A 115,343-nucleotide genomic window follows, 5' to 3' on the forward strand; every position below is an offset into this window, starting at 1 on the left:
CAATAACGATAAATCGGTTCCTTTGTCCATCCCTTAAATTTAAAGTGCAAAGAAATAAATTATTCACTTCAGACCCAAGTTTTGTTCTTGATCCCTTTGTAAGTCGCTCATACGTTGTCTAGGACCTTGACCCCGGTTCTCGGGATTCAACTTTTTAAAACCGACCTAAGGTATTTATTGTTCAAAACATAACTATCAAACATGTCGGCATTTTCGGGAACGGCACCCTCTATATGTATCCATCCTTCATATTTTATCTCGTCTATCGCTTTTTTGACTTCTGCAAAATCTATTCTGCCCTGTCCCAATAAATAACCGTTCTCTTTGGCATGGAATTCGCAGATGTGCTTTTTGCCCAGCCATCGGATTTCGTCATAAATATTGTACCCCATTTTGTTCGAATTGGCCACATCATAATATACTTGGACATTAGGTGAATTTACCGCGTTGATGATTTCCATATGTTCTTTGGCGCTTAACCAAGATTCTATACCCAAGATAATACCATTGTCTTCTGCTTTTTTGGCTACTTTTTTTAGCCTTCGAATCGTTTCCTGTGTGCCTTTTAAATCATTTTTAAGGTCTCCATTGTGGAAGAAAGCCAATAGCACGACTTTGACATCCATTTTTTTTGCGACATCTATACTGTCCGATACCCAAAGTTCGGCACGTGGATCCGATTTATAGGGGATGTTGTTCATTTCCCCGATGGCTATTCCACCTATGGTCATGCCATATTCAAGGCAAGCATCTTTATATTGTTGTTGTATGTGGGCTTGCCTTAGGTGCATATCATTGGCTAAGCTGCCTAGACTTATCTGAACGCCATCCAAGCCAATTTTTTTGCCCACTTGTATCGCCTTCACTTCTGACATTTTCTGAATTGACCAATCGCAGGCACCAATCTTAAATCGACTTCTTTTTTCCATGGCAAATGCCTCGTAGGCCCCAAGCATACCCAGGCCAAGTATGCCAGCGGAGGATTTTAATACTTCCCTTCTGGTTATTGCAGCACCCATAATGTGGTTATTTTAATATCTGTTCAGACTATAGTGTACTATTCTTTAATGTCAATAAGTAGGCCGATAAATTGGCCAGATCTTGTTCTGTAAGGCCCAGTGCCATTGCACTGGGCATTATGCCCGTCTTCATTTTCTCTTTGCTTTCTATGTCATCGGGGGCAATCACTATCTGTTTGCCAGTCATATCCTTTAGGACAGTTGTTTCTCCTTCTGAAAGCAGAAAACCGTAAAATGCCTGACCGCTTTTTGTTCTTATCATTACGGGCTCATACCCAAAGACAATGGAAGCGTTGGGGTTGATAATGGCATCCAATATTCCTGTTTTGTCAAATTTTTCTCCAATCGAAGATAGATCCGGGCCTATTTCGTTGCCCGTTAGTCCGTTTTTATGACAGCTAGTGCATTGGGTTAGAAATACACTTTCGCCTTTGGCGGTGTCCCCGTTGTGTTTTAGGATGCTGGGAATGGCATAGTGCTTCCCTTTGGATTTTATGAAATATTCACTGGCCAAGGTTCTTATTTCCAATGCCGGGTTGTTAAGTATTTCTTCAGAAATACCACTGATCAGTTCATCGGATAGTTGGGTTTTAGCTGCTAGACTAATTAGCAATCGGCCGCCGATCAAACTTTTAGCCATCTGATTTCCTGCATCGATCCTTTTCTCCTTTGGGGCGTCCTTATTCAAAAGCATTTCATTTAGTAATGCAATTTTCTCCGGAATTTTAAAACTTGCCCCTCCTTCTGCTTCCCAATTCCACAATGCATACCAGTCGTTGCTCTTACGGAAATTTAGCCACCATTTGCTCATTTCCCGTACGGTACTGTCGGAACTTGATTTTTGAATATCGATCATGGCTGCGACTGCCTCCCTGTAATTAATAAAGGCAAGTGCGTCAACCGCTTGGTGTTTGGAATTAATGGATAACCCCTCAGATATCGCCCTATCTTTTAAGGCGGTGATGGCCGATTTTGGATGTATTCGCCAAACAAGCGAGGCAAAGGTTTCAGACCATTTTGAAGGGTCTTTGGGCTGGTCTGAAAGCAGTTCCCTATAGGTCATTTCTTCCTTGCCGTCCATGGCCATACCCAAGGCTTCCAGATACCAGGGGTCATTGTCGTTATATCCCTTAAATAATTCCTTGATAAGGGCACTGCTTTCTTCCCAAGGTGTATCTCGAAGGGAAATGGCCACTTCTCTTCTCACTTGTGGCGAAGGATCATTGGCCGCTGTTGCGGCATATTTTAAAAAGGATTCAGCATCATCTTTCAGGGCCCTAAACGCCACGGTCCTTAATCGGGGGTCCGGTTCGTTTTTTAATACGTTTTTTACAATGGCATTTCCTTGGTTGCCGAGTTTGGACAACAACCAGATGGCTCTTGATTGATGATAGGGATTGTCTGAATCCAATATTTTCTTGACATCTTCTACAACCTGTTCACCTTGCTCCAGTAATTTTTCAAAGCCCTGGCTTCGAACATTTATAGCAGGATTTAGAAGGGCGTCAATTTGGCCTTCAACGGTGCTTAGGTCTATTTTGGGGATCGTTAGATTTTTTCCTTTGGGGCTAATTCTATAGATTCGGCCATAGCCTACGGTGTCCATCATCTGGTGGCCGCCTACTACTGGATCATACCAATCGGCAATGTAGATAGCGCCGTCCGTTCCAACGGCCACGTCACTTGGACGGAACCATTTTTGTTTGTCTTCATCTATATCGTTCCAAACATATCCTTCGGTAGATTCTGGGGTGGAGGTAATCAAATCGCGTCTATTTAGATCAAATCCAGCACCATTTGGTGACGGTTGATAGGCAAATATAACGTTGCGGCCAGCATCGGCACTTAAGAGCATTCCACGATAGTCCTGGCCAAAGGCGTCCCCTTCGTAAACGACCACGCCAGTGGGTGATCCTGCTCCAGTGTTGTCTCCCGCCGGCATAACCCCCGGGTCGTCTTGGTGCCAATGGGCAGTAAAAATATCCTGTCCAGGTTTACGGTCGGCCTGCCATGTACGTTTGCCGTTTGCGTTGAAATATCCTGCGTTGCCACCTTCCATAAGCCAACTTACCCTGCAGGTGACCACTTGATCATCGTTGTCGTTTTGCCACATATTGCCATATGAGTCCAAGGCAACTTCGTAGGAGTTTCGAAAATTGTGGCCTACCACCTCAAGGTCTTTGCCTTTATTGTTCATTCTTAAAGCCAAACCCCCGACCCAAATACGTCCGTCATCACTGACTTGTGCGGGTTCATTTTTATCGTTGTAAGGGGTTCCGCCCGAATAAACGCTACCTGAACGTAGTTGCCAACCGCCTTTGTCCGTCACTCGGTGCGGTCCGGCATTTCCAGTGTTGAAATACCATTTTCCGTCCGGACCTACTACTAGTGAATGTAGGCTATGGTCGTGGTCAAAACCACCAAATCCCGTAAGAAAAGCTTCTTTTTTATCGGGAACGTCATCGCCATTTTCATCGGTGTAAACGAAGAGCGTAGGGGCGCAGGATACAAACACCTTATTTCCGACTACAGCTATTCCCAATGGGGCTACAAGATCTTTGTCTTGGACAAATACTTTGGAGGTATCACTAATTCCATCCCCATCCGTGTCCTCTAGAATCATGACCCGGTCTCCCTTTTCGAAATTTAGGTGATGTTTTGGGTCGTTGTTGAAATCCCTATAATTAACGGCTTCAGTAACCCAAATTCTTCCCTTTTCGTCAACATCCATATTTGTTGGGTTGTACAGGGAGGGGGATTCTGCCCATAGGCTTATCTGCCAACCTTCCGGCACAATAAAGTCATTCTCCACATTGGTCTGATAATTAAGTACGGGGGTTTGGTAGTCCGCCATTCTGTTATCCGCGCAACATGCAAATGAGAATACCATAAGCATGATGATGCCTTTAGTTAATAAACTGCCCCCTATTTTTTTAATAAATCCCATAGAAAATGTATAATTGCTCACAACATGTGCATACAAGTTAAAATTTAATTTTAAATAATAAGATTATTTTTCATATTTTAATATAGCAGTAGTTTCTTTTTACTGAAAAAATCCATGCTTGTGGAAGTGAAGAAGGTAGTACGGGTCTTCTTGCTGTAAAGGGATTACCAATCGGCTGTTTTCTATTTGAAGGACTATAATTCAAAGGGATACATTTATACGTTGTACCTTAATTGATTTTACCATAGATGGTTATTTTATTGTGACAATAGTTTGGTGACCAGGCCATGCTTGCTAAGCTTTTGCGCTAAATTAGATGTTTTAATGTTTTTGCTTATTTTAACTTGTCCATACAATATATCTGATTGTGTTGGAAAAATTCTATTGTATAATAGTATGATAATGGATAAAAGATAATGTAAATTAGTCAGTCATAGCTGAACTTAGAAAGTGAAGAAGATAAAAAAGTACCATCAGATTCAAGAGTACATAAAAAAAAGGATACAGACACAAAAGTATCCTCCAGATAGTTATTTGCCTTCGGAGAATGAATTTTGTGTGCAATTTGGGACCACAAGAACAACGGTAAGAAAGGCATTGGAAGAACTGTTGAAAGAGGGTTTTATAGCCAAGGAACAGGGCAAGGGCAGTAAGGTGCTGGAGAGGGGAAAGTATTTAGGACTCTTGTCCGTCAAGGGTTTTTCGGGCTCAACGGATTATAAGGTAAAGACTAGAGTGACCGTGGAGCCTAAAGTTGTGGAATGGGACCCGATTATTGGTTTCCCGTTATCCGAGGACGAAAAGAGTTCTAAATGCGTCTATTTTCAAAGAGTTCGTTATATAGATGACAAACCTGTAGTTTTGGAGAATAATTGGTATGCCCTGGACGCCTTGGAGCCTATAAGGTCAGAGGAATTTGTGGAGGGATCTTTTTTTAAGACGCTTAGTCAGGAATACTTAATAGAGATTATGGGAGCGGAGCAGGAACTAAGGTCGGTGCCGGCTAGCGGGGATATTGCCAAAAAAATGGGGATTACAGTTGGGGCCCCTATTCTGCATATATCCATTAGGTTTAGAACTAGTAGGCCCAATCTTAATTTATATGGTGATCTGTATTGCAATACTACGGATTATCCTATTAGAAATAGTTATTTTCTGTAGGCTGGCCAAAGTTTAACGGCTTAGGTTTTGGAAAAGGCGTATAGTTTTTTAGGATTGTCAAAAAACAGTTTTTTATGGTGCTCTTCCAAGCCTTTGGATTGTAGAAATTGGGGAATGGTTTCTATAAGGTAATTTAATCCGGGACTGCCTCCATAACTTTTCCAGTAAGCATTTTTTGCCATATCCATTCCCAGTGTAATTTGATCGGGGTATAGGGGGAGTAGATTTTCCAAAAGATTTAGGGTATAATTTGGTTCTGTTTCTTTCCAGCGGAAGGCACTGTCGTACTCTAACCGAACTCCAGTATCAAGCACCGCCTTGTTATAATCTACCTCTTTGGCCCGGTCCACATGGGATAGCACTACATGTTGGAGATTTGCCCCCAATTTTTCGAACAGTTTCGCTTGTTCCAAAGCCTGTTTTCCAAAATTGGTATGTGTTAAAATGGGAGCTCCTGTTTCCAAATGTGCATTTACGACGGCCCTAAAGATTTTTTCCTGATGTTTATCAATAGGGGTATTTCCAGTAGCCAATTTAATTAGGCCTGCCTTATGCCCGGTCCTTTTTACAAATGGTCCTGAATAATCAAATTGATCAATGCCTTTTTCAATATCATCTATAAAAAGCTCTGTCAATTGGTCTTCGGAATAGTGATATCTCCAATGGTTTTCAGGATAATATATTTCCAAATGAATTCCTGTTGGGACAATGATATTTACCCTACTTAGCTGGCTGACTTCCACCAATTTCATAATGTTGCGGCCACTATTGGCTGGCATGGTGTCCACTACGGTTCTGCCTCCAGCTTTATAAAAATTCTCAAGCTCCTCGGAAATTTTAGTTAGGTCGTTGAGCAAAAATTCGGGATGAGCGGCGGTTACATAGCTATCCTCTATAATAATATGTTCATGGGAATAGGTGAGTCCCATTTCCGAAGTTGGCATATCGCCCAAAACTGTTCTAAAAAAATCTTTAGACATAATCGTTAATTGTTTTTCCATCCATGTCTTGAAGTATCCGCAATTTTATCGGGCATTTCCAAAATAGCCCCAATGTGCGTTAATGTGTCCTGTAGTTTATAAATATCGATGTTTTTTGCGTTCTGATCGGTCTTCAAAGAGAGTGTGGCAGCCAAACCCGCTGCCTGCCCCATACTCATTGTCTGTGCCATTGAGCGGCAGGAGGCATGGGCATCATGTGTGGCCGAGAAGCAACGGCCTACGACCCAGGTATTCTGGCTTTCTTTAGGTACAATAGTACCATAAGGCACTCCATATACTGCCCCATTGGGAACATACTGCCAAAAAGTTTCGGTTTCTCCTTCGTCCGATTTTCGATGATCCTCTATTGGGGCTCCGCAAAGAAAAATTTGGTCATCGAAGGTCTTGGCGGTCATACAGTCCTTTTTTGTAAGACGGTATTCCCCATAAACCCTTCGTGTTTCCCGTACCCCAATTTGATGAGAGAGCCCAATGATCTTTGCATTTTGATATCCAGGGATCTCCGCCCTGAAAAAATCTTCAAATATAAAGGCTTGTCGGCGCCCTTCAATTTCCGCTTTTGTAATGCCCTCTACGTCCAAAGGGTCCAGGTCCACTACTTTTACCGCCACAGTGGAAATGCATTTGGGCTGGCACATTTCATGTGCGGATCCCTCTTTACGCGGAAGGGCATAAGTTCCCTTTTCAAAGGCCTCCGCCATCCTTTCTTTCAACATTCTTTTTCCTCCTGCCGACTCATACTCTTGTTGTTCTACATTGGCCATACGAAAGGTGGTGGTCATACTTTGGGCGGACTCATTCTCGCCGGCACGTTCATAGGGAATAGCTGCCCAATGACAGTAATCGGCATCACCAGAAGCGTCTATGACCCGTTTTGCCGTTATGGAAAAAAAACCCATGCCTTTTTGGAAAAATATGCAGGTGGATGTTTCTCCTGTGCTTTCCACACCTACCAAGGTGGAGTGATAAAATAATTGAATACCACTTTTTAGCAAAAGATTGTCCCAAACCTGTTTCAGTTTTTCAGGATTGTAATTCACTCCTGTTCCTGCCCCATAGGTATTGGGGCGCAGAAAAATATCACCCGATTGGTTTAGGGCGTTGACAATTTTATCGGGAATGCCCCCTACGATTTTCCTTGGGGATTCCGATGGAGTGAAAAAGCCGTAAAAAGTGTCCAGCATTTGGGTGGAGGTGCCTCCAGGAAAACCGTAGCGTTCCACAAGGGTTACTTTGTATTTTCCGTTCGATGCGGCTATAGCCGCAGTAGAACCTGCGCTGCCACTCCCAATAATGAGGATGTCTGTGTAAAACGATTTGGAAATTACGGTTGAAAAATTCATGTTTAAGGTCATTTAATTACGAAAAATAGGAATCGCCAGAGAATATTTTGGTAAAGGCTGTTTTGCCATTAATTTTCACCAGTTGTATTTCCCACGTTTTGATATAATTTTGCCATTAAGTGGGCGTGTTCGTCATAGGCGGATTCGAAAAGATCTACTGCCCGTTTTTCGCCTACAATTTTGCCACTGCTCAATACTTTGGGCGATTTTCCATTTTGATGTAATATCTTGGCCACCTCGGCTTTTATACAATTTATGAGGAGTACTCCTCCTAAGGTAGAACCTGGGGCAACCGGGGAATCCAGTCCGTTCAAGTATATCATGGCGTCTCCCAAGGGTGCTCCGGTGTCCAATACCAAATCGGCAAAATCGGTCAATTTTTTACCATCCGACTTTTTGGAGGTACTGCCCTCCAAGTGAAGCTTGCTTACCAAGGCAACCACTTTTATATTTCTTTTTTGAAATTCTTCTGCCATTTCTATGGGTACTACATTACAGCCACTAGAAGAAATTACCAGGGCAGTATCCATTGGATCAGTGTCAAAATTCCGAAGTATCCTTGCCGCCAATCCAGAGACATTTTCAAGAAACATGGCTTGGCGCTGCCCGTTGGCCCCGACCACCAAATTGTGGAAGGATAGTGAAAGTTCCACAATAGGGTTGAACCCAGGGAAGGATCCGTATCTTGGCCACATTTCTTCTACCATCATACGACTATGTCCAGATCCAAAAAGGTGCACCATACGCCCATGTAATATAGATTGGGCAAAAATATTGGCCACTTCTTGAATCTTAGATTCCTGCTTTTCTATTATGGCAATAATGTCTTTTCCTTTTCCTAGATATTCTTTTGTTAAGCTCATTGTTATGTTTTGATTAATTATTGTACTTGGCGAAATAGGCAGCTCCGATGGCGCCTGCATATTCTCCGTGTTTTGCAGTTATAATTTCTACCTTGTGTTCTCCCGGTCGCCATTCATATCGATCCATATAATCCTTTAGAGGCTTCATTAGTGAATCCTTGGCCCCTGCAGTGATACCTCCTCCTAAGACCATGAGTTCTGGAGCAAGTATATTGTTTAGCGAGGCGAGGGCTACAGACAGTTTCTTAACCGATTCCAACCACCAAAATCCCGCATTGTCTTCTCCCGTTTCATAAGCCTGCACTAGTTCCCGAACACTTTTAAACCTACCTTGTGTTCTTTCAAGGACTGAATAATTACCCATGGCATGTTCCAAGCTACCAGGAATTTTGGTCATGGTAGGGGTGCCATTAATGTCAATAGCCATATGGCCAACGTGACCGGCTCTTTGTAGATTCCCCTGATGCAGTTTTTTGTCAATTATGATTCCACCGCCAACCCCGGTACCCAAGGTTAGCATGAGCATGTGACGGATTCCATTGGCTTTGTGAAAACTTTCGTATTCCGCCAAACAAGCCGAATGTCCATCGTTCAATACTTTTATGTCCCTACCTAATTCTGTGGTCCAATCGAAATTTTCTATTCCCTTAAGACGCTCCGGCATATGAAGGATTTTTCGGTTCTTTTTATCCACTAGACCTGGGGCGGAGATCCCACATTGTAGCAATCTATGGAGTCCGTTCCCATATTGTTTGGTTTTAAGGTCGATTTGAGCGGATATTTTTTGTTTCCAGAGTTCATTTTTTCCACTTTCATCTTCGGTCAAAACTTCATTGCGCTCAAGTATTTGGCCTTCTTCGTTTATAATAACGGTTTTTATTTTTGTGCCCCCAATGTCTATCCCTAAATAGTGTTTTGTCATTATCTAAAGCACTTATTGATATTGCCCCTCGCTAATGGTCCATCCCCCGTCAACTGCCAAGACTTGTCCGGTTATGAATTTCGAATCGGGATGCAAGAACATTAACACGGCAGTGTTGATATCTTCCGAAAATCCCGGCCGCCCACCGTCCAGAGGTTGTTTGGTTCTAAGGAATTCCATAATCTGGTCGTCATTTACCGCCCGTTGAGCCATGGGAGTCATAAAAAGACTCGGGGCAATGACGTTAATTCTGATATTGTTCCCGGCATAATAAGCTGCGATAGATTTTGAAAATCCAATTACAGCCGATTTTGCTGCGGCATATGCGTGGGTAGTAAAATATTTTGGGGAAGGGGAGTAGCCCAACACCGATCCCATATTCAAAATGGTTCCTGATTTTTTATGTTCCAGAAAATAATTTATTAGAGCCTGATTGGATAACATTAGGGAAGTAAGGTTCAGTTCCATGGTCTTGTTCCATCCCTCCAAGCTTATTTTATCGAGTGGGCCATCGCCCCATTTTCGACCACTTCCACCGGCAACATGAAATAATCCAGTAATAGATCCAAATGTTTTATGAGCCATTTGAATAGCCGTTTTAATGGTTTCTGGATCGGTGGCATCCCCTTCTAAAGAAATGCTTCCCTGGCCTAGCATTTCCTGCGCTTTTTCGCAATTATCCAAGTTTCTACCTACTACCATTATGTTGGCGCCCTTGGTTTTTAAAGCTATAGAGGCGGCAAGGCCCATTCCAGTGGTACCGCCCATTATTATATAGGTACAATTTTTAAAATCCATTGGGTTATAGGAAATAGCGTTTAATTATTGGCATGGGTTACTTTTTGTGTTACCGTACCAGTTTTTTTGTGTTTTAATATCAACGTAATGTCGCCATTGGGAAGCACCTCTTTTTTTATAAGATAGTGGTCATCATCATAGGAATTCCAACTTTTTTGTTGTTGAAAAGGCTCATCGCCTCGCCAATCTTCCAGAACAACAGGTTCCCACAATTTACTTTCCGCTGATTTATAGGCAGCGTCCAAAATAGCATTTACCACATAACCATCATAAAATGTTTCAAGAGGTGACCTGTTTTCTTCAATGGCCGTAAACATATCTGTAAACATATGGGGGTAACCCAGTTCGTGGGCCTCGTCCCCAACGGGAAATAGCCAACCTGTGTTCGACTCTACCTTTTCGGCCACGTAGCCTTCATCTCCTTTTCCGGTTGTGAACATTTCAAATCCTGTACGCAAAAAGCTGTTTATCCATATAGTTCCCTCGGTACCCATAACCTCATCGCGCAGATCCATTCCTCCGCGGAAGGTCCAGCTAACTTCGAATTGCCCTATGGCCCCATTGGCATATTTTACCAGTCCAATGGCATGATCTTCGGCGTCGATGGGATGTACTTGGGTGTCGGCCCAGCACATGACCTCCAAAGGTTTAATATCTTTACCAATAAAATTTCGACCTATTTCTACGCAGTGGCATCCCAGATCAATGATGGCACCACCTCCAGATTTTTCCTTATCCCAAAACCAATCGCTATGGGGTCCAGGATGCGCCTCCCTCGATTTTGTCCAAAGTACTTTGCCAATTTCTCCGCGCTTAATGCTAGCCATGGATTTTAGAAATTTTGGCGTGTAGCAAAGGTCTTCAAGATATCCTCCAAAAATTCCGGCTTCTTCAACCATATCCAACATGCGCTTGGCTTCCTCGGCAGTACGGCCCAAGGGCTTTGTGCAGATGACATGTTTTTTATACTTGGTACATTCGCGAACGGCAGCCTCGTGCAAATGGTTGGGTAAGGATATAAGTACCACTTCAACCTCAGGGTGTGCTATGGCTTCTTCCATAGAGGTGGAGTAGTGTGGCAAGTTATAATCGTTTGCAAACCGTTTGGCATTTTTTTTATTACGTGAATAGACCATTACCAAATGATCTTTGCGTCTTTGGGAATGCAGTGATTCGGCATAAAACCGGGCGATAAAGCCAGAGCCTAACATGGCTATTTTCATAGTAGTGTTTTTAACTTCAATTTACCTGTTTTAAATCTCCTTAAGAAAACAATAAAAGGTAACTGAAAAAAGTGACTATGTAAATATAAGAATTTTACTTGTACGTACAAGTTTATGGATTAAGATTGATGTCATCCACTGGTTTGAATTTGAGTTTCTGAGAAGAAGTCGCTAAGTGAGAAGATTGGCCAAATTTATCGGCCTTATTTAATTAAGTCGCCTAATGGGGGATAGTGCAACACTTGGAAAATGAACTAAACTTTGAAAAATGTTTACAATTCCTTGTGTACAATATTTGTATTGATAGTCTTGGTCCGTGTGGGAATGCCGGGTAAAAAGGGATCAAGGATGATAGTACATTAGAATTTAATCTACGGCTATTAATTTTTTAGCACTCCATGGTATATATCCGACAGGATAGCATAGTCAGAAAGGGCTAAAAGCTTAAAATTGATTCTTTTGATCTTCGATGACTTTTCTTTTTTCCAAATTGTGAATGGAATCCATATCAAGCGAATGTGTTTTTTTGGAAAAATACATTCCATGAAGGATTAATAAAATGGCGCCTCCTGCAAAGCAAAGATTCAAAACGAGTATTATGCTTATGATCTGTGACATGATAAATGATTTATTGAGTGTTACACAAATGTCGAAAATAGGGGAAGCTAAATGTTATATAATTAGTGTAATAGGTTGTATAATTACACTTGAATTTATATTTCAATTGGAAAGCAGTTCAACTAATCATAGAAATATCTTCTTGGGGAATTGACTGTTGTCGCATTCTAATTTTTAATGAAGATAGGGAGTATCTGCAGTGATCTAAAAAGGAAATGTATAAATGGTAAGATTTTCTGCACGATTGGTTTGAATGAAATTAGTTGCTCCATAATTTTTCTGCATTTTGTAAAGTATTGGCTTATTTATAAACATGAATTATTTTTACTCAATAATCGAGATTAAAACCTGCCAACCCGTTCCGTTCAGGCAGGCGTCGAAATCTAAAATAAGGGTTCTTTCAATACTTCGCGGGCCTGCTTTTGTCGGTAGACAGGCCTGCCCCCGAGGTAGTTTACTTCGAGCTTAGGTTGGAAATAATGCTAATTATTCCTTTAATAAGGGTTGAAGCAAAAAATATTTTGATTGAACAAACAATCAATTTATATTTTTTGTCTTAATATTGCCTATCGTGATTGATTATGGGAAGGAAAAGTCTAAAAAAAATTCGTCAAAAAGAGATTATAGATGCTTTTTATAAAGTAGCTAAAAAAGAAGGTATTCGTAATGCCTCTCTTGCCAAGGTAGCAGCAGAAATGGGAATTAATCCCAGTTTGGTGTCACATTATTTTGGATCAAAGAATGCCCTTATTTTTGGTCTCATCGAATTTATTTTGGAATCCTACAAGAATTTTTACTCTCTAGATTATAGCGAGCCTAAGAATGGATCCCGCTTAAAAAACATTATCAATAATCTCTTTTCCAGGGAATGGCACAATTTGATAGATGATCAGGTGTTTTATGACTGCTTTACTTTGGTATTCCGGAACAAAAGTATCAAGGCTGCATATAAAGAACTCCACGAACATTTGAGGCAATGGCTTACAGAAGCTATTGAGGAAGCCAAGTGCAACGGAGAGATACTGGTAGAAAACACCGAAGGAGCTGCCGATCTTATTTTTATTTTGGTGGAAGGGTCCTATTACTATCTCTCCATGTTTGACAAAGGGAAAGAATATTACGAAAAGCAGAACAGATATAAACAAGGAGCTATGGATATCTTAAAATTTAAAGAATCGGTAAAATCTAATCTTGAATAATAGAAAGTATATAATTCAGCCTAATTGACCATTTCCCTAAATGATGGGGTGTAGGTTAGTTAATGCGAATCGGACAAAATTTAAATCGGGAATTAGGAGTAGAATATAAAGTAATGGCAAATAAAACTTTAGGAAATTGATGATAAAGGAAAATTCATTTTTATACTATGATGGGGCGAGGCACTCGGCTACGTCCGATCATTATTTTGACAATATTGACCCAGCTAAGGGCAAAGTCATTCATACGGTGCAGTCCGCCTCTCTTGATGATGTGGAAGTGGTTGTAAGGTCGGCAGCGGCCGGATTTCAAATCTGGTCAGCAATGTCGCCAACGGAACGGGGCCGTATCTTGCGCAAAGCGGCCGATATATTACGGGCCAGAAACGAAGAAATTGCCCGAATAGAGGTTGAGGATACAGGAAAACCTCTTTCTGAAGCCCTTTCCGTAGACATTCATTCGGGTGCCGATGCTTTGGAATACTATGGGGGAATTGCCGCTTCGCTCCATGGGGAACATTACGATTTGGGTGGAAGCTTTGCCTATACGCGAAGGGAACCTTTGGGTATATGTGTAGGGATTGGAGCATGGAATTATCCCATACAGATCGCCTGTTGGAAATCAGCTCCGGCTCTTGCTTGCGGCAATAGCATGATTTTTAAACCAGCGGAATTAAGTCCCCGCTCAGCCGTATTGCTGGCCGAAATATTTACCGAAGCCGGTTTGCCAAACGGAGTATTTAATGTGGCACAAGGTAAGGCCGATGTTGGCCAGATGCTTACCCGTCATCCCGAAATCCAAAAAATTTCGCTGACTGGTGAGGTGGGAACCGGAAAAAAAGTAATGGCCGATGCCGCCAATACCCTAAAACATGTAACCTTGGAATTGGGCGGCAAGTCTCCTTTGATCATATTTGAGGATGCCGATTTGGATGAAGCCGTAAATGGTGCCATGATTGCCAATTTTTATACTCAGGGAGAAATATGTTCCAACGGGACTCGTGTCTATGTGGCTGAATCAGTAAAAACGGTCTTTTTAGAAAAGTTGATAGCCAAGACCAAGCTTTTAAAACTGGGTGATCCCATGGAAATGAGTACACAGGTTGGTGCCTTGATCAGTGAGGGGCATATGAAAAAAGTCCTCCAATATATTGAACAGGGCAAAAAAGAGGCTAGGCTAATAATAGGAGGGAACCAGCGTACGGATGTTGAGGGATGTTCAAAAGGTTATTTTGTAACTCCCACTATTTTTGAAGCCAAAGTGGATACGGCCAACATTGTTCAGGAGGAGATTTTTGGTCCTGTAATGACCGTCTTGTCTTTTACGGAAGAAAAAGACGTAATAGAGCGAGCTAACAATACCGTTTATGGCTTGGCAGCGGGCGTTTTTACCCGTGACCTTGCTAGGGCTCACCGGGTGGTGAACCAGTTGGAGGCCGGGATGTGCTGGATCAATAATTACAACCTTACCCCTGTAGAAATACCCTTTGGTCCCTATAAACAATCAGGAATGGGAAAGGAGAACGGGTTGGCCACTTTGAATGCCTACAGCCAGCTAAAGACCGTTTATGTGGAAATGGATAAGATTGATAGCCCTTTTTGATATCATTTAATATCCATCATTAATGCTAGCGGTATAACCTTTTTAATAGCCTGGAACCAGCCCATGGAATATAGTAACCCTTAACCATGGCGGTTCAGAACCGAGATTTAAATTTTTTTGCATGAAATATGATTATATAATAATTGGCGGAGGATCGGCGGGATCCGTGCTTGCCAATAGGTTAAGTGAAAACTCAGCCAATCAAGTTTTAGTCCTAGAAGCTGGTCGACCCGATTATCTGTTGGATTTTCGAATCCACATGCCCGCAGCACTGAGTTATTTGTTGACCGGAACCTTCTATAATTGGGGCTATTCATCAGACCCTGAGCCTTATATGAACCAGCGTAGGATCGCTCAGCCAAGAGGTAAGGTTCTGGGTGGGTCGAGCTCCATAAACGGCATGATCTGGATCCGGGGCAACAAGGGCGATTACAATAAATGGGCCAAGGGAAAAGGTTTGGAACATTGGGATTATTCGCATGTGCTTCCTTATTTTAAAAAATTGGAAACTCGTCTTATCGGTCCTGACAAATATCATGGTGATAAGGGTCCCTTAAAGCTAACAACTCCAAAAAATAAAAATCCGTTGTTCTGGGCTTTTTTCGAATCGATCCAAGAAGCCGGATATCCCTTGACTGATGATGTCAACGGGGCACAACAGGAAGGCTTTGGCAAGTTCGACCAAACTATTTATCGAAGTAGGCGCCGCAGTGCAGCGCGCTCCTATCTACATCCCGTTAAAAAAAGGTCGAATCTTACCGTCCACACCAGGGCCATGGTTCACCGGGTACTTTTCGATAGAAAAAAGGCAGTAGGTGTGGAATATAAAAAGGGAGGAAAAATATACAGGGCCGAGGCTCAAAAAGAGGTAATTTTGTGCGGTGGAGCCATAAATTCTCCGCAATTGCTACAACTCTCTGGGATAGGTAATGCGAATCAATTAGCGGAACACGGCATACAGGTTGTCCAAAATTTGCCGGGCGTGGGCGAAAACCTGCAAGATCATTTGGAGGTTTATATGCAATGGGCTTGTAAGGAACCCGTAAGCGAGTATCCCAATCTTAGTCCCTGGCGAGCCCCCAAAATAGGCCTGGATTGGCTTTTTAGACGCAGAGGGCCGGGTGCCACGAATCATTTTGAAGCTGGTGGGTTTATCAAAAGTAGAAAGGATAAACCTTATCCCGACCTACAATACCACTTTTTGCCCTTGGCCATCCGGTACGATGGCTCTGCTCCGGCCGAGGGCCACGGGTTTCAACTCCATGTGGGCCCAATGAATACAGATGTACGTGGCCATGTAAAGATCAAGTCCTCCGACCCCTACGATGCGCCTTCCATTCTATTCAACTACCTATCCACTGAGCAGGAGCGTGAGGATTGGGTCTCGGCCATTAGAAAGACTAGGGAGCTGATAGAAACTTCTGCAATGGAAAAGTATAGGGGAAAGGAATTGTCGCCGGGAAAATCTGTACAAACCGATAAAGAGATACTGGACTGGGTGAAAAGGGAAGGGGAAAGTGCCTATCACCCAAGTTGTACCTGTAAGATGGGCCATGATGAGATGGCAGTGGTCGATGACAAGCTCAGGGTGCACGGGGTAGAAAACCTTAGAGTAGTGGATGCATCCGTTATGCCGTATATTACCAACGGTAATATATATGCCCCTGTAATGATGATAGCAGAAAAAGCGGCCGACCTCATTCTTGGCCATCCCACCTTGCCTCCCGAAGAGGGCGTATGATCAGCTTTAAAAACCATTAAATAACTAAAAGAAACCAATCCCTTATGTTAGACCAAAAAACGATAAAGACGTTACGACCTACACTATACCTCATGCTCGCATTGACATTGGCCGGCGGATATCTTTATCTATTTACGGATTCTCCTGTTTTTTGGCCCGGATTTATAGCCATGATATTTTTTTATGGGTTAATTTTCTATATGGGGACTTATGCGGCCACACAGCGCCATTCTGGTGGTGCGGACGATATATTATTGGCCGGGAGGAAGATTCCCCTGTGGATCGGCGTCTTTACTATGAGTGCCACTTGGGTGGGAGGTGGCTATATCAACGGAGCCGCCGAGTATACTTACGACAGTAATTTTGGTCTTATGTGGGTCCAGGCACCCTGGGGCTATGGACTAAGTCTAATAATTGGTGGTCTGTTCTTTGCGCGTAAAATGCGACGATTTCGTTTTAAGACCATATTAGATCCTCTGTCACAGCGCTATGGTAAGAAAATGACGGTACTTCTATTTTTTCCTGCTCTTTTGGGAGAAATATTTTGGACCGCTGCTATCTTGACCGCTTTAGGGGCAACATTTGCCACTATTCTCGGCCTTGATATACGCACGGCAATAGTCATTTCTTCCCTTATTGCCATCGCTTATACGGCCATAGGGGGAATGTGGGCAGTGGCCTTGACAGATGTTGTGCAACTAGGACTGCTTATTATTGGATTGATAATGGTAATACCCTTTGCACTAGATCAGGTGGGGGGATGGGACATGGTATGGGGTAAGTACCAAATAAATATGGGCGATATGGCCCATTTCCTGCCCACTAAAGAAGCGTTGGGCGACTACTACTACAATTGGTGGGATTTTGCCCTCCTTCTTATTTTTGGAGGTATTCCGTGGCAAGTTTACTTTCAACGGGTCCTATCTTCCAAAAATGAAAAGACCGCTGTACAATTATCCATTATCGCAGGTTTTGTTTGTATACTAGCTGCCATTCCCCCGGTAATGATCGGTGTAATTGGCCAGTCGGTTCAGTCGTGGGAGGCTTTTGGTGCTCTAGGGCCTCCTGAAAATTCAGCATTGATCCTACCTTATGTCGTACGCTATCTTACGCCAGGTGTTGTAGCTACTATTGGCTTGGGGGCCATTGCGGCCGCCGTAATGTCTTCCGTGGATTCCTCCATACTTTCGGCTTCCTCAATGACTAGTTGGAACGTTTATCGGCCTATTTTCCGACCAAAAGTATCGCACCAAGTTTTGGCCAAGGTCATTAAACGGTGTATCTGGATCATCGGAATTGCGGCCACCATATTAGCACTCAACATTACGAGTGTTTACGCACTTTGGTTCCTCTGTAGTGATTTTGTCTATGTATTGCTGTTCCCCCAACTTGTTACCGCTTTATTTTTCAAAAAGGCCAACTTCGCTGGATCCTTGGCCGGATTTATAGTGGCCTTTGTTTTACGCGTTGGTGGAGGGGACGCTACCTTGGGTATTCCCGTACTTTTGGATTATCCCATGACTCATGGGGGGGATGTTCTATTTCCATTTAGAACGCTGGCTATGGTCTCCGGATTAATTACGATAATTGTGGTTTCCTTGGTCACGCAAAAATGGTATCCCTCAACACCATTGGAGAAGGTAACCTAGATATCTTGTTGGGGTGGATTAAACCCAAATATAGGGATCTACCTTATCCTCTCGACCTTATAAAAATACTTTGGAATAACATAATTGTGCTGATTATTGGATCCTACCTAAAATTGGGCCGGGCATGTTGACTATTTTGAGGTCATTTTTATATTGCGGAAATTCCCATGTAATTGGTGAAGCTTTAATTTTCATCTTAATTCTCGTGATGACTATTAAATTTTTATGGAGAACATGTGATCCAATCTGAATTCCCTCGATAATCGAGATTTTAACCTGCCTACCGCAGTTGCTCCGACGCGGGCCTGCCCGTTCCATTCAGACGGGCCTGCCCCGAGGTAGTTTACTGCTTAACCACCCATAACGGCAGTGTCAAATCCTGATTAAAAAGTTCCTCGGTAACACTTCCCACGAGTAAGGAAGAAAAAGTGTTTCTGCCTTTGTCTCCAACAACAATGAGATCGACCATAGAAGCTTCGGCTTTGGTACGTAGTTTTTCGGCAACGCTGCTATCCCTTCCCGGAATAATTTCCGAAATTAAGTCGCCTTTATATCCAATCCTCTTTATAAACTTCTCATATCTTCCCTTTAAATGATTCTCTATCTTCATATCCAGATTTTCCTTTGGAATGTAAGGAGAGAACTGAACTGGAACATTGTATACATGAACGGATTTTACGTTAGCCGCTGTTAGGCTCTGTAAATTTTCAGCCAAATTAAAAACCTTTTTGGAAGCACTTGAAAAATCTGTTCCCACCCAGATATTGGTAATATCTGGCTTCACATTATTTGGAATAGACAGAATATCACATTTAAGCAAACGTAATAATTTTCCACTAACAACTCCGGTACCTTTAGACCTGTTTTTATTTCCGATCAAAGCGAGCTGAATCATATATTTGTTGACAATATAGTTGATCAGCGATTCAGAATAAGGATCTTCCGAAATAAGCACTTCCCATTCTGATGAAGATGTAAATTTATTTTCTACTTTTTCTTTTAGCTCATCGCCAATTATTTCGTCAAGGTTAATGTCCTTTAATTGCTCTTCAAATAATTCCGAGATCTCAAATTTTTTAATATTATGGACAAAATACACTTTATCAACCTTTAAGGTGTCTGCAATAAATGATGCATATTCAATTAAGGTGCTATCAATGTCCGAGAGATCTAAGGCGACCAGGATGTTTTTTATTGGAGTCATTGGAAGGATTGTTTAATATTGTTTTCCTAATTTATATTTCGTTTTTTAACGATGGTAGAGACTATTTCCTCGTAATTTTCAAGTTCTTTCTGGGATTCCCGCTTTTTTAGTTTCCTAAGGTCCTCGTCCAAACCACTAAATAATGCAAAGCACATAATTATTAATATCACGGCGAAGGGCAATCCGGTGACTATAGTAGCTGTTTGAAGTGCCTGTAATCCACCTCCTAATAAGAGAACGGCCGCAACACTGCCTTCGGCAATGGCCCAAAAGATTCTTTGGCCGACCGGCGCATCTATTTTCCCTCCAGAGGTTAAATTATCGACCACCAAAGATCCGGAATCCGAAGAGGTTATAAAGAATCCTGCAATTAAAATTACCGCAATTATGTTAAGAATAAATGCAAAGGGATAATCTTCCAAAAACACGAAAAGGGCTGTGGCAACATTATCATTCACTGCATTTACAATGGCATCATTCCCTAGAATGGCCTGGTGTATAGCTGTACTTCCAAAAGCTGAAATCCAAAAAAAGGTTACAATGGAGGGCACTATCAATACTCCCAAAATAAACTCTCGTACAGTTCGTCCTTTGGAAATACGGGCAATAAACATTCCAACAAATGGTGACCAGGCAATCCACCATCCCCAATAAAATACAGTCCAAGTATTTTGCCAATTGGAACCAGTGAAACTTTCTGTCCAAGTGGCGGCTTCAATAAAATTGGATAAATAGTTACCTGTGTTTTGTACGAAAGATTTAAATATAAAGATTGTTGGTCCCAATAGCACTATTACCAAAAGAAATAATACTGCAGTTCTCATATTCCATTCACTTAGGATTCTCACGCCTTTATCTACGCCCAAAACAACCGAGATGGTAGCGATTAAGGTAATTCCGGCAATTAGAATAATTTGAGTTTTTACCCCGCTACCTATATCGAATAGGTGATTTAATCCTGCGGCAATTTGCTGTACACCCATGCCCAAAGAAGTGGCTAGGCCAAATACAGTGGCGAGTACAGCGAAGATATCTATGGCATCTCCAATTTTTCCGTAAATTTTATCTCCTAAAAAGGGGTAAAAAATAGATCTAATGGTAAGTGGAAGTCCTCTGGAATAAGTAAAATATGCTAGGGACAACCCTACCAATGCATACACTGCCCAGGCGTGAAAACCCCAGTGTAAAAATGTGAATTTCATGGCTTCCTTGGCTGCTTCGGCTGTGCCGCCTTCTGCCATCGGTGGACTCAAAAAATGATAAATGGGTTCTGATATACTCCAAAACAACAATCCAATTCCCATGCCCGCACTAAATAGCATGGCGAACCAGGATATGGTTTTAAATTCGGGTTTAGCGCTTTGTCCTCCAATCCTCAACTGCCCAAATTTACTAAAGGCCAGGTAGATCATGAATATTAGGAAAAGATTTATGCTCAATATAAAAAACCAACCTGCCTGTTTTGCTACAAAATCCTGGGTAGCGGTAAAATATTTTTCTGCCCCATCTTTAAACATCAGGGTGAATACAATGATGATGATGATAGTAATGGCTGAGGTAAAAAAAACGGGGCCATTTACCTGCAATCCAAAGATGGATTTTTTCTCATCACTTCTAATAATCTTCTTGGCCATAAAGCGCTTGTTTTTTTGATGCAATTTAATTTCCGTTAGGATTAGAGCCTTTTGTTAGGTTTAAATCCCAAAATAGTAGTTAAAATTAATGTCAAACCTTGATTTCTATTGGCATTCAAATTTCCCTTAGAGAAATTCGTTGCCAAATTTGCGCCCAAGCAGGAATAGTTTTAGCCCAGATCGCAATTAAAGTACAAAAATGAACATCCGATAGAGATCATACCTCCATTTATATTCACTTTGAACTGGGTAAACCCAATGCCTTTTTGAATAAAAGTCAAACCAATTCACAACTACATATTCGTAACAGGCCTTAAATTTACAGGAACATTTTTAGAGAGGGCCATAGAATGAATAGAAAAACGGGATGGATCGTAATTTCGTCTACGATCTGCAGCCATCAGTACTAGATTTGGACGTTTCACTTTAAAATTCGCTCGATTATATAAAATGAAAATTTGGGAGTAGGGCAAAAGGTATAAAACAAAGTGATTCCATTGAACAGATTGTCCTAAGTCTGGAAAGTGAAATAAATTGAAACAATTGTTTTAATGAAGTCTATTGCCCCTCAACTAAAACATTCCCACAATTAAGGTAGGAGGCCGTGCTATCCTCTAAATTTTGAAGATAATGTCATTGGTAAATTTATATCAATGAGTTTTCAAATTTTCAGCTCGGGACTTTTTATAATTCTCCGTATGTTTGAAATAAATAGATAAGACCATGGATTTTAAAGTCGTTTTTGCGTTAATGATTATCGTTGGGATTAATTTTTCCTCCTGTAAAATGGAAAAGAAACCCACCGCTTTGGTTGGGGCAGAAGTAGAAAAAACAATAGACTTACCAAATATTATATATATCCTTGCCGATGATCTTGGATATGGGGATCTAGGGGTGTACGGGCAAAAGAAAATTAAGACTCCCAATATTGATAAATTGGCAGCCGAAGGCATACTCTTCACCCAACATTACTCCGGAAGTACGGTATGTGCTCCTTCCAGATCGGCACTTATGACGGGTATGCATACGGGACATACTTTGGTTAGGGGGAATTATGGGATTAAGCCAGAAGGTCAATATCCTATTCCCGATAGCACTCTTACCATAGCCGAAGTTTTAAAGAAGGCTGGTTATAGCACGGGTGCTTTTGGAAAATGGGGATTGGGGTTTCCTGGGTCGGCAGGGGATCCCAATAACCAAGGTTTTGATACTTTTTATGGGTATAATTGTCAAACGAGGGGACATAATTATTATCCTTATCATTTGTGGTCCAATCAAGATTCTATAGTGCTGCCAGAGAATTCGGGTAAGAAAAAGGGGGTTTATGCCCCGAATCTTATTCATGATAAGACCTTGCATTTTATTGAAGAGAATAAGGATAGACCTTTCTTTGTGTATGTTCCGTCTATTATTCCCCATGCGGAGTTGGTGGCTCCGGAGGAGGTACACAATAGATTTAGAGGAAAATTTTTGCCGGAAAAGGTATATAACGGAATAGATGATGGGCCAAAGTATAAAATTGGCGGGTATGGCTCCCAACCGGAAAGCCATGCGGCCTTTGCGGCCATGGTGAGTATCCTGGATGAACAGGTGGGTGAAATTGTTAAGAAGGTAAACGATTTGGGAATAGCGGATAATACAATTATAATTTTCACTTCAGACAACGGCCCACATTTGGAGGGAGGGGCAGATCCGGATTTTTTTGACAGCAATGGTATTCTTAAGGGGTATAAAAGGGATTTGTACGAAGGAGGAATTCGTGTTCCTATGTTGGTTAAATGGCCCAAAAATATCAAGCCTGGATCCACCACGGACCATGTTTCCGCATTTTGGGATGTTTTTCCTACTTTGGCAGAAATAGCGGGGATAAAGGAAACTCATGGTTTGGATGGAATTTCTTTGTTGCCCACTTTGCTGGGTAATTCCAATGAACAGAAAGAACATGAGTATCTGTATTGGGAGTTTCATGAAAAAGGGGGTAGACAAGCAGTTAGAATGGGCAACTGGAAGGCGGTAAAGTACAATGTTCTAAAGAACCCGAATGCCCAGTTAGAATTGTATGATTTGTCCAAGGATTATGGCGAGGAGAATAATTTGGCGGCCGATTTTCCAGAGGTGGTCACTGAAATGGAAAACATTTTGCAAAAGGCTAGAACTCCTTCGGAGGTGTTTAGGTTTGGGAAATCGAAATAGGTAGGCAAGAGGGTAATGGATTTCAATCCAGCCTATTAGAGATTGATTTTATTTCTCTAGCTGGTGTAAAGACTTAAATCTGCATAGGATGTACATAGTTTTTATTTTAAAGTTTGAAAAATCGATTTTGAATCCTCAGGAGTCAATTTATTGAAAAAAATTCTCCAAGGTTGTTTTAAACTCTTAAAATTGGTGTAATTTTGGCGGACTATTTTTCTGTTGTTACAGAGAATGGGGTATTAGCTCAGTTGGTTTAGAGCGCTGCCTTGACAGGGCAGAGGTCACTGGTTCGAATCCAGTATGTCCCACAAAGAATACTTTGGTTTTAGGGTTATAACAAATCGAGTATTCTCTCCAAAGCCATGCCCCTGGATCCTTTTATCAAAATGGTGGCGTTTTTCAGAGTATTTTTATTGAGCGTTTCCTTAAGATGTTCAAAGGATTTGAATTTGTTAAAGTTGCCCCTTGTTTTGAAAAAGTTCTCACCGATTAAAAAAATCTGGTCGAAATTCATATTTGTAACTATATTGGAAATTTCCTGATGCTCTTTTTCTGCGGTTTTGCCTAATTCGAACATATCTCCCAAGAATGCAACCTTGTAATCGGCTTTTAATTGCTGAAAGTTTTCCAAGGCGGCCTTCATGCTTGTAGGGTTGGCATTATAGGCATCCAGAATAATGTGGTGGCCATTTCTATCGATTATTTGGGAGCGATTATTTTGGGGAATGTAATTTTCAATTCCTTTTTTTATTTCGTCCAGCTCCACATTAAAGTATTTTCCAATTAATATTGCGGCACAGCAATTGGTGAAATTATAACTGCCTACAAGTTGGGTTGTAATATGGATATCTCCGACTTCTATTTTAACAAATGGGTCGGCGCCTAAAAGTTTTATTTTAAAGAATTCATTATCGTTCTGGCTAAACCCGAATTTTTTGATAACCATAGCCAATTTCTTCTTTTGAATCGGGTCGTCCGCATTGAAGAAAATGGATTTACCATGGCTAGTTAAAAAGTCGTATAATTCACTTTTTCCTATTATGACCCCTTCTTCACTTCCAAAGCCTTCCAGATGCGCCTTTCCAAAGTTGGTAATATATCCGTAATCCGGCATGGCCAACTTACATAAGAACTCAATTTCTTTAAGGTGGTTGGCGCCCATCTCTACAACGGCCATTTCAGTATCAGGAGTTATTGAAAGCAGTGTTAATGGTACTCCTATATGATTGTTTAAATTGCCCTTTGTGGCAATAGTTTTGTATTTTCTTGACAGCACTGCGGTAATTAGTTCCTTGGTGGTGGTTTTGCCGTTGCTTCCCGTAAGGCCAATTACTTTTGCTCTGCAATAATTCCGGTGAAACAGAGCTAACTCTTGGAGTGTTGAAAGTGCATTTTCCACCAGGATGGTCTTATGGCCTGTGGCAAATTCCTTTTCATCAACAATGGCGTATGACGCGCCCTTCTCCAGAGCTTGGTCGGCATAGGAATTACCATTAAAATTATCTCCTTTTAAGGCGAAAAAAATGCAATTTGGGCTTATTTTTCTAGTGTCCGTGCAGACTTGGGGAAACTCTAAAAAGAGTTGGTGCAATTCTTTTATTGTCATAAATCTAAGATATAAAAAAAGCCCTTTTTAAAAAGGGCTTCTTCATATTTTTTTAGTGGTTAAACCTATTCGGCCTACCTGCTTCTAGGGGTTTTGTTTTTCGTTTTGGATTTGGATCCTACTCTAGACATGGCACATCTAAATCCTATATAATCTGTTGCCATATACTGTGGTAGATATCTTCTCTGCGCAGGGTCTAACCAATAGGCCCTATCTCTCCAAGAACCTCCTTTGAAGACCCTTACTTCATCATTGATCAATGAGGTTCTGTTATTGGATTTGTCATAAGCTCTCAGAATATTTCCAGTGGAGTCTACCTGTACCTTGCTCACTGGGGAGTCGTACATTTTCCTTTTATTAATTTCATCTTCGTCCTCATCGCTAAATCTATCGTAAAATCTGGTAGATCCCGGTTCACCATCCCTGTATCCGCGATTGTCACTGGATGAGAAGTTGGTCCTTAAGAAGGTTTCTTCTTCATCTACGGGTACCATTTTTATTTCTCCAGGTAAATTCACCGCTACAACTTTTCCGTTAGGCAAGGTGTCATACACTATGGAATCACGAATTACATTTACTTTTCCGTCTTTTCCAATAGCCGTTTTCATATAAACGTTTCCTCGGAAATAGTTGAAGTCACTTACTTCGTCGTCAACTATTGGTCTGTAGACATCCGCAACCCATTCGGCCACGTTTCCTGCCATATCATATAATCCAAAATCATTGGGTTTGTAGGATTTAACTTCTGCGGTAATATCCGCACCGTCATCAGACCATCCGGCTATTCCGCCGTAATCTCCTTTTCCTTGCTTAAAGTTGGCCAATTGATCACCTCTACCCACTCTTTGACCATTTCTGGTATAGTCTCCTTCCCAAGGATATTTTTTTCTACCCCTGTAGTTGTTGTATTCCCTACTTCCTATCTGTGCCTGGGCTGCGTATTCCCATTCCGTCTCCGTTGGTAGTCTATATTCAGGTAAAATAACTCCGGAACTTCTTTTGGCAAAGGCGGAAACTGAATCTTTTTTCATTTTTCCTTGTAAGGAATCTATCTGGCCGTTGTATACGGATTCCGGTCTATTTAAATAAGCCTCCGTGCTAAAGCCACCTTCTGCCTCACCATTAATTACTTTGTATTTTGCCTCTTCAGAAAGATAGCCTTCCCTTTCCAGCATTACCTCATTTACACGGTCTGTTCTCCATTCTGCAAATTGGGTGGCTTGGATCCAATTGACACCAACTACAGGATATTCCGCATAAGCTGGGTGACGTAGATAGTTATTGGTCATTGTTTCGTTGAATCCCAATCTGTTTCTCCAAACCAATGTATCTGGCAAAGCGCCTGTATAAATATGTACATATTTAGGGTCTTCTGGAGGGTAAACACTCTTCAGATAATCCAAATATTCCAAATACATAACGTTGGTAACCTCGGTCTCATCCATATAGAAAGACTGCACATGCTGTGATGTAGGAGTATTGTTCCATTCGTGCATTACATCATCTTGAACCTGACCTTTTGTAAAGGTTCCGCCCTCTACAAACACTAAACCTGGTGCAGTTTCCTGCTCTTTAAAGTCTGAATTGTACTGAAATCCACCTTCCTTGGCGTTAATATTCCAGCCTGTAGCCCTTGAAACATTTTTAGAGGATGATGAGTTTTTACAGCTTGAAAAACCACCAGCTACAATAGCGCAAGAGAGTACAACTTTGATGAATTGTTTTTTCATAATTAGGACTTGAGTTCAAAAGACAAACTTCTTTTTAAAGGAGTTTGCGATTCATATTTTATTAATATTTTGTGTCGCTTTCGGCATATAAAACGATGATTAAGACATAATATTTTGTTAAATGAAAAAAAATTAATCAATTAATTCATCATGCAAAGAGCATCGCTTAACATGAATAACGACTTAAAATTTAATATAGTATGGCTACCTGATAATTCTTTATAGAATATCAAGTAAAATCAATACTTATAAAACAATTTTTTATACGGAATATTCCTATATATAGTGTGTTATTGTCAAATGAATATAAAGGAGGTTATTTTTTTTGTGGTTTATATAAGATATTCGGAAAAAGGACGTTTGACTATAATGAACCGAGATAACTTTATTTAGGTTCATTTGGATAACTATGGAAACCAAATCTTAATTATAACAAGTAAAAATGAAAAAATTATCAATACTTTTCTTGCTTTTCTTGGTGTGTAAACTTTCTGCGCAGGAGAATAGGGTGATTACTACCGCAGTGCCTTTTTTGACCATTGCCGCAGATGCTAGGGCATCAGGAATGGGGGATATGGGGGTGGCGACTTCTACAGACGCTTTTTCCCAACAATGGAATCCTGCAAAATTTGCCTTCGCCGAAAGAGAAATGGGCATCGGACTTAGTTATACGCCGTATTTGGAAAGTATAATTACCGATATAGCGCTATTGAGTGCCAATTTTCATAAGAAGATCAATGACAGAAGTGCATTCGCCCTTAGTATAAGGTACTTTACCTTGGGGGAAATAGAACTTAGACAATTTGCAGGGGATCAAGCCAGATTGGCCAAGCCTAACGAAGTTGCGTTTGACGGTTCCTATTCCTTAAAGCTAAGTGAAACTTTTTCTATGGCTGTTGCCGGTAGGTATATTAGTTCCAATCTTAAATTACCTGATAATGGTAGCGAAGACTCCAAGGCGGCGAGTTCATTTGCTGTGGATGTTTCCGGGTATTATCGCTCACGGGAAATTGCCTATAATAGTTTTGATGGTAGATGGAGGGCTGGCTTCAATATTTCAAATTTAGGTGGTAAAATAAAGTATGACGATGCCGGTCAAGAGAATTTTCTTCCGACCAATTTGAAAGCAGGTTTAGGTTTTGATCTTATTTTGGATCAGGATAATGTCCTTGGGCTTACCACAGAGTTTAATAAATTGTTGGTGCCCACTCCACAAGATTATAATGATGACGGGGTAATTGATGGGACGGATAACGACGAGTATCAGCAAACTACTTTTTTTGAAGGGGTTTTTAAATCGTTTGGCGATGCACCCGATGGTTTTAGCGAGGAGTTAAAGGAATTTACATGGGCACTTGGTGCGGAATATAGCTACCAAAATGCTTTTATGTTAAGGACAGGGTATTTCAATGAAAGTGATTTAAAGGGGTCAAGAAAATTCTTTACTTTGGGTGCGGGGTTTAGATTTAAATCGGCCCAGGTGGATCTTTCCTATTTGTTCTCTACTTCGCAAGTAAGAAATCCTTTGGAGAATACACTAAGGTTCTCACTGACATTCAATTTGGGAGAAGAATTTTTGAATGATTAATCTGCCAAAACATATATGACTAAGTTACAAAACCTGCTTACAAGCAGGTTTTGTTTATTTTTGCCAAAATAGTATAACGTTAATCGACTATGAGACTACGAAGGGTAGTGTTTGATCTATTGGTTTATGAATCTGTAGATGAGCTGGAACAGGAGGATCACATATTAATGAATGAAGCAGTGAAGGCAAGAAAAAATGCCTATTCCCCTTATTCCAAATTTAATGTTGGAGCGGCCGTATTATTGGATAATGGTGAAATTGTAATTGGCAATAATCAAGAAAACGCCTCCTATCCCTCAGGTTTGTGTGCAGAAAGAGTGGCTATATTTTACGCTTCTGCAAAATTTCCAGGTGTGGGCATCAAGACCATTGCCATTAACGCCACTTCCAAAAATTTCGTAGTGAATAAACCTGCCGCCCCTTGTGGAAATTGTAGGCAGTCCATTTCCGAGTATGAAATAAAGCAACGGAGGCCAATATCTATTATTATGTCTGGGGAAACTGGAGAGGTTCTAAAATGTAACTCTGTGTCCGACATTCTTCCTTTAGCCTTTAATAGTACTTTCCTCGGTTAGGGCGTAAGGGTATTGTATTTTTAGGTTTTATGTATTTCTCAACTATTCTCTATTTTGTTTTATATAATCGCTTTGTGCGAAGCTTTTGATTTAAATTTTTTTCCTATTGATTTATATATGTATTTTTGTTTTCCGTTTATGTCTTAAACTTGTTTTTGATTAAAGCGAAATACTACATAAATTATCAATTAATGGAAAAAATAACCAAAGAGGTCTACCTTAAGTGGTATGAGGACATGTTGTTCTGGAGAAAGTTTGAAGATAAACTTGCCGCAGTATACATTCAACAAAAAGTTCGTGGATTTTTACATCTTTACAATGGACAGGAAGCTGTTCTTGCAGGTGCATTGCATGCAATGGATCTTACCAAGGATAGAATGATTACTGCCTATAGGAATCACGTTCAGCCGATAGGTATGGGAGTTGATCCCAAAAAAGTTATGGCGGAGCTCTATGGTAAAGTTACCGGGACTTCCAAAGGAATGGGTGGGTCTATGCATATTTTTTCCAAAGAGCATCGTTTCTATGGAGGCCATGGAATAGTTGGTGGCCAGATCCCTTTAGGGGCCGGATTGGCATTTGCGGACAAATATTTCAAGAGAGATTCTGTAACCCTTTGTTATATGGGTGATGGAGCAGTAAGACAGGGGTCGCTGCACGAAAGTTTTAACTTGGCAATGCTTTGGCGATTGCCGGTTGTCTTTGTTTGTGAGAACAATGGTTATGCCATGGGAACATCGGTAGCTAGAACCTCGCATTCTACTGAAATTTGGAAACTGGGATTGGGATATGAAATGCCTTGTGGACCGGTAGATGGAATGGATCCCGTTACGGTTGCCAAGGAAATGAGCAAGGCCATTGAGCGTGCCAGGTCAGGAGGCGGTCCAACTTTTCTGGAAATGAAGACTTATAGGTACAGAGGTCATTCCATGTCGGATGCCCAGCATTATAGAACTAAGGAAGAGGTGGAAGAGTACAAGAAAATCGACCCAATATCCCAAGTTTTGGCAACCATAAAGGAAAATAAGTATGCTTCGGATGCCCAAATAAAGGAAATTGATGCTAGGGTTAAAAAGTTGGTTTCCGAGTGTGAGAAATTTGCTGAGGACTCGGATTATCCACCTATAAATCAATTATATGATATGGTATACGATCAAGAGGATTATCCATTTGTACAACATAAAATATAAGTAAATGGCAGAAGTAATAAATATGCCAAGACTTAGCGATACCATGGAAGAAGGGACCGTTGCTAAGTGGCTAAAGCAAGTAGGCGACAAGATTGAAGAAGGTGATATATTGGCGGAAATTGAAACCGATAAGGCTACAATGGAGTTCGAGTCTTTCAATGAGGGAACTCTTTTATATATAGGTATAAAAGAAGGGGATACAGCTCCAGTGGATTCTCTTTTGGCCATAATCGGTGAAAAGGGAGAGGATGTTTCTGGGTTGATCAACGGCTCATCTTCAGATGCCCAAGCGGAAGAAAAAACAGAATCCCCAGCCAAGAAGGAGGAAAAAGAAGCACCAAAAGCAACAGCAGCAGCTATCCCTGACGGGGTAGAGATTGTAAAGATGCCCCGCCTTAGTGATACTATGGAAGAAGGAACCGTAGCGACCTGGTTGAAAAAAGTTGGGGATGAGGTGGAAGAAGGTGACATTCTTGCCGAAATCGAGACCGATAAGGCTACAATGGAGTTTGAATCATTCTATTCCGGTACCCTGTTATATGTTGGCATCAATGAAGGGGAAACAGCGCCGGTAGATGCTGTTCTTGCCGTTATAGGTCCTAAAGGTACAGATGTTGACGCCGTATTGAGTGCAGGATCTGGTTCCGCTACTGAAGAAGAAAGCGCTCCGGAAGAAACAACGAAGGCCGAAACTACTTCCAAAAATGGCCAGGAATCCTCGGCTGTCGCAACCCATGATGGTCAAAGGATTTTTGCATCTCCATTGGCTAAGAAGATTGCCCAAGATAAGGGAATAGATTTAGGAGATGTTAAAGGAAGCGGTGATCATGGTAGGATTATAAAGAAAGATGTTGAGGAATATAAGCCAAAGCAAAAAGCTGCCGACAAAGCCGGTGCTGCCCAAGAAAAGACTGCCTCGCCACAAGCTGCTGCCCCAATCAATTTGCCGGTAGGACAAGAGGGAACAGAGGAAGTAAAGAATTCACAAATGCGAAAGGTTATTGCCAAGCGTTTGGGCGAATCCAAGTTTTCTGCACCACATTATTATTTGACCATAGAGGTGGATATGGATTATGCCAAGATTTCAAGGGAACAGATCAATGGCTTGCCCGATACTAAGGTGTCCTTTAACGATATGGTGGTTAAGGCTTGTGCCATGGCGCTAAAAAAGCATCCACAGGTAAATACCTCTTGGAACAATGACACTACCAGATACAATCATCATATACATATCGGAGTTGCTGTTGCCGTTGATGAAGGCCTTTTGGTCCCAGTGCTAAAATTTGCGGACCAAATGACATTGACTCAAATAGGGTCTTCGGTGAAGGATTTGGCAGGCAAGGCAAGAAATAAGAAAATCAGTCCAGCGGAAATGGAAGGTAGTACCTTTACCGTCTCCAACCTTGGGATGTTTGGAATTTCTGAATTTACCTCCATCATCAATCAACCTAATTCTGCAATACTATCTGTAGGAGCAATAGTCCAAAAGCCAGTTGTTAAAAATGGACAAATCGTTGTTGGTAATACCATGAAGGTTACCTTGGCCTGCGATCACAGAACAGTGGATGGAGCCACTGGAGCCCAATTTTTGCAAACACTAAGGGCATATTTGGAGAATCCGGTTACTATGCTGGCTTAAACCAAATAGTTCAAATTATTATATAAAAAGCATCCTGATTTTCAGGATGCTTTTTTAACTTTAAGTCCTATCCAGTTCCTGTTGGCCCAATTGATGTTGGTATGGGATTGACGATACATTTTGGTCAGCATAAGAAGAATGCTTTAAAATTTATAATACGGTTTTATGACAAACACAAATCAATTTATGAGAAATATTATTAGTCTAGCCTTATTATCTGTTGCCTTAGGCTGTGGCGGTGCTAAAATAGATGAGTCGGTTGGCTTGGCGCACGGGACCAATGGCTCTGGTGTAATTGCCAAGGACGCTGCAGTACAACAGGGGAGCTCGGAGGCTTCCCAAATAAGTTCTGAATTTTCCACTGAAATAGGGGTTGGTGGAATAATTACTTATTTGGCTTCCGATGAACTGCAGGGCAGGGAAGCCGGTAGCGAAGGAATAGAATTGGCTGCGGAATATATAGAAGGGATTTTTGAAAGTAGCGGGGTAAAGCCCTATTTTAAAACCTATAGGGATACGTTGACCAATTTTGAAAAACCGGCCTACAATGTAGTGGGTTTTATTGAAGGAACGGATAAAGCTCTGAAAAATGAGTTTGTTATAATTGGGGCCCATTATGATCATATAGGCTCTGCCGACCCGGTGTCTGATGATTATATTGCCAATGGAGCCAATGATAATGCCTCCGGAACTACTGCGGTCCTCGAGTTTGCCCGTTATTTTGGTAAGTTTAAAAATAATAAACGGAGCATAATTTTTGCGTTGTTCAGTGCCGAGGAAAAGGGTCTTTTAGGGTCGAAACACTTGGCTGCAAAATTGAAAGAACAAAATTTGAATCTTTATTCCATGCTGAATTTTGAGATGGTTGGCGTTCCTTTGGTAGGGAAAGATTATTTTATGTACGTAACAGGATATGAAGAATCTAATTTAGCGGATGTCTGCAATACTTATGCCGAGGAGAATTTGGTTGGATTTCTCCCAACTGCAAAGGAATACAATCTGTTTAAAAGATCGGATAATTATCCTTTTCATTTAGAGTTTGGGGTTCCTTCCCAAACCTTTTGTACCTTCGATTTTACCAATTTCGATCACTACCATAAGGTGGGCGATGAAGTTTCCATAATGGATTTCGACCATATGGCCTTATTGGTAAATAAAACCCTTCCAGTTTTGGAAGATATTATAAATGCCCCGGTAAGGGAAATAGAATACAGATAATGGCGAATATCGTAATTACGGGAAGTAGTAGGGGGATTGGCTTTCAATTGGCACAGTTGTTTGCTAATGACGGACATAAAGTACTGGCTCTATCCAGGAATAATGCCCCTATTGCTGCATTAAGTCACGAAAATATATCCAGTTTTTCATTTGATCTGGCCAATGAGTCGGACTACGACCAATTGGATGAATTTATGAAAAATAATTGGAAACAGGTTGATGTGCTCATAAACAATGCGGGTAAATTACTGAACAAACCTTTTTTGGAAACTTCTATGGAAGCATTTGAGGAGGTGTACAAAGTGAATGTTTTTGGAGTTGCAAATATTACCAAAAGAATAATTCCCTTAATGCCCCAGACTGGTCATGTGGTAACCATAAGTTCTATGGGTGGCGTTCAGGGTAGTATGAAGTTTGCTGGCTTATCTGCCTATAGTTCCAGTAAAGGGGCCGTGATTACCATGACAGAATTGTGGGCGGAAGAATTCAAGGAGTCGGGACCTTCATTTAATGTATTGGCCCTGGGGGCCGTACAGACCGAAATGCTGGAAGAGGCTTTCCCGGGTTATCAGGCACCTATCACTGCTTTGGAAATGGCAACCTATATCAAAGATTTTGCACTTACCGGCCATAAACTCTACAATGGTAAATTACTTCAGGTATCCAACTCAACCCCTTGATTTTTTTAAAAAAAACCGATGAAAGAATACAGCTGTGTTATTTTTGATTGTGATGGGGTGTTGGTAGATAGTGAGGTGCTGGGGAATCAGGTATTTGTGGATATGGCCAATGAATATGGAGCTGGAATAGATATTTCCTATGCCATGGAGCATTTCAAAGGTGGGTTTTTAAATGATAGTATAAGACAAGTAGAGGCAATTATACAAAGACAATTGCCTTCGGGATTTGAAAGTGAATATCGCCAAAGGTCCTACGAAGTGTTTTCAACACATCTTAAGCCAGTACACGGTATTGAAAAGGTACTTCGGAAATTGGCAGTACCATTTTGCGTAGCCTCCAGTGGGCCACAGGAAAAAATAAAAAGGAATTTGGCAACAGCTGGTCTGTCGTCATTTTTTAAAAACAATATCTTCAGTTGTTATGATATTGGAAAATGGAAACCCGATCCGGCTATTTACTTACATGCCTCCAAAAGCATGGGCTATTCTCCAAATGAATGCTTGGTAATAGAGGATTCATTTAAGGGGGCAAGGGCGGCTACCTCTGGTGGGTTTGATGTATACGGCTATACCCAGCTAAACGAGGATCCTGATTTTGAAAAGGAAGTTACCAGGACTTTCGAGCAAATGAACGAATTGATCTCCTTGCTTAAATTATAACCAACTACCTTTCTTGTGGTTATGGTTTTAAGGGTTGGTTGCCTGAAATTAGACTCGCTATTATTTTCGTTTGTGGGAATTGTTCCAGGATAATCTTGATAAAAACGGTAATTGGTATTGCCATGATCAATCCAGGTACGCCCCAAATATATCCCCATAGCATCAACATTACCAATACGGTAATAATATTAATGGAAAAAGATTTGCCCATAAATACGGGTTCCAATATGGATCCGAACAAAACCTGTACCCCGGTAATGGACAGGACAAAGAACAAAAGCGTGCTGGATGTCTCCAATTCTACAAACGCAAATAACGCTAGTAGTACTACTGAAATAATGGAACCTACCATTTGAACAAAATTTATAGCAAATGCGAACAATCCCCAGAAAATTGGGAAGCTTACCTCAAAGAACACGCAGGCCAGCCCAATTCCGATTCCCGTAAAAAGACTCACTAGAAACTTGACCTTTATAAATTTGATTAGATCCTTTTCAACTTTTACAAACGTTTTAACCGAGGTGTGCTTTTGTTTTAAAATAGTATTGTTCATTAATTTCTGAACGTTTATTGATTCCGCCAGCCAAAGCACAACAAAAAATACCGTCATCAAAATCATAGTAACCGTATTTCCAATAAAATCCAGGGTGTTCCCAAAGTTGGCCATCATACTTTCTTTGGGGATAAAATTATTAATGATGTTTTCTTCCTTGGAATAAGGTATTCCAAGATAATCTTCCATGCCTATCAATAAGGCTTCCAATTTGTTCTCCGCTTTTTCGAAAAAAGCATTGTCTGCAGAAAGTATTTCCTTGCTGGTAAGTTGTATCAGTTCTCCCCCTATTTTTAAGGCACCAATGAATATTAGTATAACAATAAAAATACTGACGGGTTTGGATACCTTCTTTTTATTGAGCCAGCGCATAATGGGGAGGAACAATAAAGCTATGAACATAGAGAAGATAAGTGGAATAAAAATAAACGACAGAAGCTTTAGTAAGTAAAACACTAAGGGGATTACTATAATAAGCAATAACTTATTGGTGGTTCTTAACTCGTTCATAATTATAATAATAGTTTGTTTTTCGTTGTTTTCAACGGGAATGCAAAGTTAGTGGAAAGAAGTCGTCTTTAATCGTTAATAAAAATGTAAATATTCCTTCATTTACATTTTTTTTGGCATCCATAATTGTATTTTGGATAAAATTTCCTCTTAAGGCAATATCGAATCTTAAAATTTCTAATTTTGTTAGTATGCAGGACACTTTGGAAAAGTATCTTCCTGAAAGGGCGGTAAGTTTAAGTCTGGAACTTATAAAGGAAAATGGTGTGCATCTTAAGATTGTAAATCAACGGGTTACCCGTCATGGAGATTATAGAAGGATGCCCAACGGGTCCCATCAGATTACCGTGAACGCCACTCTAAATAAATATCGATTCTTGATTACTTTGGTTCATGAAATAGCACACCTGGTTGCTTTTGAAAAATATGGACGGAAAATAAAACCGCACGGATTGGAGTGGAAAAGGACATTTCAATATCTAATGTTGCCATTTTTAAGACCAGAGGTTTTTCCGGCCAACCTTTTACCTATGTTGGCCAGGCACTTTAGAAATCCAAAAGCCAGTAGTGATACGGACGCTGGCCTATCTGTGGCCTTGAAAAAGTATGATATCCAGGATAAGGAGAAATCTTATATTTTTGAATTGCCACATGGAAGCGTTTTCAGGATATACAATGGAAAGCTTTTTAAAAAGCAAAATAAAAGGGTAAAGCGATACGAGTGTGTTGAAGTGGCTACAGGTAAGGTGTATCTTTTTCAGCCCAATGCCGAAGTGGAATTAATAAAGGATTAAAGCAAGAAACTATGAATAAAAATTATTATGCAGTTTTAATGGCAGGTGGTGTTGGGTCTAGATTTTGGCCAATAAGTACAACTGCTTATCCAAAGCAATTCCATGATATGTTGGGTACAGGGGATACCTTGATACAAAAGACCTTTAAAAGGTTGGCCAAGTTTGTGCCTATGGAAAATATTTTGATCTTGACCAATGAAAGATATAATGAACTTGTCTTGGAGCAATTGCCAGACGTTAAGCAAGAGCAAGTAGTCTTGGAGCCCGCTATGCGTAATACGGCTCCTTGTATATTATATGCAGCTTTGAAAATACAGAAAAAAAACCCGGATGCCGTTATGATCGTGGCTCCCAGTGATCATTGGATAGAGGATGAGGAAGCATTTGCGAAGGACGTTATAAGCTGTTTTGATAAGTGTGAAAAGGAAAATGTGCTCTGCACCTTGGGCATAAAGCCTACTTTTCCCAATACTGGTTTTGGCTATATAGAGTTTGAAAAGAAAGATAACGAACCCTTGAAAAGTGTTCGTCAGTTTAGGGAAAAACCTGATTATGAAACTGCCAAGGATTTTATAAAGCAAGGAAATTTTTTGTGGAATGCCGGTATTTTTATGTGGAGTGTGAAAACTATAGTAAATGCTTTTAAAGAATATCAACCGGAACAGTATAATTTATTTCTTAGTGGATTGGAATACTATAATACAGGAAAGGAAAGGGCTTTCATAAATGAGAATTACCCTAAGGCAGAGAATGTTTCCATAGACTATGCCATTCTAGAACCGTCCAATAATATTTTTGTCCTACCGGCCACTATTGATTGGAACGATCTTGGTACCTGGGGATCTTTATACGATAAATTGGAAAAGGACGATAATGACAATGCCTTGGTGAATTGTCAAGTTTTAGCGGAGGATGCCCAGGGGAACATGATTCGTTCCCCCAAAGGAAAAATTATCGTTATTGATGGATTAAAAGATTATATTGTCGTAGACAAGGAGGAGGTTTTGCTTATATATCCCAAATCCAAGGAGCAGGATATTAAAAAAGTACTTGTAAAAATTAAGGATAAATTTGGAGATCAGCTGTCGTAATTATGGAGGAAAATTTAAATAAAGATCAGAATCAGGATTTTCCTGAGGGCAGTGGGCAGGACATTAAGAAGGATTTTACTGGTCTTTTACATGGTATTAAATTATTTCTGGCCGATTTATTGGATATTCGGAATAATACCGATCCGGAGGCTACCAAAGAGTCGATTATCGCTGATATTCCGTTCAAGGGCCATACATCTTGGATTTTAATATGCTCCATTTTTATTGCATCTGTTGGACTTAATGCCAATTCCACGGCAGTAGTTATCGGTGCCATGTTAATATCACCTTTAATGGGCCCTATTTTGGGTATTGGACTGTCTTTGGCCATTAATGATATCGATACCTTGAGACGGTCCCTCAAGAATTTTACCGTTATGGTAGGTTTAAGTGTTATTACCGCCTTTTTATTCTTTTATTTATTCCCATTGAGAGATGAATCATCGGAGTTGCTGGCCAGGACGGCGCCGGACATTAGAGATGTGCTAATTGCATTTTTTGGCGGTTTGGCATTGGTAATTGCCCGAGCCAAAAAAGGGACCATTGCCAGCGTAATTTATGGGGTGGCTATTGCAACAGCTCTGATGCCGCCTTTGTGTACGGTTGGTTTTGGATTGGCCATTGGCAATTTTGGTTACGCCACTGGTGCCATGTACCTTTTTACGATAAACACTATTTTTATTGCCTTGGCCACTTTCTTGGTTTTAAAGCTATTGCGTTTTCCAATGGTGCGCTATGCCAATTCACGGCGCAGAAGGTTTATCGCAAGAATGGCTTCCACGGTAGCTATTTTGGTGATGATTCCTGCCGGATTTACCTTTTACGATGTGTTTCAGGAATCATTGTTTAGAAAACAGGCCAATCAATTCATTGCCAACCATATTGTGCCCTACAAATTGCCCGGAGAGGGCAGGTATTTGGAGAATTTGACCGATATTCAATTCAAGCACGGTGAAAATGGTTTTATTGAACTGGTCTTCATGGGAAACGAAACCATTCCGGACAATGTTGTAGCCACTTGGACCACCCAAAAAAATACCTTCGATAAGCTTAAAAATGTAGAATTGAAAATTGTGCAGGGATCCAAGAATTTAGAAGTGGATCAGATGAAATATGTTAACGAATTGTACGAAGCCAAAAAGGCGGAATTACTGAGTAAGGAACAGCAGATTCAGGTATTAAAGGAGGAGGTCGGAAAAATGAGCAAGATTGTTGAGCAGCAGATACCTTTTCAGGATATAAGTGCGGAAGCTAAGGCCAACTACGAGAATTTGACCAATTTAGGCTTTTCCTATACTATTACAACGGATTTTAATAAACTGGATACCGTCCCAGTATTTAATGTACAATGGAAAAAAGGATTACCTGCCCAGCAAATAAAAACCGATTCCCAAAAATTAGCGGATTGGTTGCGCTTAAGACTAAAGAATTCTAAGATTCAAGTTAGGGAAATGCAGAGTTAATTCCGCTCCTCTAAATACATCTGACGTACCTTCTTAAATAATTCCGATGAATAAACAAAGTCGGTCACAGCTTCATTTTCAGTCTTAAAAATTTCTTTATTACTGCCTTCCCATTCCTTTAGACCATTTTTTAGGAAAATGATCTTCTCGCCAATTTCCATAACAGAATTCATGTCATGGGTATTGATTACCGTTGTAATATCGTATTCTTGGGTAATTTCATGGATTAGATTGTCAATAAGGATAGCTGTTTTTGGATCCAATCCCGAATTGGGTTCATCACAAAATAGGTATTTTGGATTCATAACAATAGCCCTTGCAATGGCAACCCGCTTTTGCATTCCGCCGGATATTTCTGAAGGAAATTTATTGTGGGCATCAACTAGGTTTACACGCTTAAGTACAAAATCTACCCGATCTTGCATTTCTGATTTGGATTGTTTGGTGAACATGCCCAAGGGAAACATAACATTGCCCTGTACCGTCATGGAATCGAAGAGGGCGCTACCCTGAAATACCATTCCCATTTCTTGTCTTAGGTTTCGTTGTTCACTTGCGGATAGTTTGGAATAGACTTTTCCGTCGTAACTAATACTGCCCTCATCGGGCGTAAAGAGGCCCAAGAGACATTTTAAAAAGACCGTTTTTCCGGAACCGCTTTGTCCAATAATTAGATTGGTCTTGCCTTTTTCAAAGTGGGCAGTGATACCTTTTAATACATGGCTTTCCCCAAAAGATTTATGTATGTTGTCTACTTCTATCATTAGCCCAAAAGTAATTGTGTTAGGATATAATTTATAATAATGATCACAACACTTGTCCAAACAAAGGCCGTGGTGCTGGCCTTGCCAACTTCCAAAGCCCCGCCTTTCATATAGTATCCGTGAAATGAAGGTATGGTAGCGATAATTAGTGCAAAGACTATCGATTTTATAAAGGAATATGTAACGTGAAACGGAATAAAGTCCAATTGCAGGCCTTCAACAAAGTCGGCACTGGAACTAAATCCTCCAAAAACACCTGCAGTCCACCCTCCAAAGATGCCCACATACATAGCTATGGCAATGACAAAAGGATAGAACAACATCGCTATTATTTTAGGAAAAACTAGATAGTTCAAAGAATTTACCCCCATGATTTCCAATGCATCAATTTGTTCGGTTACCCGCATGGTACCTATACTCGAGGTTATGTAAGAGCCAACTTTACCGGCCATAATGATAGAAGTGAACGTTGGTGCAAATTCGAGTATTACCGATTGCCTTGTGGCAAACCCAATTAGATTTCGAGGTATAAGTGGATTGGTAATGTTCAAGGCGGTCTGTATGGAAACTACGCCCCCTATAAAGAAGGAAATGAAAATAATTATTCCCATGGAACCATATACGAGTTCGTCAATTTCCTTTAATATTAGGGTTTTCATTATGGACCATTTGGTGGGTTTTTTGAAAACCTCCTTGATCATTATAAAATAGCTGCCGATTGATGCTAGGTAATTCATTCAATATAAAATATTGCTTAGGTACGTAAAAATAACAATATTAAGAATCATTTAACTTCCAATTAAAATTTAAAGGTTTTATTTCTATATTTTTGTTGCTATAAAAAGAATAAAGAATGCAAAGTAACAGTCTATTATTACTGCTTTTAATGCTTGTAACAGGATTTAACCCCATTGGGGCAGATGCCCAAAGGAAATCTAAAAAAGGGAGGGTTGAGGCCATAAAAAATACGGAAATTGTTGCCAATCCAAATATTGCTGCCACTCCCAAATTAGTGGTCGGAATTGTGGTAGATCAGATGCGGTACGATTATTTGACCCGTTTTTGGGATCAATATGGTGATGGTGGATTTAAGCGTTTGGTCAATGAAGGATTTAATTGTAAAAACAATCATTTTAATTATGCCCCGACGGTGACCGGAGCGGGACATGCCTCGGTTTATACTGGAACTACCCCATCTGTCCATGGTATAATTGGTAACGATTGGTATGATAAATATGCGGATGAAAGTGTTTACTGCGCAGGAGACCCCAATGCCAACTCAGTTGGAACATCTTCCGATGCGGGAAAAATGTCCCCCCACAGAATTCAAACCACCACCATAACGGACCAAGTAAGGTTGCATACCCAAATGCGCGGAAAAGTAATTGCTGTTGCTATAAAAGATAGAGGCGCCGTTCTGCCCGGTGGTCATACGGCCAATGCCGCATATTGGTTTGATGGCGGAGCCGAAGGCAATTGGATTAGCAGTTCTTATTATATGGACGAATTGCCTGCATGGGTCATTGATTTTAATACGCAAAAAAGTGTAGCTAAATACAAAAAGCCATGGACCACCCTTAAGGATATCAATAGCTATATAGAAAGTGGTGTTGATGATAATAATTACGAGGGTCTTTTTGATGGTCAATCCGCTCCAACCTTTCCTCACGATTTAGTTAGCTTGTGGGATAAGAATGGCAAATATAGCATCCTAAAAAGCACCCCATATGGCAATAGTCTAACCGCTGATTTTGCTTTGGAAGCTGTGGATAAGGAGTCCCTTGGAACTGATAGGTTTACGGACTTTCTGGCAATAAGCTTTTCAAGTACGGATTATGTGGGTCATAAATGGGGGGTGAATTCAAAGGAGATAGAGGATACCTATCTGCGTTTGGACCAAGATTTAAAACGTCTTTTTGATTCCTTGGACAAAAAAGTGGGAACAGGTGAATATACCGTTTTTCTAACTGCAGATCATGCAGCTATTAATGTCCCGGCTTTTTTAAGGGATCAGAAGCTTCCCGGTGGAGTGGTGGAATCAAAAAAAATGGACGATCGACTAACAGAATATTTGAAATATACTTATGGGACCACGGATATTGTGAAGAAGACATCCAACAATCAGTTGTTTTTGGATTATAAGGTGATCAAGAGTTTGGATTTGGACATGGATGATGTGGAGGAAGAATTGGCTTTGGAGCTAATTCAATATGACGGTATTTATAAGGTTTTTACCGCCAACCAGATGTGGCAGAACCAATATACCAGCGGAATACCTTACATAGTTCAGAACGGATTTAATCAAAAACGTTCAGGAGATGTGCTTTTTGTTTTCGATCCGGGAAGTGGAAAATACGGTGATACAGGTTCAACACATGGGTCCCCATGGAACTACGATACACACGCACCCTTGTTATTTTATGGGAAAGGTATCAAGAAGGGGAGTACGGTAAGTAGAACTGAAATTCCGGACATAGCTCCTACAATAGCCGCCTTAATGGGCATGAACGCTCCTTCTGGAACTACGGGAGAGCCGATTGAAGCGGTAATAGAATAAAAGCAAGTTTTCTTGTAAAATCGAAAAAAGCCAGGCTTTTCTTATGGGAAGAGTTTGGCTTTTATTTTTCTCCATCGCAGCTGGCGAATAAACTTGCCCTCTACTGGGTTTACGAGAAAATCCAATTTTTCTTTCCTGGCCAAAAAATATCCTTGAAGATTATCTAAAAATGCCCTAGGTTTTTTTTGTTTCAAGGCCATTTTTATAGAAGCAATAAGGGTAATTGGAAACCCATATCTCAAGGTGTACATGGCCTTACCTTGAAGTAATTTGGCTTTTTTGTTATAAGCATCTCCCATGGGTCTCAAATGTTTGGCCTTCAAGTTGCTATCGGTGTAGATATTAAAACCGTTGTATTGGGCAAGTAGCTCATCTACTGTGTCCCAACCCATGGCGGTTTTAAGGCCGCCAATGGCTTTAAAGCATCTTTTGCTGTATGCCTTAAAGGCACCGCGCACATGGTCTTTGTCCATGGGGTGATTTAATTTCCATTCACCGTTCTTGTCCAATTCATAGGCAAATCCGCCAGCAATTCCAATTTTTGCATCTTTTGAAAATATCTTGGTTATTTTTTCAAAATAGGAATCAGGGAGAATTATGTCGGCATCCAACTTAACTATAAAGTCATAGTCTTCATTCAACTGTTCCAAGCCTTTGTTGAAGGCATTAATGACCTTGCTACCTGGCATATGGGCGGTGGAGGATTTTGTATTGATTTTTGAAATAAAATCATATTTGGTAGAAAAGTCATCTATTATATTCTCAGTATTATCAGATGAGTTATCATTTACAACAATAACTTGTTTTGGAAGAATGGTTTGTTTAACCACAGATTGTAAGACATCCCTTAAGAATTGGCTTTCGTTATGTGCTGGGATGATAATATAGTATTCCACGGATAAAAAGTTATTTGTTTTTAGAGGTCTGGCCAGTTCCCTTTCTTTCTGTCCTAGCCAGATGTCGTCAACATTTCTACAGGTATACGCTTTATTTTGATTAGGGTGTAATTAAGTGATCGACTTTACTTTTTGGTCTTGGCAGAGTTTAATTCCGGTCTATTTTTTCTTTCTGCATACACAATGTAATATCTCGGAGTAATACTCCGTAACAATGGCCTTATCCCTATTTTTTTTACAGGGTTGGTCCATTTTGCACTGTCTTTTATTTCCCATCCGGCCTTTTCCAATAGCCAATCAAACTGCCAGTCTTCAAACTCGTGATAGTGTCTGTCCCAAGGATCGGTTTTGCTCCTATAGGCAGGTGAAAACCATAATCTTAATGGGATGCTGGCCACCAATTTCTCTGTTTTTATTTGCCTAAGAATATTAAATGGGGCCAATAAATGTTCAAAGATTTCAAAAGCAGTGGTAACTTCTGCCGTTGTGGACACGGCCGAGGAGAAATCAAGATCCAAATCTTCGCCTTTTGTGTTTTCCACTTGGTAGCCATTTTCCTTCATGATCTTTGAAAAGGGATTTTCTACCCCTAAATCTATGATGGATTGGTCTGTAGAAATGTGTTTTTGCAGAAAAGCAAGGGTATGTTTAAAACGTTTGTTCGGGAAGGTTCTTTCGTACATCAGCAATGATCTGGTTTGTTGTTTAACATGTTTTTTACGGCTTAATCCTATAACCAGAAACAAAGATATTTGAAAAAGCGATTAGTGGTCTATAGATTAAACTCTATAGACAATAGCGTTTATGTTCATGCCTGCACCAACACTCGCAAATATAACAACATCTCCCTTTTTTATCGATTGATTTTCCATTTTTCCATTTTTCACCATATCAAATAAGGTGGGAATGGTAGCTACGGAGCTATTTCCCAATTTTTCAATGCTCATGGGCATAATTCCATGGGGCATTTCCATGTTGTAAAGTTTGTAAAAACGTTTTACTATGGCCTCATCCATTTTTTCATTGGCCTGATGAATAAATATTTTTTTCACCTCGGTGATAGGTATTCCACTTTTATCCAAACTGTCTTTCATGGCTTGTGGAACATAGGTTACCGCAAATTCATATATTTTTCTGCCATACATTTTTATGTATCGTGTCCCGTCTTGAGCAGTTTTGGAGTAGGATTCACCATAATATAGAAAATAAGCCTCCTCATCGGCATAGGTTGCGCTGTTGTGTGAGAGTATTTGCCCCACATTTTCCCCAGCTTCAACAATGGTTGCCCCAGCGCCGTCCGAATAGATCATAGAGTCCCGATCGTGCTTGTCCACAATCCTGGATAAGGTTTCTGCGCCTATGACAAGACATTTATTTGCAATACCACTTTTAATAAATGCATGGGCTTGTATTACTCCCTCTATCCAACCTGGGCAACCAAATAGAAGGTCGTAGGCAACGCACCTGGGATTCTTAATTTGTAATTGGTGTTTTACCCTTGTGGCTAAACTTGGCAAGGTGTCCCCTTGGATTTTGCCAACCGACACATCACCAAAATTATGGGCAAAGATTATATAATCCAATTCCTCTTTGTCAATTTTGGCATCGGCTATTGCCTTTTCTGCCGCAAAAAATGCAAGTTGGGAAGTATTTAATTTATCCTCGGCATAGCGTCTTTCCCTAATTCCTGTTATACTTTGGAATTTTTGAATGATCACCTCATTTTGATGTTTAAAGGGAGTTCCATCTTCATTTAAGAATTCATGATTTTTAAAATCTGAATTCTTTGTTACTACGGATGGTAAATAGGAACCAGTGCCAGTAATGCCAATGTTCATAATAATCTAGAAATTTAATAGTATAAATATAAAACAATTGGTACGCCGTAATTTGTGTGCCTAGGGTTAGATATGATGTCCAAGATTATTCCACTTATAAATTTGCCAAAGAAAAAGCCTTTCACAATTAATGGAAAGGCTTTTAAATGCTTGTCTTTATTAGGGTTGTCAGGCTTCAACATAGGCTTCGATCGGAGCGCAGGTACATATTAAATTACGGTCTCCATATGTATCATCCACTCTCCTTACGCTAGGCCAAAACTTGTTTTCCATTAGATATGGTAATGGGAAGGCGGCCTGTTGTCTACTGTAAGGAAAATCCCATTGATCATTGGTGATCATTTCCAAGGTGTGGGGAGAATTTTTTAGGGCATTGTTGGTGTCCTCAGCAGATGCTACATCAATTTCTTCACGAATGGATAGCATAGCATTGCAGAATTTGTCCAATTCTGCCAAGCTTTCGCTCTCCGTAGGTTCTATCATAAGGGTTCCGGCAACTGGAAATGAAACCGTTGGTGCGTGAAAACCATAGTCCATAAGTCTTTTAGCGATATCCGTAACTTCTATCCCGTTTTCTTTAAAAGGTCTACAGTCGATAATCATTTCGTGGGCGGCTCTTCCTCTTTCCCCGGTGTATAGCACCTCAAATTTTCCGCTAAGCTTGTTTTTAATATAGTTAGCATTTAGGATAGCGGTCTTTGTAGACTGGGTCAATCCATTTTCCCCTAACATTTTTATATATCCATAGGAGATCAAACATACCAAAGAACTTCCCCAAGGTGCTGCGGATATGGCTGTAATGGCCTTGTTTCCTCCTGTTTGAATTACGGGGTTTCCTGGTAGAAATGGCACCAATTGTTCCGCCACGCAAATGGGGCCAACTCCTGGGCCACCACCACCGTGTGGAATGGCGAATGTTTTATGGAGGTTTAAGTGACAGACATCTGCACCAATGGTGGCCGGGTTGGTCAACCCCACCTGGGCGTTCATATTTGCCCCATCCATATAGACTTGCCCTCCGTTGTCATGAATCAATTTGGTAATTTCTTTAATGGAAGATTCGAATACACCGTGGGTAGACGGGTATGTTACCATTAGGGCGGATAGATTATCCTTGTACAAATTGGCTTTTTCCGCTAGATCGGTCACATCTATATTCCCATTTTCGTCGGTTTTTGTAACTACTACCTTCATGCCCGCCATAACGGCCGAAGCAGGATTGGTGCCATGTGCGGAGGCTGGTATTAGGCAAATATTTCTATGGCCTTCCCCTCTGGACTCCTGATAGGCCCTAATGACCATTAGACCGGCAAATTCTCCTTGTGCCCCTGAATTTGGCTGTAAAGAAGTTCCTGCAAATCCAGTGATGATATTGAGATCTTTTTCTAATTCCTTCAATATAATTTGATAACCTTCGGCTTGATCTATGGGGACAAAAGGGTGGATATTTCCCCAACGCGCCAAGCTCAGTGGAAGCATTTCTGAGGCCGCGTTCAATTTCATGGTGCAGGAACCCAATGAAATCATGGAATGGTTCAAAGCCAAATCCTTGCGTTCCAATTTTTTTATGTAGCGCATCAATTCGGTTTCGGAGTGATAGGAGTTGAATACGCTATTTTTCAAAAATTTTGAGGTACGCCCAAGCTTGTTTTCAAGAAGGGAATTTGGTAAAAGCGATTTGATTGTAATTGTTTCTTTTCCAATGGCCTCCGCGAATATATTTACTATTGATTGTAGATCTTTCAGGGAGGTGGCTTCGTTCAACGCAATCGATACGGTATCTTTGTCAACGTAAAGGAAATTAACCTCATGCTTTTCGGCGATAGGCCTTATTTTGGAGGAATCTGCCTTTATACATATAGTGTCAAAATAAGATGTGTTGGTTTGGTACAGCCCTAATTTTTCAAGACTGTCAACTAGGGTAACCGCAGAGGAATGGACTTTATTTGCGATATATTTAAGTCCTTTAGGACCGTGATATACGGCGTACATTCCTGCCATTACAGCCAGCAGTACCTGTGCAGTGCAGATGTTGGACGTAGCTTTATCCCGTTTTATGTGCTGCTCCCTGGTCTGCAAGGCCATTCTTAAGGCCGGCTTGCCATCGGTGTCCTTTGTAAGCCCGATTATTCTACCTGGGATACTCCTTTTGTACTCTTCTCTTGTGGCAAAAAAGGCGGCATGTGGCCCGCCGTAGCCTAAAGGGATTCCGAATCGTTGAGTGGTTCCCACCACCACATCGGCTCCAAATTCACCCGGAGGCGTCAGTAAAGCCAGGCTCAAAATATCTGCAGCAACGGCAACTTTTATATTTTTCTCACTGGCGTTGGCTACGAATGATGCATAGTCATGTATTTGGCCATGTTTCCCGGGATATTGCAGCAAGGCGCCAAAATAATCATCACCAAACGCAAAACTTTCGTGCTTGCCAATGACCAGTTCTATTTCAAGAGGTGCTGACCTCGTTTTTAAAAGCGACAACGTTTGGGGCAATATCTCGTCGGAGACGAAGAATTTTAAAACCTTATTCTTCTTTTGATCCCGACTTCGTACATCAAAGAGCATAGTCATGGCTTCTGCGGCTGCAGTACTTTCGTCCAAAAGGGAGGCATTGGCCAATTCCATTCCAGTGAGCTCGGCAATTACAGTCTGGAAATTGAATAAAGCCTCCAAACGCCCTTGGGCAATTTCAGCTTGGTAAGGCGTGTAGGCCGTATACCAACCGGCATTTTCCAAAATGTTTCTTTTTATAACCGAAGGCGTTATACTTTCATGATAACCTAAACCAATATAGGATTTAAAAACCTTATTCTTCTCGGATAAATTCTGGATATGTGATAAATACTCGTGTTCACTCATTGGGGTGTCCAAAGCCAAGGGTTTTGCGAGGCGTATATCATCAGGAATGGTTTCGGTGATCAACTGGTCTACTGAGTTGACGTCAATGGTTTTCAACATCTGTGGAAGGTCTTCTTCTCTAATGCCGATATGGCGCAAGGCAAATACATCTGTCCTCATAAATTCAAGCTGTTTTAATCTAAAATATGGGTGAGCAAAAATACTCATTATTTATGTTTAATTTGCAGCTTTTAGCTCCAACTCTTTTCAAAGTTTTTAACTAAAATAAGGGGTTATGAACACTTTGGTTATTTTTGATTTATGAACTGGCCTAGATACTTATTTCATTTTTACCTGGATGCCAGTATACATGTAGCATTATCGGTTTTTGCATTTATTGAGATAACCTGTGTTTTTTTTGGCTTGTCCCGGGACAACCATATATCGTATCTTGTATTTTTCGGAACAATTGCGTGCTATAATTTTGTGAAGTATGGGGTGGAGGCCAAAAAGTATTTTTTAGTGTCCAACACTTATCACAAGAATATTCAGGTGGTCAGTTTTATTGCAGGAGCCTTTGCCCTTTATCATTCTTTTTTTTTGTCCTTGGAAGCTTGGATCGGAATTGCAGTTTTGTTGATTTTGACGAGTTTATATGCTGTTCCCTTATTGCACAATGCAAAAAATCTTAGGAGTTTGGGGGGACTCAAAATTTTTATTGTGGCCTTGGTTTGGGCGGGTACAACCGTGGTTTTGCCGGCTATAGCGGCAAATTTGACAGTGGATTGGGATATTGGGGTGGAGTTGGTACAGAGATTTTTAATGGTCCTGATCCTAATGCTGCCTTTTGAAATTAGGGATTTGGATTATGATGATCCGGCCCTAAGAACTTTGCCCCAACGATATGGTTACCAAAAGACTAAAGTTATGGGGGTTGTAGGTGTTGTTGTTTTTTTCTTTTTGACTTTTATGAAAGATCAGCTGACGTATTTGGAGATATTGAGTAAAGGCCTGGTTTTCATTGTTTTAGGAATGTTGATTTTGATGACCAAAAGAAATCAATCCAAATATTTTTCTTCGTTTTGGGTGGAGTCCATTCCAATTTTTTGGTGTGCCTGTATTTTGGTATTGGAAGCTTTTTTAAGTCCGTGATTTTAACTCATCTTTCATCTTTTCCTTATCTTCATTTGGAAGCGTCTTAATGTTGGCTTTGGAACATAGGGAAGTTAGTTCTGTATTTTTTTTGGAAAATTTTTGGCAGGTTTTACAAAACAATACGTGAATTCTGATCTTGATTTTATCCAACAAGGTAGCTTCGTTGTACTGAATTTTAGTGCAAATTATTTCAACGTCCTTACAGCTTTTCATATCTTGAACCAATTGTTGTTTAGGCAATCCATAAGAACAGTCCTTGCTCTATGAAGAATAACCCAAAGATTAGACGGATTGATATTTAGCTCCTTACACACCTCTTCCGTACTAAGTCCGTTTATGGTCTTTAGTGTAAATGCCAAAGCGTGTTTTTTTGGAAGCTTGGCGATACAGTCCTGGATGGCCGTGCCCAATTCTTCGTTTTCTATTTGGCTATTTTCCAATAGACTCATTGGATCCGCTACTTGCTCCTCCAAAAAATTACTATCGGCTTCACTATTTGGGTTTTGGGTAATGCGGACCATAGATTTGGCCTTTTTGGAATTTATTTTCCGATAATGATCTATCACCTTTCTTTTTAGGATGGAGATCAGCCAAGTGCGTTCGGCAGCCTCCCCCTTAAAATTTTTGGCAGATTTTAATCCAGCAAAAAAAGTTTCCTGTACCAAATCTTTGGCAATTTCGGAATCGCTTACCCGACTTACCGCATAGTTGAATAGGTAATCGGAGTAACTATCGACCCATATGTCCGGATTTAATGCTTGTTTTGCCATACCTGTTTGTCGATTCAAAAATAAGTGATTTTTTTTTGAAGAAGAATTCTTATTTTTGAATAAGTAAATAAATTATGAGAGCAATATTTCTTTTTTTGGTAATACTTGTGCTACAAACGGGCTGTTCACAGGATAATAAGGGCAAAATGTCGATAACCGACTTTAAGCAAGAATTACTGGATGATGCTATTTTGGTAGATGTCCGTACCCCAGAGGAATTTAGTGCCGGGCACTTGGAGAATGCCGAAAATATAAATTTGTACGACCCTAATTTTACAGATAAGTTTAAGGCTGTCGACAAAGACAAAACTATTTACCTCTATTGTAAGATGGGCGGACGTAGTGCAAAGGCTCAGGAGAAATTAAAATCCTTGGGCTTTAGCCATGTAGTTAACCTGGAAGGAGGATATGATGCTGTTAGGGCGAATAATTAAATCTAGGGCATAAGCTGGACTGTAACCGCCTTACTCAGTTTACATGGTTTCGGGCAATATGGTGGGTATGGTAAAATATAAGTCGAAAATTGCATGGATCCTGATACTGTTAATCTTCCTTCTATTGCTAGCTCCTTTGTACCAGATGTTGAAACATTCCGTAAGTGTTGGCTCCCTATTTTTGTTATTGCCCCCAATTTTTATTGGCTACATATTTATAACTACCTATTACGAGATTGGGAACGGGATTTTAAGGGTCAAAAGTGGGTTTCTCCTCAACCGTTGTATACAAATAAAGGATATTACTAAAATTGAAGCCACATATAATCCTATCAGTGCCCCGGCCACTTCGTTCGATAGGCTGGAGGTTTTTTACAATAAATATGAAAGCGTTATCATCTCGCCTAAAAAGAAACAGGCTTTTATAGCCCATTTAATACAGCTAAATCCCAAAATTCAGGATAATACGGGCTTGTAAATTGTATACTCCGGTTCAGGATAAAATGCACATATTAATACATTCCGGTAGCGGATTAGATTATTGTCATTATCGAATTTTGTAACTAATTGGTAGTCTCAGCTAATAAACCTGCTCTTTTTAACAGGGCCTCGATCTTTGGTTCGCTGCCTCTAAAACGCTTGTACAATTCCATGGGCTTTTCAGTACCGCCTTTAGAGAGTACATTGTCCTTAAACTTAGCGGCTACTTCTTGATTAAAAATCCCCTCTTCCTTAAAATAGGCAAAGGCATCCGCGTCCAATACTTCTGCCCACTTGTAGCTGTAATACCCAGAGGAGTATCCTCCTTGGAATATATGGGAAAATGAAGTGCTCATACAGGTTTCTGGACATTCTGGATACAGATCGGTTTCTTTGAATGCTAATTTTTCCTGCGCCTTTACATTGGTGATCGCCGATGGATCGGTACCGTGCCAGGACATGTCCAACAATCCAAAACTAATTTGTCTTAAGGTGGCCATTCCTTCTTGGAAGGTAGCCGAGTCTTTTATTTTTTGCACCAATTCCATAGGAATTACTTCACCCGTTTGGTAATGTGTGGCAAATAATTCCAAGGCCTCTTTTTCATAGCACCAGTTTTCCATTATTTGGCTAGGCAGTTCCACAAAATCCCAATAGACAGAGGTGCCAGACAGGCCGGGATAAACTGTATTTGCCAACATGCCATGTAGTCCGTGTCCAAACTCATGAAACAAGGTGGTAACTTCATTGAAAGTTAGTAATGATGGTTTGCTGGCGGTAGGTTTGGTGAAATTACAGACATTGGAAATGTGCGGCCGGACATTAATTCCGTTTTGTACATATTGGGCTTTGTAGGAAGTCATCCAAGCTCCGCCACGTTTTCCTGGTCTTGGATGAAAATCTGCGTAAAATAAGGAAACTAGATTTTTGTCCTTGTCGTATATACGATAGGTCTTCACATCGGGATGATATTTGTCTATATCAAAAACTTCTTCAAATTGCAGACCGAATAATTTTTCTGCCACTTTAAATACTCCGGCAATAACATTTTCAAGTTTAAAATAGGGTTTGAGTTTTTCATCGTCCAGATCGAAGAGTTTTTGTTTCAATTTCTCTGAGTAATAGGCCCCGTCCCATTTCTCCAAGCCGTCTATGTTATCCAATTCCTTGGCAAAATTTTCCAAGTCGGAAAATTCCCGCTCAGCTGCTGGTTTTGCCTTTTCCAATAATTCCTTAAGAAATTGATGGACCTTTTCCGGGGTTTCTGCCATTCGTTCCTCCAATACATAGTGGGCATGGCTCTTATATCCCAATAATTGGGCCCTTTCATACCGCAGGTTGGCAATGGCTATTATATTTTTCTGATTGTCCAATTCGTCATTATGAAAGCCTTTGCTTCCAAAAGCGATGGATAGCTCCTTTCGTAATTTTCTATTACTGGAATATTTCATAAAAGGAATATAGCTAGGATAATCCAAGGTAATCAACCAACCTTCTTTGTCCTTTGATTTTGCCAATTGTGCAGCTGCCTCCTTTTCGCCTTCCGGAAGTCCGTCCATGTCGGCCTCGTTGGTAAGGTGCATTTGATACTTGTTGGTCTCGGCCAAAACATTTTCCCCGAATTGAAGTTTAAGTTTGGACAGTTCGGCATCTATTTCCCGTAGCCGTTTCTTTTTTTCCGTGGGCAAATTGGCGCCGTTCCTGCTAAAACTTTTGTACTTTTTGTCGAGCAGGGTTTGTTCTTCAGTGGTCAATTCCAGATCATTCCTTTGGTCGTATACTGCTTTGACCCGTTTGAACAAATCCTCGTTCAGGGTGATATCATTGCTGAATTCCGACAATAGGGGAGATACCTCCTGGGCTATTTTCTGAATTTCTGGATTGGTCTCTGCTGAATTTAAGTTAAAAAAGACACTGGATACCCTATCCAATTGTTGTCCTGCAAAATCCAAGGCAGCAATGGTGTTCTCAAAAGTAGGGGTCCCTTTATTGTTGGCAATGGCATCGATTTCTGCTCTGGCATCCTCAATGGCCTGCAAAAATGCGGGTTTAAAATGTTCATTGTTTATTTTGGAGAATGGCGCTGTATCAAATGGGGTCAATAATGGATTCATATAGGGGTATTATATTTTTAATTCGATATTTGGTTTCAAGGGGGCAGGACTATTTTTTGTTCACTGTGCACTGCTCATTGTCCACTGTTCACTTTTTTCATTTCCTCCGCTCCTTCAATGACCTTTTGCTTAAGGCCTTCTTTGTAAAAGATAATCTTGTCCAGGACGCATTTGTCCGAGCTTCCGATTATCTGGGCCGCCAAAATTCCAGCATTTTTTGCGCCGTTGAGCGCTACTGTTGCAACAGGAACACCGCCTGGCATTTGGAGAATGGACAGGATGGAATCCCACCCATCAATGGAATTGCTACTTTTTACGGGAACACCTATTACGGGCAGTGGGGACATGGACGCTACCATTCCGGGCAAATGTGCAGCTCCACCGGCACCGGCAATAATTACTGAATATCCATTTTTATGGGCATTCTTACTAAAATCGAACAATTTTTCCGGGGTACGGTGGGCAGAAACAATATCAACGTCTACCTCAATATCAAAACCTTTTAATATATCAATGGCTTCTTGCATTACTGGAAGGTCGCTGGTACTTCCCATAACTATGGCTACTTTACTCATATCATTGAAAATTTCTTATTCGCTAATCACTTTTATAGTATTCTTGACTTGTTCGGCTATTTCTCTGGCTTCCTTAATGTCGTTGTTCACAATGGTTACATGGCCCATTTTTCTGAAGGGCCGGGTCTGTTTTTTACCGTAAATATGGGGTGTAACACCGTCCAGGCTCAAAATTTCCTCCATATTTTCATAAACAACATTTCCTGTATGGCCTTCTGCACCGACCAAATTCACCATAATACCCGCTACTTTGCTGGCGGTATTTCCTAAAGGAAGGTCCAAAATGGCACGGATATGCTGTTCAAATTGGTTGGTGTAGCTTGCCTCAATACTGTAATGGCCACTATTGTGGGGTCTTGGAGCAACCTCGTTTACCAAAATTTCGTCCTCCTGGGTCTGGAACATCTCCACGGCCAAAAGTCCTACATGTTTTATTTTATTGGATAGTTGCAGTGCTATTTCCTGGGCTTTTTCGGCAACTTTGGAGCCTATTCTTGCTGGGCAAAGTACATACTCCACCTGATTGGCTTCGGGGTGGAATTCCATTTCTACGACAGGGTAGGTTTTTACTTCTCCACTGGCGCTCCGTGCCACGATCACCGCTAGTTCATTTTTAAAATTCACCATTTCTTCAGTGATGCATTCTCCCGCAGGTAGACCGTTCAGATCTTCCAGTTTGCGGACTACCTTGACCCCTTGCCCGTCATATCCAAATTGGGTAGCCTTCCAGATAAAAGGGAATTTTAAACCTCCGTTGGCAATACTGTCTTCAATCTCGCTCTTATAGGCAAAACGCTGAAAATCTGCCGTGGGAATGCCATTGTCAATATAGAATAGTTTTTGCTTGGCCTTGTTCTGTATAATGCGCAGGGCCCGAGTGGGAGGAAATACCTTCAAACCTTCGTATTCCAATTTTTCCAGGGCATCCAGGTTTACGTTCTCGATTTCTATGGTCAACACATCTACTTTTTTGCCAAGTTTGTAAACCGCATCAAAATCCATTAAATCCCCCTTAAAAAATTCATTGCAGGCTATTTTGCAAGGAGCTTCGTCAGAAGGATCCAATACCTTGGTATGGATGTCAAATTTTCTTGTTTCGTACAAAAGCATTTTACCTAATTGACCGCCTCCTAGTATTCCTAGTTTAAATTCAGAAGAAAAATAGTTCATTGGAAATGATTCGCTTGTATTAAAGTAGATTGTATATTAGGGACAAAAATACAGCTAAATCTTAGAAACTAGGCCTGGACCTTTAAAAAAGAGAAATCAAAGTGCTATATTTGGCATCTTGAATTTATTATAAAAACATTAGTCTTGATTAAGCTACACGACAAATATTTTAAGCCTTTTATAAGTGAAGGCGAGATTATGGCTGCGATTAAAAAGATTGCGGACCAGGTCGCTGTGGATTACAAGAAGGAAAAGCCCATTTTTGTGGGTGTCCTGAACGGGGCCTTTATGTTCGTATCCGACTTTTTAAAAGCGTATCAATACCCTTGCGAGGTTTCCTTTGTGCGTTTAAGCTCTTATCAGGGACTTACCTCTACGGGAATTGTGGAAACGCTCTTGGATGTTCCGGAGAATATTGAGGGCAGAAGTGTTATTATCCTAGAGGATATTATTGATACAGGTAGGACCGTTAAAAAATTGATCGACCTGTTCTCCAACACCAAGGTCAAGGAATTTAAAATTGCCACCTTGTTTTACAAAGCTGACGTGTATAACGGGGAGTACAATATAGACTACTTTGGAATGAAAATCGAAGATAAGTTTATAGTAGGTTATGGATTGGATTATAATGAATTGGGAAGAAATTTAAGAGAAGTATATCAACTAAACCAAAAGCATATGATAAACCTAGTTTTGTTTGGAAAACCTGGTGCGGGGAAAGGCACGCAGGCTTCATTTTTAAAGGAAAAATATAATTTAAAGCATATTTCTACCGGAGATGTCTTTCGTTATAATATTAAGAATGGTACCGAACTGGGAACCTTGGCAAAATCATATATAGACAAAGGGGAGTTGGTGCCGGATGAGGTTACCATCAAGATGCTACAGGATGAGGTGGAGAAAAATCCCGACGCCAGTGGATTTATCTTTGACGGTTTCCCCAGAACAACGGCGCAGGCCAAAGCATTGGATAATTTTTTGGTGAGCAAGGAGATGAGGATCGATGCTACCATAGCCTTGGAGGCCAATGATGAAGTGTTGATACAAAGATTATTGGAACGTGGTAAAGTTAGCGGTAGATCCGATGACCAGGACGAAGAAATGATCCGTAATCGTTTTGATGAATACAATGAAAAAACAGCTCCCTTAAAGGATTACTATGATGATCAGGGGAAATTCCATAGTGTGAACGGAATAGGTTCCATAGAAGATATTACAAGCCGCTTGGCAAAAGTAATCGAGGAGTTACAGGCAGTCTAAGCTAGGAGTGTACTGTGATTGATGCTCCCAGTTTAGAGGAATTAACTTTTAATATGCCTCGGGGGTTCTAATGTTGGCCACCCATAATTTCTTGGTTTAAAAGTTGAACTATAAAAATTTTGTGGTCCTACTTTGATAGAACTCGGAACAATAAACTAAAAAAATGACGGAAGGAAATTTTGTGGATTATGTAAAAGTGCACCTGGAATCCGGTAACGGGGGAAAAGGCTCCGTGCACTTGCATAGGGAGAAGTTTATAACAAAAGGTGGACCAGATGGTGGTGATGGGGGTCGCGGCGGACACATAATTGTCCGTGGCAATAAGAATTTATGGACCCTTTTGGGTTTTAAGTTTACCAGAACTTTTAGGGCGGGTCACGGTGAGCATGGCAGTAAGAACAGAAGTAGTGGTGCAGACGGACAGGATGTCTATTTGGAGGTGCCCTTGGGGACCGTTATCAAAGACGCTGAAACGCTAGAAGTTTTATTGGAAATTACAGAGGATCAGGAGGAAAAAATTCTTTTGGAAGGTGGTATGGGAGGTCGTGGTAACTGGCATTTTAGAACAGCTACCAATCAGACGCCAAGATACGCCCAACCCGGAAAAAGTGGCCAGGAATTGGACCTTATTTTGGAATTGAAAGTATTGGCCGACGTAGGCTTGGTGGGTTTTCCAAATGCGGGTAAATCTACTCTTCTATCCGTACTAACCTCTGCCCAGCCCAAGATAGCTGACTATGAATTTACGACCCTAAAACCCAATTTAGGGATAGTGGAATACAGGGATTTTAAAAGTTTTGTTATTGCGGATATTCCCGGTATCATTGAAGGGGCAGCCGAAGGAAAGGGACTTGGACATTATTTTTTAAGGCATATAGAGCGTAATTCCACTTTGTTGTTCCTGATTCCTGCCGACAGTAAGGATATTTCCAAGGAGTATGAAATTTTGTTGGACGAGCTGCGCAGATATAATCCAGAACTGTTGGACAAGGACCGATTGATAGCCATCTCCAAAACCGATATGTTGGACGAGGAGCTTATTGCAGAAATGAGAAATGAGCTGGACAAAGATTTCAAGGATGTGCCTTATATGTTTATATCCTCAGTGGCCCAGATTGGCCTGGTAGAGCTTAAGGACAGATTATGGGCCATGTTGAATAAATAGTCCCATTTGTTTATTGAATATATGTGTCTGTTTTTATTGGTTATAATGTCCTGCGTTTTAACGAATACTTACCCTCATAAAAAACGCCATTAATAATTTTCACTATTTTAGAGTCTATTTAGGAGATTGCAATCACAATTTCTTAAACAGGGTCTTATAAAAATTGGAATAATGAAAAGTATAATCCCATTCTTGCTCTTGCTCTTTTTAGTTTCCTGTAGTGCCATTCGTGTAAATTATGACTATGATAGGGACACTGATTATTCTAAATATACCACCTATAACTACTATTCGGACATGGATACCGGCTTAAGTGAATTGGATAGCCGGCGATTATTGAGGGCTATTGATTCCACTATGCGGGCTAAGGGCTTTTTGTTGTCCGAAGAGCCTGAATTCTTAATAAATATTTTGAGCAGGTCTTTTCAGGCTCCTAGAAACAATTCAGTAGGGGTTGGTATAGGGGGTACAGGGAGAAATGTTGGTGGTGGAGTGTCTATTGGAATTCCTGTGGGAGCAACGAATGTGGAGCGGGAGATTCAGTTCGATTTTGTGGATAGCCAAAAGGATGAACTTTTTTGGCAGGCTATTACAGTAAGTAGTCTAAGGGAAAATAGCTCCCCTAATGAAAGGGAAGATAGAATACAGGCGTTGGTGACCAAAACTTTAGAAAAATACCCGCCGAAAAGTAGAAAATAATCCAAATTCCTTGTTGTAAGGGTCTAGAAAATGGTTAAAATATTATAAACAAGAAGCGGGACCACCTTTGGGTACCGCTTCTTGTTTTGATAAATTAGTTTTATTGATACTATGGTCTAAGTATATCTTTGTATCTGTCTTTGTATGCGTATAGCATTACAACATTAAGAATAAGCAACACTAAAGTTAGGCCAATGGAACCTGGTTCCAAAAATGCATTGAACAATAAAGCATTCACGGAAACAGTCATTAAGATAATCATCATTAATGCACCAAATTTATTGATCAATAATGAAAGTCCAGAAAGAATTTCTACTATGGCAACCACATAAAGGGTATTGGTGCTCGTTAATGCTGAAAAATAGTTCATAGCCGCTTCGGACATTTGTCCTGCCGGCATAAAATGTAAGAATTTATTCGCCCCGAAGACGATAAGAAAAATTCCAAAAACAAAGCGTAACGCAATAAAGAAGGTAGAGTTCATAATTCTTTGATTTTATGTTAGTTATTTATGAATTTATGAAAAAAAGCAATACCTTTTTAACAATATTTTATTTTTTGTTATTCAACATGAATCCGTACCCCTTCGCTATGACTACTAAATTCCGGGGCGTACATACTCTGAATGGTAGAAATTCCGTTGCTGAAATCCCCGGCATTGTTAACTCTTAGGTCATATTCAAAGACATATACCCCCTTGGGCAAATAGTCGAAAAAGAAATTGGTACTGGCATCTTTTGTGCTTTCATAATATCCTAGACCATCTTGCCATTTATAGCTGGACAGCACATTGATGGGTTCCATCCCCGCTGCCCTCATATCCTTCATATGCACATATTCCATTTGCCTATCTGCCCTTAATTCGATTCTTATGCGAACCAGATCACCAACATGTAAAGGTGTTTTGCCATTAATTTCTGATAATACCTCACCGGTATCCGTGTTATTTTTTAGGAAGACTTTCTTTTTTAATTTCAAAGGTGTATCGGCAGGGGTTATTTTGTCCAAATCTTCAAAATATTGCCAGTACAGAGCTCCCCAGGCAATGCCATCTCCTTTTTTCTTAAGCTGTACCTCTGCCATTTTTGGATTTATTTCGTTTTTGGTCCAAGTGGTTTTGTAATATCCGGTTCCTGCTTCCACTTGTATGTTTTCCAGTTTTGAGGGTTCAATTTTTTCACCTCCAACCAATACGTCCAAAGCTTCCGTTACGGATAACCACTCACTTCCTTGTAGCAGTAGGGCATATACTGCATCTGTGGTTGCCTTTGTGGTTTTCCATCGATTGGTCTGCTTGTTTTTTAGCAACCATATTTTTAGGTTATCTACTAATTTATCGTCATCCTTAATTTCGGAAAAAGCTTCTATTAGTAGTGACTGGGTCTCAATTGGTGCTTGGTACCAATACCAGGAATTGTTGTTTTCTTTCCAGTACATTCCCAATTCATCACTCAAAATACTATTTTCCTCCAAGGACTTAATTATTTTATTGGCGGTAGCTGTACTTCCGTTTCTAAAGAGAACTAGGGAAAGAAGCCCTTTTGAATACAGATCCCTTTTTGCCCAGTATTTTTGTGCCTGCTTGTTGTAGTAATCTATAATTTCGGCTACTTTTTTGGAAACCTTTATTTCTGGATAATAACTGCGCATGTACAAATAATGTATTTGGGTATGGCTCAAATGGTCTTCGTTAAGGTCCGTGGCGTATTTTTTCATTTGCTCGTATTCCTTCACAAACTCATCGTCCAAATAGGCAACCGCATTTTTTATTACCTGCTGTTCCTTGGTATTAACGCTCTTTCCAATCCCCGATTTTTCCTCACCTCCACTGGACGATGTTAATTTGTGTAGATGGCCTAAACCGGTGATAATATGTTGGGTAATAAATCGGTTTTCGGGACCTCCCTTAAACCAAGCCCAAGCACCGGACGACATTTGATTCTGTTGTAGTTTATTGAAGGCATTGTCCTGATCATTTTTCAACTTGTTGAGATCAAAGATTAGTGCTATACGTTTCTTTTGTTCGGTTTCTGATTGGGCATCCCTTAACCACGGAGTTTCCTGAATTAGAATCGATTTCAATTCCTCGTTTTTTTCAAGATTGCTCAGTAGGGCACCGGAACTTGCCCATTGGTCAAATACCTGTTGTATCCTAGGATTTGAATTGGCGATGTATCCCCCAAGGGTGTTGGCATAGTATCTAGAAAATATCTGCTCGTTACAGTCATAAGGGTATTCCATTAAATAAGGTAGGGCCTGAACGGCATACCAGGCTGGATTGGAGGTTATTTCCAGGCTAAGCTTGTGTTGTTTTAAGGTGGCGGAGTTGGTATTCTTTAATTTGTCCAACGTAAAGGTCTTGGTTTCATTGCCGCGCACCCACATTGGCATGGTTTCGGTTACCAACATGCGGTTTGTGAGTACCGGGAGTACATTTTGTTCCCCATCACTAAAATTGCCTGCTTTGGCCATTATCTTATACTGTACCGCTCCAATTCCCTCAGGTACTTTAAGGTTCCATGACACTTGAGTATTTCCCTTGGCATCTACAGTAAAAGTACTTTCGGGCATAACGATTCCTGAAGAGGTGTTGCTTATCAGTAATTCATCGGTGACCTCTCTTCCGCTAAAGGCATCCACCAATTCTAACCTAGCTTCGCCTTCTAACGATTTGTTCGTTAGATTCGCGATTTTGGTACTGATGACTATTCTATCGTCCTCCCGTAAAAAACGGGGTGCATTTGGGGTAACCATCAATTCCTTTTGGGTAAGGGTTTGCATGGTGGAGGTAGCGCTTTCCAAGGTCTTGGTATGTGCCAGTAGCTGTAGTTTCCATTTGGTCAAAGCCTCGGGAGTAGTAAAACTAAAGGAAACATTTCCGTCTTTATCGGTTAACAGCTGGGGAAAGAAAAAGGCAGTTTCCTGAAGGTTTTTCCTGATTTGGATGTCATCAAAGCCACTTTGGCTGTCTGTTGCTGTAGGGGGGACTTGGTTGTTGTCCCCATTGTTTTCAAGAGCCGGTGCCGCACTTTCGGTTACTATCATTTCTTCCAAGTCTTCTCCATCAGCTGAAGAGTCCATCATAGCTAGCGGGGCTCGACTCTTCATCATCATTCTGTTCCGCAGTCCATATCCAAAATGGAAACCAAACCAATCAAAGGAGTCATAATATTGAGGTTTATAAGTAAAACTATCCTCAAAATTTAAGTAGGAATTAAAGGTGGCAATCCCATAGCTTTTAAAGGCATTGAGATAGCTGTTGGAGTAATATTGACCCTTGTAGTTAGGGGAGAAACTCCAATGGTGATCTTTGAAGGCGTCCAGTGAGGCATCGTACATACTGGCCAGCAGTTCTGCGCTAACCTTATCGCCTTTGGGGCCTTTTATTTTAAAGGACCAAGTTTCTTCCTTACCAGGTTGGAGCTTATCCCGAAAAGTTACGGTTTCAATTGTTAGGTTGGTACTGGGGTAGGGAACAGCAATGGAAAGGCTGCCAGATTGAAAGGAATTGTAGACAGAGAAACTATAATTTATGGCAAATCCTCCCAGGTCATCCACTGTAACAGGAATTTCAATGGTCTTGGAGTTATTGTGCAATTCAGTTAGTTGTGTAGCCACAATTTTACGATCTTTTTCAATGAATAAAGATACCGTAAGGTTTTCCGCGCTGGAGAGCAAAGTAAGTTTTACTTTTTCTCCCGTGTTATAGAAATTTTTATCGGTCTTTATCTGAAAAAGCTGGTTGTCCGCTAAGATCTTGTCGTTGTTGCTATAAAAAGTAGTTTGCGTTATATCCTTTACCAGTTGTCCAAATTTATCCTTTGTTTCCAGTTCGATGACATATTTTCCGGACAACCATTTTTTTACGTTGCCCAAGTCAATTTGATTGGATTCTCCTGTGTCAAAATTGGATTCCCATACCAATTCCCCTTTTTTCCAAAAGGCGGGATTATCTTCCTTGCCAAAGGCATCATGAGGAAATAGTTCCTTGAATTTGGTTTTTCCAAAACCATCATAATCCGGTGCCGCCCAAGGTCTTGGTCTCAGAACATTGCTTGGGGCCTGCAATTTGTACATTTTTAAGCTTCCTTGGGCCGGGACAAACTGGCCGTTCAAGTTGTTGGTGGAGATGGTTATCTTGGCATTTTTATTGTCCTTATTCAGTGGGTCATCAATTTGGATATCGGCGGTAAGTGCATGATAGCCAACGTTGACCATGGTAGTAGCACTGTGGGTCTCGCCATTAAGGTCCGTAACGTCAGCTGTAACCTCATAGTTGAAGGTGGGAAGATTTTCCTTGGCGATACTTAGATCTGGTATTGCCTCAAAATTGATGGTGTATTTACCATTGGCATCCGTAACCGCTTCGCCATGGGCAATTTCTTGGGGAGTGCCGTCAAAATAAGGCAAATGCCAATAGTACCATTTAGGGTAATACACTACTCGGCGAACGGTATAGACTACCTTGGCATTGGTAATAAGACTACCTGAATAGGCATTGGCATTTCCCTGAACGGATATAGTATCGTTGACCCTGTAGGTTTCGGTTATGGGCTCTAGGGAAGTTTCAAATTTTGGGCGCTTGTATTCCTCGACGGAAAAATAACTAGTACCTTCAATATCTACTTGATCGGAATCTATTTCCAGATAATAATTTCCTGTGAGTCCATTATTGGGTAACATAAATTCTCCAGAAAAGGAGCCATATTCGTTGGTCCTGAATTCCCGTTGGGCAACTTTTTGATGATTTACATCTATTAGGCTTGCGGTAACTAAAGTATTGCTGAGCACAGATGACGCATCATCTTTTCGTATCATCGCTATCCCTTTAAAATATAGGGCTTGTCCCGGCCTGTAAATGCTACGGTCCGTGAATAGAAAACAGGAATAGTTGAGGTCTTCCCGCTCTTGGTCATACTTTGCGCCAACATAAAAATCTTCAAAGTGGGCCTCTTCACTTTTAGTGCTGACCATAATATCTACATTGTTCCAGCGCTCGCTGGACAGGGGAAGGGTTATCATCCCTTTTTCATTAGAAATCAAAGTCTTGGTTAGGATGGGCCTTTCGTGGTTTTGTTGATAGGAAAATTTTAGGGTAGCTCCCGATATTGGTTTTCCGCTGTTGCGATCAATTACTTGAAAGTTGTGGTCGGTACTGGTTTGTCCTTCCACCAATGCCAAATTGGTGACTTGGATAGGACTATAGGTAAAGCTGTTGCCGGAATTTGAATAGGGGGTGGCCAATATAATGTAGGACCCGTTACTTAATTCTGGCAATAAGATTTCTATTTTGTGGGATTGATAATCATTTTCATTGATAAGGTTGGCATCCCAACTTTTAACTTCCGCAAGTTTTTTAATAAAGGCCAATTTTTTCTCCTCTGGATAGAGGTTGTTAAGTTGTCCTATCTCCTTATGGGAAATCTTACGAGCTGATAGGTGAAGTGTATTGAGATTTTTGTATTCCAATAATAAACGGGAAGGTAGGTTCACCGGTATATGTCTTTCCGCGGTCAATTGAAGGTCTTTGGATAAAATCTCTGATTTTAGTGCCTTGCATTTTTCTGCGCCCCTACTTTTTGGAAATTGATCTATTGCAGATTCACATACCGCCATAGCCTCTTTCTGCTTCCATCTGTACTCATCCCTTATGTTGGGGTGATAACTGTTGCCCAATTCGCGGTACAACACAGCAATTTCATAGTGGTATAATGCCGAGTTATTATTGTTTTTAATAGATTCGGCGGAATTCTGTAAAACCTCCAGATAGTGTTGGTCCTTGTTGGGGAATACGGCATTTTCCTTAAGATACTTTAATCGCTCTATATCAACATCCACATAAGCTTCGCCGGAAGGTTTCCTGGAATGGAAATCCAAGAGTTGCTGATAAAGCTTTATAGCCTTGGTTTGCAATGAAGTATTGTCCCTGGTGCTAATTTGTTGTTCAACAAATAGTTTTCCCTCGCATAATATTTCTGGGTTGTCCAATTCAAATTTATCTGCCGGACGTGCAATGCTATTTTCACTGGTTCTATAAAAATCCAATGCCGAATGGGCCAATATATCAAATAGGGTTGGGCGATAGGCCTCGGACCCTTTTTGTTTATTAAGGATTACTTTGAACGAATCCACTTTTAGCTGTTGTAGTTCTAACGGCTTTTGTAATGAGGCCTCAAAATGTACGCTGATTTCATGGAAAATAGTGTTAAGGTCCCATGTTCTAAAATCAATGCTATCTACTTTTTCCACTGTTGTTGTGCGGTCGTAGAACCGATATCTGTTTTGTTGAAAATATTGCCAATACATATTTGCCAAATAACTTTCCAGGATATTGGAGGTAGGGAATTCGCTTTGGGCAATTTCCTGTTTAAAGTCCTGTACTATTTTTAATTGGGCATCTTCCTCCAGGGTTAGGACGTATTTGGAGGTGAATAATAGCGATTTTACAATTTCAACGGAATTCTGCTCTTTTTTAGCCTTTTTGGAAATTAGGGCTACTATCTCCAAGGCCGATTTGGTCATGGCCTCATTTTCTAATTTTTGCACCCTTTCCCATAACGAGGAGTAAGAATCTTTGGTAGATTGGGATTGCACCATTTGGGAGAATAGGATTAAGGTAAATATTGTTGCTATCTTTTTCATCTAAATTAATGTATAAAACAAAACTGGCCTTTATTTCAATGGTTTGCAATCCTCAATGAGTGAAAGACTCTTTTAAGTGAGTAAACACACCATAAAGTGACTAGATGCAAAAAGAATACCAACGTTGCTTTTATAGTGGCTGGATTTTTTTGTAGGATCCATGGAATCATTAGTACCTAAGGCTTGCGCTTAAACTTTTGGTCCAAGGTTAAATCGATTTAAGCAAACCGCCATCTATTGGAATATTGGTCCCTGTTATGAAAGAGGCATATTCGGAGGCCAGAAAAGCTACCAAGTAACCATATTCATCTGGATCTCCAAATCGACCTACAGGTACATTGGAGAGCATTTGATTTTCAACTTCTGTTATAGGAATACCCAGGGATTTAGCTTTGGCGTCGTTAAGTGACTTTAACCTTTCCGTATTAAAATACCCGGTTAAGGTACTGTTTACAGTGATATTGTATTTGCCAACATCGGAAGCCAGTGTTTTGGACCAGGTAATGACCGCGGCACGTACGGTATTGGAAAGGGCCAAATAGGCTAGTGGCTCTTTAACAGAAACTGAGGCAACATTTATAACACGACCGTATTTTTGGGATATCATTCCTTTGAGCGCTTGTTCTGTTGTAAATACCACGGTCTTAAAAAGAAGGTCAAAAGCTTCTTGGTAATCATCGATCTTTTTGTCCAAGGCGCCCCCTGCCGAAGGTCCTTGGGTGTTATTGACCAATATATCTACGGTGTTCGTTTTGAAGTAGGCGGTAATAATTTTCTTATAGGTGTCAAAATTGGTATAATCAACAACTAAGTACTGGTGTTGTTGTCCGTAATTGGTGGGCAAACTGGATATCAAGGATTTTAATTTGTCCTCGCTGCGGGCCATTACTGTTACAGTGGCACCGCTGATTGCCAATTGTTGGGCAATGGCCCTGCCTATTCCACGGCTACTACCACCTATCAAGGCTTTTTTGTTTTTGAGTGATATGTTCATCTTGGTTATATATTATAACGCTATTCCCTTTAGGCAATAGTAATTTTATCTATATTCTTCCCTTGTGGGGCTAAATACATCCATTAATTTACATGGGGTAAGTGCTAGGCCACTATGTGAAACGTGGGGTGGAATTATTACCAGGTCGCCCGGTTCATAGGTTTTGGTAATGCCGTCTAGGGTCAATTCAAATTTTCCTTCCAATACCTGCATCACCTGCTCATTCATGTGTGCATGTTCGGGAACTTTGGCTCCGGCATCCACCTCCCAAAAAGCAAGACTCATATTTTGGGTGTGAACAAGTTTTCCGTGGTAGCCAGGCATAATTTCTTTGGGAACAATTTCAGCTAGTTTTATTTTCATAGATAGTGTTCTTTGGTACTAAATTAAAAAATATTCAGGGTTCGGATATAGTTTTTAAGCTTATTCCAAACTTTAATTCTGCGATAGTTGAAACCAAAACAATAACTTCTTTTGATAGCCTTCAACAATGATTATCTTTAACCCCTTAAATTGATATTTTCATGCACATTCATTTTATTGCCATTGGGGGCAGTGCAATGCACAATTTGGCGTTGGCATTACATCATAAGGGATATATTGTTTCAGGTAGTGATGACGTAATTTTTGAACCTTCCAAAACTAGGTTGGAAGCCAAGGGTCTATTGCCAGAATCATTTGGCTGGTTTCCTGAGAAATTGAACTCTAATTTGGATGCGGTAATATTGGGTATGCATGCCAAGGCGGACAATCCCGAGCTGTTAAAGGCCCAGGAATTGGGATTGAAAATATTCTCCTATCCAGAGTTTCTATACGAACAGTCCAAGAATAAAACTAGAGTGGTCATTGGAGGTAGTCATGGCAAGACCACCATTACTTCCATGATATTACATGTTTTGAATTATCACGACATAGCTGTGGATTTTATGGTAGGCGCCCAATTGGATGGCTTCGATCGAATGGTGCATCTTACCGAGGAGAACGATTTTATAGTACTGGAGGGCGATGAATATTTGTCCTCGCCTATAGATCGGCGGCCGAAATTTCATTTGTATAAGCCCAATATTGCCCTTTTGAGCGGGATTGCCTGGGACCATATCAATGTATTTCCTACCTACGACAATTATGTGGAGCAATTCCGGATCTTTGTAGATAGCATTGTAAAAGGAGGCAGTATTACCTATAATGAGGAAGATCCTGAAGTGGATAAGGTGGTAAAAGCCTCTTTGAATACTATTCGAAAGCTCCCATATCACACTCCCGAATATACTGTGGAAAATGGGCAAACCATTTTGGAAACCCCAGAAGGGCCTATGCCGATAGAAGTTTTCGGGAGGCATAACCTGAGTAATTTGGCAGGGGCTAAATGGATATGTCAAAATATGGGTGTGGATGAAGATGATTTCTATGAAGCCATTGCATCCTTTAAAGGCGCCTCCAAAAGATTGGAAAAAATTGCAGAAGGTAAGAATTGCGTGGCCTATAAAGATTTTGCCCATTCACCTAGCAAGGTAATGGCTACTACCAAGGCCGTTAAAGAGCAGTATCCGGACAGAAAATTAATTGCTTGTCTGGAGCTGCACACTTATAGCAGCTTTAACCCGGAATTTTTAAAGGAGTACAGAGGTGCCTTGGAAGCTGCCGATATTGCAGCCGTTTTCTATCTTCCGGAATCGGTTGCGATAAAGAAGCTTAAGGAGGTGACCCCTGAACAAATATCGGAAGCCTTTGTCCGAGATGATCTACAGATTTTTACTGAAGCCGAAGTCTTCAAAAGCTTTGTTTTTGGTCAGGACTACGATAATTCCGTTTTACTTCTGATGAGTTCGGGAAATTATGGTGGATTGAATTTGGAGGAGGTAAAAGTGTTGGTGGAAAAGTATTAGACGACTGGCCTTTTGGTTAAATCCACATGAAGTAAGCTAGGGTCAATTGTAAAAAAAGGGATTTACAATTCTGAAAAAGAACCATTCCAAAATGCAATATTAATGTAACTTTAGGGCTACTTAATTTTTTTATTTTAAATGAATAAAGGTCCCATAGGTATTTTTGATTCCGGTATTGGAGGAACCTCCATATGGCGGGAGATCAATAAGATTCTGCCCAATGAAGCAACCATATACTTGGCCGATAGTAAGAATGCCCCCTACGGAGAAAAATCAAAAGAACAAATATTGGAACTTAGCATTAAAAACGTTGAGTTTCTTTTGAAAAAGGGTTGTAAGCTTATAGTGGTGGCCTGTAATACGGCCACAACAAACGCTATAAAAGAGCTTCGGGCAGCCTATAGTACGCCAATGATCGGAATAGAACCGGCAATTAAGCCTGCCGCCTTAAATTCCAAAACCAAAACCGTAGGTGTTTTGGCTACCAAGGGTACTTTGTCCAGCGCATTATTTAACAGTACCTCCGAAATTCATGCCAATGGCATCAAAATATTAGATCAAGTTGGTTCTGGATTGGTTGAGTTGATCGAGAAAGGAGAGGTTCATACTTCTGAAACCAGAGAGCTTTTGCAAGCATATTTGGAACCTATGCTCAGTAAGGGAATGGATCAATTGGTTTTGGGCTGCACCCATTATCCATATTTAATTCCCTTGATAAAGGAAATATTACCGGATAATATTAAGATTATCGATTCTGGCGAGGGAGTCGCAAGGCAGACCAAAAACGTTTTATTGCTAAATAATTTAATGAACCACTCCCAATCCGAGACTTTGGAGCATCAATTTTTCACCAATGCCGATGTTAGTGTTTTGGAAGGCTTTTTGAAGGATGTGAGTGTTCCTTATAAAGCGCAATATTTGGACTTTTAATGCGGTAGGGAAAATGACTTTGATTTAATGTTAAGACCTATTCAGTCTCTTTTTTTTACATAGGTGAGGTACGTAAAATCATATTTATGTCGCTCATCCTTAGCGTGGTATTCCTTATTTGTCAATTGCCATTTGTTTTCGTCAAAATCTGGAAAAAAGGTGTCCGCTTCAAAGGAAGCATGTACTCTGGTCAGGTCAATTTGGTTGGCGTGTTCCAGTCCGAGCTTATAAATTTCCCCTCCACCTATGATAAAGGAAAGGGATTCCTCTTTTACGAGATCCAATGCCTCATCCAACGAATGTACCACAATGCAATCTGCATAGATTGTAGAATAGTCCGTGTCTCTGGTTATGATGATATGGGTTCTATTGGGCAAAGGTTTGGGAAAGCTCTCAAAAGTTTTTCGTCCCATAATTATTTTATGACCTGAGGTGAGGGTTTTAAAACGTTTAAAATCATCGGGTAAATGCCATAATAGGTCATTGTCCTTTCCAAGGGCGTTATTCTCTGCAGCCGCTGCTATAATTGATAGAATGTTCACTATTCTTTTTTTTTATTGATATTGGATATTGGAAATTCCGTTTCGATCTCTTTCTGCAATTCAGCTATTTTTTGTTTCTGCTTTAGGACCAATTTTTCGCGTTGGGTACGTTCCCATTCCAAGCCCATAAATTTTGTAGTGACAAAAACATTGAAGACGTGAATTGCAAACAAGAAGGCCCATAGTGTTATTGCCCATACAAACCAATTGTATTCTACGCCGAACTTTAATATTTTATTGATGATAATCAGAAATACACTACCTATCAAGAACACAACAAAATGATTATAAAGTTGCTTTTTTTGCTTTATTCTTTTTTGGGCATGTTCCATGAGTTCATGCTGTTCTGTTTCTATAAGTGATCTTTTTTTATTCTTGGAGAACATCCTTATGTCTATCTTTAGACAAAGATACCATAAATACAAAATTTACATCTTCGGACATGCAAAAGATTATTAAGCAATTCCCAGTTTTAAGTCAATATACCTACCTCAATACAGCTACCTCTGGCCTTCTTTATGATGGCCTTTTGGATTGGCGGCAAGAACACGATCTTGATTTCCTGATCGGGGGTAGCAAAATGAAAATGAAAAGCAATGTGCTTCTTTCGGAAACTAGAAATACGATTGGAAAAATTTTTGGTTGTAAAAGTGAAAACATAGCCTTGGTGCCCAATTTTTCCATTGGTCTTAATTTCCTATTGGAAGGTATGGGCGGTAAAAGGAACGTATTGCTATTGGAAGGCGATTACCCTTCGGTGAACTGGCCCTTTGAAAATAGGGAGTGCAGCACCTATTATCTAAAAGTGACCGATACTTTGGAGGAAAATATTTATGACAGGATAAAACTGGACAATATAAATGTCTTGGCCCTTAGTTTGGTGCAGTGGTTAAATGGGATTAAGGTGGATCTGGAGTTTTTAAAGAATTTGAAAAAGGAGTTTCCCGATCTATTGATCATAGCAGACGGTACGCAATTTATGGGTACGGAGATTTTTAATTTTGAGGATTCTGGCATAGATGTACTGGGCAGCAGCTCCTATAAATGGCTGCTGGGCGGCTATGGTAACGGTTTTATGTTATTTGCCGATGATACACCGGCCAAATTCAGTTGTAGGTCCACGGGTTTTAATGCAGCCGATGGGGATGTGGGAGGTAAGGACAAGATGTCCTTCGCAAAACAATTTGAGCCCGGACATTTGGATACCTTCAATTTTGGGAGTCTGAACTATTCCTTGGGATTTTTGTCGGACATTGGAATGGAAAATATTGCCGGACAAATTAAAAAACTTTCTTTAAAAGCTAAAATGGAATTGGAGAATTTGGGTCTGCTCGAAGATGCTGTGGTAAAGAGAAAAGAGCACAGTTCTATATTTAATATCTCGGGGGATAAGGATTTGTTCACTAAATTTTTGGAGAACGATGTGGTATGTGCACAACGTGGAAATGGCATTCGTTTAAGTTTTCATTTCTACAATACGGAAAATGAGATAGATAAGATTTTGGGAATTTTAAAAAGAAGGTAGGCAATGTTATTTAGTTGGGAATTTTGACTAGTAAAATTATCAAAGAAGGCCAATTGTTAAACTTATTTTAAGAAAATGATAAAAATGATATTGGTCATTGGAAATGAGGCATTTAATGATGTAATTTTGCGCTGAATCTAAAATATAGAGGTTATGGGAATTACAAAACAATATTTAAAGAGTAAGCCAGTCTGTAAGGTGACTTTTTCTGTACCTGCTGAAGATGCAAAGAAGGTGGCAGTAGTTGGGGATTTTAATAATTGGAGCCCTAAAGGCAGTGCATTGAAGAAATTGAAAAACGGAACTTTCAAAGGAACTTTTGATTTGCCAAAGGAAAGTACTTACGAATTCAAATATATAGTGGATGGTAATTACGTTAACGAAGCTGAGGCTGATCGTTACCAATGGAACGAATTTGCAGGTGCCGAGAATTCAGTATTGGAAATTTAATTGATCAATATCTGATACCATTGGACCATTTTTTCAATGGTATCAGATTTATATAGGTATTCTATTTTCTTCTAAACCGAATACCAACATCCAAGGTACGTCCAAAACCGTGGATTCACAGCGATTTAGTGGCCTAAGTAATATAGGGCTGCGGCTTATATGTTTTCCAAGCAATCTTCCGAACTTTCTTAAACTGCTACTATTCCCTTTATATGTGGGTGTGGATCATAATCCATCAAACTAAAATCTTCGAAAGTAAAGTCGAAAATATCCTTTACCTCTGGATTCAGGACCATTTTTGGCAAGGGTCTTGGCTGTCTGCTTAATTGTAATTCAACTTGTTCAAAATGGTTGTTGTAGATATGTGCGTCACCAAAGGTGTGAATAAATTCGCCGGGTTGCAATCCGCAAACCTGTGCCATCATAAGGGTAAATAGGGCATAGGACGCTATATTGAACGGGACACCCAAAAATATATCGGCACTCCTTTGATATAATTGACAGGACAATTTACCATCGGCAACATAGAATTGAAAGAAGGCATGGCAAGGAGGCAATGCGGCTTTTCCATTGGCTACATTTTCAGAAAATGATAATGAGGTGTCTGGAAGTACACTAGGGTTCCAGGCCGATACCAACATACGCCGACTGTTGGGATTGGTTTTAAGGGTGCTTACAATATCCTTTATCTGGTCTATTTCATCCCCGTTCCAATTACGCCACTGATATCCGTAAACAGGACCTAAATTTCCATCTTCGTCCGCCCATTCGTTCCAAATGCGCACACCGTTTTCCTGCAGATAGCCAATATTGGTATCCCCCTTTAAAAACCAAAGTAATTCATGGACAATGGACTTCAAATGGAGTTTTTTGGTGGTAACCATGGGGAAACCCTCCGCCAGGTCAAAACGCATTTGATAACCAAAAACACTTTTGGTACCTGTACCGGTCCTGTCTCCTTTTTGAGTTCCATTTTCCAATACATGTTTTAGTAAATCGTGGTACTGTTTCATAAGCTTCGGCCTTGACGCGCCCTATAAAATAGGGAGGTAAATATAGATTGATGTCCAATAATTAGTGTGATCAAAATTAGGTAAAACTAATTTCAGTAGGATCGGGAAGTGTTTTAAGTTATTAAATTTTATTAACGGGGAGCAGTGATCAATACTTCTTCAGGGGGTAATTTTTTCCAACGTGATTACGGTTGGTTAGCCCAGAATCATTCCGGCAATGGTAGCCGATAGCAAAGAGGCTATGGATCCTCCCAAAACCGCTTTCATTCCAAATTCCGACAAAGTTTTTCTTTGACCTGGAGCGAGGGAGCCTATACCGCCGATCTGAATCCCAATAGAGGCAAAATTGGCAAAACCACATAACATATAAGTAGCCATAATTACCGATTTGTTAAATGTGAAATGGGTGCTGCTAGCTATATTCTTTAGTTCCGCCAATTGTATATATCCAATAAATTCACTTGCTGCCAATTTAATGCCCAATAACTGCCCCATGAGCATAATATCTACTGAATCCACCCCGATAAGCCACATAAGTGGGGCGAAAATTGTTCCTAGAATAGCTTCCAAGGAAAAATTGCCGTAAGGTGAGTTCAGAGCGATCCATGAGTTTAGGTGGGTAATGTCGCCTGTCCAATTTAAAATACCATTTATCATGGCAATAAAGGCGACAAAAACCAAAAGCATGGCACCTACGTTTACGGCCAGTTTTAGGCCCTCGGTGGTTCCGTTCGAAATGGAATCCAAAATATTGGAACCAATTTTTTCATTCGAAACATGGACATCGGTATTGATTGCTTCGGTTTGCGGGTATAGAATTTTGGAGATAACGATGGCCCCGGGTGCAGCCATAACCGATGCTGCCAACAGGTGCTTGGCGAACTGTAGCCTTAGGACTGGGTCGTCTCCTCCTAAAAAACCAATATAGGCCGCCAAAACGGCTCCGGCTACGGTAGCCATGCCTCCGATCATTACCAAAAGCATTTCCGATCGGGTCATTTTTTCCAAATAGGCCTTTATTAACAATGGAGCCTCCGTTTGTCCTAAAAAAATATTCCCGGTGACACTTAAACTTTCAGCTCCGGAAATTCCTAGTGATTTGGATAGTAACCAAGCTAATGCTTGGACTACTTTTTGAATTATTCCCAGATAGAACAGTACTGAAGTCAATGCCGAAAAGAAGATAATGGTGGGTAGGACCTGAAATGCAAAAATAAATCCAAAGGTATCCATGTCCACTACCAGACCTTCAAAAAGAAATTTGCTACCCGCCCTTGTAAAGTCAAGGATGCTGACAAAAATTTTACCTCCAAACTCAAAGATTTTGGAAACAAAGCTGAGGTCAAATCTATAACCAAAGGCATTAAAACCAATTTTTTCGCCAATTAGAATACAAATGGCCAAAAGCAGTTGGATAAAGAGTCCGATTCCTGCGGTTTTCCAATTAATGGCTTTTTTATTATTACTAAAGAGGTAGGCTATGAAAATCAAAGATGACATTCCTAAGACACCTCGCCATATACTTTGAAATGATACACCTTGATTGGGGGTGATTCCAGAAGTACTGTGGAGTATGTTTGGGTTGCTAATTTCTTGGGCATGGGATGGAAATGCTATAAAGCAGAAAATAAATAAAACCCAAAGCTTATTTCTCATCCAGTAGTCTTATAAATTCCTAAACTATTTACGTTTGGAGATCTCGTCCCGGAGTTTTGCGGCCTTTTCATAGTCTTCACTGGCAACGGCCTTGTCCAATTCGGCATACAATTCCTCGGTACTCAGTTCTTTGTAGCCCTCGGAAGCGCCTGGGTTTATTTCTACTGTTTCTCCTTCCTGAAGAATTTCATCGACCATAATGCTGTCATCAGAATCTTCCTTGTCCTTCTCTTTTGAAGAAAATTTGAGGAATATACCTGCCTTATCCAATATGGTCTTGTAGGTGAATATAGGAGCGTTAAACCTTAGGGCCAAAGCAATAGCATCGCTGGTCCTGGCATCTATGATTTCCTCTATTTTATCGCGTTCGCAAATAATACTTGAATAGAAAACACCATCAACCAATTTGTGGATGATAACTTGTTTGATCACGATATCGAAGCGATCGGCAAAATTTTTAAAAAGATCATGGGTCAGTGGTCTTGGAGGCTTAATTTCCTTCTCCAAGGCAATAGCTATGGATTGGGCTTCAAAGGCGCCAATAACGATAGGTAGTTTGCGATCACCATCAACTTCATTCAATATAAGGGCATATGCACCATTTTGCGTTTGGCTATAGGATATCCCCTTTATTTTTAATCTAACTAAACTCATAGAAATTTATCAACTAAAAAAGGCTGTTCAAAAGACTGGACGGACCATGTATGTTTGAGCAGCCCTTTAAGGGGCACAATTTAACAAAAATTAAGCGTTTTGTGCCTTAAATTCCTTTAATTTTTCGATTAGCTTGGGAACAACTTCAAAAGCATCGCCTACAACACCATAGTCGGCAGCTTTGAAAAACGGGGCTTCCGGGTCGGTATTGATGACTACTTTTACTTTGGAGGAGCTAACTCCTGCCAAGTGTTGGATTGCCCCTGAGATGCCTATGGCAATATATAGGTTGCTAGCTACCGGTTTACCTGTTTGTCCAACATGCTCCCCATGAGGTCTCCATCCAAGGTCCGATACAGGTTTGGAACAGGCAGTTGCCGCACCCAATACTTCGGCCAATTCTTCTATCATTCCCCAGTTTTCTGGACCTTTTAGCCCACGTCCGCCCGAAACTACAATGTCGGCATCTGCAATAGTGGCTTTTCCGACCACCTTGTCTATTTCTAAGGATTTTGTAGTAAATGAATCTTCCCCAATGTTAGGGTCAAAGCTCTCTACCGCGACAGTAGTTTTATTTTCCGCACTTCCAAAAGCATTATTGGAAACTCCAATAATTTTAATTTCAGAACTGATTTCGGTAGAGGCAAAACCCTTGTTGCTAAAGACGGTTCTTTTTACCTTGAACGGACTGGTGCTCTCGGGGGCTGATACTACATTTGGAACATAACCGGCCTTTAGTTGGGCAGTTAAAATTGGAGCTAAAAATTTTGTATCCGCACTGGAGCTAAGAATAATGACCTTGGCGGATTCCGTTTCCGCTGCCTGGCCAATTACGTTGGCAAAAGCCTTTGCATTAAAGGTTTTTAGACAATCATTGGAAACATTCAGTACTTTGGAAATTCCGAATTCACCCAGACCTTCAACGTCAGTGGCGTTAATGGAAAGTGCAATAGCCGTAGTTCCCAATTGCTTTGCTACCTCATAGGCGTAGGAGGCAACCTCATGAGCATTCTTTTTAAATTTTCCGTTTTCGGATTCTGTATATACTAAAACTGACATAGATTTTAATTTTTATGTAAGGGCCTGCTTTTAAAGATATATTGTGTTGGGCCCAATAAATTATTTTCTTTTAGACTGATAAAGACTTAGTTTTTATGCTCTGCTTTCTTGCTGTATGAAACTATTCCTGGGATCTGAATGTTAGATCACTTTGGCTTCATTGTGCAATAAATTGATCAATTCATCAATGTTTTCTGCATCTACCAAAGTAACCTTGCCTTTTGGGGCAGGTTTTTCAAATTTAACGTCTGCTGTTACATTATTGGATGATACCGGTTCAACTACGTTTAATTTCTTTTGGCGGGCCATCATGATTCCCCTCATGTTCGGAATTCTTAGGTCGCTTTCGGCAACTAGGCCTTTTTGTCCCCCGATAACCAATGGTAATGTAGTAGTCAATTTTTCCTTTCCACCATCGATCTCCCTTGTAACGGTAGCATTGTTGCCCTCAATTTCCAGGCTTATACAAGTGTTAACGAAGTTCATTCCCAATAAAGTGGCTAAAATACCAGGGACCATGCCGCCATTGTAATCAATGGATTCACGTCCAGCGATCACAAGGTCGTATGCTCCGCTTTTTACAATTTCCGCCAATTGCTCGGCTACGAAAAAACCATCTGAAGGTACTGCGTTTATACGTATTGCTTCATCGGCACCAATAGCAAGCGCTTTTCTAATGGTCGGTTCTGTGCTGGCCTCCCCAACTGTGGCAACATGTACTGTGGCTCCCTGCTTTTCCTTGAACCACATGGCGCGGGTCAGGCCAAATTCGTCATTGGGATTAATGACAAACTGAACCCCATTGGTGTCAAATTTAGTGTCACCGTCAGTGAAGTTTATTTTTGAAGTAGTGTCCGGGACATTACTTAGACATACTAGAATTTTCATATATTAATATTTTGTTGACCGTTAATTAAGAAATGGTCGCTAAGATACTCAATAATTTTTTAAATTACTATGCATGCATAGTAATTTTTTTGAGGTATTTTTAATTGTTAACTTCTTAATTTTGATATATTATTTCCTACTTTTGCTAGCGCTTTAAGCATTTTAACATAAAGATTCCATTTTACAGATGAAAACACTACAGTTTAGGGAGGCTATACAGCAAGCAATGTCCGAGGAGATGAGGAGGGACGAGTCCATTTATTTAATGGGTGAGGAAGTTGCTGAATACAACGGGGCCTATAAGGCTTCTAAAGGAATGTTGGATGAATTTGGCCCGGAAAGGGTAATAGACACCCCTATATCCGAGCTTGGTTTTGCCGGTATTGGTGTAGGTTCGGCTATGACTGGTAATAGACCTATTATAGAGTTTATGACGTTCAATTTCGCTTTGGTAGGGATTGATCAAATCATCAATAATGCGGCCAAGATCAGGCAAATGTCCGGCGGTCAATTCAATTGTCCCATTGTTTTTCGCGGTCCAACAGCCTCTGCCGGTCAATTGGCAGCGACCCATTCACAAGCTTTTGAAAGTTGGTACGCCAACTGTCCCGGGTTAAAAGTGGTGGTTCCTTCCAATCCAAAGGATGCCAAGGGGCTTTTAAAGGCATCCATACGGGATAATGACCCAGTTATATTTATGGAGTCGGAACAAATGTATGGCGATAAAGGTGAAGTGCCGGAAGGAGATTTTACAATTCCGTTGGGTGTTGCGGATATTAGGAGGGAAGGTACAGATGTTACCATTGTTTCCTTTGGTAAAATTATAAAGGAGGCGGATAAGGCGGCCGAAGAGTTGGCCAAGGAAAATATTAGTGTAGAAATTATTGACTTACGTACGGTTAAGCCATTGGATTACGAGGCGGTTTTAAAATCGGTGAAGAAAACCAATAGATTGGTGATTTTGGAAGAAGCTTGGCCTTTTGGCAATGTGGCTACCGAGATAACCTATCATGTGCAGTCCAACGCTTTCGATTATTTGGATGCTCCAATAGTTAAGATCAATACTGCCGATACACCGGCCCCATATTCCCCTGTACTATTGGCAGAATGGTTGCCCAACTATGAAGATGTTGTAAAGGCGGTCAAGAAAGTATTGTACAAATTATAATATATATCTAAAAATGATGTTTTAGCTTCGTTGACCTAGGGTTGACGGAGCTTTTATGTTATAAATCCAATTAAAAGGGTAAGTATAGACTGTTGGATACGTCTATACGCTCAGTTTCTAACTATTAGGGAGTGAAACTCTTTTATGGGGGTCTTTTTAAATAAGAAAATGACAAGAATCCTTTTAATCTTTTTTCTAGTTATCGTTCAATGCGCTGTTTCCCAGACCAAGGTTGGGGGTATTGTGTTGGATGAATCTGGCGAACCTGTGTCATTTGCCAATGTTTTGTTCAAGGATTCTTCAGAAGGTACCATAACCAATGACAACGGTAGGTTTTATATGGAATCCGATAATACCCATTCTACTTTATTGGTATCTTTTATTGGTTATGAGACCAAAGAAATAAACCTTACTACTAAGGTTACCTATGACATGAATATTGTACTGGCCGAGTCCAGTGAACAGTTGGACGAGGTGGTGGTATATGTGGGGAAAACCGATAAGAAGAATAATCCGGCGATAGATATCCTTAAAAAAATATGGGCCAAAAAACGTGAGAACGGGGTTCATATGTTTAAGCAATATGAGTTTGATAAATACGAGAAAGTAGAGTTCGACCTAAATACCATAGACAGCGCCCTAATGAAGAGCAGGGTTTTTAGAGGGTTGGAATTTGTGTTTAATGATTTGGATACTTCACGGATAACAGGGAAAACCTATTTGCCTATTTTTTTGAACGAAACATTCTCAAAGGTCTATGGGAATAACGAAACGGCCTCAGTAAAAGAGGATGTACTTGGGAGTAAGAATTCTGGCTTCAACAACAATCAGGCTATAATTGCATTCATTGCCGATCTGTATTCCGATTATGATATTTACGATAATTATTTAAAATTTTTCGATAAAAGTTTTACCAGTCCCTTATCCAGGACAGGTGTGGATACCTATAATTATGTCTTGGCCGATAGTGCTTATATAGACAATAAATGGTGCTACAATATTATTTATTATCCGAGAAGGAAGAACGAGCTTACCTTTAAAGGAGACTTTTGGGTAAACGATACTACCTACGCGGTAAAGAATATAAATTTAGCTGTCACCAAAAGTGCCAATATCAACTGGGTCAAGGAAATTTATATTGAACAGGAGTTCGATGTGGTGAACGATTCTGTTTTTCTCTTGACCAGGGACTATATGCTGTCCGACTTTAGTTTTAATAAAAAAGAAAAGTCGAGGGGGGTTTATGGCAAGAGGACTACGGTCTATGGGGATTACAAATTTGATCAGCCCAAACCGAACGAGTTTTATAGGGCCAAGACCGATCCATTTGATCCAATGGTCTTAAATAAGGAAGATGAATTTTGGGAAACCAATAGGTTGGAATCGTTGAATGCCGATGAAAAAGGTATCTATAAATTATTGGACACCCTAAAGACAGTGCCCAAATTTAAAAGCTATTATAACATAGTGAGTATTTTGGGTTCCGGATATGTGGAAATAGATAAATGGAATTTGGACCTTGGGGATGTGTACAGTGTTTTTGGATATAATGAAGCTGAGGGAGTGCGCCTGAGGGCAGGGGCACGAACATATTTTGGTCAGAACGATCCTTGGCGATTACAAGCTTATCTGGCTTATGGATTTGGGGACGATAAATTTAAATATGGTGTTTCCGGAAAATGGTTGGTGGACAAGAAATCCAGATTTATCGTTTCGGGAGGAAAAAGAAGGGATATAGAACAATTGGGGATTAGCTTAACGGCAACCACGGATGTCTTGGGAAGAAGTATTGCCTCTTCCTCGGTGTTTACCGTTGGGTCAAATGATAGGCTTACCAATATAGATCTTAGCACTTTTAATCTGGAGCTGGAACCGGTTACCAACTTAAGAATAGGGGTGGGAGGTGCTTATAGGACACTTAGTTCTGCCTTGCCCAATGCCTTTAGTTTGGATTACATAGACCCAACATCACCTACTGGGACATCATCGGAGATTAATCAATTTGATCTATCTACCATTCTTATCTATACTCCTGGGAAGAAAACCATAGGCAATGGGGTGGAAAGAAGGGATGTCAACGATAATTACAGTACCTTGTTTTTGTCCTATACCAACGGAATCAAGAACTTCTTGGATAGTGATTTCGATTATAAAAAGGTTCAGTTTAGCTACACCCAACCTTGGCAGGTGGGTGGTCTTGGAAGGTTGTTAAGTACCGTGGAGATAGGAAAGACCTATGGGGATGTGCCGTTGGGATTGCTTAACGCTATTCCTGGAAATCAAACATTCTTCTCTGTTTACAATACTTTTTCCAATCTCGATTTTTATGAATTTGTTACCGATACTTATGTTTCGGCACATTTGGAACATAATTTTAACGGTAGGTTTTTCTCGAGAATTCCCTTTATGAGAAAATGGAACCTAAGGGAAATTATAGGTTTAAGAGGAGTCTGGGGAGAACTTTCGAATGAAAACAAAGCCTTGAGTGCTCCGGCAAATATTCCTTTATTGGCTCCAAATGATAAGATATATTGGGAGTATTCGGTAGGAGTAGGGAATATATTAAAGATATTGAGGATCGATTTCAATTTCAGGGGAAATTATTTGGAAAACCCAGGAGCAAGGTCTTTTGGGGTAACGGGGTCTTTTGGATTTCATTTCTAGTATTCATTTTTAACAGTTACCTGATATTAATTTGTTATTTTAGAACAATTATAAGATTAAACATAACCATATGAGCAGTGAAGAAATTACGTCGTTCGATGTATTGATTGAAATACCAAAGGGTAGTAGAAACAAATATGAATACGATTTTGCCCTAAAGAAGATAAGGTACGATAGGATGATTTTTTCATCCATGATGTATCCGGCCGACTATGGGTTTGTCCCAGAGACTTTGGCATTGGACGGTGATCCATTGGATGTTCTTGTTTTGGTCACCGAAGCAACATTTCCCGGTTGTGTAATGGAAGTTAAACCTATAGGTGTCTTTCATATGACCGATGAAAAAGGACCTGATGAAAAGGTGATATGTGTGCCAGTATCGGATCCGATCTGGAACAAGATCACTGATCTAAACGAATTGAATCCGCATTTAATTAAGGAAATAGAACATTTCTTTAAAGTCTACAAGGACCTTGAAAAGAAAAAGGTCGACGTTGGCGGTTGGGGAGAACAACGGGAAGCCAAGGAAATTGTGGCAAAATGTATACAAAGGTTCAAAGATAGTGACGTACCAAAACAGGATGTAAGTATAAAGTATTAGTACATAATTTTTAAAAAGCTGAAGAGCAATATTGCGGAGGTAATATTGCTTTTTTTATTCTGTCATATTTTACTACTTTTGCCCTCAAAATATTGAATATTTAATCAAATTTTTAACAAATAATCAAACAAATGGAATCAATAATTATTTACTTGCCAATAATTATGGCATTGGTAGGTCTTGCTTTTATGGCGGTGAAAAGGTCTTGGGTATTAAAACAAAATGCCGGGGACGGCAAGATGAAGGAAATTTCAGATTATATCTATGAAGGGGCCTTGGCTTTTCTTAAAGCAGAATATAAATTATTGACATTCTTCGTTATAGGTGCCAGTATTGCATTGGCCGTAATTTCTTTTATAGTGCCTACTACACACATTCTTATTGTAGTAGCTTTTATTTTTGGTGCATTCTTTTCTGCTTTGGCAGGTAATATGGGAATGAAAATCGCCACAAAAACAAATGTTAGAACTACACAGGCGGCCCGAACCAGTTTACCGCAGGCCTTAAAGGTGTCTTTTGGTGGTGGTACCGTCATGGGGCTTGGTGTTGCAGGTTTGGCAGTATTGGGTCTAACTACGGCATTTATACTGATATATCAATTCTTTATGAGCGGCTCATGGACTTCAACCGAGGACATGACGATTGTTCTTGAAACTCTGGCTGGTTTTTCGCTTGGAGCAGAATCCATTGCCTTGTTTGCAAGAGTTGGTGGCGGTATCTATACCAAGGCGGCAGATGTAGGTGCAGATTTGGTTGGAAAGGTTGAGGCCGGTATTCCAGAAGATGATCCCCGTAACCCGGCAACCATTGCCGATAACGTTGGGGATAATGTAGGTGATGTTGCAGGTATGGGTGCGGATTTATTTGGTTCTTATGTGGCCACCGTATTGGCTGCTATGGTTCTTGGAAATTACGTTATTAAGGACATGGGCGGTGTTATTCAGGATGCCTTCGGGGGTATTGGGCCAATTTTATTGCCTATGGCCATTGCAGGTTTTGGAATTATTTTTTCTATTATAGGCACCATGCTTGTAAAAATTAAAGACAACGAAGCCAAGGAAAAAGAAGTACAGGGTGCCTTGAACGTGGGGAACTGGGTTTCCATTGCATTGACCCTTATTGCTTGCTTTGTGTTGGTAAAATATATGTTGCCAGAAACTATGAAAATGGAGTTTTTTGGTGAAGGTTTAAAAGATATTTCATCCATTAGGGTATTTTATGCCACCGTTATCGGTTTGCTTGTAGGTGGTGTAATCTCTTCGGTTACCGAATATTATACTGGATTGGGCACCAAACCTGTATTGGCCATTGTTCAAAAATCAAGCACCGGTGCAGGAACCAACGTAATTGCCGGTTTGGCAACAGGTATGATTTCTACATTTCCGACAGTTCTATTGTTCGCTGCGGCCATTTGGTCTTCGTACGCCTTTGCAGGTTTTTACGGGGTGGCTTTGGCAGCTTCCGCAATGATGGCCACAACGGCTATGCAGTTGGCAATTGACGCCTTTGGTCCTATCTCCGATAATGCTGGCGGTATTGCAGAAATGAGCGAGCAGGATCCTATCGTTAGGGAACGTACGGATATATTGGATTCTGTGGGGAACACAACGGCAGCTACAGGAAAAGGATTTGCTATTGCCTCAGCGGCTTTGACCTCCTTGGCATTATTTGCGGCTTATGTAACCTTTACAGGAATCGACGGAATCAACATTTTTAAAGCGCCTGTTCTGGCCATGTTGTTCGTAGGGGGTATGATTCCGGTTGTATTTTCTGCCTTGGCTATGAATTCGGTTGGTAAGGCAGCTATGGATATGGTATATGAAGTGCGTAGACAATTTAAGGAAATACCAGGAATAATGGCAGGGACAGGGAAACCTGATTATGCCAAATGTGTTGATATATCTACCAAGGCCGCATTACGTGAAATGATGTTGCCTGGTATTTTGACAATTGGATTTCCAATTGCAATTGTACTTTTAGGGAAATTGGTTTACGGAAGCGATAATCAATTGATCGCTGAAATGTTGGGAGGTTATATGGCCGGTGTTACCGTTTCCGGTGTACTTTGGGCCATATTCCAAAACAATGCCGGTGGTGCCTGGGATAACGCTAAAAAATCTTTTGAGGCCGGAGTGGAAATTAATGGGGAAATGACCTACAAGGGATCGGATGCCCACAAAGCGGCAGTTACGGGTGATACGGTTGGTGACCCATTTAAGGATACTTCCGGACCTTCAATGAACATTCTTATTAAACTTACCTGTTTAATTGGATTGGTGATCGCTCCAATATTGGGCGGACATTTGGAATCAGGGGTTGCGGAACAGGAAGTGCAGATTGAAATGCATCTGGAATCCACGGATTTGGCGCAGGCCGTTATTACTTATACCACAACTGTGAATGGTGAGGCCATAACAGAGGAGAAAACCTTCAAAGGGACCCAAGAGGAGGTAAAGGCCCAATTGGAGGCATTTGAGAATACAGCTGTAAAATCCGATAATAATAGAACAGTGGTTATTGATAAAATAGAGGTTAAAAAGTAATTTGCAGAACTTATAATTAGACAGTATATTGAAAACCCCGTTTAAACGGGGTTTTCACATTTTAGGTTGCTCATATTTATATCTTATGGATTATCACGATTTAACTACCTTGGGTATCGCCTTCGGATTAGGCCTTTTGGTAGGAATGCAGCGCGAAAAGGCCAATAGTGAACTGGCCGGGGTACGGACCTTTACCCTTATTTCAATTTTAGGAGTTTTGGCGGGATTCTTGGCCAGGGATTATCAAAATCCCTTTATTTTACCAGCTCTTGGTATAGCTGTAACCTCACTTTTAGTGATAGCCAATTATATAAAAATAAAGGCATTTACCAAGCCTGATATTGGTCAGACTACCGAGGTGGCTGCTTTGATCATGTTCGCTATAGGAGCCTATTTGGTAATGGGCGACAGGGTGTTGGGCATAATAATAGGGACTTCTATTGCGGTTCTGCTTTATGTAAAGGAAAGACTTCATGGTTTTATAGATAAACTACAGGAAAAAGATCTTGCGGCTATTATGACATTTGCCGGAATCTCCTTAGTGATACTTCCTATTCTTCCAAATAAAACCTATGGGCCGTATAATGTGCTCAATCCCCAAAACATTTGGTTAATGATTACGCTTATAGTAGGGTTGAGTGTCTTAGGATATTTTATTTATAAGTTTGTCGGGAAAAAGTTGGGGATTATTTCCAATGGTGTTTTGGGGGGATTGATCAGTAGTACGGCGACCACCGTTAGTTATGCCCGTAAAACTGTGGATACGGCATCTATAACCAAAATGGCGGCCTTTGTGATTACCGTGGCTTCTGCTATTTCCTTGGCTAGGGTGATGGTAGAGATAGGGGTGGTAATACCAGAAAAATTGCCTGTTATTCTACTGCCATTAATGGTAGAATTTGTAGTCATGGCACTTATTTGTTTGGGGATGTTCTATAGTATAAACAAGGATTCCAAGGATGATACAATGCCTGAACCGGATAATCCCGCCGATTTTAAAAGTGCGTTGGTATTTGGGTTGCTTTACGGGGCCATATTGTTGGCGGTAGCATTTGCCAATGAAGAGTTTGGAGATGATGCCCTATATATTGTGGCTATAATAAGCGGACTAACAGATGTGGATGCCATAACCCTATCTTTGTCGCAGCTAATTAAAAGCGATGCCTTAAACGTGTCTACGGGTTGGAAACTTATTCTATTGGCCAGCTTATCCAATTTGGTCTTTAAGGGTGTTTTGGCAGGAATTTTGGGCACAAAGCAGCTGGCCAAATGGATAGGATTTGCCTTCGGAACAGCAGTAGTAGCGGGTGCGTTTTTAATATGGCTGTGGCCTGCCTCTTGGCATTTCTGATCAAAGCTGTTTTTTAGGCATGCTTTCTAAAAGAGCCCATGGATCTCGGCGTCGATCTTATTGATGACCAAGCCCAAATCTTCCGGTTCGTCCACAAAATTCAGTTTATCTACATCAATAACCAAGAGATTGCCTTTTTCGTAGCTTTCAGCCCATGCTTCATAGCGTTCGTTAAGTCGGCTTAAATAATCTATGGATATGCTGTTTTCATATTCACGACCCCGTTTGTGGATTTGATTCACCAAATTGGGAATGGAACTTCTTAAATAAATCAATAAATCTGGTGGTTGTACCAATGTTTCCATTAATTCGAATAGACTGGTGTAATTGCCAAAATCCCTATTGGTCATTAAGCCCATGGCGTGTAGGTTTGGGGCAAAAATATGGGCATCCTCATAGATGGTCCGGTCTTGAATAGTATCCTTGCCACCTTTCCTGATCTGTAATATTTGTCTGTATCTATTATTAAGAAAGTAGATCTGGAGATTAAAGCTCCATCTTTCCATTTGATTGTAAAAGTCGTCCAGATAAGGATTGTCAACCACATCTTCAAATTGGGCCTCCCATTGGTAGTGTTTGGACAATAATCTTGTTAAGGTTGTTTTGCCAGCCCCAATATTTCCTGCAACGGCGATATGCATAGGTTTGTAATTATGGTTAGTGTTATTCGCACTTTTGATTAAGAGGTACAATATACAAGATATCGCGAGTAAGTTAAAATCTTTGGAAGAATATCCGATAAAAAACTTATGGGATATGTTTTATGTTTTTTTATTGATTCCGGATTAAACCAAAACAATTAATTGCAGTCTTAAGCTTGATACAAAATGTTAAATAATGAAATATTTCTATTTTTTCTCCATGATGCTATTTGCATCCCAAGTCGGAATTTATGCCCAAGATTTTCAGGGTGAAGCTACCTACTTCAGTAAGACTACCGTAAATATGGATTTTGGTGGAAGGCAAATACCAGAGGATAGAAAAAAGGAAATAATGCAAAGGATGAAGGAAGCCAATGAGCGGACCTATATTTTAACCTTTGACAAATCCTCATCAATTTATAAGGAGGAGGAAAGATTGGAGCAGCCGGGCAACGGAAGGGGCGGTGGGCGTTTTGGAATGATGGGTGGAGCCGGTGGTGATTATTACAAGGATGTACGGGAAGGTAGATACTTGGTCAAAAATGAGCTTTTCGGAAAGATTTTTTTGGTAGATGATGAGTTGCCAAAACTGGAATGGAAACTTGGAGGGGAATCGAAACAGATTGGTAATTATACAGCTTTTAAGGCTACCGCTATCAAAACTATTAAGAGGCCCAATATGCGGGCAATTTTTCGTAGGGGAGGGGACAATAATGAAAATCAAGAATCGGAATTTACAGAAAAGGAAATTGAGATAGTAGCTTGGTATGCCCCAGATGTTCCGGTAAACCAAGGTCCAGGAGAGTATTGGGGACTTCCGGGTCTTATTTTGGAGGTCAAAGATGATGTTACCGTTATACTGTGTACGAAATTGGTGCTCAACCCAACAGAGAAGAAAGAGATCAAGGCCCCTAATAAGGGAAAAACGGTAACCCAAGAGGAATATGATAAAATTTCCAAGGATAAAATGGCAGAAATGCGGGAGAATTTCCGTGGCGGCCGAGGCGGTGGTAACAGGGGCGGAGGCGGCAGGCCTTAATTATAAGTGCTTTTTCATCATTAATCATTAAGGTATTCTAAATTATTTATAGATGTACAATAAGAATTTTTATTCCGTACTGGCGGCCCTTTTTGCTATTGCCACAGCTTTTGGTCAGGAAATAACCCTAACGGGGATTGTTAAGGATTCTACAGGAGTGGGAATCGATATGGCAAATGTCATAGCCATAAATACGGAAACCAAGGCGTTGGAGTCTTACGGAATTACAAATCATAGTGGACTTTATAAGCTAAATTTAAAATCGGGTTCAAATTTTAATGTCCGCATAAGCTATTTGGGTTTTAAGACAGATGAATTCTCTTTTACGGCACCTACAACCGACGTTAATAAAGACATTACTTTGTACGAGCAGACCAATCAATTGGATGAGGTTGAGGTAACCTATGAGATGCCTATTTCGGTTAAGGGAGATACCATAGTCTATGATACGGATTCTTTTGTTACCGGTACCGAAAAGAAGCTAAAGGATGTACTGGCCAATTTGCCCGGGGTGGAAATAAATGATGACGGGCAAATAGAGGTAGAAGGCAAAAAGGTGACCAAAGTAATGGTGGAAGGAAAGGATTTTTTTGACGGGGATTCCAAGTTGGCGGCAGAAAATATTCCGGCCAATGCATTGGATAAAGTAGAGGTGTTGAGAAATTTTAATGAAGTAACCCAAATGAAGGGCCTAACCAACGATACGGACAATGTAGCCCTCAATATTAAACTAAAGGAAGGAAAAAAGAGATTTTGGTTCGGGGAAATAACGGCAGGCTATGGGACCAATGATAGTTATTTGGCGCATCCAAAACTTTTTTATTACAGTCCCGATTATAGTATTAATATTATTACCGACCTCAATAATATTGGGGAAGCTCCTTTTAACAGAAGGGACTACCAGAATTTTACGGGAGGCTTTAGGAATCTGGGTAGCTCAAGTGGGAGTTCTATAGATATTGGTGGGGATGGTTTGGGGCTTTCCAGCCTTCAAAATAATAGGGCCAAAAACATAGACACCAAATTTGCTGCCGTGAATTTTAGTTACTCCCCAAAAGAAAATTGGGATTTAAGTGGATTTGGTATTTACTCCTATACAGGGACCATAATGGAAAACCAAACACGAAGGATCTATATCTCCTCCAATGAAACGGAGGATGCCATCACCGCAACAGATCAAACCGCGCATTTGGGATTAGCGAAATTTAGTTCCTTGTACAAACCCAATGACAGATTTCAATTTGATTACGACATACTTCTGAAACAGTCCGATGACCATGAAATTGAGAATGTTCTTTCTGTTTCCACCATTACGGATGAAATTACGGAAACAAAGAAGCAAAAGCCTGTTTCGGTAAATCAAAATGCCAATATTTATTATACTACCTTAAATTCAAAAAATATTTTTGCTTTCGAGGCACAGCATATTTATCAGGATGAAGATCCTTTTTACAACGCCATAAGGGATAATTTTGCCTTTACCGATATTTTTCCTGTAGATGAAAATCAGAATATCTATAACCTAAATCAAGGTAAAAATACCGTAACCAATAAAGTGGATGCTAAGTTGGATTATTTTTGGGTTACCGGCCAAAAGAGTAATTTGCAATTTACTTTAGGGACTACACAGAGCCATCAGAACTTCGATTCGGATATTTTTCAAATTCTGGATGGCGGGGCATCACTGGATTTTACCGATAGTGAGTATAACAACGATGTCACCTATAATATCTCGGATTTGTATTTAGGTTTTCATTATAAGGTAATAGCTGGGATTTTCACCTTTAACCCAGGTGTTACATTACATCAATATGGTACTAAAAACACTCAGTTGAACACTACAGTGGAGGACAATCTAACGGCCTTGTTACCTGATCTGTACATTAATGCACAACTTAAAAAATCGGAAAACATACGATTCAATTATAGGGTCTCAAGATCTTTTACCGATGTGAATAATTTTGCGGAAGCCTATGTACTCAACAATTATAATTCCGTTTATTCAGGAAACCGTGACTTGGAGAGTGCTTTGAATCATAATTTATCCCTGAATTTTTTCAGTTTTAATATGTTCAATTTTACTAACATTTTTGGAAATGTTACGTACACAAAGCGAATAGATGCCTTAAAAAGTGCTACGGAAATTATTGGGATTAATAGGATTGGGACTACCATAAACTCAAATTTGGAGGACGAATCCTTAAGTGCCAATGGTAGGTATCAAAGAACTTTTGGAAAAATAAAGGCATCAGTAGGTGCAAATGTTTTCTGGTCCGCCACTAATAACATTGTGGATCTGCAGCCAAGAAAATCAGAATCCTTCACCCAGAATTATACTTCTTCCCTAGCTACCAATTTTAGGAATGCCCCTAACTTGGAGTTAGGGTATGCGTATACCGTAAACAATTACGACAATGGGGGAAATGCCACTACCTTTTATACCAACAGGCCCTATGCCAAGTTTGATGCCAACTTTCTGAAAAGCTTCATCTTTACCTTGGATTATGATTATTATAAGTACATGGACAAAGAAAACACTATTGACAATACATATAGTTTTTTGGAAGGTAATCTAAGTTATCAGAAAAGGGACAGCCCTTGGGAATTTGGGATAAAGGGGACCAATCTACTGGGTACAGACGCCATAAACCGGGATAGTACCAATGAATTGTATTTTACCACCTCTTCTTATTTTATTCAACCCCGTTATGTCTTGTTTACTGTAAAATATGATTTATAGATCTTTTTAGGGCCAAATTGAAAATTGTTGTTAAACATTTTTAGTTACGTCAAGAATTCTTGTACTTTTGTATCCGAAAAAATATCGAGGAAGGATTTGACTGATTGCAACCTCATGTGCTGAATTAGTTTCGGCATAACAAAATGCTAAAGCAGTTTAAGTTGTTCAGTTCCATTGGAGCTGTAACATCCACTCTTCTCTAGTATGCATCGTCAAGTTCTTATTAATTTTTATTTAGAAAGGATTTATGGCATATTTATTTACTTCGGAATCGGTTAGCGAAGGACATCCAGATAAAATAGCGGATCAAATTAGTGATGCATTACTGGATCATTTTTTAGCTTTTGACATGGAAAGTAAGGTGGCTTGTGAAACCTTGGTAACTACTGGGCAGGTAGTATTGGCAGGGGAAGTTAAAAGTCATACTTATCTTGACGTACAGCAAATAGCGCGTGATGTTATCAATAGGATTGGTTATACCAATGGGGATTATAAGTTTAGTGGAGATTCCTGTGGAGTAATTTCTTTGATCCATGAGCAATCCAAAGAAATCAACCAAGGGGTGGATCGTGGTAAAAAAGAAGAACAGGGGGCAGGTGATCAAGGAATGATGTTCGGCTATGCCACCAAGGAAACGGAGAACTACATGCCCTTGGCTTTAGATATTTCACATAAAATATTACAGGTTTTGGCGGCTTTGAGAAGAGAAGGAGATGCTATCTCCTATCTTAGGCCAGATGCCAAAGCTCAGGTGACTATTGAGTATTCTGATGATAATGTACCCCAACGTATAGATACTATTGTGGTATCTACCCAACATGATGAGTTTGATAAGGATGATGATCTGATGTTGGCCAAAATTAAAAAGGATATAATTTCTATTCTTATCCCAAGGGTTAAGGAACAATTGCCAGCGGATATACAAAAACTTTTTAATGAGACTATAAAATATCATATCAATCCAACAGGGAAATTTGTAATTGGCGGTCCCCATGGCGATACTGGATTAACAGGAAGGAAGATTATTGTGGATACCTACGGAGGCAAAGGAGCCCATGGTGGTGGTGCATTTAGTGGAAAGGACCCCAGTAAAGTGGATCGTAGTGCAGCTTATGCGGCCAGGCATGCCGCCAAAAATCTTGTAGCTGCCGGGGTTGCCGATGAGATGTTGGTACAGGTAAGTTACGCCATTGGTGTTGTGGAGCCCACCTCTATTTTTGTGGATACCTACGGTTCAGCCAATGTGGCTCTAAGTGATGGAGAGATTGCTAAGAAAGTTGCTCAATTGTTCGATATGCGACCTTTTGCCATTGAAGATAGGCTAAAACTTAGAAACCCTATTTATTTGGAAACAGCGGCCTATGGACATATGGGCAAGGAGCCGAAAATAATGACCAAGGTTTTTGAATCTCCATACAACGGACGGGTAGAAAAGGAAGTGGAATTATTTACCTGGGAGAAATTGGATGCCGTTGATTTGGTGAAAGAAGCTTTCAATTTATAATTTTTTTGAAAAGATTAGGATAAAAGAATTTTCCATACTTATATTTGCAAACCTAAAGTTCAAACACTTATTGAATCGTTATCAAGAAAGGTGGAGGGAATAGACCCTATGAAGCCTTAGCAACCCTTTGATCATTTATTAAAGAAGGTGCTAAATTCTACCTAAATACTGGGCCAAATTATTTTGGTTTGTTTTATAGTATCAATGGCAGATAACACTAGCGGCTAGTACTGTAGCTGATTTTCTTTTTAACTTTTTGATTTTATAATATTGCATTGTCCGCATTATTTGTTTTGGCTTTTTATTTTATCTATTTTAATAATTTAATAAAAACAAGAAATCATGAGTACTCAAAAATTTTCAACAAACGCATTGCATGCCGGACATGACACAAAATTAACAGCTGGTACCAGGGCCGTACCAATTTATCAGAATACGGCCTACGTATTTAACAATACGGACCATGCAGCCAATCTTTTTAATTTATCCGAACCTGGATTTATTTACACCAGGCTGAACAACCCTACCAATGACATTTTAGAGCAGCGTTTGGCTGCTTTGGAAGGAGGTCTTGCCAGTGTGGTTACCGCTTCTGGTACTGCGGCTATTTCCACGGCCTTATTGGTTCTTCTTAAAACAGGTGATCATATAGTGGCTTCTAGCAGTTTATATGGCGGTACTTATAATCTATTGGCCGTAACCTTGCCTAGGTTGGGCATTACTACCACTTTTGTTGAGGCCGGGGACGAAGACAATTTTACAAATGCTGTTCAGGAAAATACTAGGGCGATCTTTGTGGAATCTTTGGGAAATCCTAAGTTGGATGTGTTGGACCTAAAGGCGATATCCGAAGTAGCCAAAAAGGCTAAAATTCCGTTTATTGTGGATAATACGGTGGCTACAAGTGCTTTGATCAAACCTATTGAGCACGGAGCAAATATTGTTATCCATTCGCTTACAAAATACATTAATGGTAATGGTACCGCTATGGGAGGTGTTATTGTAGATGCTGGTACTTTTGATTGGAGCAGTGGTAAATTCCCTGAGTTTACAGAGCCATCACCTGGTTATCACGGTTTGGTATACCATGATGTCTTGGGTGCTGCTGCCTTCATTGCCAAGGTTAGAATAGAAGGTTTAAGAGATCTGGGTGCGGCATTAAGCCCATTTAATGCCTTTCAAATTATTCAAGGTCTGGAAACATTGGAGCTTCGTATCAAGAAACACAGTGAAAATGCTTTGGAATTGGCCAAATGGTTGCAGGATAGAAAAGAAGTGGCATGGGTAAACTACCCTGGTCTGCCAACTAGCCCCTATTATTCATTGGCTAAAAAATACTTGCCAAAGGGACAGAGTGGAATTGTGACCTTCGGAGTTAAAGGAGGATACGAGTCTGCCAAAAAGGTGGTTGATGAAACCAAACTATTTTCTTTATTGGCCAATATAGGGGATACCAAGTCTTTGATTATCCATCCAGCAAGTACAACCCATCAGCAGTTGGATGAAAAAGCCCAACAGACTACCGGCGTAACAAAAGATTTAATACGTCTGTGCGTTGGTTTGGAGGATATTGAAGATATAAAAGCGGATTTGGTACAGGCATTTTCGACCATCGACAAGTCAGTTTTAGCTTAAAAATTATTTTATTTCCCTTTAAAGTCGTTTACCAAGTGATACGGGAGTGCATAAATTAAAATCTCTAATGTTAAGGCACTCCCTTGTCATTTTAAAATCAATGGCCCGGTTCTTTAAAGAAAATTACTAGTAGAAACAACCTATGTTACATCATCTTTCAATAAATAAATACGTTACCTATAGTGGCAAGACGTTGGATATCAACCTATCCTACGAAATCTTTGGACAACCATTACATGCCGCACCAATTATATTGGTGAACCATGCCCTAACTGGTAATTCCAACGTGGCAGGCGAACATGGCTGGTGGACAACATTGATCGGGGATGGTAAATGTATTGATACCAAGAAATACACCATTCTTTGCTTTAATATTCCTGGAAATGGTTACGATGGATTTGTAATCGATAACTATAAGGATTTTGTTGCCAAGGATATTGCCAAGATTTTTATACTAGGATTGGAAGCCCTAAAAATAAGCAAGCTATATGCACTGATCGGGGGTTCTTTGGGTGGAGGTATAGCATGGGAAATGGCCGCTCTGGATCCACATTTAACAGAACATCTAATTCCGGTAGCATCAGATTGGAAATCTACGGATTGGCTTATTGCCAATTGCCAGATACAAGAACAATTCTTGGTGAATTCCAAGCAACCTGTACATGATGCGCGTATGCATGCCATGCTCTGTTATAGGACTCCGGAATCCTTTAAGGAGCGTTTTAAAAGAAGTACCAATGAGGAGCTGAAAGTCTTTAACGTGGAGAGTTGGTTAACACACCACGGGAAAAAATTACAGGAGCGTTTTCAATTGTCGGCCTATAAATTAATGAATCAATTGCTGAAGACAATTGATATCAATAGGGAAGGGGAGGAAGCGTTCATTAATCTTCAAAATAGCGATACCAATATCCATATCATTGGGGTTAATTCAGATCTTTTTTTTACGGCCCAAGAAAATAAGGATACTTTTAAAAAACTGGCCCAGGCCAATAGCAATGTCACCTATGGGGAAATACATTCCCTTCATGGACATGATGCCTTCTTGATCGAATTCAATCAAATGGAGGAGTTGCTAAAGGGGGTTTTTGAGCGTAATGGCAGATCTAAGAAAGTCAAGGTTCTAAAATTTGGGGGAAAGTCTTTGGCCAACGGGGAAGGGTTGGATACAGTATTAAAGATCATCACGGAAAAGGTGGTGGATGGTGAAAATATTGCGGTAGTTGTTTCTGCAAGGAACAAGGCTACGGACCAATTGGAGGCTATGTTGGATAAGGCGGCCAAGAGGTTGGATTATAAAAAGGATTTTGAAGAATTTGAGAAATATCAACAGCACACCTATGGCAATGTAAATCTCTCCGAAGAATTTCGGGGATTGGTAAAATTATTCGAAGGAGTTGCTTTATTAGGAGATTATAGTCCTAAAATAAAGGATCAGGTTTTGGCTTTTGGAGAATTGCTTTCGGCTAAATTGGTGGCCAAATTACTTATTGGTAGGGGAATTAATGCCAAATTTATTGATTCCAGACAACTTATTAAGACCGATTCAAACTTTGGGGATGCAAAGGTCTTGGAGACCTTGTCCAAAGAAAATGTAAAAAGTGAGTTCGGGAAATTGGACCTGGATGCTGTAGTGGTGACAACAGGGTTTATTGCCTCCAATGAATTAAACGAAACAACTACCTTGGGCAGAAATGGGAGTAATTACTCTGCCGCTTTATTGGCCAATTACCTCAATGCCGAGGAATTGCAGAATTATACCCATGTAGATGGCATTTTTACGGCCAACCCGGATTTGGTTACAGAGGCTAAAAGAATCTCGGAACTTTCCTATAGCGAGGCCAATGAGTTGGCTAATTTTGGAACCAATATCCTGCATGCCAAGACTATTATTCCATTAATAGAAAAGAATATTCCTCTACGGATACTAAATACGTTTAACAACGATAACGAGGGTACTTTGATCAGTGCAAAAACTAGTAAGGAAGGCATAAAATCCTTGTCCGTTATAGAAAATATGGCGTTGATCAATTTGGAAGGCCGTGGTTTATTGGGCAAGGTAGGGGTAGACGCCCGTATCTTTAGGACAATGGGCAATAATAACATTAGTGTTAGCATTATTTCCCAGGGGTCATCGGAAAGAGGGATTGGTTTAGTGGTCGACGCTAAAGATGCAAACTTGGCCAAAACTTCCTTGGAAGAGGAGTTTCAAACCGATTTCAAACTGCAGGATATCAACAATATTACCGTTATAGATCAAGTATCCGTTATTTCCATCGTAGGTCAGGACTTGAGTACTTTTCACAAGCCATTCAATGCGCTTATTAAAAACCAAGTGGTTCCATTATTGTTCAACAATACCGTGTCGGGCAAAAATGTGAGTCTGGTGGTCAAAAAATCAGATTTGCACAAGGCACTAAATGTAGTACACGGGCAGATATTTGGAATAAGCAAAAAAGTAAATTTGGCTATTTTTGGACATGGAAATGTGGGTGCTACCTTGATTGATCAGATTCTTAAGTCCAACAAGACCATTGAAAAAAGAAAGGGTATCCACATCAATGTTTTTGCGGTTGCCAATTCCAAAAAAGTCCTATTGAACAAAAATGGTATTTCCAAGAATTGGAAAAGTTCCATGGAAACCAAAGCTATACCTTATAAATTAAACGATATATTTAGATATGCCAAGGACAATCATTTGGAAAATCTGATTGCGGTAGATAATACTGCCAATGAGGAATTTGTAGCCTCTTATTTTGATTTTGTGGACAATGGTTTCGATTTGGTGTCCTCCAATAAAATTGCCAATACCCTGCGTTTCGATTACTATCAGTTGTTGAGGGAAGAGCTGGCAAAGCATCAGAAACAATATTTATATGAAACCAATGTTGGTGCTGGATTACCGTTGATAGACACCATTAAATTGTTGCATCTTTCGGGAGAGAATATTACTAGAATAAAAGGGGTGTTCTCCGGTTCCTTAAGTTACATTTTCAACACCTTTTCGGAGAAGGACGCCCTATTCTCTACAATTTTAAAAGAAGCCATGGAATTGGGGTATACGGAACCAGATCCGCGCGAAGATCTTTCCGGGAACGATGTGGGTAGGAAGTTGTTGATTTTAGCCAGGGAGCTCGATCTTAGCAACGAGTTTGCGGATATTCATATTGAAAATTTAATTCCGGAATCGTTGCAGGATGGTGATGTAACAGGCTTTTTGGATCGATTGGATATATTGGACAAAAAGTTTAGCAAGATAAAGAATGCACAAAAACCGGGTCATGTACTACGTTATGTAGGTGATCTATCCGGGGACCTGCAGAAGGAAAAAGGAAAATTGGAGGTAAAGTTAATCTCGGTTCCCAAAGAGAGTGCGCTCGGACAAATTAAGGGATCAGATTCCATTATTGAAATATATACAGAGTCTTATGGGCAACATCCGTTGGTTATCCAAGGGGCAGGTGCTGGTGCAGCTGTAACGGCTAGGGGTGTTTTTGGCGATATATTGCGTATTGCGGAAAAAGGATAAATTTTGTTGCTTCGTGGCTCCGCTCAGCCATCGGGGAATGTCGGAGATTGAGCGTAGTGGTAATCGGTTATTGTAGCGAAAGATAGTGCCGAAACCACTGGAGCATATCGGGGATAAAGTGGAGCTGTAAAAGAGGTGTAACAAGGTCTTGTGTAATAATTGACAACGGCCGATAAAAGAATTAGATAGATTGGAAATAATGAAGAAGAATTTTAAATTTGAAACTGAGGCAATCCGAACCCAAACGGAACGTACCCAATTTTTAGAGCATTCCACACCTATGTATTTAACCTCGAGTTTTATCTTCGAGAATGCGGAAGATATGCGTGCTTCCTTTGCGGAAGAAAAGGATCGAAATATTTATTCAAGATATAGCAACCCCAATTCCTCAGAGTTTATAGAAAAGGTATGTAAAATGGAAGGTGCCGAGGATGGTTTTGCATTTGCTTCAGGCATGTCGGCAGTGTTTTCCACATTTGCAGCTTTGTTGGATAGCGGGGATCATATTATTTCCTCAAGAAGTATATTTGGATCAACCCATAGTCTGTTTACGCAGTTTTTACCAAAATGGAATATTTCTACTAGCTATTTTAAAATAGATGAGCTGGATAAACTGGACCAATTGGTGACTTCGAAAACTAAAATTATTTACGCGGAAACCCCGACCAATCCAGGAGTAGATGTTTTGGACTTGGAAGAATTGGGTAAATTTGCCAAGAAACATAAGTTGATCTTTATCATTGATAATTGTTTTGCTTCCCCTTATTTACAGCAACCCATTAAGTTTGGGGCCGATTTGGTAATCCATTCCGGAACCAAATTAATGGACGGACAAGGGAGGGTTTTGGCCGGCATTACAGTAGGCAGCAAAGCACTGATAGATAAAGTCTATCGCTTTTCTAGGATTACGGGCCCTTCTTTGTCACCTTTCAATGCTTGGGTATTATCCAAAAGTTTGGAAACTTTGGCGCTCCGGGTAGATAAACATTGTGACAATGCTCTAAAACTGGCTGAATTCTTGGAAGGGCACCCAAAGGTTAATTGGGTAAAATATCCCTTTTTAAAATCACATCCCAAATATGAAGTGGCCAAAAAGCAGATGAAGGCCGGGGGCTGTGTAGTTGCCTTTGAAGTAAAGGGGGGTGTTGAGGCCGGACAGAAGTTCTTTAACGCTATTAAAATGTTGTCATTGTCTGCTAATTTAGGAGATTCCAGAAGTATTGTAACCCATCCGGCTTCCACAACACACAGTAAATTGTCGGTAGACGAGAGATTGGCATCCGGAATCACGGATGGTATGGTACGGGTTTCGGTAGGCTTGGAGCACATAGATGATATTGTGGCTGATATTGAACAAGCTCTTGGGTAGGGGGTTGCTGACTAGCTTTCAGTAATGCCAAAGCTGTTTTTGTAAAATTGTGCTAAGCCTTATTGCGAATGTTAATTTTCCTTATCTTCGCTGCATGCTTTCCAAAAAGACAAAATACGGATTAAAGGCGCTTACCTTCTTGGCGGCTCAAAAAGGACGTAGTCCTGTTCAGATTTCTGAAATTGCCAAGCATGAGAACATTTCCCAAAAGTTTTTGGAGAGTATTCTTCTTACTTTAAGAAAAACAGGACTTCTCGGTTCCAAAAAAGGAAAGGGAGGTGGCTACTACCTTATCAAGGAGCCCAAAGACATTCCCATGACGACAGTCATGAGAGTACTGGAAGGACCTATAGCCATGGTGCCCTGTGTAAGTTTGAACTTCTACGAAAAATGTGATGACTGCCCGGATGAGGCCAGCTGTTCCGTACATAAATTAATGTTGCAGGTCAGGGACAGTACCTTGGAGGTTTTTAGAAACAATACCCTTGCCGATCTGGTGCCTTAAAAATAATACTTTTTTCTCTGGAAAGTACTGTGGATTTTTGTGGTGATTTTATGGGATTGCCTTAATAATCTTCAATTTTCAAGGCAAATTTTTAATAATCTACTAAATTTATAGGGTAACTTAAATTTTAACTTAAATTTTCTATTGTGTTCTGCAAAATAATTCTATTTTTGCTTACTCTATTAAATCGATAGGGTAATAAATTTAAGTTTTTTGTCATATGATTGCTGAACAATTAATTGCAAATAATAATTCAAGTACTGTTACTAAGAGCTATAAGGCGGATAAGACTTCCGAAAATCCTAAAAGGAGTATTGCCAAATCTATTAGTTGGAGAATTATTGGAACCTTGGATACCATTCTTATATCATGGATCGTTACGGGGACTTTGTCAGTTGCATTTTCAATAGGGGTTGTAGAGTTGTTTACCAAAATGTTGTTGTATTTCTTTCATGAAAGAATCTGGAACAAGATTAATTGGGGAAAGTAAGAGAGGTAAAATTCAGGGAATTTAAAGAATCGGAGAAAATGGCATTTACGGAAGAAGAAATACACAAATTAAATCAACAATTTAAAGGGATTCCTCCAGAGGAAATAATTTCCTGGGCAATTCAATACGCTGAGAATCCGTTGGTCACTACAAATTTTAGGCCATATGAAGTTGCTATTTTACATGCGGTTACCGATGTAGCCCCTCATATTCCCGTAGTTTGGTGCGATACGGGTTACAATACGCCCAATACCTATAAGCATGCCGAGGAGCTAATTGCAAGACTACATTTGAATATTAAATTATATGTTCCCAAGCAAACTTCCTCACATAGGGATGCTGTCATGGGAATTCCTGGTATAGATGATCCCAGACATCAGCTCTTTACGGAGCAGGTAAAGTTGGAGCCGTTTAAAAGGGCAATGGAAGAGCATAAGCCAGATGTGTGGTTTACGAATTTAAGACAAGGCCAAACAGCTTTGAGGGATTCTTTGGATATTTTGAGTTTAAGTAGGGACGGAGTTTTGAAGGTTAGTCCATTTTATCACTATAGTGATAGTCAATTGGATGCTTACCTCAGGGACAGGAATTTGCCCAATGAGCATAAATATTTTGACCCTACCAAGGTTTTGGAAAATCGGGAATGTGGTCTGCATACCTAAGAAAAGAATATTAACAATTGGTAAATAATTCCTTTGGGGACTGCCAATTAAATACAGAATTATTGTGAGCATTGTAGAATCAGAATTGGAAACACTAGTAGGCGTGAACGAATCTAATGAATTGGAAGTATTGAATAATAATGCTTTGGAGAACGAAGCAATTTATATTTTAAGGGAGGTAGCGGCGCAGTTTGAAAAGCCAGTGTTGCTATTTTCGGGAGGTAAGGACTCCATTACTTTGGTAAGATTGGCACAGAAGGCCTTTTTTCCGGCTAAGATACCTTTTCCTCTAATGCATATAGATACCGGCCATAATTTTCCGGAGACTATTGCCTTTAGGGATAAGTTGGTCAAGGAATTGGGAGTGGAGTTAATTGTACGTAATGTTCAAGATTCCATAGATCAAGGAAAAGTAGTTGAGGAAACGGGTAAATACTCCAGTAGGAATATGTTGCAGACTACCACTTTGCTCGATGCCATAGAGGAATTTAAATTTGATGCCTGTATAGGTGGTGCAAGAAGGGATGAGGAAAAGGCACGCGCCAAAGAAAGAATATTCTCCGTTCGCGACGATTTTGGTCAGTGGGATGAGAAAAACCAGCGTCCAGAATTGTTCGATATGTTGAATGGTCAGATAGAACTGGGACAGAACGTAAGGGTTTTTCCAATCAGTAACTGGACGGAATTGGATGTTTGGAGCTATATCCAAAAAGAGGAAATAGAAATACCATCCATTTACTTTGCGCACAAGAGAAAGATATTCCTTAGGGACGGATTTATATGGTCTGCAGAAGATGATGTTGTTTTCCGTGCAGAAGATGAAAAAGTTGAGGAGCGCATGGTTCGTTTTAGGACTGTTGGGGATATGAGCTGTACCTCCGCAGTACTTTCCCACGCAGATACTATTGAGAAGGTGGTAGGGGAAATTAGGGAATCCAAAATTTCCGAAAGGGGAGCTAGGATAGATGATAAGCGTTCCGAAGCAGCAATGGAGAAAAGAAAACAACAAGGATACTTTTAAAGTCGGCATTTGAAGCTGGTTGACAATTAAAATAATGTCAACAAAATCTAACGCCAAATACAAAACACAAAAGAAATGGAAGTACTAAAAATAGCAACAGCAGGAAGTGTAGATGACGGTAAAAGTACCTTGATCGGAAGATTGCTTTACGATACCAAATCGCTGACCGATGATAAGTTGGAAGCCATTGAAAAAACATCGAAGCAGAAAGGATATGACTATCTGGATTTCTCGTTGGCCACAGATGGTTTGGTAGCGGAAAGGGAACAGGGAATAACTATAGATGTGGCGCATATCTATTTCTCTACGCCCAACAAGAGTTATATTATAGCGGATACTCCTGGTCACGTGGAGTATACCCGTAACATGGTTACCGGTGCCTCTACCTCCCAAGCGGCCATTATATTGATCGACGCTAGAAAAGGAGTGATAGAACAGACCAACAGACACTTTTTTATCAATAACCTATTGAGGATAAAGGATGTTATCGTTGCGATCAATAAAATGGATTTGGTCGATTATTCTGAGGACAGATATAATGAGATCAAGGCAGATTTTGAGCAATTGATGAGTAAGAGGGATTACCAAGATCAGAAAATAACTTTTATCCCGGTAAGTGCGCTTAAGGGAGACAATGTAGTAAACAGGTCGGAGAAAATGGCTTGGTACAAAGGGCAGACCCTCTTGGAGCATTTTGAGGAATTGGACAGAAAGGATATCTACAATGTAGGTACCCCAAGATTTCCGGTTCAGTATGTGATTCGCCCCAAAACCGATGAATTCCATGATTTTAGAGGATTTGCTGGAAAAGTGTATGGCGGTGAACTAAGTGTTGGGGATGAGGTAGTGGTGCTGCCATCGATGACCAGATCCAAGATCAAGGAAATTTATTTTTACGATAAGAAGTATAAAACAGCAACCAGACGTTCTTCAGTGACCATTACCTTGGAAGATGAGATCAATGTAAGTAGAGGGGATATGTTGGTGAAAGCGGGCGATTTGCCTACTATAGATAAGCAATTTACAGCGACGGTTTCATGGATGGATTCCCAAAACTTAACTGTGGGCGGTAAATATGTGGTGCAGCACGGTGTGAACAAGGTATTGGCCAAGGTCGAGAACATTCATCATAAAATTCATCCAGATTACTCAGGTATCGATACATCTATCAATGCTTTAGGTATGAACGATATAGCACAGGTTACTTTTAGATTGAACAAGCCAATTTTTTATGATTCTTTCAAGAATCATAGAACCAATGGCTCTTTTATCCTAATAGATAATCAGACCAATACAACAGCAGGGGTTGGGTTTATAAATTAAACCTGCTTCTGTCCCTTAAGGGATGATATTGTTGTCAATTTAACCTATTATTCCTATGGGATAAAGGTTTTTTAAAGAATTAATAATCATTTAGAATAAAAAATAGAAGTAGCATGCGGACTTTCAGAACAGAAGTGGAAAACCCGGTTGTAGAACAGGATATTATAGCATTGGAAGCTAAGATCCGTGAATTTCAAGGGGGTAGTTTGGACGAGGAAAAATTCCGTAGTCTGCGATTGGCCAGAGGAATATACGGTCAAAGACAACCCGGGGTCCAAATGATTCGTATTAAGTTGCCTTATGGGAAGGTTAGCTCACAACAGTTAAGAAGGATTTGTGATGTGTCTGAAGAATATTCTACAGGCCGACTTCATATTACTACCCGTCAGGATATTCAGATCCACTATGTGGACATTAACCGTACCCCGGAATTATGGGCCCAATTGGAGCAGGACGATATTACCATTAGGGAAGCTTGTGGTAATACGGTACGTAACGTAACGGCCAGTGAAACTGCCGGTATAGATGTCAAGGAACCTTTTGATGTTTCTCCATATGCCCATGCATTGTTCCAGTACTTTTTAAGAAACCCAATAAGTCAGGAGATGGGAAGGAAATTTAAGGTTTCCTTTTCTGCCTCGGATGATGACACGGGTCTGTCCTACATGCACGACCTTGGCTTTATTGCCAAGATTGAAAATGGAGTAAGAGGCTTTAAGGTGCTTTTGGGTGGTGGATTGGGATCGCAGCCCCGCCATGCTGATGTAATCTACTCTTTTCTGCCTACAGACCAGATTATTCCTTTGATGGAAGGTGTGGTACGTGTTTTTGACCGTTTTGGAGAAAGAAAAAGTAGGGCAAAGGCAAGAATGAAATTCTTGCTTAAGGATATTGGCTTGGACGGATTTAAGCAATTGTTGGAAGAGGAGCAGTTGGCAATCCCTGTCCAAACTTATGCAATAGACGCTGATGCCTACCCAGCCGTAAATATTGCCGTGATAGATGCTCCTGAAGTAACTATTAAGGACCAGAAAGCCTTTGAAAAATGGAAGGCCACAAACTTGGTTCCTCAAAAACAGCAAGGATATGTTGCCATTGGGGTGAAGGTACTATTGGGTGATTTTTATATAGAAAAGGCCAGACAGTTGGCTGATCTAGTAGAGAAATATGCTGCAAGTGAAATTCGGTTGAGCCTGCGTCAAAATATATTGATTCCTTACGTTAAGGAATCCTTGGTGCCCTTCTTTTATCAAGAATTGGAAAAATTGGGATTCGCTGAAGTTGGATACAATACGGCATTGGACATTACTGCCTGCCCTGGTACGGATACCTGTAATTTGGGTATTGCCAGTAGTACAGGGATTGCTGATGAATTGGAAAGGGTAATTAAAGCAGAATACCCACACTATATAGATAACCCGGATGTGGTTATTAAAATAAGTGGATGTATGAACGCCTGTGGCCAGCACAATATGGCCAATATTGGTTTTCAGGGAATGTCCGTGAGAACAAAGGATAAATTGGTAGCCCCTGCACTTCAAGTGCTTTTGGGAGGTGGTAATTTAGGAGATGGAAATGGCCGCTTTGCAGATAAGGTTATTAAGATACCTAGTAAGAGGGGACCTGAATCTTTGAGACTTATTTTAAATGATTACGATGCAAACGGGAATGGAAAGCCTTTTGTAGAATATTACGAGGAAAAGGGTCAAATGTATTTCTATGATTTTCTAAAGCCCTTGTCAGATGTTGACAACCTAACGGCATCCGATTTTATTGATTGGGGAACCTCGGAAAAATATGAACAAGCCATAGGTATAGGAGAATGTGCCGGGGTGGTAATAGATTTAATAGCCACTTTGTTGTTTGACAGTGAGGAAAAGATTGAAACGGCAAAACTGAATTTGGAAGAGGAGAAATGGGCAGCCAGTATTTATCATTCCTATTCATCAATGGTAAATACGGCCAAGGCCTTGTTGACTGCCGAAAATACCAAGGTAAATACGCATATCAGTATTATAAAGGATTTTGATGAGTTGTTTGTGGCGTCCGGGAAGTTTAAATTGGATCAAAGCTTTGAAAAAATGGTACTTCAATTAAATCAGAATGCGCCTACCGAAGCCTTTGCAAAAGCTTATTTAAAGGATGCCGAAGAGTTTTTGGCCAATGTAGAGGCTTATAGAAAATTAGAATTGACAAACGTATAACAATGATTAATAAGGTAAATGATATTCACGTTGATGCCACAGTGGTAATTCCTGATTCCAATCAGGAATCCATGAGCCATGGACAGTTAACCGTAGTAGGTGCTGGACCAGGCGATGTGGAGCTGATAACGCTAAAGGCCATAAAGGCCTTGCAGGCGGCAGACGTGGTACTGTACGACGCCCTTGTGGACGTAGCCTTATTGGAGTATGCGCCTAATGCCGAACATATTTTTGTTGGGAAGAGGAAAGGATGCTACGCTTATCAGCAGGAGCAGATAAACGATCTTATTGTTAGCAGGGCCAAAACCCATGGGCATGTAGTCCGATTAAAAGGCGGGGATCCCTTTGTTTTTGGTAGAGGAGCAGAAGAAATGGAATATGCGGCCAGTAAGGGTGTGAAAGTGGCCATGGTGCCCGGAATTTCTTCTTCGGTTGCCGTACCGGCATCCCAAAACATTCCCGTTACCAAAAGAGGTGCAGCGGAAAGTTTTTGGGTAATCACCGGGACTACCAAAGAGCATAAGTTGTCCACAGATGTTGCCTTGGCAGCTAAATCCAATGCCACAATAGTCATTTTGATGGGGATGGGAAAACTAGCGGAGATCGTAGAGCTTTTTAAACTGGAGGGTAAGGCAGATATGCCAATTGCAATAATTCAAAACGGTACTCGTGAGGACGAAAAGTTGGGTATTGGCACCATAGATACCATTGAACAAATCGTGGTCGAGCGCCAATTGAGCAACCCGGCGATTATAGTGGTGGGAGAAGTTGTAAAACACAGATCGGCGGTATTGAATTATGCCCAAACATTAGAAGTACACCCACAGGTGTTATAAATAATAAAGAAAAGTACCTATCTAAAATAGTTTAGGATTTAAGGGTACAATTATAAATTAGGAATTAATCAAAGTAGTATGATAAAGACAGATATACTTATTATTGGAGCGGGTCCAACAGGGTTGTTCACGGTTTTTGAAGCGGGATTGTTGAAATTGAAGACGCATCTTATAGATGCCTTGCCTCAACCTGGGGGTCAATGTTCAGAAATTTATCCTAAGAAGCCTATTTATGATATTCCAGCATTCCCTGAAATTCTAGCCGGAGATTTGGTTAAGAACCTGATGCAACAAATTCAGCCTTTCGAACCTGGGTTCACTTTGGGCGAGAGGGCGGAAACTTTGGATAAGTTGGATGACGGCTCCTTTGTGGTAACCACCAACAAAGGAACAAAACATCATGCGCCGGTTGTTGTTATCGCTGGGGGATTGGGGTCATTTGAGCCTAGAAAGCCTTTGATACCCAATTTGGTAGATTTTGAAGACAAGGGTGTAGCTTATATCATAAAAGACCCAGAGATATATAGGGATAAAAAAGTGGTTATCTCCGGAGGTGGAGATTCTGCCTTGGATTGGGCTATATTCCTGTCCGACGTGGCTGCCGAAGTATCTTTGGTGCACAGAAGAAATGAATTTAGGGGAGCTTTGGATTCCGTAGAAAAAGCTGCCGATTTGGCCAAGTTGGGCAAGATAAAATTGTTTACCGAAGCCGAAGTGGTTAAATTGTACGGAGATGATAATTTGGAAGCTGTTGTGGTAAAACACAATGATGAGGCCAAAGGCGAAACCTATGTGGAAGCGGATAATTTTATTCCTCTTTTCGGTCTTTCTCCAAAATTGGGACCTATAGGAGACTGGGGACTTGAAATAGAGAAAAATGCTATCAAAGTGAATAATGCCTACGATTATCAGACCAATATTCCTGGCGTTTACGCCATTGGGGATGTAAACACCTATCCTGGGAAACTTAAATTGATATTATCAGGATTCCATGAAGCTGCCGTGATGTGTCAGAGTGCATACCAGTTGATCAACCCTGGAAAGCGTTACGTAATGAAATATACCACTGTTGGAGGGGTAGAAGGATTTGACGGTAGCAAGAAGGAAGCTAAAAAAGAAGTAGTTCAGAGTATTTTAGCATAATTACCATTTAAGATTAGTCAAGTAACCTGTCAGGTTCCTCAACCTGGCAGGTTTCATTTTTGCAAAATTCTCCTGAAATTGAATTTCTGGGAGTAATAAAATAAAGTAGCGTTTCCTTGCTTATAAAGGCCCTGATGCGTTACTTTGCAGTCAGTTCATTATAAATTTGAAACGTTATCAAGAAAGGCGGAGGGACTAGACCCGATGAAGCCTTAGCAACCCTTTTTCTTTGTCGATAACTATCGGGAAGAATAAAGAAGGTGCTACGTTCTAATCCTAAATTTTATTCTATTTAGTTAGAATTTCATTTGGGAATAGATAACAAAAAGAAAGACGCTTGTCCGAAACTTTCCCTTACTTGATTTTGTTTTTTTTAGAAACCGACAACCATGTCGTTAGACTTTGTTTTTCGGGTGTCAATTATTTAATTTTGTGCTCTCAAGTAATTTGGGACTATATGTACTAGTATCATGGTTTGCTCCTTTATGGATCAAACATTTTTATAAAGTAATATGAAGAATATTCAAGACGTACTCAAGGAAAGGATTTTAGTGTTGGATGGCGCCATGGGAACCATGCTTCAGCGATATAAATTTACGGAAGAAGATTTTAGGGGAGAACGATTTAAGGATTGGGAACATCCCTTACAGGGAAATAATGACCTATTGTCCCTTACCCAGCCGGAAGCTATAGCCGAGGTACACCGTCTGTATTTTGCAGCTGGGGCCGACATAGTTGAAACCAATACTTTTTCCGGCACTACCATTGCTATGGCAGACTATCATATGGAGGATTTGGTCTATGAATTAAACTATGAGTCGGCAAAAATAGCCAAGGCTGTTGCGGATGAATTTACGGCCAAGGAACCCAATAAGCCACGCTTCGTTGCTGGGAGTATTGGGCCTACCAATAAAACGGCCAGTATGTCCCCAGATGTAAATGATCCCGGTTTCAGAGGAGTTTCTTTTGATGAATTACGCGTGGCTTATAAACAGCAGGTGGAGGCCCTCTTGGACGGAGGTGTGGATATCTTATTGGTAGAGACTATTTTTGATACCTTAAATGCCAAGGCTGCTTTATTTGCCATTGAAGAGGTAAAGGAAGAAAGAAATATAGATGTCCCCATTATGGTGAGCGGTACTATAACCGATGCTTCCGGTAGAACCTTATCCGGCCAAACCGCTGAAGCCTTTTTGATATCCATAAGCCATATACCCATTTTGTCCGTAGGATTCAACTGTGCCTTGGGAGCTAGTCAGTTAGTGCCCCATTTAGAGGTGCTCTCCAGTAAAACGGAGCATGCCGTTTCTGCACATCCCAATGCGGGATTGCCAAATGCTTTTGGGGAATATGATGAAACACCGGAGGAAATGGCGGCACAGATAAAGGAATATGCCGAAAAAGGCTTGGTAAATATAGTTGGCGGATGTTGTGGCACCACTCCCGAACATATAAAGGCAATGGCCGATGTGGTTAAGGATTATTCCCCTAGAATTCTAAATACCTTAGAAGCGCATAACCAATGATACCTAGCAAGCAGATTGTTATTGAAGCTGGGAATAGGGTTGCACCCTTTGTTCATAGAACACCGGTGCTCACTTCCCGCTTACTCAATGAAATGGCAGGGGCAGAGGTTTTCTTTAAATGCGAGAACCTTCAAAAAATGGGTGCTTTTAAAATGCGGGGCGCTATCAATGCCATTCAACAATTAAGTGAGGCCCAAAAAAAGGCAGGTGTGGTAACCCATTCATCCGGAAATTTTGGTCAGGCCTTGGCTTTGGCGGCCAAGAATTTAGGGGTGAATGCCTATATAGTAATGCCATCCAGTGCCCCGGCCGTAAAAATTGAGGCAGTGAAATCTTATGGAGGGTTGGTTACCATTACGGAGCCTACCTTGGAGGCCAGGGAAAAATCGGCAGCAAACATAGTTGCGGAAAAGGGAGCTGTATTTTTACATCCATCCAATGACCTGAATGTAATTGTGGGGCAAGGTACAGCGGCATTGGAACTATTCCAGGATCAACCAGGTTTGGAGTATGTTATGAGCCCGGTAGGTGGGGGTGGACTTATTGCCGGTACGGCATTGGCAGCCCATTATTTAGGGAACAATTGCAGGGTTATAGGTGGTGAGCCAATGGAAGTGGATGACGCTTATAGAGCTTTTAAGAGTGGGAAAATAGAGTACAATACATCAACAGACACCATTGCGGACGGACTTAAAACTAACTTAGGGGATATAAATTTCCCGATTATCATGGAATTGGTCTCTGATATAATAAGAGTGGAGGAGGGTGAAATTGTCAATGCCATGAAATTGATTTGGGAGCGGATGAAGTTGGTAATAGAACCGTCAAGTGCGGTGCCTTTTGCTGCCTTATTAAAGGAAAGGGAAAAGTTTAAAAATAAAAAGGTGGGGATCATACTCTCAGGAGGCAATGTGGAACTATCAAATTTGCCATTTTAAAGACACAGTTTGGTGTTTTTAATGTCGAGGTCAATATAAAAATAATGAGCAATACAACGGATAAGGAACAACATAGTACAAAACGGTTTTTAAAACTCTCCGGTTTGGAACCTTTGGTGATTACCCCAGAAAGCAATTTTGTAAATGTAGGGGAGCGTACCAATGTGGCTGGTTCCAAAAAATTTCTTCGACTCATCAAGGAGGAGAAGTTTGAAGAGGCATTGGATATAGCTCGCGAACAGGTAGAAGGCGGGGCTCAGATCATTGATGTAAATATGGACGATGGTCTTATTGATGGCAAAGAGGTTATGGTAAAGTTTTTAAACCTTATTGTGGCCGAACCGGATATTGCCCGGGTCCCTATCATGATAGATAGCTCTAAATGGGAGATCATAGAAGCAGGTCTACAGGTAGTCCAGGGAAAATGTGTAGTGAATTCCATAAGTCTCAAAGAGGGGGAGGAAGAGTTTATTAAACACGCCAAATTAATTAGGCGTTACGGGGCTGCGGTCATTGTAATGGCCTTTGATGAGGTAGGGCAGGCAGATAATTATGAAAGGCGCTTGGAAATATCCAAACGATCCTATGATATTTTGGTGAATAAGGTTGGGTTCCCGCCAGAGGATATAATCTTTGATCTAAATATTTTCCCCGTGGCCACTGGAATGGACGAGCATAAGTTGAACGCGCTCGACTTTATAAAGGCAACTGCATGGGTAAAGGAAAATTTGCCTTTTTGTAGTGTTAGTGGAGGGGTAAGTAATGTGTCCTTTAGCTTTAGGGGGAATAATCCTGTAAGGGAGGCAATGCACTCCGTGTTTCTTTATCACGCCATAAAGGCGGGGATGAATATGGGAATTGTAAACCCGAGTATGTTGGAGGTCTACGATGATATTCCCAAGGACCTTTTGGAGCATGTAGAGGATGTAATCCTCAACCGAAGGGAAGATGCCACGGAGCGATTATTGGATTTTGCAGAAACCGTAATTGGTAAGGAGAAGGAAAATAAGATAGATCTTTCCTGGAGGGAAGAACCCTTACAAAATAGGATTACCCGTGCCTTGGTCAAGGGAATAGATCAATATATTGTAGAGGATGTAGAAGCGGCCCGTTTAAGTGTTAAAGCACCTATAGAAGTGATCGAAGGGCATTTGATGACCGGAATGAACGTGGTAGGGGATCTTTTTCAAAGTGGTAAGATGTTCTTACCCCAGGTGGTAAAATCGGCCCGGGTCATGAAAAAGGCCGTTGCCTACCTATTGCCTTTCATTGAAGAGGAAAAACTTAAGAATCCACTTCCTGAAGGAAGCAGCTCGTCTGCGGGAAAAATACTCATGGCTACCGTAAAAGGGGATGTGCACGATATTGGCAAAAATATTGTAAGTGTGGTCCTTGCCTGTAATAACTACGAGATAGTAGATTTGGGGGTAATGGTTCCCCCAGAGAAGATTATTAATGCCGCCAAGGAGGAAAAAGTGGATATTATAGGGCTGAGCGGTCTTATAACCCCATCCCTGGATGAAATGGTCTTTTTGGCCAAGGAAATGCAGCGACAAAATTTTACCATTCCCTTGCTAATCGGGGGTGCTACCACCAGTAAGGCACATACGGCGGTTAAAATAGACCCTCAGTATAAAAGTGCAGTGGTGCACGTAAATGATGCTTCAAGAGCGGTTACAGTGGTGGGCGACCTTCTGCAAAAGGAATCGTCCAATAAGTATAAGGAAAATATTAAATTGGACTATGCCGACTTTAGGCAAAAATTCCTGAATAGGGGCAAGCACAAAGAATATTTAACCCTTGAAGCGGCAAGAAAAAATAAATATCAATTGGATTGGTCAAAGGCCGAAATTGTAAAGCCTAAGACCTTGGGTATCGAAATGATTGAGGATTTTGACCTTAACGAATTGGTGCCTTATATAGATTGGTCCCCTTTCTTTAGAAGTTGGGAACTGCATGGCAAGTATCCGGATATTTTAGAAGACGAGGTAGTTGGCAAACAGGCAACCGAGCTTTTTGCAGATGCCAAGGCAATGATGAAGAAGATTTTGGATGGTAAGCTGTTCCAAGCAAAAGCCATTTATGGGTTATTTCCCGCCAATACGATTAATGATGATGATATAGCCCTTATCCATAACGGGGAAGAATATATTTTCAGGACTTTGCGCCAACAGGCCAAAAAATATGTGGGGAAACCTAATTTTGCACTGTCTGATTTTATTGCCCCCAAAGAAAGTGGTCTGCAGGATTATATTGGTTGTTTTTGTGTGTCTACCGGCTTTGGAACAGATGAACTGGCAGATGGTTACCGCAAAAATTTGGACGATTATAACAGCATAATGGTCAAGGCACTCGCAGATCGTTTTGCCGAGGCGTTTGCAGAGTATTTGCACAAGGAGGTAAGGATCGACCATTGGGGTTATGCAGCTAATGAAGGACTTAGCAATGAGGAGCTGATCAAGGAATCCTACGTTGGTATTAGGCCTGCGCCTGGTTATCCTGCCTGTCCGGACCACTTGGAAAAGTTAACGTTGTGGGAATTGATGGAAGTGAAGGAAAAGATTGGGGTAGAATTGACAGATAGTTTGGCCATGTGGCCTGCGGCCAGTGTAAGTGGTTATTATTTTGGCAACCCAGAAGCTCGGTATTTTGGGGTAGGTAAAATAAAGGAAGACCAAGTGGCCGACTTTGCAGCAAGGAAAGGGATGTCCTTGGAAGAGGCAACCCGATGGTTGGCACCCAATATAGCCGATGATTAGGGGCCTGCAAGGTTGTTGTTTTGTCCTGCAAGGTTGTTGTTTTGTCCTGCAAGGTTGTTGTTTTGTCCTGCAAGGTTTTTTTTAACCTTGTAGGTCTGGATGTAGTGGGTTGGTGTCTAATATTGCGGATGATTGGGACCTGCATGGTTGTTGTTTAGACCTGCAAGGTTTCCAAAACCTTGTAGGTCTTGGCCTCGAAAGAAGAAGAAAGAATAGGTAAAGTTGGGTTGAAGTTGGATATTCCTTGCAGCAGGGATAGGAACGATATCTTTTTTATGACTTTGGAATAAAAAAATTAAGTGGATAGCCCGGCCACAAACCGACGGAAAGGAGTGTTTGTGGGCTGCCATAATAAAATAGAATAGAAAATAAGAATTAGGAATAGCCCATTTGTAGGGAACTAAATAAAATAATAGCTAATGTGCCTTTTCTAAAGAATAAGGAAGAGGATAGAGGGAGAAATTATGAAAGTAACGGAACACATAAAAAAAGCAGAGGGAAAGACATTGTTCTCCTTCGAGATTATACCACCGGTCAAAGGAAGAAGTATTCAGGAATTATACGATAATATTGACCCCTTAATGGAGTTTAAACCACCTTTCATTGACGTAACCACTTCTAGGGAGGAGTACGTTTACATAGATAGGGATGGTTTGTTGGATAAAAGATTGACCCGTATGAGACCCGGAACTGTAGGTATTTGTGCCTCTATACAGCACAAATACGGAGTTGATACCGTACCACACGTGCTTTGTGGTGGTTTCACCAAGGAAGAGACCGAATATGTGTTGGTGGATTGTCAATATTTGGGTATCCAAAATGTGATGGCCCTACGTGGGGATGCACGTAAGGAGGAACAGTATTTTAATCCTACCAAGGGCGGACATGCCTATGCTTCTGAACTGGTAAAACAGATCCAAGCCTTAAATCACGGTAATTATTTACATGACAAGGTAGAGACGGTCCATAGTGCCGATTTTTGTATCGGCGTTGCTGGGTATCCGGAAAAGCACTTAGAGGCACCATCCTTGATTACGGATTTGAAAAGGTTACAGGAAAAGGTAGAAGCTGGGGCCGATTATGTGGTGACACAAATGTTTTTTGATAATCAGAAGTTTTTCGAGTTTGTAGAGGCTGCGAAGAAAATGGGAATAAATGTGCCAATTATTCCCGGGATTAAGCCCATTGCGGTTAAGCGGCATTTGCAATTATTGCCACAGGTCTTTAAAATAGACCTGCCACAGGACTTGATAGATGCGGTGGACGATTGTTCCACTAATGCGGACGTACGTCAGGTAGGTATAGAGTGGGCCATTCAGCAATCCAAGGAACTGAAGGCGGCAGGGGTGCCCGTATTGCACTATTATTCCATGGGCAAATCCGATAATATTGAGGCTATTGCCAAAGAGCTTTTCTAAAAAGACCTCTGGCCCATTATTGCAGAATTAATTTTCTTGGGTACTGGAGAAGTGTAGCCAGCATTGTCAATATTTAGAAAACCTATTTTTAATTTTTCATTACATTTGCTCCCCATGAACCTAAGGCTATTTCTTATAGGCTGTCTGTCGACAGCTTTTTGCTTTTCACAAAATCCGAAAGAAACCAAGAGGTACACTTTGGATGTTAGTCAATACTATGGTTCGGTGCTCTTGCACAATACTGATATTTCACATTTGATCACCAATCATCCCGGTGGTATTATCCTGGGATACAATAGGAAGACTTATGGGGATGAGGAATGGCAGCAACTCTACAATTATCCGGATACGGGCTTTTCGTTCGTTTATCAGAATATGAACAACAGTACTTTGGGGGAGAATTATGGCCTATATGCCCATTACAATTTTTATTTTTTTAGAAGAAACCTTCAGTTTAGGTTGGGGCAGGGCATTGCCTATAACACCAACCCTTTTGATAAGAACGAAAATTTTAGGAACAACGCTTATGGTTCCCATTTTTTGAGTTCAACCTATTTGATGTTGAACTATCACAAGGAAAATTTGTTCAAAGGCTTGGGGCTCAAGGCCGGGATATCCCTGATACATTACTCCAATGCCAATGTTACCGCACCCAACACCTCTACCAATACCATGGCCCTCAATGTTGGCTTGACCTATGATCTGGATGGTGGCCGGGAAGAGGAATATATTAGAACCGAAAAATTGAAGGTTTCAGAGCCTATTAAACTTAATCTGGCCTTTAGGTCCGGTATAAATGAGAGTGATGTAGTGGATTCTGGCCAATATGCTTTTTATATTTTTTCTGCCTATGTAGACAAGCGCTTTACTAGAAGAAGTGCCCTGCAGCTGGGTACGGATGTGTATTTTTCCAACTTTTTAAAGGAACTTATACGCTATCAGTCGGTAGCCTTTCCTGAATATGGGGTACAACCGGATGATGATTATAAACGTGTTGGCGTGTTTTTGGGCCATGAATTGTTTATTAATAAAATGTCGGTTATTGCCCAGTTGGGTTACTATGTGTACTATCCTTTCGATTTTGAAGGAAAGGTTTATAATAGAATTGGCTTGAAGCGATATTTTTCGGATAAGGTCTATGGGGCGATAAGTTTAAAATCGCATGGTGCAAAAGCGGAAGCTGTGGAATTCGGGGTTGGAGTTAGGCTTTAGAGTTTATTAATTGAACAGATATGCTGCTCAAATGATATAATATGATGAACTATTTTATTTTGAAGATAAGATTGGGGTGGAGGAGCTCTGCGACAAACGGTGCTAGAATTGGCCTGCTCTTGGCAATACTGTTGGTGTTTGTGAACTGCAATAGTGAGAATGCGCCCGATTGTTTTCAGAATGCGGGGGACATTATAAGAGAAATTGTGGAAGTGCCCAACTTTAACAAGATTACGGTCTATGAGAATGTGCAATTGACATTACGGCAGGGTAGTCCCTTAAAGGTAGAAGTGGAAACAGGGGAGTATTTGCGGAACGAAATTGAGGTGTTGGTCGAGGCAGACCGACTTTTATTGCGCGATACCAATGATTGTAATTTTACAAGAAAATACGGACTTACCAAGGTTTATGTTACGGCTCCCAATATTACGGAAATTAGAAGTAGTACCGGGCTCGATGTCCTTAGTGATGGTGTGTTGTCCTATCCCAGTTTAAACCTTATTTCAGAGAGCTTTAACGACCCCGATGCTGGCTATACCAGCGGGGAGTTTAATTTGGAGTTGGACACCCAAAGTTTGGCCATTGTTTCCAATGGAATTTCGTACTATAATTTAAGGGGCCAAACCCTTAATTTTAGTATTGTTTTTGCCTCAGGGGACTCCCGTTTGGAGGCCGAGGCCCTAATGGCGGATAACATTAGCTTTAACCATAGGGGTTCCAATGATATGCGCTTAAGTCCGCAGGAATCGCTTAAAGGCACTTTGCGGGGTACTGGAGATGTGGTCAGTTTTAATAGACCGGCCGTTGTGGAGGTTGAGCAATTGTATAAAGGAGAACTTATTTTCAGTGAGTAAGTAGGTATTTTTTTGATCTGAAATTGCAGGTTTTGCTGTTAGTGTAGTTAATTCCCAAGAGTTGGCAGAAGAGATCTCCAAGTAAGGCTCCAAACAGGAAAGCCTTAATATTAATCCATAGCAACCCCATGAATCCCATTCTAAAATATTTGAAGAATTTTTTTGCATCCCGCAGGGTAATCGTTGGTGATAAGGAATTATTGGGCAAGATCCAAGCGGATCAAATTTTGCAGAAGCTGGTTGATGATAATCGAGTTCCAGGCCTCGCCATTACTGTTCGCAAAAACAATGAGATATACTTTGAGAAAGGTTATGGATTTGCAGATGTTGAACATCAATCGCCCATAGACCCCCAAAATACGATCTTCAGGGTTGCCAGTGTATCCAAACCCATAGCAGCGGCTGCCTTGGCAAAAATGGTGGAGGAGGGGCTGTTGGACCTAGATACTTCCATTTATAAATACATTCCCTATTTTCCAAAAAAAGAGTTCGATTTTACGCTACGCCAATTAGCTGGACATACGGCGGGAATTAGGGGTTATCGAGGCGGGGAATATGGCCTAAACAAGCCGATGGGTATAAGGGAGTCGCTTTCCCTTTTCAGGGATGACGACCTTCTTTTTGAACCCGGAAAGGGATTTCAGTATACCAGTTTCGACTGGGTATTGATTTCTTTGGCCATGCAGGAGGTAAGTAGTATGCCCTTTGCGGATTATGTTCGGGAAAGAATCTTAAAGCCCAATGGTTTAAAAAACACCTTCCCGGAAGTTCCTGGTGACCTTCCTCCAAATTGTGCTACTTTTTATTCTAGGGGCAGATTAGGGTTTAGGAAGGCTATCCAAGTTAATAATTCATACAAATTGGCCGGAGGGGGCTATTTGTCCACGTCCTCTGATATAGCTCGTTTTGGGCAGGTTTACTTGGATTCCAAGTTTAGGGAGAATAAAATTCAATCCCAATTTCTCACCTCTGGGGTCATAAATGGTACTCCAACCTATTACGGACTTGGGTGGCAGGTTACCCAAGATAGGTTGGGCAGGAACTATTATGGCCATGTGGGAAATGGAGTTGGGGGCTATGCCGTATTTTATGTGTATCCGGAACAGGATATGGTTTTCTCTATTTTGATGAACTGTACCAATCCTGGAGTATTGGACACCTTGGAAGAGGTTATTGAACTTTTTCTTGGAGAGGTCGTTGCATAACTACTTTTGCGTAAAACCCTTATAGATTACTCAATATATTTAGGATTGACCCGTTTATATAGTACAATTTTTAATAATAGAGAAAAACTGATTTTCTATTAAATTGTTAGGTCTAAAATACCGATATTTAAGACTTGGAACAAATTAAGAAAAGAAGATTAGGTATTTTAAGAGATCCTAAAGGGAAACTAAATTGAAGAACAATTTATCGATGAAAAAAGATGTAATACCCTTGTTGTTGGCCATAGTTTTGGTTCTTATTTCCATAGGAATGAATTTATTTATGAATATTGAACTTGATGGAGCATTATACATAGGGATTGGTTGGCTAAGCGTTGCATCATTTTTTTACTTTGTGGATAAGAGGATTTATTTGTTCGCTTTTGGCGCAACTTTATTGGCTGGATTATTTAGTTTGATCGATATATATTATGTTTCACTAAAGTTCCAAATTGGCTTCTTTTTGGTAAATCCAATTTTTATCCTTTTAATTTTTGGCTTTATTTTTCTCAATTGGGATGGGATAAAAACGCTATTGGCTGAGGTGCCAAAATTAAGGGGTAAGTAATACTCTTTGTAGTCCTAATATTTTCAACTGGACCTTTACTCCCTAGTATTTCTGATTGAGTATTCTAAAAAGGAATCAAGTATATTTAATAAGTTTCCGATATTGTTATATATGGTAGTTGTTCCTGCTATTTGATACCTTTTTATTCAATTTGGATAGCCTTGAAAATTAATGGGGTCATCCTCAAAATGGGTGTGAGTTAGAAAAAGATAATATAAATTATCGCAGTATTCGTGTCCTGTTCATTTTTTGCATCGCCCAAAAAATGACCAGGGCCGAATAACCAAGGTGCCGTGCATCTTGGTTAGAAGGAGCCAGCTGTAGCAAGGCCTACGCTGATTTTAAATTTCTTTAAGTCTACACACTTTCCACGGCCGCACCGCCCAGGCCGCTTTCACTTGGGTGAAATGCTCTATGGACGCCTGCCTGGCGGAAGACAGGGCTTCCGCCGCCTAATGCGAAAACCACTTGATTTAAGACGAAATCGAAGATTCACGAAAACCTATAAAAAACAACAATAACCACTTAA

At 40.5% G+C, this 115,343-nt stretch carries 90 protein-coding genes, 1 tRNA gene and 2 riboswitches; of the genes, 55 read left to right on the plus strand and 36 right to left on the minus strand.

The features are described 5' to 3' along the window. Window positions 1-146: 146 nt before the first annotated feature. On the minus strand, window positions 147-1,019 hold the full coding sequence (locus tag MWU84_RS14520; protein ID WP_246902633.1) for a sugar phosphate isomerase/epimerase family protein: 873 nt from the start codon (window positions 1,017-1,019) through the stop codon (window positions 147-149). Between the two features lie 28 nt (window positions 1,020-1,047). Then, complete coding sequence (locus MWU84_RS14525; RefSeq protein ID WP_246902636.1) at window positions 1,048-3,966, minus strand: PVC-type heme-binding CxxCH protein; 2,919 nt, start codon at window positions 3,964-3,966, stop codon at window positions 1,048-1,050. Window positions 3,967-4,416: 450 nt separating this feature from the next. Between MWU84_RS14525 and MWU84_RS14530 the strand changes: the two genes are divergently transcribed. After that, the gene (locus MWU84_RS14530; RefSeq protein WP_246902638.1) at window positions 4,417-5,127 is read left to right on the plus strand and encodes a GntR family transcriptional regulator; all 711 of its coding nucleotides are present in this window, start codon (window positions 4,417-4,419) and stop codon (window positions 5,125-5,127) included. 20 nt (window positions 5,128-5,147) lie between these two features. Here MWU84_RS14530 and MWU84_RS14535 read toward each other — a convergent pair whose 3' ends face one another. The 6 genes from MWU84_RS14535 to MWU84_RS14560 form a co-directional block, all read right to left on the minus strand. After that, window positions 5,148-6,107 carry a hypothetical protein gene (locus MWU84_RS14535; RefSeq protein WP_246902640.1) on the minus strand — a complete coding sequence of 320 codons (960 nt, stop codon included), beginning with the start codon at window positions 6,105-6,107 and terminating at the stop codon, window positions 5,148-5,150. A gap of 5 nt (window positions 6,108-6,112) precedes the next feature. Further along, a complete protein-coding gene (locus MWU84_RS14540) occupies window positions 6,113-7,471 on the minus strand; it encodes an FAD-dependent oxidoreductase (RefSeq protein WP_246902642.1) in 1,359 nt (452 codons plus the stop codon). A gap of 68 nt (window positions 7,472-7,539) precedes the next feature. Next, complete coding sequence (locus MWU84_RS14545; protein WP_246902644.1) at window positions 7,540-8,334, minus strand: SIS domain-containing protein; 795 nt, start codon at window positions 8,332-8,334, stop codon at window positions 7,540-7,542. A gap of 13 nt (window positions 8,335-8,347) precedes the next feature. Beyond that, window positions 8,348-9,256, minus strand: a complete 909-nt coding sequence (locus MWU84_RS14550) for an ROK family protein (RefSeq protein WP_246902646.1) — start codon at window positions 9,254-9,256, stop codon at window positions 8,348-8,350. A gap of 12 nt (window positions 9,257-9,268) precedes the next feature. Further along, window positions 9,269-10,054, minus strand: a complete 786-nt coding sequence (locus tag MWU84_RS14555; protein ID WP_246902648.1) for an SDR family oxidoreductase — start codon at window positions 10,052-10,054, stop codon at window positions 9,269-9,271. 20 nt (window positions 10,055-10,074) lie between these two features. Then, window positions 10,075-11,277, minus strand: coding sequence for a Gfo/Idh/MocA family oxidoreductase (locus tag MWU84_RS14560; protein WP_246902649.1), 1,203 nt, complete (start codon window positions 11,275-11,277; stop codon window positions 10,075-10,077). Window positions 11,278-12,476: 1,199 nt separating this feature from the next. On the opposite strand from MWU84_RS14560, the gene MWU84_RS14565 reads away from it, so the two are divergent. From MWU84_RS14565 to MWU84_RS14580, 4 genes are all read left to right on the plus strand, one after another. After that, window positions 12,477-13,094, plus strand: a complete 618-nt coding sequence (locus MWU84_RS14565; protein WP_246902652.1) for a TetR family transcriptional regulator — start codon at window positions 12,477-12,479, stop codon at window positions 13,092-13,094. A gap of 139 nt (window positions 13,095-13,233) precedes the next feature. Next, on the plus strand, window positions 13,234-14,694 hold the full coding sequence (gene betB / locus MWU84_RS14570) for a betaine-aldehyde dehydrogenase (protein WP_246902819.1): 1,461 nt from the start codon (window positions 13,234-13,236) through the stop codon (window positions 14,692-14,694). A 121-nt stretch (window positions 14,695-14,815) separates the two neighbouring features. Beyond that, window positions 14,816-16,435, plus strand: coding sequence for a choline dehydrogenase (betA, locus tag MWU84_RS14575; protein WP_246902659.1), 1,620 nt, complete (start codon window positions 14,816-14,818; stop codon window positions 16,433-16,435). A 44-nt stretch (window positions 16,436-16,479) separates the two neighbouring features. Beyond that, entirely contained in the window at window positions 16,480-18,084 is a 1,605-nt protein-coding gene (locus MWU84_RS14580) for a sodium:solute symporter family protein (RefSeq protein WP_246902661.1), read from the plus strand. A gap of 343 nt (window positions 18,085-18,427) precedes the next feature. On the opposite strand, the gene MWU84_RS14585 is transcribed toward MWU84_RS14580, so the two are convergent. Then, window positions 18,428-19,288, minus strand: a complete 861-nt coding sequence (locus tag MWU84_RS14585; RefSeq protein ID WP_246902663.1) for a universal stress protein — start codon at window positions 19,286-19,288, stop codon at window positions 18,428-18,430. Window positions 19,289-19,314: 26 nt separating this feature from the next. Continuing rightward, window positions 19,315-20,922, minus strand: a complete 1,608-nt coding sequence (locus tag MWU84_RS14590) for a BCCT family transporter (protein ID WP_246902665.1) — start codon at window positions 20,920-20,922, stop codon at window positions 19,315-19,317. A gap of 723 nt (window positions 20,923-21,645) precedes the next feature. On the opposite strand from MWU84_RS14590, the gene MWU84_RS14595 reads away from it, so the two are divergent. Both MWU84_RS14595 and MWU84_RS14600 read left to right on the plus strand, forming a co-directional pair. After that, a complete protein-coding gene (locus tag MWU84_RS14595; protein ID WP_246902667.1) occupies window positions 21,646-23,115 on the plus strand; it encodes an arylsulfatase in 1,470 nt (489 codons plus the stop codon). Between the two features lie 233 nt (window positions 23,116-23,348). After that, window positions 23,349-23,423, plus strand: a tRNA-Val gene (locus MWU84_RS14600). Between the two features lie 23 nt (window positions 23,424-23,446). On the opposite strand, the gene murF is transcribed toward MWU84_RS14600, so the two are convergent. Together murF and gldJ are read right to left on the minus strand one after the other, a co-directional pair. Next, window positions 23,447-24,721: a UDP-N-acetylmuramoyl-tripeptide--D-alanyl-D-alanine ligase gene (murF, locus tag MWU84_RS14605; protein WP_246902669.1), complete on the minus strand. Its 1,275-nt coding sequence runs from the start codon at window positions 24,719-24,721 to the stop codon at window positions 23,447-23,449. Between the two features lie 74 nt (window positions 24,722-24,795). Beyond that, window positions 24,796-26,451 (minus strand): gliding motility lipoprotein GldJ, encoded by a 1,656-nt coding sequence (gldJ, locus tag MWU84_RS14610; protein WP_246902671.1) that lies wholly within the window; start codon window positions 26,449-26,451, stop codon window positions 24,796-24,798. 442 nt (window positions 26,452-26,893) lie between these two features. Between gldJ and porV the strand changes: the two genes are divergently transcribed. The 7 genes from porV (at window position 26,894) to MWU84_RS14645 (ending at window position 34,001) form a co-directional block, all read left to right on the plus strand. Next, window positions 26,894-28,039, plus strand: a complete 1,146-nt coding sequence (gene porV / locus MWU84_RS14615; protein ID WP_246902673.1) for a type IX secretion system outer membrane channel protein PorV — start codon at window positions 26,894-26,896, stop codon at window positions 28,037-28,039. 89 nt (window positions 28,040-28,128) lie between these two features. Continuing rightward, window positions 28,129-28,614: a cytidine deaminase gene (gene cdd, locus MWU84_RS14620; RefSeq protein WP_246902675.1), complete on the plus strand. Its 486-nt coding sequence runs from the start codon at window positions 28,129-28,131 to the stop codon at window positions 28,612-28,614. A 191-nt stretch (window positions 28,615-28,805) separates the two neighbouring features. Further along, window positions 28,806-29,804, plus strand: a complete 999-nt coding sequence (gene pdhA, locus MWU84_RS14625; RefSeq protein WP_246902677.1) for a pyruvate dehydrogenase (acetyl-transferring) E1 component subunit alpha — start codon at window positions 28,806-28,808, stop codon at window positions 29,802-29,804. A gap of 4 nt (window positions 29,805-29,808) precedes the next feature. Then, window positions 29,809-31,443, plus strand: coding sequence for a pyruvate dehydrogenase complex dihydrolipoamide acetyltransferase (locus MWU84_RS14630; protein ID WP_246902679.1), 1,635 nt, complete (start codon window positions 29,809-29,811; stop codon window positions 31,441-31,443). 186 nt (window positions 31,444-31,629) lie between these two features. Then, window positions 31,630-32,661 carry a M28 family peptidase gene (locus tag MWU84_RS14635; protein WP_246902682.1) on the plus strand — a complete coding sequence of 344 codons (1,032 nt, stop codon included), beginning with the start codon at window positions 31,630-31,632 and terminating at the stop codon, window positions 32,659-32,661. Beyond that, a complete protein-coding gene (locus tag MWU84_RS14640; RefSeq protein WP_246902684.1) occupies window positions 32,661-33,341 on the plus strand; it encodes an SDR family NAD(P)-dependent oxidoreductase in 681 nt (226 codons plus the stop codon). The genes MWU84_RS14635 and MWU84_RS14640 overlap by 1 nt, the downstream gene beginning before the upstream one ends. An 18-nt stretch (window positions 33,342-33,359) precedes the next feature. After that, entirely contained in the window at window positions 33,360-34,001 is a 642-nt protein-coding gene (locus MWU84_RS14645; protein WP_246902686.1) for an HAD family hydrolase, read from the plus strand. A gap of 19 nt (window positions 34,002-34,020) precedes the next feature. Here the strand turns inward: MWU84_RS14645 and MWU84_RS14650 are convergent, their stop codons facing one another. Continuing rightward, window positions 34,021-35,064, minus strand: coding sequence for an AI-2E family transporter (locus tag MWU84_RS14650; protein WP_246902689.1), 1,044 nt, complete (start codon window positions 35,062-35,064; stop codon window positions 34,021-34,023). A 191-nt stretch (window positions 35,065-35,255) separates the two neighbouring features. Here MWU84_RS14650 and MWU84_RS14655 point away from each other — a divergent pair, with 191 nt between their 5' ends. Genes MWU84_RS14655 through MWU84_RS14665 form a run of 3 tightly spaced genes read left to right on the plus strand, consistent with a single transcriptional unit; the run spans window position 35,256 to window position 38,412 of the window. Next, window positions 35,256-35,858, plus strand: a complete 603-nt coding sequence (locus tag MWU84_RS14655; RefSeq protein WP_246902691.1) for a SprT-like domain-containing protein — start codon at window positions 35,256-35,258, stop codon at window positions 35,856-35,858. A gap of 11 nt (window positions 35,859-35,869) precedes the next feature. Further along, the gene (locus MWU84_RS14660) at window positions 35,870-36,949 is read left to right on the plus strand and encodes a mannose-1-phosphate guanylyltransferase (RefSeq protein WP_246902693.1); all 1,080 of its coding nucleotides are present in this window, start codon (window positions 35,870-35,872) and stop codon (window positions 36,947-36,949) included. A 2-nt stretch (window positions 36,950-36,951) separates the two neighbouring features. Next, window positions 36,952-38,412 carry a DUF389 domain-containing protein gene (locus MWU84_RS14665; protein ID WP_246902696.1) on the plus strand — a complete coding sequence of 487 codons (1,461 nt, stop codon included), beginning with the start codon at window positions 36,952-36,954 and terminating at the stop codon, window positions 38,410-38,412. Here the strand turns inward: MWU84_RS14665 and MWU84_RS14670 are convergent. Then, window positions 38,409-39,176, minus strand: coding sequence for an ATP-binding cassette domain-containing protein (locus MWU84_RS14670; RefSeq protein ID WP_246902698.1), 768 nt, complete (start codon window positions 39,174-39,176; stop codon window positions 38,409-38,411). The genes MWU84_RS14665 and MWU84_RS14670 overlap by 4 nt on opposite strands. After that, window positions 39,176-39,913 (minus strand): ABC transporter permease, encoded by a 738-nt coding sequence (locus tag MWU84_RS14675; RefSeq protein WP_246902700.1) that lies wholly within the window; start codon window positions 39,911-39,913, stop codon window positions 39,176-39,178. The genes MWU84_RS14670 and MWU84_RS14675 overlap by 1 nt, the downstream gene beginning before the upstream one ends. A 116-nt stretch (window positions 39,914-40,029) precedes the next feature. On the opposite strand from MWU84_RS14675, the gene pafA reads away from it, so the two are divergent. Further along, entirely contained in the window at window positions 40,030-41,733 is a 1,704-nt protein-coding gene (pafA, locus tag MWU84_RS14680) for an alkaline phosphatase PafA (RefSeq protein WP_246902702.1), read from the plus strand. Window positions 41,734-41,774: 41 nt separating this feature from the next. Here the strand turns inward: pafA and MWU84_RS14685 are convergent, their stop codons facing one another. From MWU84_RS14685 to gcvP, 4 genes are all read right to left on the minus strand, one after another. Further along, on the minus strand, window positions 41,775-42,629 hold the full coding sequence (locus MWU84_RS14685; protein WP_246902704.1) for a glycosyltransferase family 2 protein: 855 nt from the start codon (window positions 42,627-42,629) through the stop codon (window positions 41,775-41,777). A 125-nt stretch (window positions 42,630-42,754) separates the two neighbouring features. Beyond that, window positions 42,755-43,312, minus strand: a complete 558-nt coding sequence (locus tag MWU84_RS14690; protein ID WP_246902706.1) for a methyltransferase — start codon at window positions 43,310-43,312, stop codon at window positions 42,755-42,757. A 96-nt stretch (window positions 43,313-43,408) separates the two neighbouring features. Beyond that, on the minus strand, window positions 43,409-44,467 hold the full coding sequence (locus MWU84_RS14695; protein ID WP_246902708.1) for a ketoacyl-ACP synthase III: 1,059 nt from the start codon (window positions 44,465-44,467) through the stop codon (window positions 43,409-43,411). Between the two features lie 168 nt (window positions 44,468-44,635). Further along, window positions 44,636-47,485, minus strand: coding sequence for an aminomethyl-transferring glycine dehydrogenase (gene gcvP / locus MWU84_RS14700; RefSeq protein ID WP_246902710.1), 2,850 nt, complete (start codon window positions 47,483-47,485; stop codon window positions 44,636-44,638). Between the two features lie 141 nt (window positions 47,486-47,626). On the opposite strand from gcvP, the gene MWU84_RS14705 reads away from it, so the two are divergent. Continuing rightward, window positions 47,627-48,457 (plus strand): hypothetical protein, encoded by an 831-nt coding sequence (locus MWU84_RS14705; RefSeq protein WP_246902712.1) that lies wholly within the window; start codon window positions 47,627-47,629, stop codon window positions 48,455-48,457. Here MWU84_RS14705 and MWU84_RS14710 read toward each other — a convergent pair. Together MWU84_RS14710 and MWU84_RS14715 are read right to left on the minus strand one after the other, a co-directional pair. After that, window positions 48,446-48,673, minus strand: a complete 228-nt coding sequence (locus MWU84_RS14710; protein WP_246902714.1) for a hypothetical protein — start codon at window positions 48,671-48,673, stop codon at window positions 48,446-48,448. The two genes, MWU84_RS14705 and MWU84_RS14710, sit on opposite strands and share 12 nt — an antisense overlap. Next, window positions 48,670-49,230 carry a sigma-70 family RNA polymerase sigma factor gene (locus MWU84_RS14715; RefSeq protein ID WP_246902716.1) on the minus strand — a complete coding sequence of 187 codons (561 nt, stop codon included), beginning with the start codon at window positions 49,228-49,230 and terminating at the stop codon, window positions 48,670-48,672. Before MWU84_RS14715 ends, MWU84_RS14710 begins: the two co-directional genes overlap by 4 nt. 74 nt (window positions 49,231-49,304) lie before the next feature. Between MWU84_RS14715 and MWU84_RS14720 the strand changes: the two genes are divergently transcribed. Then, window positions 49,305-49,664 carry a rhodanese-like domain-containing protein gene (locus MWU84_RS14720; RefSeq protein ID WP_246902718.1) on the plus strand — a complete coding sequence of 120 codons (360 nt, stop codon included), beginning with the start codon at window positions 49,305-49,307 and terminating at the stop codon, window positions 49,662-49,664. Window positions 49,665-49,731: 67 nt separating this feature from the next. Continuing rightward, complete coding sequence (locus MWU84_RS14725) at window positions 49,732-50,142, plus strand: PH domain-containing protein (protein WP_246902720.1); 411 nt, start codon at window positions 49,732-49,734, stop codon at window positions 50,140-50,142. An 85-nt stretch (window positions 50,143-50,227) separates the two neighbouring features. Here the strand turns inward: MWU84_RS14725 and MWU84_RS14730 are convergent, their stop codons facing one another. The 3 genes from MWU84_RS14730 to MWU84_RS14740 form a co-directional block, all read right to left on the minus strand. Beyond that, on the minus strand, window positions 50,228-52,258 hold the full coding sequence (locus MWU84_RS14730) for a M3 family metallopeptidase (protein WP_246902722.1): 2,031 nt from the start codon (window positions 52,256-52,258) through the stop codon (window positions 50,228-50,230). A 74-nt stretch (window positions 52,259-52,332) separates the two neighbouring features. Then, window positions 52,333-52,833, minus strand: a complete 501-nt coding sequence (gene purE / locus MWU84_RS14735; protein WP_246902724.1) for a 5-(carboxyamino)imidazole ribonucleotide mutase — start codon at window positions 52,831-52,833, stop codon at window positions 52,333-52,335. A 15-nt stretch (window positions 52,834-52,848) separates the two neighbouring features. Continuing rightward, entirely contained in the window at window positions 52,849-54,003 is a 1,155-nt protein-coding gene (locus tag MWU84_RS14740; RefSeq protein ID WP_246902726.1) for a 5-(carboxyamino)imidazole ribonucleotide synthase, read from the minus strand. A gap of 144 nt (window positions 54,004-54,147) precedes the next feature. Here MWU84_RS14740 and MWU84_RS14745 point away from each other — a divergent pair, with 144 nt between their 5' ends. The 3 genes from MWU84_RS14745 to MWU84_RS14755 all read left to right on the plus strand — a co-directional run bounded on the left by MWU84_RS14745 (window position 54,148) and on the right by MWU84_RS14755 (window position 57,127). Next, window positions 54,148-55,263: an adenylate kinase gene (locus MWU84_RS14745; protein ID WP_246902728.1), complete on the plus strand. Its 1,116-nt coding sequence runs from the start codon at window positions 54,148-54,150 to the stop codon at window positions 55,261-55,263. Window positions 55,264-55,426: 163 nt separating this feature from the next. Then, window positions 55,427-56,428, plus strand: coding sequence for a GTPase ObgE (obgE, locus tag MWU84_RS14750; protein ID WP_246902730.1), 1,002 nt, complete (start codon window positions 55,427-55,429; stop codon window positions 56,426-56,428). Window positions 56,429-56,599: 171 nt separating this feature from the next. Beyond that, window positions 56,600-57,127: a DUF4136 domain-containing protein gene (locus MWU84_RS14755; protein ID WP_246902732.1), complete on the plus strand. Its 528-nt coding sequence runs from the start codon at window positions 56,600-56,602 to the stop codon at window positions 57,125-57,127. Window positions 57,128-57,236: 109 nt separating this feature from the next. Here MWU84_RS14755 and MWU84_RS14760 read toward each other — a convergent pair whose 3' ends face one another. The 4 genes from MWU84_RS14760 to MWU84_RS14775 all read right to left on the minus strand — a co-directional run bounded on the left by MWU84_RS14760 (window position 57,237) and on the right by MWU84_RS14775 (window position 65,126). Then, complete coding sequence (locus tag MWU84_RS14760) at window positions 57,237-57,611, minus strand: DoxX family membrane protein (RefSeq protein WP_246902734.1); 375 nt, start codon at window positions 57,609-57,611, stop codon at window positions 57,237-57,239. A 77-nt stretch (window positions 57,612-57,688) separates the two neighbouring features. After that, the gene (locus tag MWU84_RS14765) at window positions 57,689-63,769 is read right to left on the minus strand and encodes an MG2 domain-containing protein (protein ID WP_246902737.1); all 6,081 of its coding nucleotides are present in this window, start codon (window positions 63,767-63,769) and stop codon (window positions 57,689-57,691) included. A 208-nt stretch (window positions 63,770-63,977) separates the two neighbouring features. Then, window positions 63,978-64,763, minus strand: coding sequence for an SDR family oxidoreductase (locus MWU84_RS14770; protein ID WP_246902739.1), 786 nt, complete (start codon window positions 64,761-64,763; stop codon window positions 63,978-63,980). A gap of 45 nt (window positions 64,764-64,808) precedes the next feature. Continuing rightward, on the minus strand, window positions 64,809-65,126 hold the full coding sequence (locus tag MWU84_RS14775; RefSeq protein WP_246902741.1) for a cupin domain-containing protein: 318 nt from the start codon (window positions 65,124-65,126) through the stop codon (window positions 64,809-64,811). A 161-nt stretch (window positions 65,127-65,287) separates the two neighbouring features. On the opposite strand from MWU84_RS14775, the gene MWU84_RS14780 reads away from it, so the two are divergent. Then, the gene (locus tag MWU84_RS14780; protein ID WP_246902743.1) at window positions 65,288-66,649 is read left to right on the plus strand and encodes a Mur ligase family protein; all 1,362 of its coding nucleotides are present in this window, start codon (window positions 65,288-65,290) and stop codon (window positions 66,647-66,649) included. A 138-nt stretch (window positions 66,650-66,787) separates the two neighbouring features. Then, complete coding sequence (murI, locus tag MWU84_RS14785; RefSeq protein ID WP_246902746.1) at window positions 66,788-67,579, plus strand: glutamate racemase; 792 nt, start codon at window positions 66,788-66,790, stop codon at window positions 67,577-67,579. Between the two features lie 41 nt (window positions 67,580-67,620). Here murI and MWU84_RS14790 read toward each other — a convergent pair whose 3' ends face one another. Beyond that, entirely contained in the window at window positions 67,621-68,115 is a 495-nt protein-coding gene (locus MWU84_RS14790) for a dihydrofolate reductase (protein WP_246902822.1), read from the minus strand. 5 nt (window positions 68,116-68,120) lie between these two features. Next, a complete protein-coding gene (locus MWU84_RS14795; RefSeq protein WP_246902748.1) occupies window positions 68,121-68,507 on the minus strand; it encodes a 2TM domain-containing protein in 387 nt (128 codons plus the stop codon). A gap of 56 nt (window positions 68,508-68,563) precedes the next feature. On the opposite strand from MWU84_RS14795, the gene MWU84_RS14800 reads away from it, so the two are divergent. Both MWU84_RS14800 and MWU84_RS14805 read left to right on the plus strand, forming a co-directional pair. Beyond that, a complete protein-coding gene (locus tag MWU84_RS14800; protein ID WP_246902750.1) occupies window positions 68,564-69,646 on the plus strand; it encodes an aminotransferase class V-fold PLP-dependent enzyme in 1,083 nt (360 codons plus the stop codon). Between the two features lie 153 nt (window positions 69,647-69,799). Then, window positions 69,800-70,096: an isoamylase early set domain-containing protein gene (locus MWU84_RS14805; RefSeq protein ID WP_246902752.1), complete on the plus strand. Its 297-nt coding sequence runs from the start codon at window positions 69,800-69,802 to the stop codon at window positions 70,094-70,096. A gap of 188 nt (window positions 70,097-70,284) precedes the next feature. On the opposite strand, the gene MWU84_RS14810 is transcribed toward MWU84_RS14805, so the two are convergent. The 5 genes from MWU84_RS14810 to MWU84_RS14830 form a co-directional block, all read right to left on the minus strand. After that, window positions 70,285-71,109, minus strand: a complete 825-nt coding sequence (locus MWU84_RS14810; protein WP_246902754.1) for a thymidylate synthase — start codon at window positions 71,107-71,109, stop codon at window positions 70,285-70,287. A gap of 195 nt (window positions 71,110-71,304) precedes the next feature. Then, window positions 71,305-72,765, minus strand: coding sequence for a nucleoside transporter C-terminal domain-containing protein (locus tag MWU84_RS14815; RefSeq protein WP_246902756.1), 1,461 nt, complete (start codon window positions 72,763-72,765; stop codon window positions 71,305-71,307). Between the two features lie 24 nt (window positions 72,766-72,789). Further along, the gene (locus MWU84_RS14820) at window positions 72,790-73,419 is read right to left on the minus strand and encodes a bifunctional nuclease family protein (RefSeq protein ID WP_246902758.1); all 630 of its coding nucleotides are present in this window, start codon (window positions 73,417-73,419) and stop codon (window positions 72,790-72,792) included. Window positions 73,420-73,509: 90 nt separating this feature from the next. Next, window positions 73,510-74,478 (minus strand): electron transfer flavoprotein subunit alpha/FixB family protein, encoded by a 969-nt coding sequence (locus MWU84_RS14825; RefSeq protein WP_246902760.1) that lies wholly within the window; start codon window positions 74,476-74,478, stop codon window positions 73,510-73,512. A gap of 141 nt (window positions 74,479-74,619) precedes the next feature. Further along, window positions 74,620-75,366 (minus strand): electron transfer flavoprotein subunit beta/FixA family protein, encoded by a 747-nt coding sequence (locus MWU84_RS14830; RefSeq protein WP_246902762.1) that lies wholly within the window; start codon window positions 75,364-75,366, stop codon window positions 74,620-74,622. Between the two features lie 187 nt (window positions 75,367-75,553). Between MWU84_RS14830 and MWU84_RS14835 the strand changes: the two genes are divergently transcribed. The 5 genes from MWU84_RS14835 to MWU84_RS14855 all read left to right on the plus strand — a co-directional run bounded on the left by MWU84_RS14835 (window position 75,554) and on the right by MWU84_RS14855 (window position 83,693). After that, window positions 75,554-76,534, plus strand: a complete 981-nt coding sequence (locus MWU84_RS14835) for a pyruvate dehydrogenase complex E1 component subunit beta (protein ID WP_246902764.1) — start codon at window positions 75,554-75,556, stop codon at window positions 76,532-76,534. A gap of 168 nt (window positions 76,535-76,702) precedes the next feature. Beyond that, window positions 76,703-79,198 (plus strand): DUF5686 and carboxypeptidase-like regulatory domain-containing protein, encoded by a 2,496-nt coding sequence (locus tag MWU84_RS14840; RefSeq protein WP_246902766.1) that lies wholly within the window; start codon window positions 76,703-76,705, stop codon window positions 79,196-79,198. Window positions 79,199-79,268: 70 nt separating this feature from the next. Continuing rightward, window positions 79,269-79,799, plus strand: a complete 531-nt coding sequence (locus tag MWU84_RS14845) for an inorganic diphosphatase (RefSeq protein WP_246902768.1) — start codon at window positions 79,269-79,271, stop codon at window positions 79,797-79,799. A 131-nt stretch (window positions 79,800-79,930) separates the two neighbouring features. Continuing rightward, window positions 79,931-82,342, plus strand: a complete 2,412-nt coding sequence (locus MWU84_RS14850) for a sodium-translocating pyrophosphatase (protein ID WP_246902770.1) — start codon at window positions 79,931-79,933, stop codon at window positions 82,340-82,342. 85 nt (window positions 82,343-82,427) lie between these two features. After that, complete coding sequence (locus MWU84_RS14855; RefSeq protein ID WP_246902772.1) at window positions 82,428-83,693, plus strand: MgtC/SapB family protein; 1,266 nt, start codon at window positions 82,428-82,430, stop codon at window positions 83,691-83,693. A 26-nt stretch (window positions 83,694-83,719) separates the two neighbouring features. Here the strand turns inward: MWU84_RS14855 and MWU84_RS14860 are convergent, their stop codons facing one another. Further along, on the minus strand, window positions 83,720-84,334 hold the full coding sequence (locus tag MWU84_RS14860; protein ID WP_246902774.1) for a deoxynucleoside kinase: 615 nt from the start codon (window positions 84,332-84,334) through the stop codon (window positions 83,720-83,722). A 196-nt stretch (window positions 84,335-84,530) separates the two neighbouring features. Here MWU84_RS14860 and MWU84_RS14865 point away from each other — a divergent pair, with 196 nt between their 5' ends. The 22 genes from MWU84_RS14865 (at window position 84,531) to MWU84_RS14970 (ending at window position 114,814) form a co-directional block, all read left to right on the plus strand. After that, window positions 84,531-85,373 (plus strand): GLPGLI family protein, encoded by an 843-nt coding sequence (locus tag MWU84_RS14865; RefSeq protein WP_246902777.1) that lies wholly within the window; start codon window positions 84,531-84,533, stop codon window positions 85,371-85,373. Window positions 85,374-85,425: 52 nt separating this feature from the next. After that, window positions 85,426-88,113: a TonB-dependent receptor gene (locus MWU84_RS14870; protein ID WP_246902785.1), complete on the plus strand. Its 2,688-nt coding sequence runs from the start codon at window positions 85,426-85,428 to the stop codon at window positions 88,111-88,113. A gap of 247 nt (window positions 88,114-88,360) precedes the next feature. Beyond that, window positions 88,361-89,617, plus strand: a complete 1,257-nt coding sequence (gene metK / locus MWU84_RS14875; protein ID WP_246902787.1) for a methionine adenosyltransferase — start codon at window positions 88,361-88,363, stop codon at window positions 89,615-89,617. Window positions 89,618-89,692: 75 nt separating this feature from the next. Further along, a riboswitch (SAM riboswitch) is annotated at window positions 89,693-89,801 on the plus strand. Between the two features lie 158 nt (window positions 89,802-89,959). Next, a complete protein-coding gene (locus MWU84_RS14880; RefSeq protein ID WP_246902788.1) occupies window positions 89,960-91,252 on the plus strand; it encodes an O-acetylhomoserine aminocarboxypropyltransferase/cysteine synthase family protein in 1,293 nt (430 codons plus the stop codon). Between the two features lie 142 nt (window positions 91,253-91,394). Continuing rightward, a complete protein-coding gene (gene thrA, locus MWU84_RS14885) occupies window positions 91,395-94,781 on the plus strand; it encodes a bifunctional aspartate kinase/homoserine dehydrogenase I (RefSeq protein ID WP_246902790.1) in 3,387 nt (1,128 codons plus the stop codon). A gap of 199 nt (window positions 94,782-94,980) precedes the next feature. Further along, window positions 94,981-96,150, plus strand: a complete 1,170-nt coding sequence (locus tag MWU84_RS14890) for an aminotransferase class I/II-fold pyridoxal phosphate-dependent enzyme (RefSeq protein ID WP_246902792.1) — start codon at window positions 94,981-94,983, stop codon at window positions 96,148-96,150. Between the two features lie 94 nt (window positions 96,151-96,244). After that, window positions 96,245-96,655 (plus strand): Rrf2 family transcriptional regulator, encoded by a 411-nt coding sequence (locus MWU84_RS14895; protein WP_246902794.1) that lies wholly within the window; start codon window positions 96,245-96,247, stop codon window positions 96,653-96,655. 220 nt (window positions 96,656-96,875) lie between these two features. Next, entirely contained in the window at window positions 96,876-97,145 is a 270-nt protein-coding gene (locus tag MWU84_RS14900) for a DUF2061 domain-containing protein (protein WP_031445154.1), read from the plus strand. 38 nt (window positions 97,146-97,183) lie between these two features. Next, window positions 97,184-97,807, plus strand: a complete 624-nt coding sequence (locus MWU84_RS14905; protein WP_246902824.1) for a phosphoadenosine phosphosulfate reductase family protein — start codon at window positions 97,184-97,186, stop codon at window positions 97,805-97,807. A 130-nt stretch (window positions 97,808-97,937) separates the two neighbouring features. Next, window positions 97,938-98,828, plus strand: a complete 891-nt coding sequence (gene cysD, locus MWU84_RS14910; protein WP_181938084.1) for a sulfate adenylyltransferase subunit CysD — start codon at window positions 97,938-97,940, stop codon at window positions 98,826-98,828. Window positions 98,829-98,903: 75 nt separating this feature from the next. Continuing rightward, window positions 98,904-100,151 (plus strand): GTP-binding protein, encoded by a 1,248-nt coding sequence (locus MWU84_RS14915; RefSeq protein ID WP_246902797.1) that lies wholly within the window; start codon window positions 98,904-98,906, stop codon window positions 100,149-100,151. A 113-nt stretch (window positions 100,152-100,264) separates the two neighbouring features. Further along, complete coding sequence (locus MWU84_RS14920) at window positions 100,265-102,355, plus strand: HEPN domain-containing protein (RefSeq protein WP_246902799.1); 2,091 nt, start codon at window positions 100,265-100,267, stop codon at window positions 102,353-102,355. Window positions 102,356-102,426: 71 nt separating this feature from the next. After that, window positions 102,427-103,191, plus strand: coding sequence for a uroporphyrinogen-III C-methyltransferase (gene cobA, locus MWU84_RS14925; protein ID WP_031445149.1), 765 nt, complete (start codon window positions 102,427-102,429; stop codon window positions 103,189-103,191). Between the two features lie 78 nt (window positions 103,192-103,269). Beyond that, window positions 103,270-104,334: an NAD(P)/FAD-dependent oxidoreductase gene (locus MWU84_RS14930; RefSeq protein WP_246902801.1), complete on the plus strand. Its 1,065-nt coding sequence runs from the start codon at window positions 103,270-103,272 to the stop codon at window positions 104,332-104,334. A gap of 171 nt (window positions 104,335-104,505) precedes the next feature. Continuing rightward, window positions 104,506-104,659: riboswitch (SAM riboswitch) on the plus strand. Window positions 104,660-104,846: 187 nt separating this feature from the next. Then, entirely contained in the window at window positions 104,847-105,860 is a 1,014-nt protein-coding gene (locus tag MWU84_RS14935; RefSeq protein ID WP_246902803.1) for a homocysteine S-methyltransferase family protein, read from the plus strand. Continuing rightward, window positions 105,857-106,798, plus strand: coding sequence for a pyridoxal-phosphate dependent enzyme (locus MWU84_RS14940; RefSeq protein WP_246902806.1), 942 nt, complete (start codon window positions 105,857-105,859; stop codon window positions 106,796-106,798). The genes MWU84_RS14935 and MWU84_RS14940 overlap by 4 nt, the downstream gene beginning before the upstream one ends. 44 nt (window positions 106,799-106,842) lie before the next feature. Continuing rightward, window positions 106,843-109,557, plus strand: coding sequence for a methionine synthase (gene metH, locus MWU84_RS14945; protein WP_246902808.1), 2,715 nt, complete (start codon window positions 106,843-106,845; stop codon window positions 109,555-109,557). A 464-nt stretch (window positions 109,558-110,021) separates the two neighbouring features. Next, window positions 110,022-110,975 carry a methylenetetrahydrofolate reductase [NAD(P)H] gene (metF, locus tag MWU84_RS14950; protein WP_246902811.1) on the plus strand — a complete coding sequence of 318 codons (954 nt, stop codon included), beginning with the start codon at window positions 110,022-110,024 and terminating at the stop codon, window positions 110,973-110,975. Between the two features lie 114 nt (window positions 110,976-111,089). Continuing rightward, complete coding sequence (locus MWU84_RS14955) at window positions 111,090-112,187, plus strand: acyloxyacyl hydrolase (RefSeq protein ID WP_031445142.1); 1,098 nt, start codon at window positions 111,090-111,092, stop codon at window positions 112,185-112,187. Window positions 112,188-112,228: 41 nt separating this feature from the next. Next, the gene (locus MWU84_RS14960) at window positions 112,229-113,041 is read left to right on the plus strand and encodes a head GIN domain-containing protein (RefSeq protein ID WP_246902813.1); all 813 of its coding nucleotides are present in this window, start codon (window positions 112,229-112,231) and stop codon (window positions 113,039-113,041) included. Window positions 113,042-113,190: 149 nt separating this feature from the next. After that, window positions 113,191-114,246, plus strand: a complete 1,056-nt coding sequence (locus MWU84_RS14965; RefSeq protein WP_246902815.1) for a serine hydrolase domain-containing protein — start codon at window positions 113,191-113,193, stop codon at window positions 114,244-114,246. Window positions 114,247-114,457: 211 nt separating this feature from the next. After that, window positions 114,458-114,814: a hypothetical protein gene (locus MWU84_RS14970; protein ID WP_246902817.1), complete on the plus strand. Its 357-nt coding sequence runs from the start codon at window positions 114,458-114,460 to the stop codon at window positions 114,812-114,814. Window positions 114,815-115,343: the final 529 nt, after the last annotated feature.

Source organism: Arenibacter sp. F20364, from assembly GCF_023015905.1.
In the GTDB taxonomy this organism is placed as follows: Bacteria; Bacteroidota; Bacteroidia; order Flavobacteriales; family Flavobacteriaceae; genus Arenibacter.

What these genes read in the sequence shown, in the direction of transcription:
- MWU84_RS14815 (WP_246902756.1), bottom strand. Translation starts at nt 72,765, where the DNA reads ATGAGAAATAAGCTTTGGGTTTTATTTATTTTCTGCTTTATAGCATTT.
- MWU84_RS14585 (WP_246902663.1), bottom strand. Translation starts at nt 19,288, where the DNA reads ATGACTCCAATAAAAAACATCCTGGTCGCCTTAGATCTCTCGGACATT.
- MWU84_RS14835 (WP_246902764.1), top strand. Translation starts at nt 75,554, where the DNA reads ATGAAAACACTACAGTTTAGGGAGGCTATACAGCAAGCAATGTCCGAG.
- MWU84_RS14850 (WP_246902770.1), top strand. Translation starts at nt 79,931, where the DNA reads ATGGAATCAATAATTATTTACTTGCCAATAATTATGGCATTGGTAGGT.
- MWU84_RS14535 (WP_246902640.1), bottom strand. Translation starts at nt 6,107, where the DNA reads ATGTCTAAAGATTTTTTTAGAACAGTTTTGGGCGATATGCCAACTTCG.
- MWU84_RS14915 (WP_246902797.1), top strand. Translation starts at nt 98,904, where the DNA reads ATGGAAGTACTAAAAATAGCAACAGCAGGAAGTGTAGATGACGGTAAA.
- MWU84_RS14655 (WP_246902691.1), top strand. Translation starts at nt 35,256, where the DNA reads ATGCAGGACACTTTGGAAAAGTATCTTCCTGAAAGGGCGGTAAGTTTA.
- MWU84_RS14650 (WP_246902689.1), bottom strand. Translation starts at nt 35,064, where the DNA reads ATGAACGAGTTAAGAACCACCAATAAGTTATTGCTTATTATAGTAATC.
- MWU84_RS14905 (WP_246902824.1), top strand. Translation starts at nt 97,184, where the DNA reads ATGGCATTTACGGAAGAAGAAATACACAAATTAAATCAACAATTTAAA.
- MWU84_RS14755 (WP_246902732.1), top strand. Translation starts at nt 56,600, where the DNA reads ATGAAAAGTATAATCCCATTCTTGCTCTTGCTCTTTTTAGTTTCCTGT.
- MWU84_RS14770 (WP_246902739.1), bottom strand. Translation starts at nt 64,763, where the DNA reads ATGAACATATCACTCAAAAACAAAAAAGCCTTGATAGGTGGTAGTAGC.
- MWU84_RS14540 (WP_246902642.1), bottom strand. Translation starts at nt 7,471, where the DNA reads ATGAATTTTTCAACCGTAATTTCCAAATCGTTTTACACAGACATCCTC.
- MWU84_RS14590 (WP_246902665.1), bottom strand. Translation starts at nt 20,922, where the DNA reads ATGGCCAAGAAGATTATTAGAAGTGATGAGAAAAAATCCATCTTTGGA.
- MWU84_RS14935 (WP_246902803.1), top strand. Translation starts at nt 104,847, where the DNA reads ATGAAGAATATTCAAGACGTACTCAAGGAAAGGATTTTAGTGTTGGAT.
- gldJ (WP_246902671.1), bottom strand. Translation starts at nt 26,451, where the DNA reads ATGAAAAAACAATTCATCAAAGTTGTACTCTCTTGCGCTATTGTAGCT.
- MWU84_RS14660 (WP_246902693.1), top strand. Translation starts at nt 35,870, where the DNA reads ATGAATAAAAATTATTATGCAGTTTTAATGGCAGGTGGTGTTGGGTCT.
- MWU84_RS14805 (WP_246902752.1), top strand. Translation starts at nt 69,800, where the DNA reads ATGGGAATTACAAAACAATATTTAAAGAGTAAGCCAGTCTGTAAGGTG.
- MWU84_RS14820 (WP_246902758.1), bottom strand. Translation starts at nt 73,419, where the DNA reads ATGAGTTTAGTTAGATTAAAAATAAAGGGGATATCCTATAGCCAAACG.
- MWU84_RS14545 (WP_246902644.1), bottom strand. Translation starts at nt 8,334, where the DNA reads ATGAGCTTAACAAAAGAATATCTAGGAAAAGGAAAAGACATTATTGCC.
- pdhA (WP_246902677.1), top strand. Translation starts at nt 28,806, where the DNA reads ATGGAAAAAATAACCAAAGAGGTCTACCTTAAGTGGTATGAGGACATG.
- MWU84_RS14865 (WP_246902777.1), top strand. Translation starts at nt 84,531, where the DNA reads ATGAAATATTTCTATTTTTTCTCCATGATGCTATTTGCATCCCAAGTC.
- MWU84_RS14775 (WP_246902741.1), bottom strand. Translation starts at nt 65,126, where the DNA reads ATGAAAATAAAACTAGCTGAAATTGTTCCCAAAGAAATTATGCCTGGC.
- murI (WP_246902746.1), top strand. Translation starts at nt 66,788, where the DNA reads ATGAATAAAGGTCCCATAGGTATTTTTGATTCCGGTATTGGAGGAACC.
- betA (WP_246902659.1), top strand. Translation starts at nt 14,816, where the DNA reads ATGAAATATGATTATATAATAATTGGCGGAGGATCGGCGGGATCCGTG.
- MWU84_RS14960 (WP_246902813.1), top strand. Translation starts at nt 112,229, where the DNA reads ATGATGAACTATTTTATTTTGAAGATAAGATTGGGGTGGAGGAGCTCT.
- MWU84_RS14560 (WP_246902649.1), bottom strand. Translation starts at nt 11,277, where the DNA reads ATGAAAATAGCCATGTTAGGCTCTGGCTTTATCGCCCGGTTTTATGCC.
- MWU84_RS14725 (WP_246902720.1), top strand. Translation starts at nt 49,732, where the DNA reads ATGGTAAAATATAAGTCGAAAATTGCATGGATCCTGATACTGTTAATC.
- MWU84_RS14930 (WP_246902801.1), top strand. Translation starts at nt 103,270, where the DNA reads ATGATAAAGACAGATATACTTATTATTGGAGCGGGTCCAACAGGGTTG.
- MWU84_RS14955 (WP_031445142.1), top strand. Translation starts at nt 111,090, where the DNA reads ATGAACCTAAGGCTATTTCTTATAGGCTGTCTGTCGACAGCTTTTTGC.
- MWU84_RS14940 (WP_246902806.1), top strand. Translation starts at nt 105,857, where the DNA reads ATGATACCTAGCAAGCAGATTGTTATTGAAGCTGGGAATAGGGTTGCA.
- MWU84_RS14795 (WP_246902748.1), bottom strand. Translation starts at nt 68,507, where the DNA reads ATGTTCTCCAAGAATAAAAAAAGATCACTTATAGAAACAGAACAGCAT.
- MWU84_RS14595 (WP_246902667.1), top strand. Translation starts at nt 21,646, where the DNA reads ATGGATTTTAAAGTCGTTTTTGCGTTAATGATTATCGTTGGGATTAAT.
- MWU84_RS14640 (WP_246902684.1), top strand. Translation starts at nt 32,661, where the DNA reads ATGGCGAATATCGTAATTACGGGAAGTAGTAGGGGGATTGGCTTTCAA.
- MWU84_RS14730 (WP_246902722.1), bottom strand. Translation starts at nt 52,258, where the DNA reads ATGAATCCATTATTGACCCCATTTGATACAGCGCCATTCTCCAAAATA.
- MWU84_RS14715 (WP_246902716.1), bottom strand. Translation starts at nt 49,230, where the DNA reads ATGGCAAAACAAGCATTAAATCCGGACATATGGGTCGATAGTTACTCC.
- metK (WP_246902787.1), top strand. Translation starts at nt 88,361, where the DNA reads ATGGCATATTTATTTACTTCGGAATCGGTTAGCGAAGGACATCCAGAT.
- porV (WP_246902673.1), top strand. Translation starts at nt 26,894, where the DNA reads ATGAAAAAATTATCAATACTTTTCTTGCTTTTCTTGGTGTGTAAACTT.
- MWU84_RS14840 (WP_246902766.1), top strand. Translation starts at nt 76,703, where the DNA reads ATGACAAGAATCCTTTTAATCTTTTTTCTAGTTATCGTTCAATGCGCT.
- MWU84_RS14520 (WP_246902633.1), bottom strand. Translation starts at nt 1,019, where the DNA reads ATGGGTGCTGCAATAACCAGAAGGGAAGTATTAAAATCCTCCGCTGGC.
- MWU84_RS14890 (WP_246902792.1), top strand. Translation starts at nt 94,981, where the DNA reads ATGAAGAAGAATTTTAAATTTGAAACTGAGGCAATCCGAACCCAAACG.
- MWU84_RS14760 (WP_246902734.1), bottom strand. Translation starts at nt 57,611, where the DNA reads ATGAACTCTACCTTCTTTATTGCGTTACGCTTTGTTTTTGGAATTTTT.
- betB (WP_246902819.1), top strand. Translation starts at nt 13,234, where the DNA reads ATGATAAAGGAAAATTCATTTTTATACTATGATGGGGCGAGGCACTCG.
- MWU84_RS14860 (WP_246902774.1), bottom strand. Translation starts at nt 84,334, where the DNA reads ATGCATATCGCCGTTGCAGGAAATATTGGGGCTGGCAAAACAACCTTA.
- pafA (WP_246902702.1), top strand. Translation starts at nt 40,030, where the DNA reads ATGCAAAGTAACAGTCTATTATTACTGCTTTTAATGCTTGTAACAGGA.
- MWU84_RS14525 (WP_246902636.1), bottom strand. Translation starts at nt 3,966, where the DNA reads ATGGGATTTATTAAAAAAATAGGGGGCAGTTTATTAACTAAAGGCATC.
- metH (WP_246902808.1), top strand. Translation starts at nt 106,843, where the DNA reads ATGAGCAATACAACGGATAAGGAACAACATAGTACAAAACGGTTTTTA.
- obgE (WP_246902730.1), top strand. Translation starts at nt 55,427, where the DNA reads ATGACGGAAGGAAATTTTGTGGATTATGTAAAAGTGCACCTGGAATCC.
- MWU84_RS14895 (WP_246902794.1), top strand. Translation starts at nt 96,245, where the DNA reads ATGCTTTCCAAAAAGACAAAATACGGATTAAAGGCGCTTACCTTCTTG.
- MWU84_RS14855 (WP_246902772.1), top strand. Translation starts at nt 82,428, where the DNA reads ATGGATTATCACGATTTAACTACCTTGGGTATCGCCTTCGGATTAGGC.
- murF (WP_246902669.1), bottom strand. Translation starts at nt 24,721, where the DNA reads ATGACAATAAAAGAATTGCACCAACTCTTTTTAGAGTTTCCCCAAGTC.
- MWU84_RS14555 (WP_246902648.1), bottom strand. Translation starts at nt 10,054, where the DNA reads ATGGATTTTAAAAATTGTACCTATATAATAATGGGCGGTACCACTGGA.
- MWU84_RS14635 (WP_246902682.1), top strand. Translation starts at nt 31,630, where the DNA reads ATGAGAAATATTATTAGTCTAGCCTTATTATCTGTTGCCTTAGGCTGT.
- MWU84_RS14740 (WP_246902726.1), bottom strand. Translation starts at nt 54,003, where the DNA reads ATGAACTATTTTTCTTCTGAATTTAAACTAGGAATACTAGGAGGCGGT.
- thrA (WP_246902790.1), top strand. Translation starts at nt 91,395, where the DNA reads ATGTTACATCATCTTTCAATAAATAAATACGTTACCTATAGTGGCAAG.
- MWU84_RS14800 (WP_246902750.1), top strand. Translation starts at nt 68,564, where the DNA reads ATGCAAAAGATTATTAAGCAATTCCCAGTTTTAAGTCAATATACCTAC.
- MWU84_RS14580 (WP_246902661.1), top strand. Translation starts at nt 16,480, where the DNA reads ATGTTAGACCAAAAAACGATAAAGACGTTACGACCTACACTATACCTC.
- MWU84_RS14845 (WP_246902768.1), top strand. Translation starts at nt 79,269, where the DNA reads ATGAGCAGTGAAGAAATTACGTCGTTCGATGTATTGATTGAAATACCA.
- MWU84_RS14690 (WP_246902706.1), bottom strand. Translation starts at nt 43,312, where the DNA reads ATGTACGAAAGAACCTTCCCGAACAAACGTTTTAAACATACCCTTGCT.
- MWU84_RS14720 (WP_246902718.1), top strand. Translation starts at nt 49,305, where the DNA reads ATGAGAGCAATATTTCTTTTTTTGGTAATACTTGTGCTACAAACGGGC.
- MWU84_RS14645 (WP_246902686.1), top strand. Translation starts at nt 33,360, where the DNA reads ATGAAAGAATACAGCTGTGTTATTTTTGATTGTGATGGGGTGTTGGTA.
- MWU84_RS14695 (WP_246902708.1), bottom strand. Translation starts at nt 44,467, where the DNA reads ATGAACATTGGCATTACTGGCACTGGTTCCTATTTACCATCCGTAGTA.
- MWU84_RS14810 (WP_246902754.1), bottom strand. Translation starts at nt 71,109, where the DNA reads ATGAAACAGTACCACGATTTACTAAAACATGTATTGGAAAATGGAACT.
- MWU84_RS14830 (WP_246902762.1), bottom strand. Translation starts at nt 75,366, where the DNA reads ATGAAAATTCTAGTATGTCTAAGTAATGTCCCGGACACTACTTCAAAA.
- gcvP (WP_246902710.1), bottom strand. Translation starts at nt 47,485, where the DNA reads ATGAGGACAGATGTATTTGCCTTGCGCCATATCGGCATTAGAGAAGAA.
- MWU84_RS14765 (WP_246902737.1), bottom strand. Translation starts at nt 63,769, where the DNA reads ATGAAAAAGATAGCAACAATATTTACCTTAATCCTATTCTCCCAAATG.
- MWU84_RS14880 (WP_246902788.1), top strand. Translation starts at nt 89,960, where the DNA reads ATGAGTACTCAAAAATTTTCAACAAACGCATTGCATGCCGGACATGAC.
- cdd (WP_246902675.1), top strand. Translation starts at nt 28,129, where the DNA reads ATGAGACTACGAAGGGTAGTGTTTGATCTATTGGTTTATGAATCTGTA.
- purE (WP_246902724.1), bottom strand. Translation starts at nt 52,833, where the DNA reads ATGAGTAAAGTAGCCATAGTTATGGGAAGTACCAGCGACCTTCCAGTA.
- MWU84_RS14920 (WP_246902799.1), top strand. Translation starts at nt 100,265, where the DNA reads ATGCGGACTTTCAGAACAGAAGTGGAAAACCCGGTTGTAGAACAGGAT.
- MWU84_RS14970 (WP_246902817.1), top strand. Translation starts at nt 114,458, where the DNA reads ATGAAAAAAGATGTAATACCCTTGTTGTTGGCCATAGTTTTGGTTCTT.
- MWU84_RS14710 (WP_246902714.1), bottom strand. Translation starts at nt 48,673, where the DNA reads ATGAAAAGCTGTAAGGACGTTGAAATAATTTGCACTAAAATTCAGTAC.
- MWU84_RS14825 (WP_246902760.1), bottom strand. Translation starts at nt 74,478, where the DNA reads ATGTCAGTTTTAGTATATACAGAATCCGAAAACGGAAAATTTAAAAAG.
- MWU84_RS14900 (WP_031445154.1), top strand. Translation starts at nt 96,876, where the DNA reads ATGATTGCTGAACAATTAATTGCAAATAATAATTCAAGTACTGTTACT.
- MWU84_RS14665 (WP_246902696.1), top strand. Translation starts at nt 36,952, where the DNA reads ATGGAGGAAAATTTAAATAAAGATCAGAATCAGGATTTTCCTGAGGGC.
- MWU84_RS14870 (WP_246902785.1), top strand. Translation starts at nt 85,426, where the DNA reads ATGTACAATAAGAATTTTTATTCCGTACTGGCGGCCCTTTTTGCTATT.
- MWU84_RS14780 (WP_246902743.1), top strand. Translation starts at nt 65,288, where the DNA reads ATGCACATTCATTTTATTGCCATTGGGGGCAGTGCAATGCACAATTTG.
- MWU84_RS14670 (WP_246902698.1), bottom strand. Translation starts at nt 39,176, where the DNA reads ATGATAGAAGTAGACAACATACATAAATCTTTTGGGGAAAGCCATGTA.
- MWU84_RS14565 (WP_246902652.1), top strand. Translation starts at nt 12,477, where the DNA reads ATGGGAAGGAAAAGTCTAAAAAAAATTCGTCAAAAAGAGATTATAGAT.
- MWU84_RS14630 (WP_246902679.1), top strand. Translation starts at nt 29,809, where the DNA reads ATGGCAGAAGTAATAAATATGCCAAGACTTAGCGATACCATGGAAGAA.
- metF (WP_246902811.1), top strand. Translation starts at nt 110,022, where the DNA reads ATGAAAGTAACGGAACACATAAAAAAAGCAGAGGGAAAGACATTGTTC.
- MWU84_RS14675 (WP_246902700.1), bottom strand. Translation starts at nt 39,913, where the DNA reads ATGAATTACCTAGCATCAATCGGCAGCTATTTTATAATGATCAAGGAG.
- MWU84_RS14705 (WP_246902712.1), top strand. Translation starts at nt 47,627, where the DNA reads ATGAACTGGCCTAGATACTTATTTCATTTTTACCTGGATGCCAGTATA.
- cobA (WP_031445149.1), top strand. Translation starts at nt 102,427, where the DNA reads ATGAGCCATGGACAGTTAACCGTAGTAGGTGCTGGACCAGGCGATGTG.
- MWU84_RS14550 (WP_246902646.1), bottom strand. Translation starts at nt 9,256, where the DNA reads ATGACAAAACACTATTTAGGGATAGACATTGGGGGCACAAAAATAAAA.